This is a genomic window from Paenibacillus tritici, from assembly GCF_018207515.1.
Classification (GTDB): domain Bacteria; phylum Bacillota; class Bacilli; order Paenibacillales; family Paenibacillaceae; genus Paenibacillus_AQ; species Paenibacillus_AQ tritici.
Window position 1 is genome coordinate 1,037,764 of record NZ_CP073365.1, and the last position, 115,343, is coordinate 1,153,106.

A 115,343-nucleotide genomic window follows, 5' to 3' on the forward strand; every position below is an offset into this window, starting at 1 on the left:
GTTCCTCTCTCCGTTCTATTTCCTGATTGCGAACTCGGTGAAATCCTTCGGTGAAATTCTGAGCGACGCGGCAAGCTGGCCGCAGACCTTCATGTGGTCGAACTATGCGAATGCCTGGAAGCTGGCCCGCTTCTCTGAGGCTTTCCGCAACTCGCTGATTGTTACAGTGATCAGTGTGGTGCTAATCTCATTGTTCAGCGCGATGGCGGCGTACCGTATGGTGCGTGCCAATAACCGGTTCAATCAGATTCTGCTGCTGCTGTTCGTAGCGGCTATGGTGGTTCCCTTCCAGACCATTATGATTCCGATTCTGAAGGTCGTGAACATCCTGGGCGTTAACAACTCCTTCACGGGTCTCATTATCTCCAATCTGGGATTAAGCATTCCGATGGCGATCTTCCTGTTCCACGGCTTCATCAAGTCCGTGCCGCTGGAGATCGAAGAGGCGGCTACAGTGGATGGCTGTAACCCGATCTCGGCGTTCTTCCGGATTGTATTGCCTCTGCTGAAGCCGATGCTGATGACCATCATCGTGCTGAATGCCCTGGGGATCTGGAATGACTATCTGCTGCCATCCCTGATTCTACAGGCACCTGAACTGCGGACCATTCCGCTGGCGACCTTCTCCTTCTTCGGCCAATATACGAAGCAGTGGGATATGGCGCTTCCGGCATTGACCATCGGTGTAGCTCCAATCGTAATTTTCTATCTGTTCATGCAGCGTTATATTGTTGAGGGAATAGCGGCCGGCTCGGTGAAGGGTTAATCACCGGGCTCCCGTTCCACATATTAAGCAGTTACATTATTTCAAGGGGGAAATACAAATGATGAAGAAACGCTCTGCAGTGATGCTGTCCAGCGTGATGCTGATGTCGCTCGTGCTTGCGGCATGCGGCGGCAACAGCACTAATAATAATGCTTCGAATAGTGCTTCTAATGGAAGCGCTGGCAAACCTTCCGGTGAAGTGAAAACGGTTAAGATCTTCCAGTTCAAAACCGAAATCGTAGAAGGCCTGAATGAGCTGAAGGTTGAATTCGAGAAGGAGCACCCGAACATCAAGCTGGACATTCAAACCGTGGGCGGCGGCGCAGACTATGGTGCAGCGCTGAAGACCAAATTCGCTTCCGGCGATGCTCCTGATATTTTCAGTAACGGCGGGTACGCTGAAATGGAGCTGTGGGCTGACAAGCTTGAGGATCTGTCCGATCAGCCTTGGGTGAAGGATCTGATTCCACTTGCAGCGGAGCCGATGACCAAGGACGGCAAAACCTACGGGATGCCCATGAACCTTGAAGGGATCGGTTATGTCTACAACAAGGATCTGTTCGCCAAGGCCGGAATCAAGGAAACGCCCAAAACAATCACAGAGCTTGAAGAAGCCGCCAAGAAGCTGCAGGCCATTGACGTTACACCTTTCGGCAACGCCTATCAGGAATGGTGGCTGCTGGGTATCCAGGGCATTAGCGTAGCTTTTGCACAGCAGGATAATGTGGATGAATTCATCAGCGGTCTGAACGCCGGAACAGCATCCATTGTGGGTAACGAGAAATTCAAGGATTGGAGCAACCTGCTGAACCTGACGGTAAAATACGGCCAGAAGAATCCGCTGACTACCGATGCCAATACTCACCTGGCGCTGTTCGCCAACGGCGAAACGGCTATGATGCAGGAAGGCAACTGGGCACAGACTCTGGTGGACAACATTACGCCTGACATGAACATCGGAATGTTCCCTATGCCAATCAACGACGATGCTGCGATGAACGACAAGCTGTCGGTGGGGGTTCCTGCGAACCTGGTAGTGAACAAGGAATCCGGCTCCAAGGAGGAAGCCAAGACCTTCCTGAACTGGCTCGTCACTTCGGATATGGGCAAAGAGTATATCGTCAAAAAGTGGAAATTCATTCCTGCCCTGTCCACCATTCCGGCAACGCCTGAAGATATCGGTCTTCTGGGTGCGGACGTCTGGAACTACGTTCAAGAAGGCAAGGTCTACGGACTGCAGGCTTCCAAATTCCCTGATGGGGTGACGCAAGAATTCGCCAGCTCCATTCAAGAGATGATCGCCGGCAAAGTTGACGAAGCAGGCTGGGAAAAGAGCATGCAGGCCGCCTGGGATAAGCTTAAGAAATAATCTGAATGGATAAAGTGGATTTGCCCGGACGCTCCCGTCTATCTCAGCATATGAGGTGAGGCGGGGGCGTTCTTTGGGATTTTACGGTACAGGATGACTGGGATATACTCAAATCAGAGATTTCCAGTACTGGAATGAAGAGAGGGAGCTGATGGCAGATATGGCACTGGACAGCTACAGCAAAGTACAGATAGGTGTGGATTATTATCCGGAGCATTGGGACGAGTCCATGTGGGAGACGGATATCAAGTTAATGAAGGAAACCGGGGTCAAGGTGGTTCGGGTTGCGGAATTCGCCTGGAGCCGGCTTGAACCTTCGGACGGCAGCTTTGACTTCGCCTGGCTGGACCGGGCTCTGGATCTGTTCCATGCGTACGGGATTCAGATTGTGATCGGGACGCCTACAGCGACACCGCCGCGCTGGCTGACCTCCGCTCACCCGGATGTGCTGCCTGTACTCGCTGGCGGCGGCGTCTTCCATCCGGGCGTGCGCGGCCACCGCTGTTATAACAGCGCTTCCCTGCAGCAGTATGGCAGCCGGATTATTGAGGCGCTGGCCCGCCGGTACAGCGGCCATCCTGCCGTCATCGGCTGGCAGACGGACAATGAGTTCAGCATGCTGGATTGCCACTGTGACAGCTGCAATCTGGCGTTCCGCAGCTGGGTGCAGAAGAAGTACGGAACCCTGGAGCAGGTGAACAGCGAGTGGGGAACCGTGGTCTGGAGCGGGGAGTACAGCGCCTGGGAGGAGCTGACCGTGCCTTATGGCGGCTCTCCCTTCCAGAATCCCTCTCTGCTGCTCGACTTCCAGCGCTTCCAGTGGGATGCGGTGATTGCCTACCAGAAGACGCAGACGGAAGTGCTGCGGGCCATCTGTCCACGACACTTCATCACCCATAACTTCCACAGCTATCCGCAGCGGCTGGATATGCACGGGCTGGCTGAGGCGCTGGATGTGGCAGCCTTCGATTATTATCCGAATCCTTCGCCGCAGAAACAGGCAACCGCACCTTACAGCGGGGCATTATCCCTGGATCTGACCCGCGGCATCAAACGCAGGGGCTTCTGGATCATGGAGCAGCTCAGTGGTCCTCCGGGCTGCTGGTTCCCGATGTGGCGTACTCCGTATCCCGGGCTTATCCGTGCTTATGCCTGGCAGGCGATTGCCAGAGGCGCGGATACCGTAGTGCATTTCCGCTGGAGAAGCGCCGCCGCCGGAGCCGAACAGTTCTGGCACGGGCTGATCGACCACAGCAATGTGCCCGGACGGCGATTCGCCGAATTCGCCCGGCTGTGCGGTGAGGTGAATGCTCTGGCTCCGCTGCTGGAAGGGACCCGGGTAATCAGCCGGGCTGCGATCCTGTATTCGCATGAGCAGCTGGCTGCCCTGCGGATTCAGCCTCAGGCGGAAGGGCTGGACTACTATGAGAATATCAAGCAGTATCACCGGGCGCTGACCAAGCTTGGCATCGGATGTGATGTCATCGACTGGCGGCAGCCGCTAGAAGGGTACAAGCTGGTGATTGTTCCGAGTCTCTACCTGCATGATGAGGAAGCTGCACAGCTGCTGGAGTCCTTTGCTACTGGAGGCGGAACAGTAATCCTTACCAGCCGCAGCGGTGTGAAGAACATGAACAACATCTGCGTCATGCAGCCGCTGCCGGGATTGTTCTCCCATGCGGCGGGTATCACCGTAGAGGAATATGATCCGGTGGGAGGCGAAGTGCATTCGCTTCGCAGCGCGGAGGATCTTCGGTATAAATGCAGCCAGTGGTGCGATATTCTCCGTCTGCAGGGAGCGGAGCCGGTCGCCTGGTACGCCGATGACTTCTTTGCCGGTGCTCCGGCAGTTACCATGAACCGCTTCGGAGCAGGCAAGGTATATTATATCGGCACCCAACCGGAAGAGAATTACTGGCTGAAGCTGCTGGGCGATGCTGCGCGGGATACGGGGCTTACACCCGTCCCGGAACTGCCGGACGGCGTGCAGGCCTTCACGCGCACAGGAGAGCAGGGGGAGCTGCTGTTCCTGCTGAATCTCAGCCGGACGGCTCAGACCGTTGGGCTGGATAAGGCTTACCGCAGTGCGCTTAGCGGTTCCTTACGGACCGGGGCCGCCAGGCTCGAGGCCTATGATATTGAGATTCTGCAGGCGGAAGACGGAAGTCCGCAGGAGGGCTGACGGATCAGTGCAGCCTTCTGAACTGCTCCGGCGTTACGGCCGACTGCTTGCGGAAGGTGGCGACGAAATGGCTGACATCACGGAAGCCGACCCGCTGCGAGATGGCTTTTACCGTAAGCTGGGGCTGGGCGACAAGCAATTCCTTGCTCTTGCGGATACGTAGCCGGACGAAGTAGGCATAGGGCGATAGCCCGAAGGTCTTCAGGAACAGGCTGTTCAGATATCTCCCGGATACTCCAAGCTGGGAAGCGAGATCATGGAGACCGAGCCCGGGATCGCCATAATGGCTGTCCATCCATTTCAGCAGCGGCTGAAGCTTGTCTACATTGCGGGAGATCGCGGTGTTATTATGCAGTTGCCCGTAGGTATTCAGGGTCAGCAGGAAGCGGTAGGCATCGCTGGATTCACCCAGGCTGAACATATCGCTTGAAGCATCGTGGCGGTCCAGCATCTCCTTCAGCATCTGGTGCAGCGGCGCCTCACTCTCCCAGCGGAAGAGGAGGCTGGTATTCATGCCAAGCGAATCCAATATATGCCGGGCTGATGTCCCGCCGAAGGTGAGATAATAGGTGCGCCATGCCTCGGAGGAGAGCGATTCATAACGATGCGGCGTGCCCGGCATCAGGAGAATGCCGCTGCCTTCGGGAAGGGTGATCTTTTTGTTGTCGAAGTGGACAAGCCCTTCGCCATTCGCAGTCTGCAGCCAGTGATAGGTGTGATAGCCTTGCGGACGGGAGACTTTCTCCTGATCGGGGTTATAGCCCATACTGTCCAGGGTAATGGGGAGCAGCTGGCCGCTCTCCTGGGCGAATACGATTCTGCGGACGGCGTCTACTGACATAGAAGGGTCATCTCCTGTTGTTCCATATTATTATATAGGATTTCATTAATATTATATTTATAGCGACAAGAATAGAGATTAGAATAAGAATATACTTATACTATAAAGGATGTGCTAAGTGTGATCAACGAGAAGTTACCTAAGATTTGGTACGGTGGAGATTATAACCCGGAGCAATGGGATGCACCGGTATGGGCAGAAGACGAGCGGATGTTCAAGCTTGCCGGAATTGACGTTGCCACCATTAATGTGTTCTCCTGGGCGTTGATCCAGCCGTCTGAGGATACGTATGATTTCACCGGTCTGGATGCATTAATCGACCGCTTATATAAGAATGGAACCTATGTATGTCTGGCTACCGGTACCGGCGCCCATCCGGCCTGGATGGCACACCGCTATCCTGAGGTTACACGGGTAGATGTCCAAGGCCGTAAGCGCAAATTCGGCGGACGCCATAACTCCAACCCGAACAGCGCGGTCTACCGCAAATATGCAACCTTGCTGGCTGGCAAGCTGGCTGAACGCTACAAGGATCATCCGGGACTGGTGGCCTGGCATATCTCCAATGAATACGGAGGATATGATTATTCCGAGCAGTCTGAAGCGGCCTTCCGCGTATGGCTGAAGAACCGTTATGGAACGCTTGAAGCGCTCAACAAAGCCTGGAATACCCGCTTCTGGGGCCATACCTTCTATGACTGGGAGGAAATCGTAGTCCCGAATGAGCTCAGTGAAGAGTGGAACGGCAACCGGACGAACTTCCAGGGTATATCCCTGGACTACCGCAGATTCATGTCGGATAGCCTGCTGGAATGCTATATCCTAGAGTATGAGGCCATTAAGCAGCACAGCACGGATATCCCGGTTACGACCAATCTTATGGGCTTCTACCCGGAGCTGGACTATTTCAAGTGGGCCAAATACCTGGATGTGATCTCCTGGGACAACTATCCGTCCCTCGACACGCCGGTCAGCCACACAGCCATGACGCATGATCTTATGCGCGGCCTGAAGAACGGCCAGCCGTTCATGCTGATGGAGCAGACGCCAAGCCAGCAGAACTGGCAGCCGTACAATACGCTGAAGCGTCCCGGCGTCATGCGCCTCTGGAGCTATCAGGCGGTTGCGCGCGGTGCAGACACCGTGCTGTTCTTCCAGCTCCGCCGGTCCATCGGGGCCTGCGAGAAGTATCATGGTGCGGTGATAGAGCATGTAGGGCATGAGCATACCCGGGTATTCCGTGAATGTGCCGAGCTTGGCCGGGAGCTGGAACAGCTCGGCGATGAGCTGCTGGATGCACGCAGCGCGGCGCAGATCGGGATTATCTATGACTGGGAGAACCGCTGGGCCCTTGATCTCTCCAGCGGCCCGTCCGTAGCGCTGAATTATGTGAACGAGGTTCATAAATATTATGATGCGCTCTATCAGCAGAATATCGAAGCGGATATGATCGGCGTGGAAGAGGACCTGTCGAAATACAAGATTGTCATTGCACCCGTGCTGTATATGGTGAAGCCGGGGTTTGCCGAGAAGGTCGAAGCCTTCGTTCAGGCAGGCGGAACCTTCATTACAACTTATTTCAGCGGCATCGTGAATGAGAATGATCTGGTCACGGTTGGCGGTTACCCTGGAGAGCTGCGCAAGGTTCTCGGCATCTGGGCCGAGGAGATCGACGCCCTGCTGCCGGGCATGAGCAATGAGATCGTGATGAACAAGGAATGGGGCTCCCTTAACCGTTCATATGGCTGCGATCTGCTCTGTGACCTGATTCATACCGAAGGCGCAGAAGTCCTCGCTGAATATGGTACGGACTTCTATAAAGGAATGCCGGCCCTGACCGTGAACCGCTTCGGTGCAGGCCAAGCCTATTATGTGGCGACAAGCCCGGATGCCGCCTTCCTGCGCGGATTCCTGGGTAACCTGTGCGCTGATAACGGCATTGCTCCACTGGTCAGCGCACCGGAAGGCATCGAGTCTGTTCAGCGTGTGAAGGATGGCGTATCCTACCTGTTCCTGCTGAACCACGCCGCAGAGGAGCTTAGTGCGGATATCGGCACCGGCGAGCGGACCGATCTGCTTACTGGCAAGAAGTTCAGCGGCTCCACTGTAGTTCCTGGCCGTGGAGTGCTGATTCTCTCAGACAAACAGTAATCGGCTAGACCGACGTTAAAAAAGCAGCGATTCCCGTAATAGGAGAATCGCTGCTTTTTGTTTTTGTATACTCCAGCATGAAAATGAGCAGCGCGCCTAAAAACAGAACGTCGTCTGTTCATCTATTTAACAAATGTTAACGGAAAACCGAACACAATTGGGCTGGAGGCGCCGCGTAAGCCGAATGTAATCGAAAAACCGAACACAATTGGACTGGGAGCGCCGCGTAGGCCGAATGTAATCGAAAAACCGAACACAATTGGATTGTGAGCGCCACGTCGGCCGAATGTAATCGAAAAACAGGCATGACAAGGCAAAGGCCTTGTCACCCCCAGGAATGAAAATAAGTGGGTGGCATCCGTCGCATCCATTCTAAAAGATGCTGTAGTCGTCAACACTACATATACAAATCAAAGGGCGGACGCGGTTACTGGGATACACCCCGTGCGAAAAACCGTTCTATTGCGCTTTTCGAGCATCGCCTATTGTACCCCCCAAAAAGTACGTGTATTAAATTACACTCACTCGAGCGCATGATTTGTAAGCTGACGATGGAGGATGATTGGAATGGATGCTGTACGTATGTGTTGCGCCGGTCTGGACGTGCACCAGGAAACCGTTGTGGCCTGCGTGTTAAAAGGACCGATCGAACAGAAACCACAATGTCACCTGAAAACCTTTGGGACGACAACCCGAGAATTGTTAGGACTGCAAGATTGGCTGAGTGAACACGGGTGCCGGGAAGTGGTGATGGAGAGTACCGGCGTGTTTTGGAAACCGGTATGGAACATCTTAGAGGGCAGTTGTGATCTTGTCTTGGCCAACGCCCAGCGGGTAAAGAATATGCCGGGTCGAAAAAGTGACATGCAAGATGCGCGCTGGTTAGCGCAATTGCACCGTTGCGGGCTCATTGAAGGCAGTATGGTGCCAGAACAGGACATCCGGGATTTGCGAGATTTGACCCGTTACCGGAGTAAGATGGTGCAGGCGGTGACGGCGGAGAAAAACCGCATTCACAAAATCCTGCAGGATGCCAACATCAAGCTAACCACCTTTATGTCCGATCTATATGGGGTTTCGGGACGGGGCCTGCTCCAGAAGATCATGGACGGCGAGGTCGTAGACGAAGTGACCGTTAAAAACCTGGTCAAAACCCGTTTAAAAAAGAAAGTTCCGCAGTTGCTAGACGCGCTCAATGGCAAGTTGCGCCGTCATCATCGCGAGATGATTCGAGACCATTGGGACCACTTGGTCTATTTGGAGAAACGGATCACTGAGCTGGAAGCTCGAATCGAGGCGAAGGCAGAACCCTACCTGGAGATGATCGAACAAATTGACTCCATTCCAGGAATTGAGCGGACGTCTGCCGTGACCATCTTTGCAGAAGTGGGGCCGCATGTCGCGGAAATGTTCCCGAGCGATGCGCAGTTTGCTTCATGGGCGGGGGTGTGTCCAGGGAACAACGAAAGCGCTGGAAAGCGAAAAAAGTCAAAAACGATGCAAGGGAACAAGCATCTGAAAGGGGCCTTGTGTCAGGCGGCTTGGGCGAACTCTCGCTCATCGAACCGGATCGGCCAATTCTTTCGACGAATTCGTAAGAGACGGGGAGATAAAAAAGCAAACGTCGCCACCGCGCATTTGCTGATTCGAATCCTCCATGCCCTGATGCGGGAGAAAAGGTCATACCAAGAAATAGACGTCTCACTAGGCGATGAGACGTCCAAGAAAAACCCGTTGGATCGGTACGTGCAATATATCCAGCAGTTAGGGTATAGCGTGCAATTAAATCCTATCCAATAGTCTCCCCTTTTTCAAAAAAAACGAAACGTTATTTTGGGGCGGTGGGTCTTTTTTTGTCAAAATCCAGTCTGCGGCGCATTTTCCGATACTTTTATTTTCGTATTAAACCGAACACAATTGGACTGGGAGCGCCGGGTAGGCCGAATGTAGATGGAAAACCGAACACAATTGGACTGGAGGCGCCGCGTAGGCCAAATGTAATCGGAAAGCCGAACACAATTGGACTGGGAGCACCACGTAGGCCGAATGTAATCGGAAAACCGAACACAATTGGGCTGGAGGCGCCGCGTAAGCCGAATGTAATCGGAAAACCGAACACAATTGGACTGGGAGCGCCGCGTAGGCAGTGCGTTTATCGCAGGTTGCGCCAGAAGTGTTTTCACAGAAAACGGAATACAATGTGAGGGTGCGAGGTCCGGATTCTCGCATGGCTTTAGCGATTTGACGAACGAACAGATTCGCTGAGTATAGGCGTAAATCATGACTTTGGTCAGCATCTTAGGTTGATAGCTGTCGCGGTCTCCGCCGGGATAAGCAGCGTCAAAGTAGCATAAGAATTTATATGTTGCACACGATAACTTCTCCTCAGTTGTGATTTTAGAAAGATTGAAGAACCTTTTCCCGCTTAAGCAGCGGAGAGGACGGAACGAATGTGGAAAAGCGATAGCGGTCGCCTTGGTCTCCGGATTCTCACCGATTAGGAAAATAAATAAAATCTGGAGATCACAGCGATTGGAACATAGGTCCGTTCACGGAGCGTCCATCCAAGTGCTTAAGTTAATCCTGCTTGTTTTATAGCGTGAACGAACCGAAGTCTGTAATCTTCAAATCCACTTCAAGATGAATGGGAGTCCGGCTGAATACCTCATCCCAGTGATCCTCCAGCTTGCGCCATAAGGCGGGTTCCTGAATCTTGAGCATGCTGGAGAATCCGATGGCATCTGCTTTGTAATCGGACTGGACTTTGTGGAACAGGCTCTGCATCATCTGCTCCAGCCGTTTTTTGAACAGCTTCTCTGCTTGCCCAGGCAGATGTGTGGCCGCAGGGTATTCCTCTTCGTTCCAGGTCTCACTCAGCCGTCCTTCCGTGGTCAGCTTGACGTCGAAGGACAGATGGTCACCGTCTACTTTGGCAGTGATTTTACTTTTCAGAGACTTTACTTCGTAAGTGATCGGCTCATTGCTCCAATCATAGGTTTTGATGACACCGCTCTGCCCCCTATTGGTCAGCCAGGACAGGCATTCGGTATCCTCCTGACTCAGCGCTCCCACCCAGTGCCCGGTATCTCCCTTGATCACCCCGGCTCCGGAGAACTCCACCTCGCCGTTCGCTGTCACCAGGTTCTGCAGCGCATAACTGCGTTTGGAATACATGAAGGAATCCAGCTTGGATAAAATAACCGGGGCCAGTACCTTGCTGGTTCTCTTCTGATTCCGCATCATATCTCTGATGTGAAAGGCGGGAATGACACCCTTTTGCTTGGAAATCATCGTCTCCTCCGCCCGGCCGTGGCTGATGAATACCATCGTACTGGGGCGGATGTCATTGTCCCGAAGTACAAAATCCATTAGCTGGTTCATACTCTGCTGCTTAAGCAGCTCGCTGGACACGACAATCACCTTAAGGTGATGCCCGATAATGGGCCGTTCCCGCAGGATGGAATACTGGCGGAAGATCTCCAGCACAGAGTCACCGGTTCCTGTTACATTCATATAAGGAGACACGCTCCCGTCCGTACTCTCTATACCCCCTACAGAATTAGCCGGAACCACCTGAACCGTGGCTGTAATCCTATTCCGCTTGGTATAAGTCGAGCCTTGCTCCTCCAGCTTCTGCTCTGTGGGAGACAGCTCCGCAGTATCGAGAGCCAGCCCGGCGTATAACGCCAGATCCTCAATCTCCTTGCTGCTCCAGCAGGAGGTCTGCGTAGCAAGGATCATCAGGCTGCATAGCAGTACCAGAATTCGTCTACACATGCTGCTTCAGCCCCTTCGTCCGGATGAGCCACACAATAGAGAGCAGAACAGGCACGAGCAGGAACAGAACCACGCCCATCCTGCCGATGGCATCCCCCAGTGCAAACAGGTCGCTTAAGGACTTCGGCACCATCGCCGAGATGAACAGAAGCGGAACCAAGGCATAGATAATCGGATGGACCTTAAGCTTGAAGATCTGTGAAAGGCCCAGCGAGGCCTGAAAGAAAAAGCTGCTGAAGTTGCAGAACATCTGCATCAGCCAGATGACCATGAACGGGAATTCCATCCGCTCGAAGAAAAATCCCGGCACCTCAAAGGTGCGCATCAGATCGATGGTTGGCCAGGTGCTGGTGATGGCGGAATTAATAGAAATCCCGCCGATGACTATAACAACAGTCAGGAGGTAGATTACCGTCAGAATGGCCATACCTCCAAGGATAGCTTTGACAGCTTGCTTAGGCTCCTGCATGAATGCTACAAGTGTCATAGTAACTTCACAGCCCGTGAAGATAAGCACTGTGGATTTCAGGCCTGCGAATACGGGGGCGACTCCATTTCCGAGCACAGGCCGCAAATGCTCAATGTCAAATATCCGCAGGCTGAGCAAGAAGGAGATTAGCAGAATCATGATACTAATAGGAAACACAATGGTATAGACACGGGCAATAGAGTTGATCCCTCCAGACACCAGATAGGTGCTCAGCCAGAGAAAAGGCAGAATCACCGCCCAGATGGGGGTCCCTTCCAGCAGGAAGAACAGGGTGACCTCAGCCAGTGTGCGGATCTCAAAGCCGGCGATCGTGATGAAATACAGAATGAGCAGCAGGGACAGGGCTCCTCCGATGAACCTGCCGGTGAGCCGGCTGGCATATTGGAAGACGGTTTGACCCGGGAACTGCTGGCTGATCTTCACCATGACGAATACAGCGAGCATCACAATCGCTCCGCCCAGCAGGACGGAAATCCAGGCATCCGGAGTTTTGACAGTCTGGCTTACACTGCGCGGCAGCGTAAGAATACCCGCGCCCAGCAGCGTATTGTTCAAGAAAATGGCGGTTTGTGCAGCAGTGATTTTGTCATCGGTGCGTATGAACATGATACGTCCTCCTTACGCGCGGGCGCGGTTATGACTTGCGTTTGTTCTGCCGGGTCTTCATCATGAGAGGTCTGCGTTTCATCAGAGCCATCGGGGCGCGCAGGAACAGATCCTTCCAGTCACTTATCCGGAAAGGGGAGATCGGCGACAGATAAGGCACGCCGAAGCTCTTGAGCTTGCTCAAATGGCAGAAGATCAGCAGGAAGAACAGAATGGTACCGTACATCCCCAGCACTGACGCAAACAGCATGCCAACGAAGCGCAGCATCCGCAGTGTGATCCCCGCGCTGTACATGGGAATGGAGAAAGAGGAGATGGCGGTTACGGCAACCGTAATCACCAGGAACGGACTGACGATACCCGCCTGTACCGCAGCATCGCCGATGATCAGACCGCCGACGATGCCCATCGCCGGACCGATCGGCTTCGGCAGCCGGATGCCGGCTTCGCGCAGGATCTCGATGGAGATCTCCAGAATCAGCACTTCAATCAGTGAAGGGAAGGGCACGCCCTGCCGGGTTTTGATGATTGTAATCGCCAGCTCCGTAGGAATCAGTCCCGGATGAAAGGAGATGAACGAGATGTACAGGGCCGGAGCCATCAGGGCCAGGAAGGAGGCGGTGAACCGCAGCAGCCGCAGCAGGGTGCCCGGAAGCCAGCGCTCATAATAGTCTTCCGGTGACTGCAGCAGCATACTGAAGGTCACCGGCGCGATGAGTACGAAGGGAGTGCCATCCAGCATAATAGCAATCCGTCCTTCGAGCAGGGCGCTGATGACTCTGTCCGGCCGTTCGGTGTTCTGAAGCTGCTGGAAGGGACTGAGGTAATTATCCTCAATCAGCTGCTCGATATAACCGGATTCAGCCAGGAAATCAAAGTCGATTTTGCAGATCCGGTTCTTGACCTCCTCCAGCAGTTCGGGATTGACGATATCCTTCATGTAGGCGAGCACAATGTCCCGCTGAATTGTGTTGCCTGCCCGGTAAGACTTCATCTCAAGCTGGTCATTGAAGCCCTGGCGGCGGAGCATAGCCGTATTCTCGCTGAGCACCTCGGAGAAACCCAGCCGGGGGCCGCGGAGCAGCGCTTCGGAGACCGGCTCGCCAATCGTGCGGTTAGCAGATCCGGGCAGCTCTACCAGGAGCCCGCAGGGCAGGCCCTCAATCAGCAGGCCGCCATGTCCGAAGAGGAGGAGTTTATTGAAGTTGTCTATAGCCGCCTCTTCTTTAAGCTCACTGAAGGGGAGCAGCCGGCCGGCAATTTCTGCGGAAGACAGAGAACCAGCGGGCAAGTCGTACATCAGAAACTGCATAATTTGCATATTCAGCACCCGGTCATTCTGCATGCCGCTAATATGGATAAGCACGGCCCGTGCACCGGAATGGGCGATCGTGAATTCCCTGAAATGCAGATCGCTGTTGCCTCCGATGGCGGCTCTCACTGCAAGCAGGTCCGAATTGTAGTTACCGCTGAAGGAAGCCGGGCGTGGTGTGTCAGAATGCGCAGGAACCGGCGGCTGTGACTGGCGGGCGGTTTTGGTGCCATAGCCAATCTGCCCCCGGCCGCTTCCTACGAACCGGTAGAGCGATCTGTATATATATCTAAGGAGCAATGGAACAAGCAGAGCCGCACCCGCCTGACCAAAGACTGCCCAGCCGGGTACAAACGATACAATGGTAGCGAACAGAGTGATCATCCCCAGCCGTAGAAATTAAGAATCCTTGACGCGAACATATCCTTGTTCATGAAGTTTTCCAAAGTTTGTTTGAATTTAGTCATTTTACCGAAAAATATAAATCAAAACCGGATGAGTTACAGGGTATATAATATTTAATAGAGCTGGTTGTTCAGCACAGCGGAAATTATGCGTTCAGGAAAGAGGCAGCACATGAAAACGTTACTAGTCACAGGCTACCGTGCCCACGAGCTGGGCATTTATGATAGCAAGCATCAGGGCATTCCCTATATCAAAAAAGCGCTCACGAACCGGATTGTACCGCTGGTGGAGGAGGGGCTGGAATGGATCATTACGCCCGGCCAATATGGCGTCGATCTGTGGGCCTGCGAGGTGGTACTGGAGCTGAAGCAGCAATACCCCGGACTGAAGCTGGGCATTATTACGGCACATGCGGCGCCGGAGGAGAAGTGGAAGGAAGAAAAGCAGAATGAGTACCGCCGTATTATTGCCGGAGCCGACTACTACGGTGCCGTAAGTAATGCGCCGTATGACGGAAGCTGGCAGTTCCGGGCCAGAGATGATCTGCTTTTCCGCAAAAGCGACGGGATACTGTTGTTCTATGACGAGGACGCCGCAGAAGGCAGTGCGAAGTTCACCAAGGAGCGCGCCATGAAGCTGCATGCCGAAGGCGGGTACGAGCTGTATCTGATGCACGCAGAGGAGATTCAGAACATCGCTGACGAAGAGAGCCAGCGCGAGTATGAATAAGGGGGAGATTTATGAATAAGGAAGCAGTATACACTGAGGATATTTGTTATGTAATTCTGCTGAGTCCAACAGCGCAGGACCGCAGGGATATGGATATTATCCGGGCGCATGTCAAGCATCTGCAGGAGCTGGAGCGCAGCGGACAGCTGGTGCTGTGCGGACCGTTCAGCGACAGTCCCGGCGGGATGGTCATTATCCGTGCTGCCTCTCGGGAGGCAGCTGAAGTCATCGCCCAGAGGGACCCGTATATTACATCAGGTATCCGCAGCTACGAGCTGCGCACCTGGGGCCTGTCCCATGAAGGCAACAGGCATATGGGTATAGCCGCAGATTAGGGCGGGCCGGGTCAGATGAAGCTTTTCAGCGAGGGGGCCTTCCGCACCTTATAGTTCTGTTCATACGCGTAAGCGAGCCTGATCAGCACCGGCTCCTCATAAGCGCGGGCAGAGAAGGTTACGCCAAAAGGGGCCCCGGCTGAGGTATAGCCTGACGGTACAACGATGGACGGGTAGCCGGCTCTTGAGGTAATCCGTGCGCCGAAGTCAGCGGGAAACAATAGGGCGTCGAGCTGATGCTCACGCATCGTGGCGTCGATCCCCTGCTCCTTGCAGAGCCGGAGATCCGTCATGCGGTCACGCAGATATTGCGGCTCGGTGAAGGTGCCCGAGGTCGTATATTCAGCATCCAGCAGCGTTGCTTGCCCGAACTTCAGCGTTTGCACCGGATGGGCATGGTTGAAGTCGATAATATCCTTCAGGGTGCGCATGGGGGCACCCGGACCCAGGCGCGCCAGGTAAGCGTTCAGCGAGGTTTTGAATTCATTCAGCACCACGGATGAATAGCTGATCTCCCGCGCCGTGGTAATCTCTGCCGGATCTATGATGGTTGCTCCAAGCTCGCGCATTCTGTCCACAGAGGCATTGAACAGCGCCAGCTGCTCCTCTGTCAGCTCCTCGAAATAATAATCGCGCGGAATTCCGATGCGGGCCCCTTGCAGTCCGTTGGCATCCAGGAAAACAGTATAATCCTCATGAACCTTACCTCTGTTCGTACCCATGGCGGCATCCTTCTCATCCTGCCCGAGCAGGGCATTCAGCAGAAGAACAGCATCACGGACCGTTCTAGCCATAGGTCCGGCGGTATCCTGCGTACTGGAGAGCGGCAGAATGCCGGAGCGGCTGATCAACCCTACCGTGGGCTTAATGCCGATAATGGAGCCGAGGTTGCCGGGGTTGAGGATGGAGCCGGAGGTTTCTGTTCCAACGGATACCGTGCAGAAATTGCAGGCGACCGCTACCGCAGACCCGGCGCTGGAGCCGCCTGTCGGAGTGGAGATATTGTAGGGGTTAAGCACCTGCCCGCCCCGGGAGCTGTAGCCGGAGGGCATGCCGTTCGTCATGAAGTTGGCGAATTCCGTCATGTTGGCTTTGCCCATAATGATAGCTCCCGCCTCGCGCAGCCTGCTGATGATGAAGGCATCCTCTCCGGCAAAAGAATCCGCCAACGCGAGCGAGCCCGCACTGGTATGCATGTTGTCCCCGGTATTAATGTTATCCTTCAGCAGCACCGGGATGCCGTGCAGCGGTCCGCGCGGACCCTGAAGCTGGCGCTCCGTGTCGAGGGATTCAGCGATGAACAGCGCATCTGGATTAATCTCCAGCACGGAGTTAACCGTCAGGCCGCTTTTGTCATGATCGGCTATGCGTTCAAGATACATCAGGACTAATTGTCTGGAAGTGATCTCTCCGGTATCCAGAGCAGCCCCAATCTCAGATATAGTAGCCTCTACGATTTCAAAACTCATGCGGGTTCACGCTTCTTTCCCTTTATGATTGTGTAGTTTCTCCTACATCTAAACACAGTTTTGGCTGTGTTCATAGTGTTCTTTTTGCCGTCCGGCGGACCTTCACTTTGCGTGTTAACTTTAAAAGGTGATTAAGAAGTACCCTACTGTGGTTAAATACATGACATGATTTAACAAGACTTGCCAATATCACTAGGAGGAATCGAACTTGAAGAAATGGACTACGTTATGTATGGGTGTTGCTCTATCCGTTGCCCTGGCTGCCTGCGGCAATAATGAGGAGGCCAAACCATCGGAGGGGGCTGCAACCGCCGCTCCATCTTCAGCTGCTGCAACCACGGCGCCTGAAGCTTCCGCATCGGCAGCGCCTGCTGAACAGACTACGGATGGAGTTCCAACGGTAGATGAATTGATTCAGAAGACGGCTGCTGCCGGAGCAGAGCTGAAGGGCTTCGCTATGGATTCGCAGGTGAAGCAGAAGATCGTGATGAAACAAGGGGATCAGAACACAGAGCAAGCTACAGATATGACTATTAAATCTCAATTCACGAAGGACCCGCTGCAAATGCATCAGGAGATTGAGATGAAGCTGGCAGGCCAAGGCGATCAGAAGATGGAGCAGTACGTGACTGCGGACGGCTTCTACTCCATGACGAACGGCCAATGGATGAAGATGCCTTCTTCGATGAGTGAGCAGGTTGTTGCCGCGATGCAGCAGTCCGCAAGTCCTGAGAAGCAGCTGGAGCAGTTCAAGGCGATCTCCGAGCAAACGAAGATCACTGAGGATGGCGATAATTATCTGCTGGCCGCAGACGTATCCGGTGACAGTGTCAAGGAACTGGCGAAGAGTTACATGAACCAGGGCGGCAGCGCTGACCCGCAGATGGCTGCAATGATGGAGCAGATGAACATCAAGAGCATGAAGATCTCTTACGCTGTAGACAAGAAGACGTATTATCCAACCAAGACGGATGTTACCATGGTCATGGATATGACCAGCGGAGAACAAACCATGTCGATGGATATGAATATGACTGCAACCATCAAAGATCATAACAAGGTTACCGAAATCAAGATTCCGCAGGAAGCACTGGATGCCAAAGAAATCGAGATGCCGGCAGCTCCCGCAGCTCCGACAACTCCTTAATCGGGCGTATCGAGCTGAACAATAGAACAACAAGCAGAAACGGCGTTGCCACCCTCTAAAGGGCGGCAACGCCGTTTCTGCTTGTAAAGCGGATTATAGACCAAACGGCGAGATACTGTTCAACAGTCCGAAGGCTGCTCCGGCAATGACGGATGCGATCAGCTTGTAGAAAATATATCCGGTAACCATATTGGCGATGGCAATCAGGTACAGCGTGTCAAATCTGCGGCTGGTGGTATGGAGCGGATATTGGAACATCACCGTGTTGATGCTGATGAAGACGAACAGGAAAGACAGCACAAGCAGTGTAGTCGAGAAAGAGTGCAGGCTGATCATCAGCGACAGAATAGCCAGCACCAGCAGCGCTACTGCTGGAACGAGCAGGGTTCCCAGCCGTGTGATCAGCAGTTTGAGCTCAAAGCTGACCTTCTCCACCCGGAGTACTGCATAAGTGGCTGCGCAGGCAACAGCAAGGCCTACTGCAGTTAATAGAAGCGGCTTCAGAAATCCGGGACCGAAGACTGCCGAGACGTCCCACTTGATGAACCAGGTGAGGAAATACAAGGCTGTCAGTACTGCCGTCAGACCCATTGTGATCAGACTGTTCATGAAATGAGCCGCCGTGACTTCTTTCATGGTGCTATACGGACGGGTGAGGGCGTTCAGGTAAAAGCTCCAATACTGTTTGCCTACCTGCTGCGCCTGCTGTACACGTTCATCTTGGAGCAGGGTGTTCCATTGTTCGGATACTTTACGCTGGGGCTGAGGTCCTCCAGGCTCCTGGCCCGGCCCCCCTGGGTTCGAGAAGGGCGTTCCGCCTTCCGGGTTGTTCATTGCTGTTCCTCCTTGTTGTGAAATATATGGAAATTACCATTCACTTTAGTATAGCATATGCTATAGCTGGAGCTGTCAGTCTTCTGAGCGGACAAAACCCTCTTCAGCCAAGTATTCCTCGGCCTCCTCTACCGTTTCAAACGCCATCTCCAGCTGGAGCCCGGCATAAAGGTACCACAGATCCTCCTCGAATCTCAGACTCAGCGTATGTCCGTCTTCATTGTTCCACAGCGATTCCGCTTCGGTAGCGCCTTGCTGCGCTTTTTTCTTTCTTTTGGCAGGGGCAGGAGCCTCGGGAATGTACATCAGCAGCGAAGTGATCGAAGCATCCAGCAGCTCGCGCAGCGCAGCCTCCGAATAATCGCGGATATTCACCAGTCCCTTATCATCCGTCTCGTAGCCCCGCAGCAGACCGGCATAGACAAAGCCGTTGCCGTTAGGATGAATATGCGAAGCCACCGTCTTCTTGTCATGCCGGCTCTGCTCCAGGTGGTAATTCACCCGTCCAAGCGAGACCTTGCGCGCCTCCAGCTGGGGATAGGAATCAAGAATCGCTAATTTCTGTTCAAAAGTAAGCATATACAGCCTCCGGTTTCCATTTGAATATAAAACGTCAGTTGATTATAGCATGACAGCCGACGATGCTACATAGCTTGCTGTGCCCGGTCCCCAAGGCTTCACACTACAAGCGGCAGCCGCAGCACGAAGGAGCAGCCCTGCTGCGGAGTGCTGCCAAGCTCCAGAGTGCCGCCCATCGCCTCGGCCAGCAGTCTGCTGAAGGTGAGGCCAAGCCCGAGTCCGCGCAGCACGCTCTGCTTGCCGGAGCTGCGGAAGAAGGCATCGAATATCCGCTCCCGGTTGTCCGGATGGATACCCGGCCCGTTATCCGAGACAATGATTTCGGCCATTCCCTGCGGTGTGGCTGTAAGCGTAAGCTTCAGCTGAAGCCTGCGGTCCGGGGCCTTCGCCTGCACGCTGTTGTTCAGCAGATTCACGATAATCTGCTGGATACGCAGCGGATCACCCCGCAGAAGGAGCGGGGACTCCGGTAGATGAAGGATGGGCTCACAGACGTCCTCACTCTGGGTCAGCTTCCATTGATAGAGAATTTCCTCCAGCAGCGGGGCAGCCTCCAGCTTGTCGTTGCGGACGGCAACCATGCCGGCGGTCAGCGCATTGTAGTCCAGCAGATCGGCAACCATATGCTGCAGCCTTCCGGTTTCAAGCAAAGCGATATCAAGGAATTCTCCGGCCTCTTCGCCTTCAACGACTCCCTCGCGGACCGCATGAAGCAGTCCTTTGATCGAGGTAACCGGGGTCTTGAGTTCATGGGACACTCCGGCCAGCATAATGGCCCGCGACTGTTCGAACTGCTGCAGCTTGGCGGCCATCTCCTGGAAGGAGACCAGCAGTTCATGAATCTCCCGCTCTTTGGCTCCGGTCTCAAGCACAATATTATACTGGCCGCTGCTGATCTGCGCGGCGGCAGCGGCCACCCGCTGCACCGGCTTGGCCAGCTTGATGGATAGGAGGTAGATCGTTAGCCAGCTTAAGATGATCAGAAAGACGATGATAATGGAGAAGAAGGTAATCTCCTCCTGCGGGATGTGGCGCAGGGAGCGTTTGGACTGCATGACCAGTACTTGCCCGAGTGTGGCCTGGTCTCCCCGGATCTGTGCCGCAGCGGCTTTGTATTCCGGAGTACGTGAATCGGTCAGGGTATCGTTCAGCTTATAACGCATTTCTTCTCCGGTCATCGGTGGCGAGGAGTATAGCAGTTCGCCCGCAGGTCCGGTGATGATTACGCACATCTCTGTGGTCACTTTGAAAAAGCGCTTGCGGTCCTCAACCAGCTTATCCAGGCTGGGGTTAATGGCTAATTTGCCGTCTGTACCCACGCTGCGGTCGGCAATCTCCTGTGCCAGCAGACCGGTAGTCTGCATCCGGTTGTTCATGGCCTCCTGCTGTATCCACCAGAAGGTGAACAGCGCGGTCAGCAGCAGCCCGATGCTGATGATCAGCAGATAACGCAGCGTCCAGTACGAGAGGATGGAGGTATGCTTCCTGGCTCTCTTATTCATGTTGTCCATAATTGATAACCTGTTCCTCTCAGGGTGCGGATTTCGCCTTCACTGTCCGGCCAGTGGGAGAGCGCCTGGCGCAGTCTTTTGATGGAGAGATCGACGGCCCGGTCACTTCCCTCATAATCCATCTCCCACACATGCTCCAGCAGCTGGTCCCGGGTGCAGATCTGATTCGGGCGCTCGGCCAGGAACAGCAGCACCGACATGTCACGCGGGCTAAGGCTGACCTCCGCCCCGTTCAGAAATATACTGCGGGCCGAGTAATCAATGAACAGGCTGCCGAAATGGCGTTTGCGGCTGCCGTCCGACCACTGGGAGGGGCGGCGCAGCACTGCATTCACCCGTGCGACAACCTCCTCGGGAATGAAGGGCTTGGACATATAGTCATCTGCTCCCCCGTCCAGCCCTGCGAGCCTGTCCTTGATGCCGTCCCGGGCAGTGAGCATGATGACAGGGCAGCTGCTTTTCTCGCGGATCTGTGCGAGCAGCTCGAAGCCGTCTATCTCCGGCAGCATAATATCGAGCAGGATCAGCGAGGGCGGCGCTTCCTCGAAGGCTTCCAGGGCACTCCGGCCGTCTGCGGCACGGGTAACGTGGAAGCCCGCTTTTCGCAGATAGGCACTAAGCACCCGTGCGATGGCCTCCTCATCCTCTACAATTAGAATTGATTTCATAGCATTCAATCTCCTAGTTAAAATTACGACAATTCTATCATATTGCCGGCTTGTCTGCTTTGACTTATTCCCGACATATTGCTTTGTTAGAATAGGAATCAAGCCTGATAGGGATACAGAGAAATAGGATGGAGGAATACAATGAAGAAGAAAACCATTGCCTTAAGCGCAGCCGTAGTCGTCATCGCAGGAGCCATCACAGCATTCGTGTTACTTAACAATAGTCTGGGCAATAATGTTGAGATCGAATCTGTTATTCCTGAGCAGAGCCAGGGAACGGAGACCCAGAAGGCGGGAACTGCAAATGCGGCCGCAGCAACAGGTGCTGCGGTTACGGCAGAACAGCTGAACGGTGCCTGGACCATTGCTGAACCGTCCAAAGTCTACTTGTCCGTGACCACATCCAAAGAGACCGTGAACTTCGTTGACCCTTCCGTTAAGGGAACCTGGAATGTACAGCTGGAGGATGCCAGCGCTATGACGGGCGAAGGGACGGTAGAGATGAGTGCGCTGGATTCCGGCAACGGCCAGCGGGACGAGCATGTCAAGGGAACGGACTTCCTGTCCGTTGCGGAGTTCCCGGAGTCCACCTTTGTGGTGAAGTCCTTCTCCGAGCTTCCGAAGGAATGGACGGAGGGCACAGCAGTGCCGGTTCAGTTGCAGGGTACGCTCACAGTTAAGGGCATAGCGAAGGAAGTTACGTTCGACTCACAAGCCGTATACAGCGGCGGACAGCTTAAGCTGTCCGGCACGACCATGGTCACGTTTGAAGATTTCGGCATGAGCAATCCGCATTCCATCGTGCTGGACACCGAGAATAACCTTGAGGTGCGTCTGGAGCTTGTACTGAGCAAATAATATAAAGTTGCAAGAATGACAAAGGGAACTCTCCCCGTTACCGTGGATTCGCGGCTGCGGGGGAGTTTTTTTGGTTTCTTGCTGAAACGGATGCCGTCCTTTAAAAGGATGGGGAAGCGGTATCTACTTGTGTTCAGGGAGCTCTTCATTGCACCAGATGCGGCCCGCATGGGGATAAATGCATTTCATACAATTAAAAGACGGTGTAAACCTGGATTTAACTGGTTAAGTGTATACGGTACAACTAAAAATAGAGTTGAACCTGCTTTTGCGTAATATGGGGACTTATAGATGTAGTGAATACAATTAAATCGTTCTCAGCCTACTCGGCGATTGCTTTAGTTGTACGATATACAGTTAGAGCTTGGGTGCTAGTCATGGGAACATGTACACGCCGGAGAGATTTTGATAGAATCAGAGGGACCTGAGCTTCATTAAGAGGAGGATCACACTAATGACAGAAGATAACGCTTACACGATAAAATGGGGCATTCTCAGCACAGGCTGGATCGCCCATCAGTTCGCAACAGATCTGGCCCATGCCAGCAATGGCGTGGCTTATGCCGTAGGCTCACGTACGCAGGCAAGCGCAGATGAGTTCGCCCGGAATCACGGCATCCCGGTGGCGTACGCAACCTACAAAGAACTGGTAAACGATCCTGAAGTAGACGCCGTCTACATCGGAACGCCGCATCCGTTCCACAAAGAGAATGCGCTGCTCGCGCTGCGTGCAGGGAAGGCTGTGCTGTGCGAGAAGCCTTTTACTGTGAACAGCGCCGAACTGGAAGAAGTCGTAGCCTATGCCCGGGAGCAAAAGCTGTTCCTGATGGAAGCCATGTGGAGCCGCTATCTGCCTGCCAATGTCAAGGTTAGAGAATGGCTGGGGGCAGCACGTATTGGTGAGGTTCGGCTGGTTAAGGCGGATCTGGGCTTCCGTGCGGACTGGAATCCGGAAGGGCGTCTGCTGAATCCGGCTCTTGGCGGCGGGGCACTGCTGGATGTCGGGATCTATCCTGTCTCCTTCGCCTCGATGGTCCTCGGGCCCCATCCCGAAGCGGTATCCAGTACCGTTCATATCGGGGAGACCGGTGTGGACGAGCATTTCTCGCTGCTGCTATCCTACGGCGATGGTGTATCGGCATCACTGAACGGCGGCATCCGTCTGAATATGCACGAGGAAGCCTATGTCTACGGAACCGAAGGTCATATCATAGTCAAAGGCACTCTGGTCAATCCGAAATCGGCTGAGCTCTATGTGGACGGCGAATTGGTAGAGACCTTTGAAGATGACCGTTCTTCGGTCGGGTATTCCTTCGAGGCGGAAGAGGTGGGCCGCTGTCTCCAGGCTGGGCTTACCGAGAGCCCGGTGATGACATTGGATGAATCCGTGGCGCTAATGAAGCTGCTGGATAAAGTCCGTGAACAGTGGGGGCTGAAGTATCCCGGTGAATAAACCCGCTGTTCGTGTTATCCATCTATAAGCTGATGAGGAAGGGGGGATATCAGATGACATTGATTGCTGACCGCTATCAGGGTTGCCTGCAAGGTCTGGCCGCTGGCGATGCGCTGGGAACTACTGTGGAGTTCCAGGCACCTGGAACCTTCGAGCCGCTTACGGATATTGTCGGCGGCGGGGTTTTTGCCCTGCAGCCGGGTCAGTGGACGGACGACACCTCGATGGCGCTCTGCCTTGCGGAGAGTCTGCTAACGGTGCAGGCCTGTGATCCTGTAGATCAGATGAAGCGTTATGTGAAGTGGTACCGCGAAGGCGTCCTTAGCAGTACAGGGAAATGCTTCGATATCGGGAATGCGACGCGTGCAGCACTGCATCAGTTTGAAAGGAGCGGTGAGGGGTTCAGCGGTTCAGATGATCCTCATTCGGCCGGTAACGGTTCGATTATGCGCTTGGCTCCGGTGGTGATGTACTATGCGGAGCATCCCGCCGAGGCCATCCGCAAAGCGGCGCTTAGTTCAAGGACCACGCATGGTGCGGCTGAGTGTGTCTCTGCTTGCCGGTTGCTGGCGGCGTATATTCTCGCCGGGCTGCACGGCTGGAGCAAGCAGGATATGCTGGCTGCGGATGCTTTTGGCGGGTGGCTGCAGGAGGATAGTCTGACGCCGCATATGCTGAATATTAAGCATGGCTCCTACCGGATGAAAGAGCCGCCGGAGATTCAAGGCTCGGGTTATGTGGTTGAGTCGCTTGAAGCGGCGCTATGGGCTTTTCACAAATCCTCCAGCTTCGCTGAAGGCGCACTGCTCGCCGTGAATCTCGGCAATGACGCCGACACCACCGGTGCAGTCTACGGCCAGATCGCCGGTGCGTACTACGGGCTTGAAGGCATCCCCGCCGAATGGAGCCGCAAGCTGGCGATGCGTGAGCGGATCAGCGACTACGCCGGGCGGTTGTATACCGAGCGGGTGAAATGACGGGGAATAGTTGGCATAACGGGTAAAATAACCGGGAGCTGGCATGAGGCAGGCTGGGTGCATCTGTAATGGGGCACTCAGCCTTTTTTTGCATAAGGAGAGAGAGGGGACGGGACGGGGCTACAGGAAAAAGTAAGGAGGCGGAAAGTGCTGGTATGGCTGCGGCTCCTCTTAAGTCACCCTAAGCTAAGGCTCGCTTAACTCCATTAAGTGGAAAAACGTCATTTAATTATGAGCGAACCCGTATTGTAAGGACCGTAGTTGGAAAAATGCAGCTTAATTCGGTTTGATTTAGCTAATATGGCAGATAGGGCTATAATTAAGTGTTGAAAATCCAACTAAATCCAATAAACCAGAAATGTCAGAAGCAATAAGTGTTGAAAATCCAATTAATGGTTCATCCGTAAGAACAAGACTGCGACTCTCCTAAAATATGTTATAATACTCGGACACCCTTAGCTGTGCGGATTAGTTGCAGGCTGAGGCTATTCATTTATGCGGAGGGGCGTGTATTGTTGACTGCAAGTCTATCCAATCTGTTACTGAAGCCGGACAACCACCAGCAGCATAACGAATTACTTCAGGAAATCGGCAGCTATATCCTAACGGACATATTGAATCATCCGCTTATCGTAGAGGATTCCATGAATATCAGCATCCTGCTGGATGGATCAACCGCCCTCGGAATCGTAGATGACATCTCGGATATCGATATTATCCTTATTTGCCGGGAGGAATGTTATGAATCCATTACTGGACGATTCGAACGAGCGGGGCTGATCCCGGAGCAGAGCAGTCTGTTTGTTGATGTGCATCTGCCCGGCGGGAAGACGGGACACTATACCCTTTTGAGATTATCCGGGCTGGAGCAGGCACTATTGAAGGGGCAAATGGATTGGCTGTGGAACGCCTCTGTCTCCTGTATATACCATGACCCGCTGGACGTGAAGGCGCTGTTCGCGCAATTCCTCCCGCTTCCTCCGGAGCTTCTAATGAGCATACGGAAGAATGCCTACATAGACCTTCGAAGTGCTGCCAAAAGCCTGGATAACCCGGTGCGCCGCGGAGCTGCCTTTCCGATTCTTTTTCAGGCGGTGGAGGTGTTCAAGTGGGCTCTGCGTTGTGCGATCACAGTGGAGGGGTACCCCTACCCGTATGACAAATGGCTTGTGCCAGTAGCGGAGCAGCTCCCGGTGGGGAAGAGGGTACTTGATTGTATGAACGACTTCTGGTTATATCTCAGAGAAGATGCATCCTATGCGGCAATGTATCAGGAGGATAACAGCTTTGTGAAGATGGAGAAGCGGGTCCGCAAGGTGCTACTGGAGGAGTTACGCCTGCGCGGCATAGAGGAGCCTTGGCTGGTGGAGTGGTGGAAGTATATGGAGGAATGATTGTCATATTTGCTGGAGGCGACCCTTAATGCAGTTAAGACAAATGGCTGTGGCATTGTTATTCAATGAGCAGCAAGAGATATTATTTCTTCAAAAGAAAACAGAGGCTACATTCCTCTCCGGGCATCTCGTCCCTGTCGGCGGGCATCTCGAAGAGCAGGAAATCACTGATCCGCAGAAGGCCTGCCTGAGAGAGATTGCGGAAGAAACCGGATTAACTTCTCACAGTATTAATGATCTGTCACTGCGTTATATTATTCACCGGGTGAAGGAGAATCGGGAGATTCGTATTCAGTATATTTTTATAGGCAGGGTAGTAGTGGGCAGTAGAATACTTGAGAGTGACGAAGGACGGCTGATGTGGGTGAACGGGAGTGCGCTCAATCAATATCCTGTAACCGCCTCCACCAGAGAAGTGATAGCACATTATCTTGAGACAGGGATACATAACAAGCAGTTATATACCGGTACGATGCATTCGGTTCTGGGAGAGCCTGCGATACAGTGGGCAATTCTGCAGGATTGGGAAAGACAGGTGATAGAATGAAGGACAAGGTTTGCATTCTTGGAGTTCCATTCTCCAAACTTACGCTTGAACAGACGACCTCGCTGCTGGACGAACATATTATGGACGCTCAGGGAAGACTGTTTCATCTCATTACGGCGAATCCGGAGATAACACTTGCGAGCCAGACGGATAAACAACTCCGGGAGATCATCGGATCGGCAGATCTGATTGTGCCTGACGGGATCGGCATTGTGATGGCGGCAAGAAGACAAGGAGAGCCTATTCCGGAACGGGTAACCGGCTACGATTTGCTGCTGAGCTTACTTGCACAGGGTAATGAGCGTGGGTGGAGTTTTTATTTTCTGGGGACAGATGAACTAACGAGCGTACAGGCGGTGGAGCAGATTACCCTGCGCTATCCGCAGGTGAAGATTGCCGGAAGGCATCATGGATTCTTTACACTAGAAGAGGAATCCGATATCATCGCCGATATTCAGCAGGCCAAGCCGGAGGTTCTCATTCTTGCCATGGGTGCACCCTATTCCGACAAATGGCTGTATAAGAAAAAAGAAGAATTGCGGGGGGTTAAGGTTGTGTTTGGTGTTGGAGGGAGTCTGGATGTGATTTCGGGCAAAGTAAAGTCGGCACCGGCAATCTGGAAAAAGCTTAATCTGGAGTGGGCGCACAGGCTGTTGTTCTCACCTGTCGCCAAAGGCCAGAAATCACGCTGGCGCAGACAATCTGCTCTGCCCAAATTCGTCTACCGGACGATGATACGCAAGTAATGTAAGCCGCCCCTCCATTCTGGGTAATATAGTTATAAGAGAATCGAGGAGGAGACGACATGGGCAACCCGCTGAAGGAATTCAAGAGCAGCATCAATGGTCTGAAGCAGTCGCTGGACGGTGTGAAGCAATCAGTGGACGGGCTGAAGGCCCCGGTGGATGAGTTCAAGACGAATGTGCAGGAGACGCTGGATGAGGCGAAGCTGAGACAAGAAGGGGTCAAGTCAGAGCTGGGACGGATGAAGCAGGCGGTGAAGGAAACGCAGGCCGTACTCGTCGAGGTGAAGGACACCCTTACGGCATCAGCGGATGTGCTGTATACCAGGAAGCGATATGTAAGACTGTTCGGCCGTAAAAGAAAACCGCTAACCGCCAAGGCCCGGCGTTTGTAAACCAAGCTCCTGTCTCCGGCAGAGCAGCTGCTTCGCCTAAGAAGCTATCGCTCCAATGTAAGCAGCAGTTTAACAGGGGACCGGGGGATGCCTTGCCTGAAGACAGCCTGCACGTAGCCATCCCCATGCCAAAAAAACGCAAGAGTCAAACGGTATAAAAACCGTTCCGCTCTTGCGTCTTTTTGAATGATGCAAACTGGAGAGCCGTTAGTTCAGCCGGTTACACCGCTTCGCAAGCCCCGCAGAATTAAGGTAAGGTCAAGCTTAGACTCCCCAGCGAATCTACCATAAACACAGGTACAGACTGCTCACCGATCTCAGTCTCTACATTACTATAGCTGTTCTCGAACTGGCCGCTGATCATGGCTGGTCCGGTGAGCTGGCCTACCTCGCCCTGAAGTACCAGGTAACGGCCGTTAGAGCGGGCAACGGTTCTTCCGGCAGAGTCGATATAGATCTCCTCGCAGGATAACGTTACTTTCTCATAGGAATGAAGCTCAAGCTGTGAAGCATCTATAGGAGTGTAGGTGAACTCCTGGTAGATTTCCGAGAATTCATAGACCCCGTTCACCTGACGGAAGATAGCGGTCCGATCGGCTGCACTATCTGCCAGATCCGTATTCATTACCCGAATGGAGCCGTCCTCTGCCATTAGCTGGTAGCCGCTGCCGGTGAAGCTGAACAGGAGGGCGATGCCCTCCGGCCGGATCGTATAAGCAGTGAAGGTGCTGCGTTCGTTAGCTGGGTTGCCGGTAGCCACAACTACCGGAACCTCAGAGTAAGCGGACAACGCTTCGTCAAAAGCAAGACTGCTCAGTGCCGCCGCATCCGGGATGACGTCTCCGGTACGGGTGGAGACCGTCCCGTCCCCGCTCATCTCAGCGTAGACCAGCCTGCTGCCGGAATCCACTCCGGCTACAGCAATCTGGGCCCCGTAGCGTCCGGTGACGGAGGCTGTAAGGGTGTAGCTGCCCGGGACTTCGCCGCCTGGAAGAAGTCTTACCGGCTCGGCGGTATTCCAGGCCAGGGTTGCGGCAGCGATGGCCCCGGAGGTATCCTGCACCGGGGCCAGCCCGGTATAGAGCCTGATCGCTTCGGCATACTGGCCGCTGCGCACTTGCCGCGCTCCGGCGCGAAGCAACCGGGTAATGCCGCTGTCGATCAGCTTCAGCACCTTGGAGGAGGTTATGCCTGCTGAGGCGGCATAGCTGCGGTAGCTGAGCGCGTGTCCGGCGAAGGCTGTGGTATAATCGCCGTCCAGATCTTTGTCCAGGATGAGCGCTGCGCTCTCCTGCACCTGCTTCCTGATCCAGGGCGCCGTATAACTATGACTCCTATAAGCTTCTTCCATAGATAAGGCACTGTCCAGCATAGGCCCGAAGCTTCCGGCTGCGGCGAGCGCCTGGAGTCTGGCGGTATCATGGGCCTTGAACTCCGCCGCCAGCAGTTCTTCCTTGGCTGCTTCTCCTCCGTAATAGCCATCCGGAATCTGCAGCAGGCGCCATTTGAAGCTGTCGGTATTATCGCTATTGTCGCTGCCCGTACCGGCGGACGTTCCCGTCTGCGGTCCCGCCGCGAGTCCGGCAAGAAACTGCTCCTTGAACTGCCGGAACCCTGCTGTCATCTTGTCCGAAAGGCCTGATTCGGCTGAGAGCTGGCGATAATAGACCTCATAAGGCCCGCCCGCAATCATATACTTGCCCTTCAGGCTGAGCAGGGCGGCATAACTCTCCATGTATCCGGTGAAATCCTTAACGGTCAGCTGGTCTTCCAGGGTTAAGGAAAGTCTGCTCAGACTGCTGCGTATATCCGTAATCGGGGCAAGCTCTGCAAGTCTTGCGGCAACCTCTTCTTCCTTATAGGAAATCGCCGTATTGGCCGCTGCCAGCCGGTACCGGTTCTCGGCGGCGATCAGCTCTCCGGCAGCGTATAGCCGCCCGGCTTCCTGTATGTCCTGAATCTTGTCCCTGATCCCCAGAGCCTTCTGTCCGAGCAGGACCAGCATGAAGATACACAGAATGATCATAATATTCCGCAGGGTTAAAGCCTGTTTGATCGTCATATAATATAGCCCCTTTATTCATATATAAGGATTAGAGCGGCAGACAGCTTCTAAACCTTACATTTCAGGGTCCCAGCGGTATTTAAGCTCACGAATTTCCTCGACCTTGGCATCCAGCCCGTTCCAGGGCTCGTAGGGGTTGGCGGCAATGAGTCTGGATAAGCGCAGGAAGCGGTCCTTGGGCAGATCCTGCACATATCTCCCGATCATTCCCGAATAGAGCAGCGCGTACCGCTTCATCCGTACAGCCGCACCGGCAACGGCGGTCAGAATGATCAGCCCTCTGTCCATTTCGAGGATCTGCACCTCATAATTCTTGACATAGCGCAGGGTGCGGTCCTTGATCAATTCGGGCCGGACCTTGGCAATTTCGCCAATATATTCAGCCAGCAGCGGCTCGAAGTCCTTCAGCAGCAGCTGCTCCAGCTCCAGATTCATGTCTTTGCGAAGCTGGAAGCCGTGCAGCAGGGCGACACGCTGGCGGGAGATCCGGTCTCCGCGCAGCAGAATGGAGATCTCGCGCAGCTTCTCATAAGCGAGCACATCGTTCTCGCGCAGGACAGACACGGCTTCCTGGCGGTTGAGCTCCAGATCCTCCTTAATGCTGAAGATGTTACGGCCGAGCAGTTTGTTAAGGGCGTACAGATTTTCGTTCTGCCGCACTTTTCGCTGCGTATAGTAGACCAGTCCCGCTAATACGATGCCGCCTGCACCGCATAATATCATCTCCTGGAGACTCTGACCGAAATAGATTCCCGCCAGAGTGAGCAGGAGAATGAACAGCAGCCGGGTATGCATCCGGCGCCCGGCCAGGGCTGCCGCATGCTTCTCCACCGGAATCAGCGCGGCCCGCCCGCAGCGGGTGCAGCGTTCTTCGCCAAGTGCAGTGTAACGGCCGCAGCGGCGGCAGATGCGGAGCTTCCCGAAGGCGTAGCGGGGTGCCTTGAAGGGCCGGAAGATGGCCGGTTTCTTTTTATTCACGGGCCGTGTCCCCTCCGTTCAATGCAGCAAGCAGCCGCTCGTCAATATCCTCACGGGTCAGCGGCTTCCGCTGGCGTGAAGCATAAAGAATAATCTGAATAACAGCATAAAGAAACGTTATCCCGAGTATGGCGTATGTAATCATGGAAGTCGTCCTTTCTGTGATGGTTACGGTCTTTTAATCAAATATTCAGGATTGCGGCGTATACTTAGAATAGTTCATCCGGCTCAGAATGGCGATTGTAAGTGAAGGAAGTGCCGGTCCAGCGGTCACTGTGTTGAAGTTTACAAGGTTTAATTATATCATAATGACATGTAATTGACAGAATTTAGCTATGCTTTTCGGATCTGCCAGATCCGCCGAATTTAACACAAGAGGAGCCCTATTTATGCTTCGTACAGAACGTAATTACAGAACGGCCAAGAATAGACTGCAGCGCATCTTGCCTGCACTGATCATGATCCTGTGTCTCACCGTATCCCCTTTCTACGCTTCGAGAGCGAACGCTGCTTCTGCCGCGCCCTCGCATATCGACGCTGTACTGCTGATTGATGTCAGCAACTCGATGAACAAGAGTGACAAGAACAAGATTGCCAATGAAGCGATGAAGATGTTCATTGATATGCTGTCTGCGCAGGGCGACAAGGTCGGCATCGTGGCCTACACCGACAAGGTGCAGCGTGAGAAGGCGCTGCTTGGTATCAATTCAGCCGGTGACAAGCAGGATCTGAAGGATTTCATTGACGGGCTAAGCCGCGGGCCTTACACAGATCTGGCAGTCGGGATGCAAGAGGCTGTGAAGGTGCTTGAGAACGGCAGCGATCCCGGCCATGAGCCGATGATCGTCATGCTGGCGGACGGCAATAATGACCTGAATGAAGCCAGCGGCCGGAAGCAGTCCGATTCCGATCAGGAGCTGAAGGCAGCCGTAGAAGCGGCCAAGCAGAAGGGTTATCCCGTATATACCATCGGGCTGAATGCCGATGGCAAGCTGAACAAGAATATTCTGACGGGCCTGTCCGATCAGACAGGCGGCAAGGCGTTCACGACGAATTCTGCGGATGATCTGCCGCAGATTCTCAGCGAGATTTTTGCCAGCCACTTGAAGCTGAAGGTTGTGCCTGTGCCGTCGATTACGGCGAACGGCGATTATCAGGAAGTGACGGTCAATGTGCCGAACGGCAGCGTGCTGGAAGCCAATATCTCGATCATGTCCTCGAAGCCGGTTACGGCGAAGCTCAGTGATCCGTCAGGGAAGGAAGTAGCGATTCCCTCGGATCAGGTCCTGCTGTCGAAATCGTCCACCTACACGCTGATCAAGCTGCTCTCTCCGGACGAAGGAGACTGGAAGCTCCGGGTCAAGGGGGTGCCGAAGGACAAGATCGACATCAACCTGGTATTCAACTACGATCTGGAGCTTAAGCTGGATGCCCTGCCTTCCCAGTCTTATCGCAAAGGCGACACGGTAGACATCTCCTCCCATCTGTTCAGCAACGGGACAGAGGTAACGGAGAGCAGCCTGTACAAGGAGATGAAGGCAGTACTGCTTGCGACCGATGTGGATACCGGCCAGGTGCAGGAGATTCCGCTGGACAATTCGGGCGCCGAGTTCAAGGGTGCTTTTGAAATAAAGGATAATCATGAATATGAACTGAAGGTCCGGGCAGAAGAGAGCAGCTTCTACCGCGAGAGTGATGTGCTGACCATTAACGCCAAGACGGGAACGGTGGCTACCACCCCGCCGTCAACAGGCCCTGCTCCGGGCGATAACCCGGTAACAGATGAGAAGTCATCGAACACGCTGTACTATATCATTGGCGGAATTGTTCTGCTGCTGGCCGCCGCTGCTGCATTCTGGCTGCTGCGCCGCGGCTCAAACCGCGGGTTCGTCGGACAGCTGGTTGTGGAAGTGCTGGACGGCAATACGGGAGAGAAGACTTATCCGCAGTATAAGAAGCTTGCCGGATTCCGCGGCAAATTCACGCTGCACCAGCTCTTGCAGCTTGCGCCTGAACTGAAGGAGAGCGAGAAGCTGGTCTTCACTCCGGGAACCAATGACCGGCTGCTGCTGCGCGGGGGCGAAGGGATCTCCGTGGAGCGTTCGGGGCGTGCCGCCGATACCTCACGGGGGCTGGAGATGAAGAGCGGTGACCGGGTTACGGTCTCGCTGCAGACGGTAGACAAGACGATTTTACTGGAATATTTGATATAAGAGCTAACAGCAGACTATGCTTCATACAACTTTAGGGGGAAAACCTATGAAACCGGTAGTAAGAGAACATATTCAGCAGCTTGATGTGTCGCTGGGCGGCGGGATCGTCAGCGACAAGATCAGAGTGGACACCATTGACAACCCGATTCTGATCATCGGACTTGGCGGCACGGGCATAGATGCCCTGCTGCGGCTCAAATACCAGATTAACCGCCGCTTCAAGCTGCCGGAAGACCCGTTGTCCAAGAAGAAGCGGGATAAGCCCGACAACGTGGAATTCCTGGCGTTCGAGACTAATGAACAGGACCGCGGCAAAAAATACAAAGGCATCGGCCTCGACCCGCAGAATGAATTCGTGCTGCTGGCCAATGCCGAGATTGGCGGCCTGCTGCAGAACCGCAGCATTCTGGATTCTTATATTACAGACTGGCTGTCGCCGGAGCTGAGCATCACAGACGGCATGAACGGAGCCGCCGGGGTACGTCAGGCCGGGCGCCTGCTGCTGTTCACGAAGATTAACCAGGTGGTTGCAGCCATCGACAAGAAGATCAAGACACTGTCTGTCGGCACCAGCAAGAAGCTGATGGTCTTCCTGCTCACCGGCTTGTCCGGCGGAACCGGCAGCGGGGCTTTCCTGGATATCGCCTATATCGTACGCGGTATTATTGAACGGGATTACGGCGCAGCCGGAATTGACCGTGTGAACACGCTGGGTTATCTCTTCACACCGGATGTGAATCTGGCCAACAAGAGCCTCAGCGAGCATACCCGCGAGTATATCCGCAAGAACGGCTATGCTGCGCTCAAAGAGCTGGATTACTGGATGAACGTGGACAGCCGGGGCGAACGGTTCCGCCAGCAGTACGGCAATATCCTGAACGTGAATTCGCCGCTGCCGCCGTTCAATCTCTGTCATCTGATCTCCGCAACCAATACCGAAGGCAAGCTGCTGGAGAACGCCTATGATTACTGCATGAATGTGACGGCCGAGAATATCACCAATTTCATGGCCAGTGAAGAGAAGGCCTCCGGCGAAGAATTCGCCATCCATGACTATATCAGCAACATCCGTACGAACATTGCGCAGATGAACAAGACGTATCCTGCGAACTATGAATATAACATTATCGGTGCGTCCTCGGCCGTGCTGCCGATTGAGGAAATGACGACTTATCTGGCTTACCGCCTGTTCGACAAGATGGACAAGATGTTCCATCACGCTCCCGGGCAGGAGGATGTGGAGAAGATGGCGCGCAAGCTCGGCATTGATCTGGATACCATGATCAAGACGTTCGAATCCCGTGTGCCGGAGCCGCTGCCGGGCTATCAGAACAGTGAGCGACTCAGCCATGCCAATGTCGTTAAGAACCAGGTGGTCAGCATGGACACGGAGCTGGAGCAGAACTTCCTGGCCCGTGCGCGCGAAGAATACATCAAAGCGAAGAAGCAGCTGCCGGGCGAGATTACGGGACGGTTCAGCGAAGAGCTGGAGCGCATCTTCCTGCATCCCGAGCAGGGGCCGTTCTATGTATCGCGGCTGCTCTATACCGAGAAGGGCTTCTGTATCCTGAAGCTGATCCAGTCGTATATTGAAGCGCTGCGCGAGAGTCTCCTGCGCCTGCCGCGTGATATTGAGACCGCGCAGGACAGTGCGGAGGAGAAGCTGGGCGATGCGCGCAGCGCTTTTGTCTCCAAGGAGAAGAAGAAGAATGCTTATATTGAGGCCAAGATTAATGAATACTGGCTGCATGCCGATGTAGAGCGCACCGAGCAGATGATCCAGTTCTATGAGGATCTGTATGAGCTGCTGAATGAGGAGAACAGCCGGATTTACGGCGTATTCACAGAGATCCTGACGGCGCTCAGCTCGATCTTCGAGAAGAACGGCGACATTCTGATCAATGGTGAAGAGCAGGCTGACCACAAGGGCAACAAGACCTACTACTGGAATATCGTCAATGTGCCGGATATCTCGGCGACGATCTCCAAGGTCATGGACCAGAAGGACGGCGACGATCTGATCCGCGACTTCACGCGCGAAATGCTGAAGCATTCGGGCCGCTGGGTCAAGGAGCAGGAGATCGACATCGTCCGTTCGATATCGGAATTCCTCAGCGACAAGTTCGGCGATCTCATTACCCGCTCCATGGAGGATTTCCTGGTGATGAAATACGGGCGCGACGAGCCGCTGGATAAGTTCGTGGAGCGGATTATTGCCGGACGTCTGGATGAGGATGCCGTGCCGATCTTCCATCTCAGCAACAGCTCGGGCAGCCTGCACTTCCCGTCATGGGGCTTCGTATCCGTGCCGGTGAAGGCGCCTGGGATTCTGAAGGGTGTGCGGAATTACCAGAACAATGCGCTGGGCAAATCGCAGTTCACGATCAAGGAGAGCCAGGTGAAGAACCGGATCTTCTGGCTGAATACGCGTAATGGGGTACCGCTGTTTGTATACACGCCGCTGCGGGTGTTCGAGGAGAATTATGAACGGACCATCCTGGACAAAGAAGGGATCGGCCGCCATCTGGTGATGACCGACAAGGACAACTGGACTTATCTGCCTTCACCGATTCCGGAGAAATCATGGGGCGATACCTATATGAACCCGCGGGTCCGTGACTATAATGCCAGAGTCCGTGCGGATTTCGCCCGGGCACTGGAAGCCGGTGTCATTATCGAGAAGGGCGTTGACGAGAATACGAGCAGCCGCTTCTCGGTGATCTTCACGAAGCCGTTTGACCTCACCAAGCTGCTCGGCGGGTATGATCTGCAGCTTGACTCCCCGCGCCCGAATCTGGGTGAAGTGCGCAAAGCCGCTGAAGAGCTGAAGTCTCTGCGCACAACCGGACTGGAACGCGAAGGGATCAAGGATATCTTCGGCAGCATTAACCGTGACCTGGCCCAGGAGAATCTGATCCGTTCACCGCAGCTCATTGCCCGTGTCCGTGAAGAGCTGGCGAAATACGACGCGCTCACGGCTAAGGCGGCGGAGCTGGAAGTACTGGTCCACCAGCATCTGGATGAAGACAAATGGATCGACCAGTTCATCGAAGCGCTGTACACCGATACCATTACCAAAAAAGGCGCGCTGTATGTCTATGACCGCGACGAGGACGAAGATGCCTGGGAGCCGTTCGCCAACCTGATGAAGGAACGCAGCTACGTGGAGTATGCTGTCTACCGCCATTTCCGTGCGCTCGATGAGAAGAGCCGCAGTGTCCTGCTGCGCAAGGCGGCACGCCGGGCCGGAGAGATGACGGCGGCGGAGGATGTGACTCCACTGCTGTATAAGCTGGAAGGGATGTATGTATCATTCCTGGAAGCGCGCGACAGCCTGGAATATGAGCGGGTTGAGCATGCGAACGGCGATGAAATGTACGGCTTCTACAAGAGCCTGACCGGCAAGCTCGGCAGCATCCGCAGAAAGCTGAAGTAAGCCTATGATCAGAGACCAGGCCTTACAATATGCAGAGCAATACGCTGCGCAGGAGGAAGCACAGCATAATAAGGGGGATGGGCGCAGCAGCATCCATTACCCCGCTCTGTTTCTGTTCCTCGGCGACAAGGTGACCCCGGCCATCGGTCCGGTGCTGGAGCGCTGCGAGCGCAAATGGGACAATGCGGGCGGTGTCATGGCGCTGCACGCAGGTTCTCCCAGCGGCAGCGGCAGTACGCAGGAGAAGGATGGAATCAAGGGATGGATCGGCAGCGGGAACAGCAGCGTTCATGAACGCGTGATGCATATGGCCCTGCCGAACACGGCGGGCCGTGATCCCCGGACGGTCCGGCGGGAGCTGTACCGTGAATTTCATGAGGACAGCCAGTACCTGGCCGGGATGAACCGGACGCTGCGCCAGTTAAGCAACAGCATAGCGGACTATGGACGGCTGTATTCATCCTTTGACGTCATTCATCTGTCCGTCGTTACGCGTGTCGATGACCCGCAGAATGTGCTGCTGCCGGAGATTGCCCTGCTGGCCCGGGCGATACTCAGCCAGTCGTTCAAATCGGTGCAGACCGATCTGTATGCGCTGATCAATGAGCGGGAGCAAGGGGATAACTTCGGCTATTCCAGCTCGGTAGGGCTGGCTTTTCTGCGTGAGCTGGACGGGATGCAGTCGGCGGATTATGCCTTAAGTGCTCCGCTGCTCGTTACGGAGGAAGGGCTGTCGATCCCTGTGAATCATGGCCCTTCCGCACTGTTCGATCTGGTCTATCTGCTCTCCGATAAGAACGAGCGCGGACTGATGTCGGTTCACGGGATGGACGACAATTATGAGATTATCGCCCATATCAGCCTGCTGAAGAACCGGGTCCGCCCTGCCGCCGATCAGGCCTCCGGTCATGGCGGCTACAATAATATGACCTTCAAAAGCGGCATCCGGGGCAGCACCGGCAGACAAGGCTATGCGTCGGCCGGATTCTCGGCGGTCCGCAGGCCGAACAAGCAGATTGCGCTGGCGGTGCTGTACCATGCCCTGCATTATCTGGCCGGGAGGCTGAAGACAGGCCAGACCCGGAGCCTGAAGGAGCGGCAGGCGCTGCTGGGCCTTGGAGCGGATTCCCTGCGGGCCCGGGCGGCGGAATTGCTGCCGGATGAATCCGGTCTCTCGGAGATGACCGGACTGATGAGCCATGGACGTCCGTCCTACTCGCAGCTGAAGATGCTGTCGCTGCGCGAAGCCGAGGAGCTGCTCTTCGGTGAAGGGGCGCAGGCTTATTTCCGCAGCAACTTTACGGAGGTGTCTGCAAGAAGAGCAGAGGGCATCGACCCGGCCCGGGAGTGGGCAGGGGTTCTGGCGGCCGGGGAGCAGGGAGCTTCACCGCTGACCTTCTATCAGCTCGCGGAATGGACGGGGGAGAGAACGGGCGAAGGAGGCAGCGTGCTGCACGCCTTGCGCCAGCATATGGGCGGCCTGCGTTCCGCACTTCTCTCCGCGCAGGAGGAGCTGGAACGGCTCTATGCGGAGAGTGTGGAGCGCCAGCCGTTCCAGCGGGTGCCGCTGCTGGACAAACGGACGGTGCGTAACTTCATTCATTATCTGTTCGGTGCCGTCTACGGCAAGAAATACGAGATTCTGCTGCTGGAAAGCGAGCTTGCCCTCTGTCTGCGTTACGATGCTGCCCTGGAGCAGCTGCACGCTACAAGCAAGGCCAAGGTCGCAGCGATGGACGCGCTGGAGGCAGAGCTGCACGGCATTGCGCTCGCCAGCATCGGCCGCAGCAACGAGACTGTGGACCAGAACATCATGGAGTATTACCGGGGTGTGACGGATGAGGTAATGAAGGATATCGAAACGCAGCGCGGTACGGGGATCTTCTTCAGTGAGCGGTTCATGGGGAGTCTGTCGGAGCTGCTGGACCGCGGCGGCGATGTAGTGGCTGACCGGCTGATCGGCATCTGCCGCCGGGAGCTGCTGAGCGCAGGACCGTTCACGCTTCCGTTCGAGGAAGAGCTGCTGCGGCGGGCCAATGTCGCGGCAGCTTATGAGAACCGGGGGATTGTCTCCAAGGAGGAGCTGTTTAAGCAGCTCTACCGCAGTCTGGAAGAGGAGGCTGCGATGAATGTCCGCCTGTTTGAATACACGCAGGAGCACCGGCATGAGGAGAAGTACTTCTTCGGGGACAGTAACTCCGAATTCCTGCGCTACGCCTTCGGAGCTGACGAGACCACCCGGATCTACCGGCTGGGACTGGTGCATGAACAGCGCAGAAGCGGAGTGGAGAAGCTGAATCTGATGGGCGGCTTCCATCTGGAGGACCTGCTCTATTACCGCAACGGCAAGGTCTATTACGAGACCTATGCCGGCAACGGCTACTCGCTGCACGGGCTGGAAGAGGAAGAACTGCCGGAGATGAGATAGGCGTAAGCTTCAAGCGCATGATTAATAAGATGTTCCCGGAAAGGATGAAATGCAATGCAGCGAAAAATCAATCTGCTCGTGCTGCTGTTCAGTCTGCTGGGCGGTGCCGTAGCTTTTGTTCTGGGCGAGCTGCTGCTGGACCGCAGGCCGTATGATCTGCCCCAGATGGTGCTGGTCGGCATCTATTTTGCCATCGTGGCCCTGTGTGTGGGGATAGGCTGCCTGGTAGCGGAGACCGTCTCACCTAAGCTGAACGGGCAGTCCTGGAAGCTGCGTTACCTGGGCTCCTCGTGGAAGATGTTCCCGCTGATGGTCGTGCTGCTGCTGGGTGCCGGTACGCTGACAGAGTTTGTGTATGAGCTGAATTTCGGCGGCATCAAGCCGGTGAAGAATGTCGTCATGGTGATTGATGATTCCGGCAGCATGATGCAGAGCGATCCGTCTGACCGGCGTTATGCGGCGGCCAAGGATTTGGTTCGTCAGCTCAAAAAAGACAACCGGGTGGCTGTAGTTACCTTCAGCAATGAGGCCTCCGTAGTCCAGCCGCTGATCCCGCTCTCCAAAGCGGAGAACCGCGAGAAGGTCATGGAGGTCATCGGCAGTCTGAAGACCACCGAGGGCGGTACGAATATCAGCGGTGCGCTGGCAGAAGCGATGACTGTGATCCATGAAGACGGAGTGGACCGGGGAGCGATGGTCATTCTTTTGTCCGATGGTGTCAGCCAGTTCAATACCTCTACGGAGCTGACAGCCTACCGGGAGCGGGGCATTGCGGTGAATACGATCGGGCTTGCCCTGGATGATCCTTCCGGCGCCACTCTGTTGCAGGATATCGCGGGCAACACCGGCGGTCAGTATTATGATGTTGCCGATGCGAACCGGCTGGGTGAAGTATTCCAGCAGATTTATGACCGTCTGGGAGACCGGAGCCTGCTTACCGAGCGCAGCGACGAGACGGCGGACAGTCCTTATTATGCTGTGGTCCGTGTTCTGGCATTGATCCTGCTCGGCACGGCGCTGGGCCTGGGGCTGGGCATTGTGTTCGATAACCGCCATCTGGCCCGGAGCTTCAGTATCGGGGGTGCGGTATCGGGACTCGCTGCGGGACTGATTCTGGAAGCAGGCCTTAACGGAAATACCGTCTGGGACCCTATCACCCGGCTGCTGGCTCTGCTCGTGCTTGCTGCAATTCTTACCTTGTTCACTTATATAGTGCCGGTTGGAGAAGGGCGCCTGTTGCGCCGGGGAAGAGCGGCCGGAGCTGCCCATGCGCCTGCGGATGGCCCGGGTTCACCCCGCCGTAACCGCGGCAGTAAGGGATTCTAAGTAAGATGCAAGGAGAGGAGCCAGTTGCCATGAAGTACGCTGAGGTGGATGCATCCACACCGGTGATTACCGAGATTGTATCCAGAGTGGAAGACCGGTTCTGTACGCTGCGCTGGCGCTGGCCGGATGGCGTGCAGGCGGTCTGTATACACAAGGCCTCTGCAGAGGCACCGGACGATCCAGAGCATCCGCCTTCGGGCATGAAGCTCTATACACTTGAAGAGTACAAAGCGAATAACGGATACCGTGACCGGCTGGACGAGATCGGGCTGGTGGCGTATACCATATATGTGCGGCTTAGCGGGAATGGGGAGACGCTGCTGGTCCGTCAGCGGGACGGCGGCAACCGGACGACCGTCAGCGCAGGTAAAGCGAGAATCTACTATTCCATCCAGCACAAAAAAGGATTGTTCAGCAAACTGAAGACGGTGCAGATGACGATTACTGCCGAGGTTCCGGTCCCGAAGGAAGTGCTCTGCTACGTTAAAAAACGGGATGCCCACCCGTCCTCCAAAGACGACGGCGCACTCTTCCCGTTCGTCCAGGATTTCGCCCCCGGCCGGAACCAGCTCCCGCCGATTGAGGTCGGCAAAGACGACTTCATCCGTATTTTTTTCACGGACGGCCGTAAGTATGGCGTGTATTATGAGCTGGTCCCGGAGTGAACAGTGCTGGAGCTCTAGAGATACAATTTGCAACATTATAGTTGTACCAACTGCAGCTATTCGGACGCGAGCCGGCGGGAACGGTAATATAGCTGTACAAAGTGCAGTTATATTACACTGCAGGGACCACATACAAGCAGGATGTGAGCTATATAAGAAGATTAGAGTACAGCGGAATAATTCAAGAAATGTTCGTCTTATATAGCAGTTTTGTAAGCAGCTCCATACCCGGGCGGTGCGGACAAAACTTTGAGGAGGATGAGAGATGTCTTTTTTTAGCCGTTTCATGAAGAAGAATCAGCCCGCAGCGAGGCCGCTGTATTACGATATCGTCTGCCCGTTCTGCTTCTCCCGCTTTGAGCCGGAGGAAGTGGTGTTCCGGGCCATGCACAGCCGTGAGGATGATGAGAATTACGCACTCGGTGAGGATGATCTGCTGAATAAGTACCGTGAGCGCTTCGGGCTCGATTCGGTGGACGATATGGAAGCGATTCTGAATCCGGCGGAGATCCCGGAGGAGTATCATCATTATACGGACCATGTGCTGACCGGCCTGACCGACCGCTATGGCGTGATGACCCGCAGACGGCTCTGCCCGTCCTGCCATAATGAGCTGCCGGTGACTGCCGGGAAGGTTCCTAGCAATATTATCTCGATCATCGGGGCTTCCCAGGTAGGGAAGTCTGTCTATATGACCTCGCTGATCCATACGCTGCAGCATACGACGGCAGGGCATTTCGACGCGGCCTGTATGCCGCTGAATGCCGAGATCAGCCGCAAGTTCCGCACCTTGTATGAAGAGCCGCTGTTCGAGCGGGGGGATCTGCTGGCATCTACCCAGAAGGAGAAGATGCAGGAGCCGTTTATTTTCCAGTTCGTATTCAAGGATGAATCCAAGCCCCCGCTGACGCTGGTATTCTTCGATGTGGCCGGTGAAGGGATGGTCGATCAGGATTACCTGGGTCTGCACGGCCAGCATATCAAGAACTCCGCAGGGATTCTGTTCATGGTCGATCCGCTGCAGATCCGTTCGGTCCGGGAGAAGATCCGCATCAACTTCGGTGACCGTCCGGGCGAATGGGTGTCGCAGTATGATGAGCCGCGTGATGTGGTGCTGACCATGTTCGGCGATTTCATCGCTTATCAGGAGAAGAGCAAGACCGAGATTCCAACTGCTGTGGTTCTGGCCAAAAGCGATATGCTGCACTCCCTCAAGGATGAGGATGGAGATTATATTAAGTCCAACAGCAATGTGTTCAACAACTATGTGCACCGCAAAACGCTGAATCTGGACGAGTTCCACAACATTGACGGTGAAATCCGCCGCTTTATCGAGAAGGTGGACCGCCCGTTCAAGGATACGATGGATGTGTATTTTGCGAATACCGGTTATTTCGCCGTATCTGCGCTGGGCAGCAATCCGGTCAATCAGAAGGTGGAGGGCGTGGTCAGTCCGATCCGGGTGGATGAGCCGTTCATCTGGCTGCTGCACAAGCTGAATTATATTGAGGGGAGCGACGGGCCGTGAACAGATTCTCAGGGTCCATGATCACCCAGCAGATGTATACACGCGAGCGCCGGGGCGTATACCGGGCGACAGAGGGATTCGATACGGTAGCGAAATCGGAGGGTCTGGACAATAATTTTGTCAAAAAAATTCTACATCCCTTCTGCCTCTACGATGCACCGGCCGAGCTTACGGCTCGCGGCGAGAAGGATGAGGAGCTGTATCCTGCCGCGCTGCACCTGTTCCACACGGAGAGCAATGAGACGGTGATCGGCCTCAGCCGTTATCTGGCGGCGGATTTCACCGGACAGCGGAGCGCTTTTTTTGCCCATAATTTCGTGGTGCCGCCTATCCGCTCGGAGGAGATTGTGGAAGGATACGGGGGCTGGCTGCATGCCGGATTCGCCCGGAGTTATGAGGGGGAGCCGGGCGGGACACTGCCTGAACTGGAGTCTATTCCGGTAGAACCCCGTGAGCGTGCAGAACCGGCAGACCCGCGGACAGTGCTGAGCGGTCTCGGGTTCACCGAAGAGCTGTTCAAAGCCCTGCTGCAGGCGGTTATGCTGTCCGTAGCCGGGAAGAAGAAGATTTATGTAGCGCTGGATGTGCCCGTCAGTGAGTTGTCGCAGCGTGCGGTGGAGCTGACGGAGGTCCTCTACGCTTCATTGCCGTATGACTTCCGCCGCAGGCTGGGAGTGATCACTTATGCCAAAGAGCCGCAGAGCCGCAAATACATCCACCTGACCTTCGTGGAGAAGGGCTCGCTGCGTCCGGGGGACCGGAATATTGAGAAGGATTATATCTTCGATCTGGCAGGCGCAAGGATTCTGAATGCCGACTTCGGGGAATCCCGGCAGACTTATGCCGATCTGTCCTGGAAGATTATGGGGAAAAAGGGCGGGAATCTCAGGGATTTCGCCAAATTTGCCGACTCCCTGCTGCTCGGGGAGAGTGTGGACCGCAAGCTGTCGCTGGCCCTCTATAATGAGCTGGCTGTCTTTTATGAAATTGAGCAAGGCAATGAAGCCTTATATCCGGAGAATAAAAACGCTGTGCTGGGCGGCCTGCTCTCCTATCTGAAGCCGGAGGGGAAGCTGGACTCGCGGGCGCGGCTGAACGATATGTTCCTGGAGCGGTTCGACCGCGAATATGAGCTGATCCGTCAAAAAGGGATTCCGTCGCCGGAGATCCTGGAACGGTTCAAGGAGTATTTTGCGCTGCCGGGCCATAATTACCGGGTCAAAATTGTGGATTACTTCATCAACGGAATGCTGAACTGCCGATCCGCTGGACGGGAGGATGTGCTGGCTGCGGCGTATGGCATTATTGACAGCGATGCTGCCCTCAGTGAGGCTTTCTTCAAAAAAGTGCTGTCTCAATCGCTCTTCCGCAGAGCGCTGTTCGAGCCGTATCTGGAGTCCCGGCTTGCGGCGGCAGCCGGAACGGCGGATGTGCTCCGCCTCGTAGGCCACTTCGGCCGGAGTCTTCCGGAGGTGCTGCAGCAGGGTTCTGTGCGCGATACTCTCAAGGAATATTTACTGGAGAAGCTGCAGCGGGAGCCTGATCCGGTAGCGGCTGTAGCCGCTGTTCACGAATCGGTCCAGCAGGCGGAGAAGCAGCGCCGCAGAGGCGGCGGAGTGCATCCTGAGGCCTTGTCGCTGATGCAGGAGCTGGGGACCTCGGCCGACCGCTTCCTGCTGAACCGGATCTCGCTGGACGAGCTGTCCATGGAGCAGCTGCTGGAGATTTCATTCCTGCGCTACCGGGATACGGCGGACTGGCAGCCGCCGCTCGATGCGATCGCGAAGCGCAAAGCCAACGCGCTGCGCGCGGCCTACCGCTGGTTCGGGGAGGAGCGGCCGGATGAGGAGATCTTTGACGGATTGTCCCCGCGGGAGCTCGACGATGTACAATTGCTCGGTGCACGCTGGCTCAAGGATTCGCGGAGCATCGAGCCGTTCGACCGGCTGCCGCTGGCCTTCTATCACAGCAGTGAACGCGAAGGCGGTCCGCTGGATTATGATGCGCTGCTGGACCTGGTGGCCCGCAAGGCGGGGAATGATAAGGAGACGGTATACCGGTTCCTGGTCTGGGCGCAGCATAACCGGCTGTTCAGCATCTCGAACAAGAAGCTGTGGCCGAATTACCGGCGGGCAGTGCTGAGATATTTCCTGAAGAGCGACCGCGAAGCGTTCAAGAACCGGGACTTCCGCAAAAGCTATATCTCGGCAGCAACGCCTGCCATGCAAAGTGTCTATAATGAAGCCAGCGCCCAGCTCGCTTCGCCGCTGGCGCGGTGGATCAGCCGCAGCCGATTTCAACTCCTGATCTCCGGCAGCATCCTCGGGATCGTGCTGGTTATTGGCATCATCGTTATGGGTCAGCTGCGGCAAGGCGGTACGGATATCGCTGCGCCGGTTGCCAGTCCCAGCCCGCTTCCGGCAGTGACCGGAGAGGCCGGCGGACCGGCCCCGGTCTCTGTCCGGCTTATCGGCGCGAAAGTCAGCGGCGATGCAGGCAGCGGCGGGAATACCGGCGGCGATGAAGGCAGCGGCGGGAATACCGGCGGTGATGCAGGAGACGGTGGGAATACTGGCGGCGATGCGGGAAGCGGCGGGAATACTGGTGGTGATGCAGGAGGCGGCGGGAATACTGGCGGCGATGCAGGCAGCGGCGGGAATACTGGCGGTGATGCAGGCAGCGGCGGAAGTGGCAAGCTGGTGTTCAGCTTTGCCGCTGTGGCGGACTGCTCCGCCTTCAAGCCGGCGGAGATCAAGGTGGTGTCCGATAACAGCGTTACGGACACTTACAAGGTCAAGGCAACGGTTCAAAGTTGCCAAGTTGAAGAGGGTGCCGGAACGGACGGCGGCGTGAAGGGTGAAGAGGGCGCTGGAACGGATGGCGGCGCGAAGGGTGAAGCAGGCGCCGGAACGGACGGCGGCGCGAAAGGTGGAGCCGCTACCGCAGGAGCGGCGGCGGGAACTCCGGCACGCGTATACGAGGTGACGGTGGAGCTGGAGCCAAGCGCGAAGCTGGCCGTGGGTGATATGATCACCGCCGGAGGCTATACGCTGAAGCTGCAGGCTGATCCGGACAGCATTCCGGGAAGTACAGCCACAGCGGCACCTAGCGCGGAGCCGTCCGCTTCCGCAAGCCCGGAAGCGGACGCGGAATGAAGCAGCGGGGGTTCCCTAGCTGCAAGCTGAGCTTAAGCTTTTAACAAACGGCTTAGAGCGTCTTGTAATCCCTGTTACTCCGGTATTTATCGAAGGGACAGCATTTCGCCGGGTGACGGGCCTTAGTAGAACAAAGATTTATACTAGTGTAAACTACTTTAGCAGCTCGCTGGTTGAGGGTTTGCCGTGTCCCGAACGATTGCGGTACTTACTTATGCTTAATGCACTCTGTACAACTAAACCGTCTGATCTATCCCTGAATACACGCTTAGATGTATTTCGTACACTTAAACTAGCATCTGTAGCTTGGTTTCACCCATTCGGGCAAATTTAGTTGTACAGACTACAGTTATAGGAGGGAAGCCTTCCTTTTTACTGTTTTTAATTGCGCAGAGTACAACTATCACGGAATGTTCTTTTCTATCACCGAATGTTCTCTTCAAACTGAGCTTCATCCATTGCTGTATTACCTGAATGAAGTCCCTTTTTTGGTTCGGAGGCGCGACTAGCGGACTTATTCTGGCACCAGCAGATTGAAGTGAGTTGGATGTTAGGATATAAGTGTAAGTGCGCTGGTGTCCGTATGCTTGCGTAACGTTGGCTATGGAGAGAAATTAGGGCTGCTTGTCCGTTAACACACTTGGAAGAATGCTCTCTACTGCACTTTGTACACTCAAATCAGGTATAATTCGTGTTATTTGGCGTTCTGTTGTATTGGGTACATTCGGTTTTGGGTATTTTGCCCGTATGAGCAGGATCTGCCACATTCTAATGCATGAAATACAGCAGAAGGTGTTATCGGCACCTTTTATTCCAATTCTGATGTACATAATACAATCAGCCTTCTGCTGTTGACTCCGAGGATGCCCCACCGCTTGACCTGAAGCAGAAGAACAACCAAATTTGTCCTGAACAATACAAGTTGCCGGGGGAGCGGGCACGTACTGTTCAGGATTTTTGTATTTTCGCGGAAACGAATGTCATCCTTTTAAAGGACAGTGCAGCGTTTCTTCTTGGCGGAATAGAGCATTAGATTGTCGGCAATAGAAACAGCTTGTCTATAGACATACAGGGGAATAGTAGATATGATTGTTTGAGAATATTTAAATTTAATAAGCTTTGGGAAAAGGTGCGGATTCCTTAGAAACAATGTGTTGTTGCTATCAGAGGGCTTAGCGTTTCTAAGAGAGGATCTGCTTAAAAGGGAAGTCCGGTGCAAGTCCGGCGCGGTCCCGCCACTGTAAATACGGAGCGACTCCTGAAGAAGCCACTGTCTGCTAACTGGATGGGAAGGCGGGGGAAGCGGTGAAGTATGAGCCAGGAGACCTGCCTGTTCCGTTGTTGTTTCTATTCTTCGGGGGTAAGAATGTGGAAGCAGATGCCGATATAGGCTAAGGCTGCGGGTCGAAGAGAAATCGCCCAGGCAGCCGCCCTGTGTTGTATTCTTCCCCGGCCGCCCTGTACAGGGCGGTCTTTAGGTTGCCGCCGTACCGGCGGAGGAAGCAGGATTCATCCATTCTATTTCAGGAAAGAGGTTAGTTATGAAGAACCATTCTTTATCATCTAAGTTCACACGGCTGGGGTTGGCGGTAGTTATGCTGTTCGCCATTCTGGGAGCAGCCGTGGCCCCGGCAGGACAAGCTTCTGCATTGGCGGGGGCTGCTGCACAGGCAGGCGGAACTGCCGCATCGGCATCATCCGCTCTGTCCGCAGGTACGGCAGCCAGCGTAACCGATGCAGTCTATGCCACTGCGGAGTTCGTGCTGAAGAACGGAGTCCAGTCGGACTGGCAGGCTATGGGCCTTGCCCAAGCTGGCTACAAGGTTCCGGCCAGCTATCTGAAGGCGCTTGAAGGTAAGGTAGCTGAGGCTAAGGGTGTTTTTGCCAGAGCTACGGACTATGCCCGGATCACACTTGCCGTTAAGGCGCTGGGCGGCGACCCGGCGAATGTGGCAGGATATAACCTGATCGAGAAGCTGTACAACAACGATAAAATCACGGGCCAGACGCTGAACAATCCAGTCTATGTGCTGCTGGCGCTGGATTCTGGAAGCTATACCATTCCGGCAGATGCGAAATGGACGCAGGCCAAGCTGCTGGCAGAAATTCTGGCTAAGCAGAATACCGACGGCGGCTTCACTCTGACTACGGGTGCGAGTGATCCGGATATGACAGCGATGGTGCTGACCGCACTGGCTGGTCATAAGCAGGAAGCGGCTGTGAACACTGCCGGTCAGCGGGCGGCAGCCTGGCTTGCTAAGGCTCAGGACAAGAACGGCGGATACGGTGACAGCAGCGAGAGTGTTGCTCAGGCCGTGATTGGCCTGTCTTCCTTCGGCATTGACCCGGCAGGAGCAGACTATACCAAAGGGAATGTGAATCTGGTCAGCAAGCTTCTTAGCTTCAGTGCAGCAGGCGGCGGGTTCGCCCATACTGCAGGCGGCAGCTACAATCAGCTCTCTACAGAGCAGGCACTGGAGGCATTGGTAGCCTACAAGCTGCTGGGTACAGGCGGCAAGTTCTTTGATCTTAGCGGTACTGCTGTGAAGAATCCGCAGGTCAGCGTCTCGGTTACTATTGAAGGTCCAAAGGGAACCGTGGCTGAGGGCAGCGTGTACGCTGGAAATGTACTTAAGGCGCTTGAGAAAGCGGCAGCGGACAAACGCGTCACCCTGGTCAATGAAGCAGGCAATTACGTGACGGGGATCGGCGGTGTGAGCGCGGGTGCTTTTGGCGGATATGATGGCTGGATGTATGTGGTAGCCCGCGGCGGAGCATGGATCTATCCAAGTGTAGGTATGGGAGATTTCGTGCTGGAGGAGAATGACCGCATCGTTGTCTATTATGGCGGAGATAACACGCAGGTGGTAGATTCCGTGATCCTTACTCCTGCACAGCCGCAGCCTGGACAAGATATTTCAATCAAAATCACCCAAAAGAAATGGGTATGGAATGAAGCGACCTTCACCTCCGATCCGGTCACTTCACCGGCGGCAGGAGTGCAGGTAACCATCGGCGGCAAAACGGCAACTACGAATGCTGACGGCCTGGCTGTTGTTACAGGGGGCCTGCCAGCGAATAAATATACACTCGCAATTACGGGATATCAGAAGGACAACACACCTGCAATCGTTCGTCATACGCTGGCGTTGACCGTGGCTTCTGCTGCGGCTAGCCGTCCTGCTTTTGGCGATGTGAAGTCGATCTCGCCTTGGGCGCTGGAGTCGGTATACACGGCGTATGACCGCAAGCTGATGAATGGCGTGAGTGAGGGGACGCTGGTCTTCGCACCGAAAAAGAACATTACCCGCGCTGAATTCGCAGCGCTGCTGCTGCGGTTAACCGGCAAGGAGACGTCTGCGGCGGCTTCCGCTGGGGCCTTCAGTGATGTTAAGGCGGATGCATGGTATTATGGAACAGTGAATAAAGCGAAGGAGCTCGGTATCATCAGCGGAGTAACCAGCACCACCTTCAAACCGGACGGGCTGGTAAGCCGCGAGGATATGGCTGTGATGATTGCGCGAGCTTTTAAGCTGGATATGGCATCGGCCGGAGCAGGAGCAGGTACATTCACCGACGAAGACGAGATCAGCGATTATGCCTTGTCTGCGGTACGCACGGTGACTGGCCTTGGATATATGAGCGGAACCGGCGGCGCATTTGATCCTTCCGGTGCTGTAACCCGGGAAATGGCCGCTGCTGTGGCTGTTAGATTGCCTTAGGAGCAAGAAATCGGGTGATGGGCAGCGGCCGGAAGACTGAGGGTTCACCGCAGTGACGGCTTAGCTTGAAGTACAATCTTAGTGCGTCTTATGTAAGTGGATAAATGACATCTAATTGCAGAGGAAATTCAGCACACCCTGAAGCAGTTGGATAAACAGCACTTAAATTCGGCCAAATGGCAAAAGGATGGATGATTGGCTGAATTAGATGCTGTTAATCCACCTAAAGTCCGTGAAACAGTAGAACGGAAACAATTAAGTGTACAAAATCCAACTGCTGTTGCTCCAGTAGCAAATGACTGTTGAAGCGGCTAAGGCTGATGTAATGGGGTTACTGGTTACTGAAGCGGATAAGCCGGATGAAGTGATCTAAAGTAAAGTGATCTTGAAGTAACCCTGAAGCGATACTGAAGTGAACCTGAAGCGATCTGAAGTGATACTGAAGCTACTCTGAAGTGACCTGAAGTAACCCTGAAGCGATCTGAAGTGACCTGAAGTAACCCTGAAGCGATCTGAAGTGACCTGAAGTAACCCTGAAGCGATCTGAAGTGATCCTGAAGTGAACACTGAAGCGATACTGAAAGCGATACTGAAGTGACCTGAAGCGATCTGAAGCGATCTGAAGTGACCTGAAGCGATCTGAAGTGATCCTGAAGAGACCTGAAGTGATCCTGAAGCGATCTGAAGTATCCCTGAAGCGACTATCTTATGCTGCCGGTTGGGTGGCTGCAGACCGAAGGGGTCGGAGGGAAGCGGATATTCAGCGGTGGGATGGGTGGCACTTTGCCTGGAAACTGTTTAGAATTAATAGTAACTCGAAAAAGAAAACATAAGGTGTATGGAGGAACGGGGAACAGGCTGACTGCCCCCGTTCTTTTCCCTTTTTGTGGAGGTGTGAAGGTAATGTTCAGTCTATCAAAATCAGGCCGGGGCAGGCTCGCTACACTGCTTCTGCTCCTGCTGGTATTGCTGCTCCCCGGCTGCTCCAACGCGCAGCCGGATGAGGCAGCCGGCGGGCCGCAGCCGCCCGCCGGGTCCCAGGCCGCGCAGACGACGCGGCCTCCAGACGAAGCGGCTCCGCTGCCGGGAGCCGCTGAGGGCACTGCCATACCGTCCGCTACGGCGGACGGCATGGCAGCTTCAACCTCCGGCGCTGCGCCCGCCGGAGCCGCTGCCGCTGACGTAACGGGGAAGCCTCCCGTTACGCCAGCTCCAGCACAGGCACGCGCCAGCGAGTCTGCCGCGCAGCCTTCGGCGGGCAGCGGTAAGCCCGCCGCACCATCTCCGGCGGGCAGCGGTAAGCCTGCCGCGCAGCCTTCGGCGGGCAGCGGTAAGCCCGCCGTGCCATCTCCGGCGGGCAGCGGTAAGCCCGCCGCGCAGCCTTCGGCGGGCAGCGTCAAGCCCGCCACGCCATCTCCGGCAGGCAGCAGCAAGCCTGCCGCGCAGCCTTCGGCGGGCAGCGGTAAGCCCGCCGAGCCATCTCCGGCAGGCGTCAGCAAGCCTGCCACCCAATCCCCGCCGGTCAGCGCCGCAACGCCGCGCCCGGCAGACACAGCCAAGCCGGAGAACCGGGTGACCCTCTCCATTACCGGAGATGAGGAGCACGGGGTTATCCTGGCCGCTGCGGATTATGAGATAGTGAAGGACGAGAGTGTGCTGGAGCTGACTAAGCGGATTACGCGGAAGCAGAAGATCCAGATGGAATATCAGGGCAGCAAGGCTTTTGCTTATGTGGAAGGTATTGATAATTTGTACGAAAATGATCACGGCTCAGAGAGCGGCTGGATGTACAAGGTGAACGGAGAATTCCCGTCCAAGGCGGCAGGCAGCTGGATCGTTCAACCCGGAGATACCATTGAGTGGCTGTATACGCTTGATCTCGGCAAGGATCTGGGGGCCAAGGCACCATGAACAGCGGCTTCCGTTCCATGCATCCAGGGGTAGCGCTGCTGTACTATGCAGGGCTGCTGCTCTTCGCCCTGCTGGTGTTTCACCCGTTATTTCTGGCAACAGAGATGGCCGGACTGCTGGCGCTCCTGCTGCTGCAAGGCCAGGGAAGGCGGCTTTTGCGCGGCTTGCCTTTTATACTGCTGATGGCTGCTTCGGTGGCCCTGCTGAATCCGCTGTTCTCGCACAGAGGGGCGCATATCCTGTTCTACTTCCTGGACCAGCCGATTACCCTGGAAGCTGTGCTGTATGGACTCATGATGATGATTATGCTGCTGACCATCCTGATCTGGTTCATTTCCTACAATTACACGGTAACAACAGATAAATTCATGTATCTATTCGCGGCGGCTGCGCCGAGAACGGCTCTGTTGACGCTGATGGCGATACGGTTCGTCCCGTTGTTTCAGCGGCGGCTGCGCCAGATTACCCTGATCCAGCGTCTGCGCGGGGTGGATACCGGCACGGGAAGTCTGAAGAAACGGATGAGAGACGGGATGACGCTGCTAAAAGTACTGCTCACCTGGTCGCTTGAGGAAGCCTTGCAGACAGGCGATTCCATGACGGCCCGCGGCTATGGCAGCACCAAACGCAGCACTTATAGTATATTCAAGGCTGATCTGCAGGATAAGCTGGTTATGCTGCTGTTAACGGTTAGCGGTATGGTTACGCTGCTGTTCTGGCTGCAAGGATACGGCAAGCTGGAGATCTATCCCCGTATGAACAACATGGATTTCGGCTGGCAGGATGCAGTGATGTACGGCAGCTTCTGCCTGTTCGTCCTGATCCCTGCGGGGCTGGAAGGAAAGGAGAAATGGTTATGGAGATCCTCAAAGCACAGCACTTATCCTTCCGATATCCTGAAGAAGACAGGGACTCGCTCCATGAGCTATCGTTCACAATAAAAGAGGGTGAATTCGTAGTGCTATGCGGCCCGTCAGGCAGCGGCAAAACCACCCTCCTGCGCCATCTGAAGCGGGAGCTTACACCAGTGGGCACGTTCAGCGGAACCTTAACCTACAAAGGGCAGCTTGTATCCAGTCTTCCTGCGGCAGTGGCTGCCGGAGAGATAGGGATGGTTTTCCAGAACCCCGAGGCCCAGATCGTGATGGATACCGTCTGGCATGAGCTGGCCTTCTCCATGGAGAATCTGGGAATTCCGCCTGCTGTAATGCGGACCCGGCTGGCTGAGATCTGCGGATTATTCGGGCTGGAGCCGCTGCTGTACAAGTCCGTCCATGAGCTGTCAGGCGGACAAAAACAATTGCTGAACCTGGCGTCCGTCCTGCTGCTCCAGCCAAAGGTGCTGCTGCTGGATGAGCCCACCTCACAGCTGGATCCTGTAGCTGCGCGGGAATTCATTATGGCCCTGCAGCGGCTGAACGAAGAGATGTCCGTGACGGTGATCATCAGCGAGCACCGGCTGGAGGAGGTGCTCCCGCTGGCGGATCGTGTGCTGATGCTGGAAGAGGGCAAGCTTCTTGCTGATGCGGCCCCCCGCCTGTTCGCCCGGTATGCCGGCAGTGGAGAGTTGACTTCGGGCCAGTATTATCTACCGGCAGCTTCGCGCCTCTATTTGTCACTGAGCCCGGAAGCGGATTCAGCCGCTCCGGAGAATATCCCGCTGACCGTGCGTGAGGGCAGACGCTGGCTGCATTCCCTGACGGAGGGGGCGGCGGCGGACGCCGCCGCTGCTGGTTCCATCGCAGACCGAGAAGACCAAGCAGACCAAGCAAACCGAGCAAACCGAGCAAACCGAGCAAACCGAGCAGATCATGCTCCCAGCCCTAAGCCTGCGTTAGCTCCTAATGCTCATGCACGCATTGATTCTGTCACTGCAGCCAGTGCGTATTCACCTGAAGTCCCGTCCACCCTATCCAACAGGCCCGACTCTGCGGAATTCCCTGCCGCTGCCGCGCCTCTGCTCACCTGCCGGGAAGTGACCTTCCGCTATGAGAAGGAAGGCCGGGAGGTGCTGCGGAAGCTCTCGCTAACGCTTAAGCAGGGGGAATTGCTTGCGGTCATGGGCGGGAACGGGGCGGGCAAGTCCACCCTGCTGCATGTGCTGAACGGGCTGCTGAAGCCGCAGCGCGGCAAAACAGAGCTCGCCAAGGGCAGAACAACCGGCCTTCTGGCACAGAATCCGCTGCTCTATTTCAGCTATGATACGGTGGCTGAGGAATTGCAGCATATGGGCAGCTATGCCGGGCTGTCACCAGAGGGAGCTGAGCGTGAGATTGAGGCTCTGCTGGAGGTGTTCCGGCTCCGCGAGGTGCTGCAGAGCCATCCGCATGACCTCAGCGGCGGGCAGCAGCAGCAGACGGCTCTTGCCATGATGATGCTGATGAAGCCGGATATTCTGCTCCTGGACGAGCCGACCAAGGGGCTTGATCCGGCAGCCAAGGACCGGCTGGCTGTTCTGCTTCAGCAATTGCGCAGGCAGGGGGCAACTATCCTGATCGTCACTCATGATGTGGAGTTTGCCGCTAGACATGCTTCGCGCTGCGCGCTGCTCTTTGACGGGGGAATAACAGCGGAGGGAACGCCGGCTGAGTTCTTCAGCAGCAATTATTTCTATACCACGGCAGTGAACCGGATGGTGCGTGACTGGCTGCCGCAGGCATTGACAATGGAGGATGTGATTTCATTATGGCCCGCTTCCGCTTACCGCTCCTGACGGCTCTCGGCTTATTTGTGGCTGTACTTGCACTTGCCGCCGCGTTCACGGACCGGCATTATATGCTGCTTAGTGTAGTATTGCTTCTGGCAGCGCTGCTGCCGTTATTTATCCGTCTGGAGCGCCGCCCTCTCCAGTCCCGTGAACTGGTGCTGCTGGCTGTGTTATCGGCGATTGCCGCGGTCAGCCGGATTCCTTTTGCCGCGTTGCCTAGTGTGAAGCCTGTGTCGGCCGTTGTCATTCTCTCGGCTTATGTCTTCGGGGCAGAGGCTGGATTCGTCATTGGGGCAGTGGCCGCGCTGGTCTCCAATATATACTTCGGGCAGGGTCCCTGGACGCCGTGGCAGATGTTCGCTTGGGGCATGATCGGACTTACAGCCGGATGGCTGCGGACAAGCTGGTTGCTGAGCAAACGGGCCGGACTTTTGGTCTTCGGCTTCCTCTGGGGCTTCCTGTTCGGCTGGATTATGAATATCTGGGTCATTATCAGTCTGCCGGATGCCTTCAATTGGCGGCTGGTTGCCGCTACGTTTGCCGCAAGCTTTTATTTCGATCTGGCTCATGCCTTGTCGAATGTGTTCTTCCTGGCCGTGCTTGCCGGAGGATGGACCAAGGTCCTGCAGAGATTCCGCAAGAAGTACGGACTGCTTCAAGAGTGACGAGGGCGATTGTTGCTAAACTGTGTGGCTGAATAAAAAAAGATAAAATTCTTCTTTTTTCGACATTATTTTTAGCGGACCATCAACAATTCGACGTAATTCTCCGATAAATAATGTTACAGCAAGATATCGAGAAGGCGGGATTACGGGAATGAGACATCTGAAGATTAAGCATAAAATGATAGTGCTGATAGCAGTGATTATAATCCTGCTTATTGGAATCGGGACAACAGGTATCCTTACTACAACCAGGATGGCAGAGAGGTCCAAGGAGACTTACCAGCAGAATCTGCAGCCTATTTACTTCATTACCGAGATCCGGGGGAATAACCGGGCGATCGAAGCTTTTTTGCTGGAGGATCTGATTACAACGGATTCTGCGAAGAGCCGGGAGCTTAAGACAGCTATTGAGGCGAATATCAAGACCAACAATGAGCTTTTGGCCCAACTGAAGATGATCGACTTCAACAACGACAAGATTGCAGCTTATGTGAACGAGTATAGCCTGCTCCTGCCGGATTACCGTTCACAGCGTGATAATATTATACATCTGGCCGACAATGACCTTAATGATGAGGGTTATCAGGTTTTTACAGGCCAGGCCTTCAATGAACTGCGCGGCAAAATGGTCCGGCTGCTTGAAGAGACAGCGGCCCTGTTCATCCAGGATGCGTCTGCCCATAATACGGAGACTGTGGAGAGTGCCAAGAGCTCCGTTACTTTGAGCGGCGTTCTGATTACGATGGCCTTGCTGCTCAGTATTGTCCTCAGCATTATTATTACGCGGCTGATTACGAGACCGCTTAAGGAGCTGCAGGGGCTAATGAAGCGGGCGGAGGCAGGGGATCTGACAGCGTCGGCCTCGTACCAGTCCAAGGATGAGATTGGCCAGATTAATACGTCCTTCAATACAATGCTGGAAGGCCTCAAAAATATGATGCGCGGAGTCTCCGAGAGTGCCGAGATCCTGTCGGCATCCTCACAGCAGATGAGCGCCAGTGCCGATCAGACGGCACACGCCTCACTGCTGATCGCCGAAACCTCAAGCGGGATTGCTGCCGGATTCGATGTGCAGGCGGATAGCATTGCCATTACGACCCAGTCTGTGCGGACGATGACCTACGATATTGCTGAAGCCCTGCATAGCGGGAATGAAATGACTAATCTGATGGGACAGGCCGCCGCCTCCACGGACCGCGGGGTGGAAGCGGTGGAGCAGATTCTTGTCCAGATGCGGGAGATTGATTCCAGCGTCTCTGCGAGCCAGCGTATCGTCGGCAGTCTGGGCAGCCTGTCGGAAGAGATCAACACGATCATAACGACCATCAATGAGATTGCAACGCAGACGAATCTGTTGTCTCTGAATGCTTCCATCGAAGCGGCCAGGGCGGGAGAGCATGGCCTTGGCTTCGCTGTAGTTGCCGGTGAGATCCGCAAGCTGGCGGAGGCTACTGGAAGAAGCTCGCTGCAGATTACGGAGATTATTAACCATATCCGGGAGCAGACCGCGAGTGCCGTTGAATCCATGGAGATTGGCTCTGGGATCGTCTCCCATGGGGTGGCACAGAGCGAAGTGGTATCTGCGGCCTTTGCTGCGATCCATTCCTCCATACAGGCTGCCAGTGAGCAGACAGAACAGATCACGGAGGTGATCGGACATGTCGCGCAGGAATCGGAGAGCGTAGCCAAGTCCATGGCTGGGGTGAATGAAATCTCGCGTAAGGGAGCGCAGGATGTCCAGGGGACCAGCGAAGCGAGCAGGGAGCAGCTAACCGCGATGGGTGAGATGTCCTCGTCTGCCCAGTATCTGGCTACCTTAGCCGAGGATCTGCAGAAGCATCTGGCCCGGTTCCGGCTCTAACCACTAGAATAGACATCAACAAGGCCCGGTGCGGCCGGAGAACCCAGTAGAATCTGGGGTTTCTTCGGCTGGGCCGGGCTTTTTAATATGTATTTAATCTAAGGATTATAAGATTCACTCTAACCCTCATCCTGTTCAATCTAATTCTCTTCTTCTATGTCCCTCTATATCCCTCTATATCCCTATATATCCTCCATGCCCCACTGAGAAAGGTCCAGTCCTCATAAGGATGGTGTAGCCGTTCCCATTTGGGCTGTGCGCGAGGTCAAATGAACACCATACTCTGACTCCTCCCAGTGTGTATACCTAAGGGAAGGTGGTAGGAGGTGCATTAGTGCTCTTGATTTTCCCGGATACGGTCCACAGCAGCGAATGAGGAGCATAAGTGCACCTGATTCCTGCCGGATACTACCTGGAGGAGGCAAATGAGGTGCATAAATGCACTTGATTCCGCTGGATACGGCCGACGGGAGCGAATGAAGAGCAAAAATGCACCTGATCCCGCCAAAAGTCGGCCGCATAGCAGAATCAGATGTATAAATCCCTCTGATCCTCGCAAAAGTAGGCCACATGGCGGAATCAGATGTATAAATCCATCTGATCCTCGTAAAAGTAGGCCATATGGCGGAATCAGGTGTATAAATCCCTCTGATCCCGCCAAAAGTGGGCCGCATGGCGGAATCAAGTGTATAAATCCCTCTGATCCTCGCAAAAGTAGGCCGCATGGCGGAATCAAGTGTATAAATCCCTCTGATCCTCGCAAAAGTAGGCCGTCTAGCAAAATCAGATGTATAAATCCCTCTGATCCCCCAAAAAGTGTGCCGTATGGAAGAATCAGGTGTATAAATCCCTCTGATCCCGCCAAAAGTAGGCTGTAGCGTGTGCAACAAATAGCAGTTAGTTTGCGTCATTAATGTTGCCCGGGGGCAAAAATCGGGTATTAGTAAGCAAGGCGTCAGCACTAGCCCAGCATCAATCCCACACCAGCCCGGCGCACATCCAGCATGAGTCCAATCCACCACCAATCCACCCCAGTCCACCAACACATACATTCCTCTGTTCTCACACACCCATTCTTACCCTAATATCACTTTAAGGAGGCGGTTCCTATATGAACACCCGAACATTGAAGCTGGCCTTAGTTCCTGCCCTGCTGATGACGCTGGTTGCCTGTAGCAGCGAGCAGGGCGGCAATGCGGCGGTAAGCCCGAAGCCGGAGAGTAGTCCGGCACCGGTTGAAGCATCTGCCCAGCCGACGGCAGCGCCTGAGGCAACCCCGGCACCTTCTGAAGCTGCTGGTATAGTAGTAGGGGACATCAGAGAGTATAAGGATATAGCCATTAACGACTGGAAGGAGGATACCACGGTTGTAGTGTCCAAGGAGAACGACAAGCTGGGCCCTATGAGTCTGGAGGAGATGTCGGGGGCTTATCCCCACAGCCTGTATTTCTACCACCTGGATACCGGGGAATACGAGCTGATCAAAGAAAAGAAAAATACAATGCTGGGCGATGCCCGGCTATCCCCCGATAACTTGTACCTGCTGTATAGCGAATTCTCGTTAGGTGATCCGGTCTATCACGTGATGGACCTAGGGTCGAAGAAGACCTTCAGCTTCACGGGCGATACCATTGCCGGAGCGATGGGGGCGTCATGGGCCGATAAGGATACGGTAGTGGGTCCGGCTTACAGCGGTGGTGCCTACACAGCCAGTACCTCCGGGAAGATCGCTCCGGTCGAGGGATTAAGCGGGGAAGGCCTGATTGTTGTGAAGCAAATCAAGGATAAGATGTATTACACTTCCAATGCGAATGAAGCCTTGCAAACCCTAGACCTGAACACTAAGGAGAAGGCCACCTTGCCTGTTGATCCTGCTGGCAGCGTAATCCCTTCACCGGATGAAGAACAACTGCTAATACTGCAATATAAGGAAAATACCCAAACGCTGCTCCTTAGTGATGCAGACGGTAAGAATCAGCGGACTCTTGTGGAAGGTGCCGAGCTAGGCGCTCTTTCATGGTCCCCGGATCAGCGGCTGATTGTCTATAGCGTAGCCCTTGAAGAGAATGGTACAACGAATAATACTTTATATGTCTACGATCTTTCTTCTGACAAGTCTGTCCAGATTGCAGAGAGCAGCGGGACTATGACAACCTCCTGGAGCCCATCTAGCAAGCAACTTTCGTATACCGAGTGGAGCGAGGGTGGAAACAGCAGCAGTATAGTCCAGTTGAAGTAGAGCGGAGCCTTGAGTTAATGCTTGAAGGTCGGCCTATATAAATAAAAAAGCGGCCCGCTCCGGTAACATACCGGAAACGGACCGCTTTTATTAAAATTTCACCTGATAACTTATCCTTCTACTTCAGGTTAAGCATACCAGCCCCATACGAAGATGAACAGGGTGCCGAAGATGGTGACCAGAGCCACGAACATGGCGTAGGCGATGTTGAGGTATAGCTCTTTTTTGGAATCGGCCGATTCTCCAATGTGCATGAACACAAACAGCTGCAATGAGGCCTGTATCAGCGCTGTGACTAGCAGCACGACCATATTAGCACTGGAGGACAGATCTCCATAGATAACGATCAGCGCAGCGGCAGAGAGGACGAGAGAGGCCAGATAGCCCATCACATGGCGAATTGGAAATAGTTGCTTCATCATGTCACATCAGTCCTTTCAGGTAGACGAAGCTGAAGATAAAGATCCATACTACGTCTAAGAAATGCCAGAACAAGGAGAAGATGAACGTCTTGTTGGCGGTGGCCGGTGTAATGCCGCGGCGCCACAGCTGAATCATAATCCCCACTCCCCACAGGAAGCCAAAGCTGACATGGAGACCATGCGTTCCGAGTAACACGAACAGACTGGAGAGGAAACCGCTGGTTTGCAGGGTTGCACCCTCATGTACATACGTGAAGAACTCGTCGATTTCAATACCGACAAAGGCCAGGCCCATGAGCAGCGTAATCGCCATGAAGACCATGGTCGCCTTCTTGTAGCCAAGCCGCATGGCATGGACAGCAAGGCCGATCGTGAATGAACTGGAGAGCAGCAGGAAGGTTTCCATCAGCACAGGTCCGATTTCAAACAGCTCGCTGCCGCTCGGTCCGCTGGCGAACCGGTTAACCATTACGAAATATACAGTGAACAGCGTTGCGAAGAGAGGGATCTCGGCTCCGAGAAAGACCCAGAAGCCGAAGATCTTGTTACTGTTCTCTTCCGTTGAATATTCGAGCGGCTTGGACGCATCTATTTTCATACAGTCTCACCCCGCATCAATTTCTTTTCTGTAGCCTTAACCTCTTCTGCGGAAATATAGTAGCCCTGATCCTTGTCAAAGGACATGAAGCCCAGCATCACTATAACTCCAATTCCTGCAACAATGGCCGGAATCCACATGCTGAAGACCAGGAAGAAGCCCAGGAAGAAGAAGATTACACCCAATATGAACGGCTTGCCGGTATTGCTTGGCATATGAATTTTAGTGATTTTGTTATCCGTATACAACGGGATATTGTCATGCTTCGCAGACCATAAGGCATCGCGTGTCTCAACCTTAGGTACAATTGCAAAGTTGTAGAGCGGTATCGGACTGTGTGTAGCCCATTCGAGCGTCCGGCCATCCCAAGGATCGTTAGTCGTATCTCTCGGCATGTAGCGGGTACTCCAGTAAATATTATAGACCAGTATCAGGAAGCCGATGGCCAGCCCGACAGCCCCTACGAAGGACAGCATATTGAGCGGACCAAAGCCTGATTCCTCCGAGTAAGTATACAGACGACGCGTCATTCCCATCAGTCCCAGGAAGAACAGCGGGAAGAAGGTGACGTTGAAGGAAATAATGATCCACCAGAAGGCATGTTTGCCCAGCCGTTCATTCAGGCGGAAGCCGAACACTTTCGGGAACCAATAGTGGAATCCGGCGATGACGGCGAATACGGCGCCCGGAATCAGCACGTAGTGGAAATGCGCCACCAGGAACATGGTGTTGTGATACTGGTAATCGGCACTGGCCATAGCCAGCATGACACCCGTCACGCCGCCGATCGTAAAGATCGGGATGAAGGCAAGCGTGTATAACATTGGTGTCGTGAAGGTAATCCTGCCCTTTCGCAGGGTGAATAGCCAGTTAAATATCTTGACCCCTGTAGGGACGGCAATGGCCATCGTGGTAATCGAGAAGAAGCTGTTGACCATTGCCCCTTGACCCATTGTATAGAAGTGATGCGCCCATACAAGGAAAGAGAGGAGTGAGATGATCACCATACTGAATACCATGGAGGTATAGCCGTACAGGTTCTTTTTGGAGAAGGTGGCGATAATTTCGCTATAGATACCGAACGCCGGCAGAATAACGATATATACCTCCGGATGTCCCCAGACCCAGAACAGGTTGGCCCAGAGCATATCCATCCCGCCGTTGGCCATCGTGAAGAACTGGGAGCCGAAAAGGCGGTCGAACATCATCAGCGCCAGCGCTACGGTAAGAACCGGGAAGGCGAAGACGATAATGACGTTGGTGATGAGTACGGACCAGGTGAACATCGGCATTTTCATCAGCGTCATGCCTGGTGCGCGCATCTTCAGAATCGTTACGATGAAGTTGACCCCTGTAATCAGAGTACCGATACCGGAAATCTGCAAGGCCAGGGAGTAGTAGTTGTTACCGACGGTCGGACTGAACTCAATACTCGCCAGCGGGAAGTAGGCTGACCATCCGGCATCGGGCGATCCCCCGATGACGAAGGAGATGTTCAGCAGCATGGCACCCATGAAGAAGAGCCAGAAGCTGACGGCGTTAAGCCGCGGGAAGGCAACGTCCCGTGCACCAATCTGCAGCGGAATAATCACGTTCATCAGACCGATGATGAACGGCATGGCCATGAATAGAATCATGATCAGGCCATGGGTGGTGAAGACCTCATTGTAATGCTGCGCATCCAGGAATTTCATTTCCGGCGCAGCCGTCTGCAGACGCATCATCATTGCATCTACACCGCCGCGGAACAGCATCAGCAGCGCTGCGAGGATATACATGATCCCGATTTTTTTGTGGTCAACCGTTGTCAGCCACTCGCGCCACAGGTATCCCCATTTCTTGAAATAGGTAAGCCCTACGAGAATCCCGATGGTGGCCAGTGCAATACTGATCATGGCCCCGTATATCAAGGGTTCGCCGTGAACCTTAAATTTGTCTAAATCCATTAGGGTAGCTCCTTTCAGTGTGTTGCATCAAGCTCTTTCAGAGCTAGTGTCCTTCATGTGTACTTTCATCCACCGGTGAGCTTGGCAGCGGCTGATCGACCTCCGGATGAGGTTCGCTGTCAAATTCCGTTCCGCTGGACGGCTCGGGAGAAGGATGGATTTCTTTGTTATCCTGATGCTCCGGATTGCCGTTGTCCATATCCATCTCCTTGCCGTGACCACTCATATGCTCACTGTGGTCACCCGGTGGAGGGCTGAACTCCAGATGGGTGGAAGAATAGGTTTTGCGTCCAAGGTAGTCCGTGGCAAGCAGGCCCTTGAATTCTTCCTCAGTAAGCTTAGGAGCGGTTTCCTTCACTTCCTTGACCCAATCCTCATAACCCTTGTTACTTAAGACAAGCGCTTCAAACTCCATGTGGGCAAAGCCCTTACCGCTGAAGTTCGCATTTTTCCCGATATAAGAGCCTTCGGTATCTGCGGACAGATGAAGCGTTGTCAGCATGTCGCTCATGGCGTACTTTTGACCGGCAAGCTGTGGAATCCATAAGCTGGTAATGGTGCCGAATGAGTACATTCTGAATTCAACTGCACGATGAACCGGCATATTCACGTAGTTCACCGTCTCAATTCCTTCTTCAGGATAGCTGAAATGCCATTTCCAGTTGGAAGAGGAAGCATAGATGACCAGCGGAGTCTGATCTTTATAGTCCGCAGCCACATTCTCCACCTCAGTAGTTGTCTTGACGGTCACAACGGACAGGAAGGCTACGATAATGATCGGGATGATAATCCAGATGGCCTCCAGTACCACGTTGCCTTCCTCATGCTTAGGGATGTAATCCTCATTACTCTTCTTCGCACGATATTTCACCAGTACAAAGATGTATAGAATGTAGACAACAGCCAGAACACCAAGCATAACAATGATAGAGAGGATAATGGTGTCAGATAACGTTCTTGCAGACGGCCCCTTCGGGTTCAGAACAGCGATCGAGCTGCATCCCGGCAGGAGAAGGATCAGGCTTAGAAACAAAGCGTATAACGGTCCCTTTTTTTTCATATAGAACTCCTTCCTTCAATACTACTTTTCATTCGCCGTTCATTAACGGACTTACATTGATCTGTATCTATAGTAAGAACTACTTACCCATAATGCAAAATACATATTTTGTATAATAAGCTAATAAAGTCCTTAAAAATGGCGAACAAGTTAAATATGTGTGATCAAATTGTTACAACTACCTAAGGGTATGATAAAGATCACTGTAGTGGCGCACTTTAGCTAATTTTAAGGTTGTTCAATTTTTGTTCAATATTTCATGATTGTTATTAATTTTGTCACAATTATTTGGGGTAAAAAACCCGTAATTTAACCGCTTATCGCTTGCTGCGACAGCATTCGACGAAAAATGCCTGCTTTCTGAAAATAGTGACGAACCCTCATTTCCCATTGCAGAGAGTAACAATTTTTTAGCTTACGGTTACAATCTCTCAAATTACGTTATATCTATATGTGATAAAGTGATAGACAAATATACATAGATTGGAGACTGCTGCTGTGCGTATCAAAAAAATACTGCTGTTATTCATGTCCTTATTCCTAATTATGGGTCTTGTGCAGATCCCGGCTAACGCTGAAGGCAATAGCACTACTCTGAAGCTTGGAGTAAACGATAAATTAAGTGCGATCGAAGCTGTATCTGACAAAGGCACCTATTATGTTCCGCTGCGCTCTCTGGCGGATGAACTGAAATGGACCCTCACCGGTCTGGCTAACGGGATTCACATCTCTGGCGGCTCCGGCTCCCTGACCTTGCTGAAGAACGACGGCGGGGCTATGCTCAAAGACGGCAAAGTGGTGCCTATGAGTACATTTGTGCAGAATGGCAAGCTAATGGTTCCGCTGAAGGTCAGCGCTACTCTCGGGTATAGCATTTCCTATGCGGGGGATAAATATTTACTTCGTGTGAAGGACAGCTCGGCGCAGCTGACAGATGGGGCCTTTACCGATAAATATGCTGCTGAGCTGAAGCCGAAGGCTCCAGTGACTCCAGTGACTCCTGTAACTCCGGCTGAACCGGGCAAGCCGGGACGGACTGTATATCTTACCTTTGACGACGGCCCATCGGCTACCACCGGCGAGCTGCTGGATATTTTAAAGAAGTATGAGGTGCAGGCTACCTTCTTCATGCTGGGGAACAACATGAATGAGCATCCCGCCCAGGTGAAACGGATTGCGAAGGAAGGCTATGGCTTAGCGCTGCATGGCGTGACCCACCGCAAGGAGAAGTTCTATGCCTCCCCTTCGGCGGCGCTTGCCGAGATGTCAGGGGCCAATGCGACATTGAAGAAGCTGACGGGAGCCAGCACCACCCTGATCCGTACGCCATACGGAAGCAAGCCCTATTTCACCAAGTCCTTCCGCGATAAAGTCCTGACGCAGGGATATCATCTCTGGGACTGGAACGTGGATTCCTATGACTGGAAATACAAACAGAACAGTGACAGAATCTATAACACCGTGATGGACCAGGTGAGTAAGCTGAAGGCATCCAAGACCAATCCGGTCATTCTGATGCATGACCAGAAGGCCACACTCAAGGTGCTGCCGCGTATTCTGGAGAAGCTGAAGAAGGAAGGCTATACCTTCAAGCTCATCACGAAGGATATGGAGCCGCTCAATTTCTGGAAGGATAAACGCTGAGAAGAGTAGTTGATAAGAGTAGCTGAGAAGAGTAGCCGCTAAGAGCATAGGTATGTTAAGGAGCAAGCTGCGGGGGAGATCCCCGATGGCTTGCTTTTTTTTGTGGATAAGGAACCGGTTGTGGAAAGGAAAGGGATAAATCCCTCTGAATCGGCTGAGTGTAGCTCGAGAGAAGCAATGAAGAGCATAAGTGCACCTGAATTCAGCGGACGCGGGCTAAATGAGCGAATGAAGAGCATAAGTGCACCAGAATACAGCGGACGCGGGCTAAATGAGGGAATGAAGAGCATAAGTGCACCTCAATTCACTGGACGCGGGCCAAATGAGCAAATGAAGAGCATAAGTGCACCTGAATTCAGCGGACGCGGGCTAAATGAGCGAATGAAGAGCATTAGTGCATGCCATTACGCCAAATGCAGCGCGATCGCGGAACCTGTGTTGATAGATGTTTGGAATTTCATGTTAATGATTGACATATAGAGTCGACTGTATTAATAATAGTAGTACAGTTAGTACACTGTAGCACACCAGGATTATACATCATAGGAAGGGGGGACTGTCATGTTCGAGTTGGATGTACGCAGCCGCAAGCCGATCTATGAACAGCTGACCAGCAAGGTCAAAGAAATGATTATGCATGGTATTCTGCAGGCGGATGAGCAATTGCCTTCAGTGCGGGCCTTATCCTCGCAGCTCACGGTGAATCCCAATACGATCCAGAAAGCCTACAGGGAGCTGGAACGGGAGGGCTATATCTATTCACTCCAGGGCAAAGGCAATTTCGTAGCTGGGCTGCAACAGGGACACAATGAGAGTAAGCGGGCAGAGCTGAAGGAAGAACTGCTGCGGCTGATGGCGGAGGCAGTCTACCTTGGATTTACAGAAAGTGAGATGAGTGCACTGTACCGTCAGGCACTGGATCATAGAAGAGGGGAGAACAGCCATGATTGAGATACGCGGAGTGAGCAAGATTTTCCTGGAGGACAAGGCCGTTGACAACATTTCGCTGACCGTACATAAAGGTGCCATCTATGGATTGCTGGGATCGAACGGAGCAGGCAAAACAACGCTTCTGAAGACTCTTGCGGGTATTTATCGTCCGGATGCAGGCAGTGTGAAGATAAGCGGGGAGGCGGTCTTAGAGTCACCTGAGGTGAAGCGCAGGCTGATCTTCATGCCGGACAGTCCCTATTTCTTCACCCAGGCCACGATTAGGAGTATGGCGGCATTCTACCGTTCCATCTACCCGGGATGGAGCCAGAAGCGGTATGAGGAGCTTGTAACCGTGTTCCGCCTGGATGCCCGGCGTAAGCTGAGCCGGTTCTCCAAGGGGATGCAGCGTCAGGCCGCCTTCCTCCTGGCGCTTAGCTGTAAGCCGGATGTGCTGATTATGGATGAGCCGATTGACGGGCTGGACCCGGTGATGCGTCGCCAGATCAAGAATCTATTGTTCCAGGAAGTGGCTGAGCGGGAGCTGACCGTACTGATCTCTTCGCATAATCTGCGGGAGATTGAGGATTTATGCGACCATGTCGGCATTATGCATGAGGGCCGGATGCTGGTTGAGAAGGATCTGGATGATCTTAAGGCGGACACGCATAAGATTCAGGTAGCGTTCCGCGACGCACGTCATGCGGCGGCACTGGAGGCCAAGCTGCAGATTCTCCATCAGGAGCAGCGGGGAAGTGTCAGCCTGTATATTGCAAAAGGGGACCGGGAGCGGATCAGCCAGGCTTTTCATGTCTACGATCCGTATGTGTTTGATCTGCTGCCGCTGACGCTGGAAGAAATCTTTATTTACGAAATGGGGGATGCCGGTTATGACGCGCAGCCGATTATTCTTTAACACCAGTATCATCCGCCAGAATTTGCGCCAGCATGGCTGGATTGGAATTTTATATACCCTGGTCCTCTTGTTTGTGCTCCCGTTACAGCTCTTCATTAAGGGTGACCGGCTGGAGGAGCCTGTTGCCATGGACAATCTGTTCGGTCTGGGCATTGATATTGGGGTTATTCTAATTATTTTTCCAATAGGAGCCGGATTGTTCCTGTTCCGTTATCTGCAGTCCAAACGGTCGTCTGATCTAATGCACAGCCTTCCGCTGCGCCGAGCTCATCTGCTGGCTTCCCATGCGGCAAGCGGCCTGCTTCTGCTGCTGCCGCCCGTGTGGATTACGGCTGCGGTTACAGCGCTCGTTCGCCCTCTTCATGGCAACATGTACATTTTTCAAGGAGCGGAGGTCTGGGAGTGGTGCCTGACCCTCAGTCTGTTAACGCTGTTTCTGTTTGTTTTCACTGTTTTTGTAGGCATTTGCACGGGACAGACCATTCTGCAGGGAATCCTGATCATCATTCTGCTGTTACTTCCGGCTGGACTGCTGCAATTCGTCAACATTCACTTGGGGAGATATTTGTACGGCTATCCCGATTGGTCCGGGCTGTACGATGTTCAGACGAAGTGGACACCAATCCTGCGTGCGGTAGATTTACCCGTTGCTCCCCTCAGCTTGACCGAGAAATGGGGTTATGCGATCTTGTCCGCTCTGTTCCTGGCAGGGTCCTTCTTACTCTATCGTGTACGCCACAGTGAACAAGCCGGACAAGCGCTGGCCTTCACGTACTTCAATCCGCTGTTCAAAGCGGGGGTTATGCTCTGCACCATGCTGCTGGCCAGCACTTACTTCGGCAGCCTTAAGCGGCAGCCCGGCTGGATCATCGGCAGCGTGATTGCCGGAGGGCTGATTGGTTATATCGTAGTCGAGATGATTCTACGCAAAACCTGGCATATTATGACCCGCAGACTGGTGCTGGAATTCGCGGTGTATGGCGTGCTGATGGCTCTGCTAATCTATATCCCGGTCTCCGGACTAACCGGCTACGAGAACCGGGTCCCGCAGAATGATAAGGTAGCTGAAGTATTTGCCGGGGGCAATTACCGTGAATTAACAGAGAACCAGGTGGGTGACACTACCCGGAAGGAAAGGGAGGATGAGGTATTCTCCGCAGACCGGAAGTACATCGAAGCTGTAACTGCATTACATCATGCCGTGGTCACTGCTAAACCGGATCAGAAGAACGATCCTTGGAGTGAGTACCCTAGATCCCGGAATTTTACGCTGGTGTACCGGCTGGAGAGCGGACGGAAGCTTATGCGGACCTACAATGTTCCTATAGCGGGCTTCGAACCGGAGCTGAAAACGGTCATGGAGCATGAGGAATACAAGCGCGACAGGTATCTGCTTACCCGGATGAATGAGAATATTGAGAGCTTCAGACTGAATAACAGGAACAAGACAGTTGTCATTTCCGATCCGCAGGAAGTACTGGAGTTCACCGGGCTTTTGAAACGGGAGATTCTTAATAAGTCCTTCGAGGATGAGATCTCTGATCAACGGGAAAAGGCATCCATTCAAATCGTTTATAAGCCGGATTCATCCCGGTTCCAGCAGAACTCCTATACGTATAACTGGAATCCTTCTTACAAGGAAATGACCGCCTGGATGGAACAGAAGGGCTATGCGGACAAGCTCAGGATTACAGCAGAGAGTGTCAAATCCGCTCAAATGTTCAGGGACATCCATCATAGTGCAATCCCCTTGCAGATGCGTTACAACGCCGACACCCGTCTGCAGTTGGCGCGCGATGAGAAGCGGTCGGTTGTTATTACAGACAAGAACCTTTTGGATGATATACTGCTGCACCAGCGTAAATTCACCCGTCAAGAGGGAAAGTATGTAGTTGTAGTAGAGTATAAGAACGGAAATAATGATTTTGTTTCACTGGACGAACTAGAGATGACACCGGCGCTTAAGGCCCTTCTCCCATAGTCTGCTTATCCTATTGAAGTGAATAATAGTCCTATCTACGCCCCTGCACACTGGAGATTTTCCTATGCGGGGGCATTGCTCTGTTATGTCCTGGGGACAAGCAGCGCCTGATTCTGGGTTATATTAAGTAAAGGATATTGAGTATATAGAGGTCTATGTAAGGAGGAACAGGAATGGAAGAGGTACAAGATCATCTGGATCACGGACTCAAGATTGTGTTCATAGGCTTCAACCCCAGCATAAGGTCAGGGGAGTTGGGTCATCATTATGCCAATCCGCGCAATAACTTCTGGCGCATACTGCATAAGTCCGGGCTGACGCCGCGGTTATACGAGGCCTCCGAGGACGGGGAGTTGCTGAAGCTGGGGTACGGCTTCACCAACATTGTCGCTCGCCCCACCGTAGGCGCTGAAGATATCACCCGGGAGGAGTACGCCAAGGGCCGTGAGCTCCTTCGAGCCAAGCTGGAGCTGTACCGCCCGGAGATCGCCTGCTTCGTCGGCAAAGGCGTATACACGGAGTTCAGCCGCAGAACCAAAGTCGCATGGGGATTCCAGGAGGGCATTACTCCCGTGGTGGACGGAGTCCGCGAGTTCGTCGCCCCATCATCCAGCGGCCTGGTCCGCATGCCGATGCCGGAGATCGTAGGGATCTACCGGCGGCTGTATGACTTTACGGAGGAGAAAGAGTCTTAAGACCGGAGATATCCGTCATATAGTCGCGTGTGACCGATGTATGTTAAAAACGGAACACAATTGGGACTACTCCAGTATGAAAAGGGCCGCATAGGCCAAATGTAATCGAAAAACAGGCATGACAAGACAGAGGCCTTGTCACCCCCAGGAATGAAAATAAGTGGGTGGCATCCGTCGCATCCATTCTAAAAGATGCTGTAGTCGTCAACACTACATATACAAATCAAAGGGCGGACGCGGTTACTGGGATACACCCCGTGCGAAAAACCGTTCTATTGCGCTTTTCGAGCATCGCCTATTGTAACCCCCAAAAAGTACGTGTATTAAATTACACTCACTCGAGCGCATGATTTGTAAGCTGACGATGGAGGATGATTGGAATGGATGCTGTACGTATGTGTTGCGCCGGTCTGGACGTGCACCAGGAAACCGTTGTGGCCTGCGTGTTAAAAGGACCGATCGAACAAAAACCGCAATGTCACATGAAAACCTTTGGGACGACAACCAGAGAATTGTTAGGACTGCAAGATTGGCTGAATGAACACGGCTGCCTTGAGGTGGTGATGGAGAGTACCGGCGTGTTTTGGAAACCGGTATGGAACATCTTAGAGGGCAGTTGTGATCTTGTCTTGGCCAACGCCCAGCGGGTAAAGAATATGCCGGGTCGAAAAAGTGACATGCAAGATGCGCGCTGGTTAGCGCAATTGCACCGTTGCGGGCTCATTGAAGGCAGTATGGTGCCAGAACAGGACATCCGGGATTTGCGAGATTTGACCCGTTACCGGAGTAAGATGGTGCAGGCGGTGACGGCGGAGAAGAACCGCATCCACAAAATCCTGCAGGATGCCAACATCAAGCTAACCACCTTTATGTCCGATCTATATGGGGTTTCAGGACGGGGCCTGCTCCAGAAGATCATGGACGGCGAGGTCGTAGACGAAGTGACCGTTAAAAACCTGGTCAAAACCCGTTTAAAAAAGAAAGTTCCGCAGTTGCTAGACGCGCTCAATGGCAAGTTGCGCCGTCATCATCGGGAGATGATTCGAGACCACTGGGACCACTTGGTCTATTTGGAGAAACGGATCACGGAACTGGAAGCTCGAATCGAGGCGAAGGCAGAACCCTACCTGGAGAGGATTGAACAAATTGACTCCATTCCAGGAATTGAGCGGACATCTGCCGTGACCATCTTTGCAGAAGTGGGGCCGCATGTCGCGGAAATGTTCCCGAGTGATGCGCAGTTTGCATCATGGGCGGGGGTGTGTCCAGGGAACAACGAAAGCGCTGGAAAGCGAAAAAAGTCAAAAACGATGCAAGGGAACAAGCATCTGAAAGGGGCCTTGTGTCAGGCGGCTTGGGCGAACTCTCGCTCCTCGAACCGGATCGGCCAATTCTTTCGACGAATACGTAAGAGACGAGGAGATAAAAAAGCAAACGTCGCCACCGCACATTTGTTGATTCGAATCCTCCATGCCCTGATGCGGGAGAAAAGGTTATACCAAGAAATAGACGTCTCACTAGGCGATGAGACGTCCAAGAAAAACCCGTTGGATCGGTACGTGCAATATATCCAGCAGTTAGGATATAGCGTGCAATTAAATCCTATCCAATAGTCTCCCCTTTTTCAAAAAAAACGAAACGTAATTTTGGGGCGGTGGGTCTTTTTTTGTCAAAATCCAGTCTGCGGCGCATTTTCCGATACTTTTATTTTCGTATTAAACCGAACACAATTGGACTGGGTACGCCACGTAGTCCAAATGTAATCGAAAAAGCGAACACAATTGGACTGGGAGCGCCGCGTAGGCCGTGCGTTTATCGCAGTGCCAGACGTATTTTCACAGAAAAACCGAATACATTGCCCTGGCGCGAGGGGGAGTGGCAGGATCTTACGATTTATTTCGTGTCCCGCTTAAACGACGTTCTGTTCATGCAGCGTCCACCCAAGTGCCTACGCTGATCCTGCTCTAAAGTAAAAGGTGTAACCAATTCCATTTACGCAGCGCCCACCCAAACCAAAAAAAGCTGCCCCCATCAGTCATTTCATGACCTTTGGGAACAGCCCTTAAATAGCAGCCTGCCTATATCTGGATCAGCAGCAGGATGATGGAGGACAGAGACAGGCAGACGCTGACGAGATAGAGCACGGCGACCACTTGTTTCTGATTGAGGCCGGCCTTCAGCAGCCGGTAATGAACCTGAGAGGCATCGGCCTGATAGATGGCTTGTCCTTTGAGGAACCGTTTGACGACGACAAAAATATTGTCGAAGATCGGCACGCCGAGCGCAAGAATCGGAATGAACAGCGATAATATCGTTGCCTGCTTGAAGGCTCCATCCAGTGCAATCACGGCCAGAATGAAGCCGAGGAAGGTGGCGCCGGCATCGCCCATGAATATTTTGGCCGGAGCCTTGTTGAAGCGTAAGTATGCCAGGGTAACCCCGATCAAGGAAACCGCCATGAAGGCAGAGGTGGATTGGCCCATCGCAAGTGCGACTACGAACAGGGTTACAGCCGAAATCGCAGTTAGCCCGCCAGCCAGACCGTCCATGCCGTCCGAGAAATTAATGACCGTTGTGACACCGAAGATCCAGATAATCGTCAGCAGGAACTGCAAAATGAACGGCAGTGAGATATAATCACCTGAGAACGGATTGATGAACCCGGTAAAGGCATTGCCTGAAAAGAAGACCAGAACGGCGGCGGCAATCTGCACGATGAACTTGGGCAGCGCCGGGAAATCCTTGCCTTTGGTTTTGTACCAGTCGTCGATGGTTCCTATCGTCAGCAGAAGCACACCGCCGATGAACAGGGCGAGCGTCTCCAGAGTGAATTCACGGGCGAAGAGCAGATATGTAATGAAAAAACCTACGAATATAGCATAGCTCGCTGTAAGCGGGATTGGCTCCCTGTGGATCTTACGTTCCACATCTTCCCGCGGCCTGTCCACGAAATCCAGCCGGAAAGCCAGCTTGCCAAGAGGAGGAATCAGCAGATAAACGATAAAAAATGACACCAAAAAAGCTAAACCGTAAAAAATGACAATCACCCCGTTGATTTTTTTGAAATAAAGAATGAATTGGACGGCAAAGCCATTTCTGCTTAGCTGCTCTACCCAAGATTATATCGCAGAAGGTTGTATGTTGTCGAACCTGCAAATGAGATGGAGGGAATTATGAGGTACGATTGTGTTTTATTTGATGCTGATGATACGCTGTATGATTACGGGATGGCAGAGAGCCACGCCTTGTCCCATGCCTTCTCCCACTTCAGGCTGCCGACAGGCGCGCAGGAGTATGCCGCCAGCTACCAGGAGATTAACCGCTCGTTGTGGAAGGATCTGGAGCAAGGGAAGATTACCTCTGCCGCCCTGCGGGTGGAACGGTTCAACCGGCTGTTTGCCGCCCATGAGCTTAAGTTTAAGCCGGATGAATTCAGTGAAGCGTATCTGCGCTTTCTGGGGGAGGGTACCTTCCTGATTCAAGGGGCAGCCGAGCTCTGCGGTGAGCTTGCCGGATGCAGGCTGGCTATTATAACTAACGGAATCAAGGATGTGCAGCAATCCAGAATCAAGGGCTCCCCGCTTAGCGAGGTGTTCGAGGCGATTATTATTTCGGAGGAGACGGGCTATCAGAAGCCGGAGACCGGGATTTTTGACTATGCATTTGAGAAGCTTAAGCTTGCCGATAAACGTAAGGTGCTGATGGTTGGCGACTCCCTGACCTCGGATATTCAGGGCGGGATCAATTATGGTATTGATACGTGCTGGTTCAATCCGCTGGGCAAGCCCGGTGATCCTGAGATAACGCCTACCTATGAGATTCGCAGCCTGGATGAGCTTCTGGAGATTGTGAATGAATAGGGCTTGAACAGCGCAGGAAGGTTGAAAGTTTCGTTCTTGTGTTAAATATATAGGTACGCTACATTCCTTCTTTATTCATAACAACACACGGGAGAGGATATTGTATGAGAAAAAAATGGTTGATTGCCGCTGTTGTCACCGGCCTTACGGTAACAGGTTCAGCAGGCGTGTACGCAGGCACCAAATTGCAGGAAATCAAAGCTTATCTGAACCACAGCTTAGGGATTGTGGTGGATGGAACTCCTTATTGGATGAAGGATGGTAACGGCAAAACCTTGACGCCGATCACCTATAATGGCCTCACGTACCTGCCGGTCCAGTCGATTGCTTCTGTGTTGAAGGTGCCTATCAATTACGATGCGGCCAATTATAAAGTGAGAATCGGCGCTGGCAGCGGGGATATTCCGGCTCCTGCCCCGACTCCGACTCCTCCTCCAGGAACTTCCACCGGCGGGGGGAATACTGCCCCTGTAGTTGAGGGGACGGCCAGACCGGTTAATCTGCCTAAGGATTTCCCGATTCCGGTTGACGCCTTGATTGCAATTACCCTGGATACGGATGCCGGCGGCTTGAAGAAGTCAGCCTTCACCTATTCCACGCAGGAAACACTGGAGACTATGGGCTTCGTGTACAGTGAATATTCGCGGATTAAAACGCTGGATAATGCTTCCGAGTCAGTATCAGCCAGCAATGTCAGAATTACAGGCAGACTCGGCGGGACAAGCCCGGTATCCATTACAGGTAAAGCATCCACAACCCGGCCAGGCTATAATCTATTCACGATTACCTGGTCGGAGAGTTGAGCTGAAGCCGGTAAGGCAGTCCGTTATTTAGCCAGACACACTAAAGAACTCCGGCGGGGAAGTCAGCCGGAGTTCTTCAGCATGGAATGCTCTAATATCGTTAAGCCTGCGGGCGGGTATCCAGCGGTTTCAGGTGGGCCTCAATCTGTGCCCGCTTCGATTCCAGGAACGGCGGCAGAGCCAAGGATTCACCCAGATGCTCAACCTCTTCATCCGTGGCGAATCCCGGTCCGTCTGTAGCCAGCTCGAACAGGATACCATTCGGCTCACGGAAATACAGTGAGCGGAAATAGAAGCGGTCAACAAATCCCGAGTTGGGCAGCTGTACGGTACGGATGCGTTCGATCCACTGCTTCAGCTCCTCTTCGTTATCCACGCGGAAGGCCACATGATGCACGCCGCCCCGTCCCAGCCGCTCCTGCGGAAGGTCGCTGCGTTCCTCCAGATGGATCTCCGTGCCGGAGCCGCCTTCACCGGTCTCGAACACGATAACCTCCGGCTGACCGGCAACAGGCGAAGGATAGGTTCCCTTACGGCGGAAGCCAAGCAGGTCCTCCAGGATCAGGGCGGTGTGTTCAGCAGTCTCGACGGTCAGATGCGCTGGTCCCAGTCCGGTTATGGCGTATTCGGCCGGAACGGGACTCTTGGCCCAGGGCTTACCGCCGGCCATGCCCTCGTTATGCTCATCCGAGACGAGGATCAGGCGCTGGCCCTCATGGTCGGTGAAGGCCAGCGTCTTGCGGCCGCCGCATTCGGTGATTTCCTCATGCTCAACGCCGAGCACCGTGAACCGCTGTGTCCAGAAGAGCAGGGCTTCATCACTGGGAACGCGTAGGGAGAGCGCGGAGATGCTGTTGTTGCCGTCGCGGTTCCGCCCTGCATTAGGCAGCTCGAAGAAGGTAAGCTCTGTGCCCGGATTCCCTGTCTCATCCCCATAGAACAGGTGATAGACAGACACATCGTCCTGGTTGACGGTCTTCTTGATCAAGCGGAGTCCAAGTACTTCGGTGTAGAATTTGTAGTTTTCCGGTGCTTTGGCTGTAATGGCGGATACATGATGAAGCCCTTTTAATGTTAAACTCATAAGAATACCTCCTGAATGTTGTGTTATGCGGCTATATTATTAAAGCTGCAAATTACTTATTAATATTAAGTTACTATAATTTTAATAGTAAATGAGTAATTTTGCAAGAGGTATTCCAAGTATATAAAAGGCACTAAAGAAATAAACAAAAAGCAAAAGAAGCGGAGGGGGAATTTGGAACTGTAGGAGCGGTAGCGACCGCCTGAAAGCTTTCCGCAGGAAAGCTCGCTTCGGAAGCATCAGCAGTCCCCGGATTTCATCCGCGAAGAGCGGAATAAATCAAGAAATCTGGGGACAACAGCGGCCGGAAGTCCAAATGTTCACCGTAGTGACGATAAGCTTCAAGTTCAATCTTATGTGCGTCTTATATACAATTTATTATTCAAGAAAGCGGGGTTAATCATGCACACCAGATCAAGTCTGCTGAAGCAGCTGGAGAGCCTGGGAATAGATCCGCAGGGAACACTGCTGGTTCATTCCTCGTTTAAAAGCATCGGTGAAGTCGAAGGGGGAGCAGATACCGTACTCGATGTTCTCTCCGAATATATGAAGGAGGGTCTGTTAGTTCTGCCGACACATACCTGGTCGTATATTAACGGGGAGAATCCGCGTTTCTCCGTGCTGGAGTCGCCTTCCTGCGTCGGCATTCTGCCGGAACTGTTCCGGGCGCGGCCGGGCGTCATCCGCTCCTGGCATCCGACACATTCGGTAGCTGCGCTTGGCGCAGATGCGGCTGGCTTCACAGCCGGAGATGAACGCTGGGATACACCGTGCGCACGCAAATCGGTATATGGCAAGCTGCTGGACCGCAAGGCAGATATTATGCTGCTTGGTGTCGATCTGCGGAGGAACACCTTCATCCATGGGATTGAAGAGTGGGTGGATATCCCCGGCCGGATGACGGACGGGCATGAACCGCTCTGTACCGTGACCCCCGGAGGACAGGAGATTCCCGTCCCTTCACGCAGGCATAGCGGGTTGTCCTGGTCGCAGCATTTTTGGAAGGTAGAGTCTGTGCTGGAGGATGGCGGGGCTCTGCGCAGGGGGAGCTTCGGCGATGCGGCGGTCATGCTCTGCGGGACTGTGGAGACAACCCGCATCCTGAGCGCCATGCTGGAGGAGAATCCGGATTTGTTCTCAGACAATGAGCCGCTCGGCGGGCAGGACGTACCCGAGGCGCTGCCCAAGACGAAGCGGGAACAACCTTTACAGGCAGCAATGAGGCGTACGGAAGGTTAATTCAGGCAAGATATCTACTGGTTCTGGCAGGTTTCTATCGCAGGTTTCTATCAATGTATGGTATATTATTCTCACAAAAAACATAGTAAGGAGATTGGAAATGGAAAAAACATTGATCTTTGGACACAAAAACCCGGATACAGATACCATCTGCTCAGCAATTGCCTATGCGTCACTCAAGAAGGAATTAGGCTGGGATGCCGAGCCGGTCCGGCTTGGAGACATCAGCGGGGAGACGCAGTTCGCCCTTGACTATTTTGCGGTAGAAGCACCGCGTCTGGTAGAGAACGTAGCCGCAGAAGCCAAACAAGTGATCCTGGTTGACCATAATGAACGCCAGCAAAGCGCGAATGATATCGATCAGGTTCGTGTGGTTGAGGTCATTGACCATCACCGGATTGCGAACTTTGAGACGGCCTACCCGCTGTACTACCGGGCCGAGCCTGTAGGCTGTACTGCTACTATCCTGAACAAGCTGTACAAAGAGAACGGCGTAGCCATTCCGAAGAACATCGCCGGGCTGATGCTGTCCGCAATCATTTCCGACTCCTTGCTGTTCAAGTCGCCGACCTGCACGGAGCAGGATGTGGCCGCTGCGCGTGAGCTGGCTGAGATTGCCGGAGTGGACGCTGAGAGCTACGGCCTGGACATGCTCAAAGCCGGTGCAGACCTGAGTGATAAGACTATCGCCCAGCTGATCTCTCTGGATGCCAAGGAATTCAAGATGGGTGATTACAAGGTGGAGATTGCCCAGGTCAACGCAGTGGATGTGAATGATGTGTTATCCAAGCAGGCTGAACTGGAAACGGCACTTGCTGCAATTATCGACGACAAGGGACTCGATCTGTTCCTGTTCGTGGTTACCGATATCCTGAACAATGATTCCGTGGGCTTGGCTCTGGGCCGTGTAGCCGGAGCTGTAGAGCAGGCTTACAATGTGAAGCTGGATGACAATAAGGCTGTGCTTAAGGGTGTAGTCTCCCGTAAATCACAGATTGTACCGGTTCTTACGGAGACCATCGCCAAGCTGTAAAAGAGGTTCCCGGAGTTAACCGGGCTGCGTACCCGCTATCATTGTGCCTTAACCGTCTGTGCATTTCCCCAGGAAATTGTACAGGCGGTTTTATTTTACAATTCAGAGCAACTCCTTGGCGTTTGAAGGGTATAAACAGCATAGGACATTCAAGGGGGACGGGAAATAATGGGGAAGATGCGCAAGCTGGTTGCTTCAACACTCTGCCTGATGATGGTCTCGGGAGGAGGCTTGCTGTACGCCGCTGCCGGCAAGACAGATCTCTCTATGTATGTGAATAATGTGCTGCTCAAGCAGCCGGCCTTATCCTCCGACGGCGGGGTCTACCTGCCTGTGGAGCAGCTTCCGGAGAACCTGCAGGCGATCATGTCCGTGGACGAGTCGGCAGGGACGGTCCGGATCTACAAGCCTAATGTGAACACGGTACTGCTTGATGACCAGGGGAAGATTTTCGGCAAAGTAAGAAGTGACTCCAGCAGCACCTTCTCTGCCCTGGTACAGGTGGATCACTTGAAGACAGATATATCAGATCTGAAGATTACCATCACTGACCCTGCGGGCAAGACGGATATCGTGGATAACCAGCCGATTACCGAGAAGAAAGACAGCTTCTGGTTCAAATCAGCAGCCTATAACTATAAGGTCACCGATAAGGGGAATTATATGATCCAGGTGTATTTCAAAGATGCGGCATCCAAGAAATGGTTCATCGTTTCCGAGCTGCAAATCTCTACTACTTAAGACTGCCAAGGCTTCAATCTGATAACCATACAGGAGGCGATCCTATTGATAAAAGTATACCCTGCCGAGTCTGCGCACCGGTTCGATCACGGCTGGCTGAAGGGCAGTCATGTGTTCTCGTTTGGGGATTTCTATGACCCGGACAACACGGCATTCGGCCCGATGCGGGTCTGCAACGACGATACGATCTCCCCGGGCCGGGGCTTCGGCGCCCACCCGCACAGTGACATGGAGATTGTCTCTATTGTCCTGGCCGGCACCCTGCGTCATGAAGACAACCTGGGTAATGTGGCACAGACGTCTTTCGGCGGAATTCAGCGGATGTCGGCCGGGACAGGTGCGATTCATACAGAGCATAACCCTTCGGACAGTGAGCCGGTACGGCTGCTGCAGCTGTGGTTCATGCCACGGACACGGGGAACCGCTCCATCCTATGCTACAGGACGATTCGATCCGGCGAAGCTTGAAGGAAGATTGCTCCCGGTTGTGGCGGCTGAAGCCTCAGCGGAGATTGTGGATATTGCCCAGGATATGACGATTTATCTCGGCAGGGCTCAGGGGGGCGGACAACTGGACTTCCGGCAGGAGCCGGGACGGCGCAGCTTCGTCTATCTGGTGGAAGGACAGCTCACCCTGAACGGGGACGCGGTGCTGAAGCCTGGAGATTCTGCGAGAATAGACGGAGTGGACAAGCTGGAGCTGAAGGCGGATGAGAATATACTGGTCATGGTGATTGATCTGCCGTAATTCAAGACCCGAATGCAGACAAGGAGGAGGAACTTCTGATGGCAGAACAGGAACGAGTGCTGGTGAAGCATTCCGTAACAGGACGCATGCTGGTGAGCAGTATGGAGGGAGTCGGTTACACCTTCGATGAGCAGGGCGGCCTGACCTTGATTACCCTGACAGGGGTTACGGCTGATCAAGGCGCGGCGGTGGTTGAGCTGAAGACCGAGCTTAATGTATTCCGGTTCGAGGAGCCTGCGGACGGACCTGTCATTAAGCACTGGTACTACGTAGGGGATAATCCGGTTACGTATGATGCGGACTCCGGACGCCTTACGATAGCTGTACAATCCGAGATCGAATACCGGCCTGATCAATACTGGGCATAAGGCTATAACAGACACCAATTTTGTACGGATTGGGTATCTATTCACGGGCTGTTCCGAAAGCCATGAAATGGCTGCTTAGGGCAGCTCTTTATTTTGGAGTAGGATCAATGTGAGTGCTTGGGTGGACGCTGCGTGAACGGACCGTTGTTCCAATCGCTGTTGCCCCCAGATTTTTATTGATTCTCCTTAGCGGTGAAAATCCGGGGGCAAAGGCGACCGCTACCGCTTTTCCACAATCGTTCCGTCCTCTCCGCTGTTTGAGCGGAAAAAGTTTCTTCAAATTTTTCTAAAATCAAATAAGGAACCTTCCTTTTGATGAAATGTAGTTACCATACACTATTTCAAAGGAGAGGTGCCGTCAATCGGCTGGACGACGCCATTTTTGACGCTGCCAGATCCTCCTGTTCATGGCTGGCGCTGGCTGGACGAAAACGCCACAACTTTCGAATGCTGAATCACTTCTGTCCGTCATTCGGCGTACAGCCAAGCATTATCTTCCTCGCTTCGCAAGATGTCCTGAGCCTGATAACCACTTCCCGACCTTCTGTCTTGGTGCAGCGTTCCTTCAGCAGACAGCCTTCGCAGTGTACGCCCAGTTCTCAATCTTTCCAACATTCTACTTGTGGTAGCTGCCGTATTTCACGACCGCCTGTAAACCACTGGTGTCAGTCTTGCTAAAGTTATTTCGGTCGCCAAACAGTGATTGGTACTGTTCGTGCTTCAATAGCCTGGGCAACATATTCTTTCGAAGCTTTCGAACGGCTTAAGATTCGCCAAGGTCGGAAGATTGTAGAAACAATTCCCGCTTAAACAGCGGAGAGAACGGAACGATTGTGGAAAAGCGTCAGCGGTCGCCTTTGTCCCCGGATTTTCACCGCTAAGGAGAATAAATAAAATCTGGGGACAACAGCGATTGGAACAACGGTCCGTTCGCGCAGCGTCCACCCAAGTGCTCGCCTTGATCTTACTCAAAAATTCGACAAAAATTTAGCTTTTTATACATAATAGTGAGAAATGTAGCAGAGTGCAGCATGGATAATAAGGAAAATAGAACCAGGAAAGATTATGGATTACTGAAAGGCGGAGGCCCATGGGAGCACTTCATATGAATGCGGCAGCGAATTACGGCAACAGGGAGTCTTATTTTGACGGGAAGCTCATTGAGTATATCGGCTGGTGTCTGGCGGGGTGGCTGGTTACGGTCTGTACAATCGGTATATGCTATCCCTGGTCTATAGTGATGATCTACCGGTGGAAGGTGGAGCATACCGTGGTGGAGGGCCAGCGCCTGCGGTTTGACGGTACGGCCGTCAGCCTGTTCGGACAATGGATCAAGTGGTTCCTGCTATCGGTGATTACGCTGGGAATCTACGGCTTCTGGGTGGTAATCAAGCTGGAGCAGTGGAGAACGAAGAATACCCATTTCCAATAATTCGCAATGATTTAGGACTTAAGAGCAATGAAGATACACGAAGAGCCATCTCCCGTTACCGGAGGATGGCTCTTCGTCTTGTGTTGAATTCTCGCTGCCGCTGGCGGCAAGAAGCGTTATTGCACCTTCTGCGGCTCTGGATAAGTCACGCCAAGCGTATCCACGCTGACCTTCTTCATCACCGGCGGCTGGTCAGGACGGTCATTCTCGCCACGCGGCAGATTGACGATAGCCTGCACGGCGTCAAGTCCTTCGGTAACTTTGCCGAAGGCGGCATACTCGCCGTCAAGGCTCGGATAAGAATCCGCCATAATGAAGAACTGTGAGCCCGCCGTATCCATCTCCTTGCCCCTGGCCATGGACAGCACGCCTTCCGTATGCAGCAGGTTGTTAGTGAAGCCGTTGTTATTGAACTCTCCCGCGATGCTGTAGCCCGGACCTCCAGTCCCCTTACCGTCAGGGTCACCGCCCTGAATCATGAATCCGGGAATAACCCGATGGAAGATGGTTCCGTCATAGAAGCCCTTCTGGATCAGTGAAATGAAGTTGTTGACTGTGTTGGGGGCAACCTCAGGATACAGCTCCGCCTTAATGATGCTGCCGTTATCCATCTCAATCGTAACCACCGGGTGGCTCGCGGTGGCTGAAGGTACGCCTTCCGTAGCTGCTGCAGGATTATTCTGTGGCAGCTCGCTGCCTGTTGTGGGACTGCCGTTTCCGTTCCCGGCAGTATTACTGGTTGGCTTGTTGCCGCAGCCCGCCAGAATCACGAGCATCAGGCACATTATCGCCAGCAGGATGACGGGTTGTCTTGTTGTAAGCTTCACTTCAGAATCTCTCCTTTTATGCTTGAATAATCTGGTACATTCACCTCTGTATCATACCTTCTTTGCCTTGCATCATGCAAAGCCTGCTGAGCATCCTTCATTGCCATCCTTAAGCCTTGTCCTTGCTGTGATGCTTTTTAGCGGTTGCCAGTGTCGTTCCATCAGGAACCGGGAGCAGCGCGCTTTTGGAGCTGCCGATAAGCTGGGAGCTGTAAATGCCGCTGTGTCCCGAGAACAAATAGCTGATGATACAGGCAATGAACATATAGACCGCCCCGCCCGAGCCGAACAGCTCAATGCCCATAATGAAGCAGGCGATCGGTGTATTGACCGCTCCGCAGAAGACGGCGATGAAGCCGAGCGAAGCCAGAAAAGGGCCGTAGAGATGAAGGAGCCCGGCCAGGCTGTTCCCCAGAGAAGCTCCGATAGCGAATAGCGGCGTCACTTCGCCGCCCTGGAAGCCGGTCCCCAGGGTGAAGGCGGTGAAGATAAGCTTCCACAGAAAAGCGAAGGGGGGTACATCCGCCGTAAACGAATCGCTGATTAGCGGAATTCCGAGGCCGAGATAGTCCCGTGTACCGGCAATATACACCAGGGCGATGATGATGAGACCGCCGGCGGCGCTTTTGAGCATAGGATTACGGATGAGGGCTGTGAAGGTCCGCTTCAGATAATGGGTAAGCTCACTGAACAGCAGGCTGCATAGACCGAATACGATGGAGGCGGCAATGACTTTGACCAGCACCAGCGCATCCATACCGGGGAAGGCATCCACCTGATAATGGATATGATGCACGCCCCACAAGCGGGAAGCGGTAAGATCCCCGGTGAAGCTGGCTACAAAACAGGGCAGCAGCGCCTTATGGCTGATCAGGCCAATAGCGATAACCTCCAGGCCGAACACCGTTCCGGCCAGCGGGGTTCCGAAGATGGAGCCGAAGCCGCCGCTGATTCCGCACATCAGCAGGATTCTGCGGTCGAGCGGACTGATCCTGATCCATCTTCCGAGGGCGTCTGCCAAGCTGCCGCCCATTTGTACTGCGGTGCCTTCGCGACCGGCCGAGCCGCCGAAGAGATGGGTAATCAGAGTTCCGGCAAGGACCAGAGGAGCCATCCGCAGCGGAATGGCTTCATTGCCCTGCTGAATCTGCTCCAGAATCAGGTTGTTTCCCTTGATACTGCTCTTGCCGTAACGCATATACAGCCCGCTAACGATAGCGCCCCCTAACGGAAGCAGGAAGAGCAGCCAGGCATGCTCGAGCCTTACCCTGGTGACCGCCTCCAGAGCGGTCAGGAACAGAGCGGAAGCACTTCCTGACAGCAGGCCCACCATTCCTCCGAGAATCACCCACTTCACGAACGTACTCCAGAGCGCCAGCTGACTCTGACGCGCTGCAAGCTCTGTCCACCGTGCATACTTACTTTTCATTCTGCTTAAGCCCCCGTACCTGAAATATACTCCTGACGTGAAACAGACTTCTGAAACGAAACAGACTCCTACCAGCAGAGTAAGCACTGGTAGGAGTCATTAGTCCCGAAGAACGGTTATGGCGAACTCCATCGCCATATGGAATGAGATTATAGTAAGTTGATTCTCTCCAAAAGTCAATATGGACCGCTCTACTGGTCTTCACCGCTGGAGCCGTTCAACACATCGGTACCTGGCATAGCGTCAGGGTCCGGGGAGACCGGGTCTATGCGGCTTCCGGGAACGAGTTCGTCCGCATCAGGGACATCCTCCAGCGGAGCGGGTTCATCCGCTTCATCCGTCAGCTCTCCCTCATCACTCCCCTCTGCGCCGTCGGCATAATCAATGACACTGCCGGTTAACCCAGCTGCTCCGGCGGTATAGATGGCATCCGATTCCAGCAGCTCGTCCCGTTCCGGGCCTGGGGTCCCGGCAGAAGGAAGGGGACGGTCTGCCCGCGGTCCCAGCCCGGCGTCCGGTACGTTCAGACCGATGTCTGCAGCAAGAATAGGGTCGCTCTCCAGCGCCGGATCAGAACCGTCATCCACTACCCCGTCGAAATCTATAGGTGTGAAATGGGCAGGATCATGACTGGCCAGTGCAGATTCCAGCGGACGGTTCCCGGCATCCGCCGCCTCCTCGCTGGGACTTTGTTCTGTAATGGTGCCAAGCGGACGCAGTTCTTCCAGCGGGATATCCTGCTCCGGGGAAATACCACCCATTTTGGTATAACGCTCATAGGTGAAGTCGGCTTCCGTCTTATTGAATTCATTACCCATTGCTATTCAGCTCCCTTTGTTGTTAGTCCGTTAGTACATCTATACCCGTTCAGCCAGCGGCGAATCTGCCCGGCCGCCCGTTCTGGCGTTCTGCTTAATATATTCATTCCTCCGGCGGAATAACCAGAATAACCGAGCTCATTCGAGGTTATTTGCAGGATAAGGCAGGTATTGTGCAAACGTTGTCGAAAATAAGAATCATATGGACTACATAAATACAACGAATGATTCACTGAGGTGCCACAAATGAAGTTGCCATCAACCAAAATGGCAGCAGTCTTGATTATGCTGCTGCTCGTGATAGCCATAATTCCGGTGGGTATCGCCATGGAATGGGACGGACATACAGAAGCTGAGATTCCAGCATGGGAACTGAAGTGGGAGACAGCCGGGATCAATGGCATAGAAGAGGCGGCGGCATGGCCTGCCGGGGAGTGGAGCTTCATACAGGCGAGCGGAGCCCGGCCGCTTCCTCCTCCAGGTACAGCTTCCGCCTGGCTGCGGTTATCTTTGCCCCCTGCCGGTGCGAACCCGGCTATTCTGATTGATAAAGTATACGGCGATAGCCTAAAAGCTTTTATAGACAACCGCCTTATCTACGATTCTGACGGGGATGTGGAATACAGCGGCAACAAAGTGCTGATACCGCTGCCGGCACAAGACAGTGCCAAGCAGCTCTATCTGTGGAACGCAGGCAGCAAAGAGTTTGGGATTGAAGGCGAGGTAAGAGTAGGCAGCTATAATAAGCTGCTGTCCTTCTATGTGAAGCAGGATCTGGTAGACCTTGTTCTCGGAGCTGCCATGATCTTTATGGCCGGGGCCTTATTGGTCTGCCTGCTATTTCTCAAGCCGGAATTTTTCTATAGTGGTTTCTATCTGATTCTTGTCATTATATCCTTTGGTGTGCTGCTGATTACCTACTCCCCGTTCCTGCCGCTGATCATAAGCGGCGGGGAACGGCTGAGGGGGATTTGCTTTGATCTGGCATTGTTTACGCTTATGCCGGCGTTCACGCTCTATTTTGAACAGTTATTCGGACCCGGCAAGCGTGGACTCACCACCCGTGTGCGCAATTTTCAACTAACCTATTCCCTGTTTTGTGCAGGTGCGCTTATCCTGAATGCAGTGCTCTCTTTCCGGCTGGATGCCCTGTATTCCTTCCTGACCATTAACGTAACCGGTACGCTGATGATTGCGCAGTTTATGTACCTGCTGTATCTGGCGCTTTCTTATGCCCGCAGGGGCAATACAGATGCCATTGTGTTCTCCGGCGGCTTCACGGTGTTCGCCGTTGTTTCCTTGAGTGAGCTGTTACATTACTTCCTCTCCACGGAGAGATACCATCTGTATTGGTGGAAGTGGGGGATGGTGGTGTTTGTCATTTCCCTGATCGTCATTCTGGGGAGACGGTTTGCGGGAAGCCATGAGAAGGCTGTGGAATACTCCAGGGAGCTGGAGAAGTTCAACAATGATCTGCAGCGTTCGGAGAAAATGGAGATTATCAGCGAGCTCGCCGCCTCGGTAGCTCATGAGGTGCGCAATCCGCTTCAGGTCACCCGCGGGTTCCTGCAGATCCTGGGGGAGCGCTCCGGCAACAAGGAGAAGGAATACCTGCAGATGGCCGTGGAGGAGCTGGACCGGGCCTCGGTGATCATAACCGATTTTTTAACCTTTGCGAAGCCGGGTATGGATACAGTAGATGTATTCGAAGTCTCCGGCGAGCTGAAGCATGTGGCGGGTATCCTGGTTCCGCTGGCCAACCTGCAGGGCGGGTCCATCGAGCTGCGTCTGCAGAAGGATCTTCAAGTCACAGGCAGCCCGGCCAAATTCAAGCAGGCGTTCATTAATCTGATCAAGAACAGTATCGAGTCCTTGCAGGAGGAGGGGCTGATTGTGGTAACGGCCTGGAGATCAGGCGAATCTATCATCGTCAGCGTTAAGGATAACGGCGAGGGCATGAGGGTCAGTGAGCTGGCGAGACTGGGAGAGCCTTATTATTCCAACAAGACCAAGGGAACAGGACTGGGTCTCATGGTCACCTTCCGTATTATTGAAGCGATGGACGGGTCGATTGAGTTCAACAGCCGCAAAGGCGAAGGAACAGAGGTTATGATTACATTGCCGGCCTTTGCCGATAATTAGAAAATATTTTTGTTTATTCCGTTTTTTTGAAGGGATGGGCGGAGTATGAAGCGAAATATTAACACTAACAGAACTTTGCTTCTGAAACTTTCCTCTGAGGTGCTTGCATGTCTTTGACGGTCAAAAGTTTACATATAGCGTTGGTGTTTCTGCTACTCTCCATTACCTGCGGAACGTTTCTGGTATCGGCCCAAGGCTCCTACCCTGCCGGTGAGATCAGACAATGGCAGATGAAGTGGCAGGAGGGACCTGAGGACAACGGACGCAAGGCTCCCGTAACGGAGACCGAGGGGTGGATGGATGTGGAGGCACAGGCCAAGATGCCGCAGATGCCTGCCGGAGTATCCTCCGCCTGGACGAAGATTACATTGCCATCGTACAGCTACGTGTCTCCCGCTGTCTATATTCAGGCGATCTACGCGCTGCATGTTAAGGTGTATGTGGAGGAGCGGCTGATTTTTGAGGGGGACCGCAGCTTCATTAAGGATAACTATTCCCTGCTGCTGCCTCTGGATTTCCAAGATAATGGCAAGACCATCTATATTTGGACGCAAACGCTGCAGGACCGGATCGGGATCAAGGAGAAGGTCGTGATTGGCGAGCATGGTATGCTTATCAAGGACTATATCAAAAACGGACTCACCGATGTCATTCTGGGCGGTGCCTTTCTTTTCGTGGCGGCAGTCCTTTTTGTATGCGCATTTTTCCTGAACAGAGAGTATTTCCCGATTGCGACCTCTCTTTCCATAGTGATAGCCTCGACGGGGGTGCTGTCCATCACCTATTCCCCCTTCACCTATACCTTCTACAGCTATCTGGGAGCGATAAGCGTGGTTTTTTTCGATGTGGCGCTATTGTCGCTGTTGCCTGCACTGACCTTTCTGTTCGAGAATATATTCGGCCCCGGCAGGTATGGCATTATCCGCAGATTCCGCAAGTTCCAGACGGCCTACTCCTTATTCTGCCTGATCTGCCTGATTATCAACGGGCTCTCCGGCGACAGATATGTGGAATTCTATTTCTTTGTCTCTACCAAAATCATCGGAATTATTATGATTCTTCAATTCATTCTGCTCATCGGCTGCGTGATCGTGTTCTCGCTGAAGCGCAATAAGGATGCGATTATCTTCGCCTGCGGCTTCGGTACGGCTGCATTAACCGGGGTTCTGGAGCTGATCTGGTATTACTTCAATAGCGGGAATTATGATCTGCAGTACTGGAAGTGGGCGCTGGTCGTGTTCATTCTCTCGCTGATAGTGATTCTGGGGCGGCGGCTGGCGCAGAACCACAGCCAAGTGGTGAAGTATTCGCAGGAGCTGGAGCTGTTCAACAATGAACTGCAGCGTTCCGAGAAAATGGAAATCATCAGCGAGCTGGCAGCTTCGGTGGCTCATGAGGTCCGCAATCCGCTCCAGGTCACACGCGGGTTCCTCCAGCTGCTCAGCGAGAAGTCGAGCGGGGATGAGCAGAGATATTTGTTCATGGCTCTGAGCGAGCTGGACCGGGCAGCCAGTATTATTACAGATTTCCTGACCTTTGCCAAACCGGAATTTGAACAGGTCTCCCTGCTTAATGTCAATGAAGAGTTCATGCATATCCAGAGCATTCTGCTGCCCTTATGCCATTTGAACGGGGGCAAAATGATCCTGGAGGTGGAAGAGGACCTGTGGGTCAAAGGGAATTCCTCGAAGTTCAAGCAGGCATTGATTAATATCATCAAGAACAGCATCGAATCACTGGGGGAGGAAGGCACTATTCATCTGCTGGCCTACAGCAGGGGAGACAGCATACATATTCACATCAAGGATAATGGGGTGGGAATGGAGCCGGGGGTGCTTAGCCGTCTGGGGGAACCGTATTTCTCCTCCAATAAGACGAAGGGCACGGGTCTCGGGCTGATGGTTACCTTCCGGATTATTGAAGCGATGGAGGGTGAAATCCGGTTTATGAGCAAAAAAGGAGCCGGAACCGAGTCCATCACCATTCTGCCGCGTGCAGAGGGTCCGGACGATTCCAACTCCCGTTGATGATAAGGCTTGAGTAATCTACCAGGAACTAAGAGGGGCAATGTTTGTCTTCAGCACACCGGAAGACGGGCTCGGAGGGATCACCAGATAGAATTCATTGGAGCCTTCTTCTATGGTCTTCAGTGTAATGTCGTCCGGCAGGTTAATGCCTAACGCTTCTTGGAGGGCTGCCTTAGGATCTGTGAGCAGTCTTTGTTTGAAAGCCGGATCTTCCCATGCCTTCTGAATCACCTGATTCTTAAGAACTCCTACTGACAATACAATCACCCTTTCAAAATGGTTATAATTACCTTTTTAGTATAGCATAGCCCATTCTATAATTCTATTGCTTTTTATATAGATTATGAGAGATTTCCGTGTCTGGATAACCAGTAATCCAGTCCCCCGGCCTGCAGTAATTGCTTCTCCGCTTCAATGGCTGCAGCGATCTGCTGCAGGTTCTTCACCAGCACCAGATGGAAGGATAACAGCCGGGGCAGCTGCCACGGGAAGTCTTCCAGCATAAGGTGGTTAGCCTCTGCAGTCGCTGCATAAGCCGCAAGTCCGCCTGTGATATAGATGAAGTCCTTCACGGCCGCTTCGGTCAGCGGTTCTCCGGCAGCACCGGCATAGGTACGCGCCAGCGACAGCAGGCAGTTGTAATTGCCGTCCTTCAGATCCTCTTCCCAATCTTCATAGTCGTCCAGCATCTGCAGGGTCAGCAGTACAGTATGAAGCATCTCCTCGGCCCCGGCAATAAGCGGGGACTGGCCTGAGAGCAGCAGCGCAGCCGTAAGACTGAGCTTGAGCGGACTTGCCTTGTGCGAGATACGGATACGGTCGTTCAGGAAGTAGTCCCGCCCGGCTTCGCCGCTCACACTGTCTGCCCACTCCGTAATGTAACGGTTGAAATAGGACCAGAACGGGGAATCCGCCGGGAACAATGGCAGGTAGATGCTCAGAAATTCCACATAGAGAAGATTGGCGAGCGGCAGCGCCTGGTCTGCCGGGGTCTCCCGGCTGTCCATCAGATCATCCTGGAGGAAGAAGTAGAGCATGAAGAAGACGTTCCCGGCAGACATGGAGCGGGTCAGCGCAGGGCTTAGACTGCATCTGTCCTGAAGCCAGAAGGGCAGCAGATAACAGATGTAATTCTTATGACTGTCTAACTTAAATACGTTGAACTGGTCCAGATAGGACTGTCCATAAGCATTAAGCGGTTCTGGAAACGCGGAGATCACCTTGCGGCTCTCCTCAAATACCAAACGGAGTTCGTCCTCATAAGCATGAAGCCAATCCATGGGCTTGTCCCCTGTCAATTATGTATTGTCTTACTAACAATAGGTAAAAAGTGGGTATGTGACCTGATTATAATCCTACGTCCGTCCTATTTCAATCAAAATTTGGAAAGTGGGTCCGGGAAGGGTAATCGGGCTATTCTACCCACGAAACTTAGTTCTGGCGGGGCAGGGAAATACCAGAAATAGACCATAGTGAGTAATTACAGAAGGGGAGTGTGGTCATGGGAATCATCAGATTTGGACTGGTGGGCGGAGGCTGGCGGGCAGAATTCTATCTGCGGATCGCCAAGGCCCTGCCTGAGCGCTTTGCTATTGCGGGCATGTATGTCCGCAATAAGGATAAAGCCGAAGAATTGAAGAGAATATGGGGCGTGGAAGTATACACCTCGCTGGATCTATTTGTTGCAGCGGGCGGTTATTCCTTCGCGGTAATCTGCCTGAACCGCGAGGTCAGCAAAGATATCATCATTAGACTGGCTGCCGAGGGGGTTCCCGTCCTGGCCGAGACGCCTCCTGCGCCGAATCTGGAACAGCTTATTCAGCTATGGAATGCGGTGGACCGTTCAGCTGTTATCCAGATTGCAGAGCAGTATATGTTCCAGCCGATGCACGCAGCCAGAATCAGGCTGGCCTGCTCGGGACGCCTCGGGAGGATCAGCCAGGTGCAGGTATCGGTGGCCCATGGCTATCACGGGATCAGCCTGATCCGCAAGCTGCTGGATGTCCGCTTCGAGAAGGCGGCTATCCGGGCCCGGAGCTTCGATTCAGCTATTATGAAGGGGCCGCAGCGCAGCGGGCCTCCTCTTGCGGAGGAGCTAATACAGACCGGGCAGACACTGGCTACCCTTGATTTCGGGGACAAGCTTGGAGTCTATGATTTCACCCGTGAGCAGTATTTCTCCTGGATCCGGGCCAGCAGGCTGCTCGTCCGGGGAGAGCGCGGTGAGATCATGAATGACGAGGTAGCCTGGCTACAGAGCTATGATACTCCGGTCTACACCAAGCTGCGGCGGATAGATGCCGGTCATGGCGGCAATCTGGAAGGCTTGTATCTCCGGGGAATCATGGGGGAGGGGGAGTGGCTGTACCGCAATCCATGTATTCCTGCCCGGCTTACGGATGAGGAGATTGCTATCGCCGAGTGTCTGGATAGAATGCAGCAGCATGTAGAGGGCGGCCCTTCATTCTACAGTCTGGCAGAGGGCTGCCAGGACCAATACCTCGCCCTGCTCATGGAGCAGGCGGCGGCCAGCGGGGAGACGGTCCTGTCCGTTGCCCAGCCTTGGGCGGCGGAGTGACGTACTAAGAAACCTTTCCATGTTGGCGGAAAGGTTTCTTTGCTTGTTGTATAGGATGCACAGTCACCACCTGCCTGAGGGGCTTCATAGCGGCATCACGGAAACGGTGAACTGACCATATACACTTTGCCCTGTATGTATTCATTTTCTTCGCTATTCGTAAAAAAGACGACATAAATAACATATGAGGATTTAATTCCCATGATATGACTGGTTATAATGCAGGTACACCGCTCCAAGGCAAAGCGGTGTACAGCCTGACATTTAAATGACTTCATGGAGGGGATGGGGTGAGGCGGGCGGCTTCATATAAATTACAGCACCTTGCACGTGAAAAATGAAAGGGCGTGTACAAAGATATGAATTCACCGGGTTCGGTTCAAGCTAGTGTAAGCGGCATATTTATAAGGGTTAACCAGGTTGGATACAGTCCGGCTGCGGGTAAAATAGCCATCGTATTATCAAGCACGGGCTTGAGCGGAGTTAGATATGATGTGTTCAATTCAAACAACACCTCGGTATTGAACGGAACCATTACCACAGCCAGTAAAGGGAGCTGGGGTGACGCGGGTGGTGCAAATTGTGCTTATTCCTATGCTATAGATTTCAGTACACTAACTACTGCCGGAAGCGGATATTATATAAAAATCAACGCCTATAAGTCCCCGGTCTTCGCTATAAGCAATTCGGTTTACAGCAGTCTGGCCGATCTGTCCATGCAGTTCTTCAAAGTGCAGCGGTGTGGAAATACCAGTCCGCAGGATCATGGCGTATGCCATATGACGGGAACGAACTCATCCATTGACGGAAAGCCGGATGGTGCTTCCGGCACCAAGGACTTTACCGGGGGCTGGCATGATGCCTCGGATTATATCAAATTTCTGAGCACCATCGGACATGTTACGGATGTGATGCTAACGACGTATATCCACCATCCGGAAGCTTTTCCTGCTCCCGGAGGCGCGGCCGGAGCATTGACGGAAGCGAAGGTAGGTCTTGATTTCATTCTCAAGCTGTGGGACAACACCAACCAGATTCTGTATATGGAAGTAGCCGACGGCCTGGACCATGATGTCGAGAATGATGATCTGGATTCCCGCAGCAAAACCTGGCCGCAAAATGACAATACGATCTATGGCGCGGCGCGTCCGGTGCATCCATGCCCTGCCGGTACAGGCGCAAACTTGGCCGGAAAAGCTGCAGCTGCCTTAGCACTAGGAGCTAAAATATGGGGAGATTCTGCCGGACCGGTCTATAATACTGCATTAGCTGCCGGCTATTTGACTGCAGCCCAGCAAATCTACACCTGGGGGAAGACAAGGACGGGAATTGCTGGGGATGCGGACGGATTCTACGTGGATACGGACTATAAAGACGATATGGCCTGGGCGGCTGCCGAACTCTACCGGGCCACAGGTACCGCCGCCTATTTAACAGAAGCGAAATCGTTCTGTGACAGTGCGGGAGAATGGTACAACAAAAGTAACACAAGCCTCAACTGGTCCAGAGCCTATCACTGGGCAAACTTTGAGGTCGCCTCCCTTGATCCGGCTTATAAGAATACTGCCGCAGGCCGGATGAATAATCATCTGAACCTGAAAAAGAATTATGCTGACGGGCAATTCTGGAATACCAGCAGTGAACCCAAATGGGGTACGTATGAAGCCATGAGCAATAATGCGGTAGAAGCGATGATGTATCAGGAATTAACCGGAAATACCACATATGCGGCTCTGGCCCAGCAGCAGATTGATTTCATGCTGGGAAGGAATCCGTGGGGTGTTAGTAAGTTAAATGGTGCGGGTACAACCTGGTTTAAAAATCCCCGCCACCGTGTAACCACATTGAACCGTGTGAATAACCCGAATTATCAGCTCCGCGGAGCCTGGAGCGAGGGGTTTGAGACCAGCAGCCAGTACGTTGTAGACCAGCAGGACCCGCTGCTTACGGGGCAGGAAGATCCGGGTATCGTGCAGTTCAATGACAACCGGATGATCTGGCATGATAACCGCAGAGATTATGCTACCAATGAGGTTACCATATCAGGCAATGCAGCGGGTATGGCGATGGTCGCCTTCATGGGAGGAGGCGCATCCTCAGGTGCACCAACCGACTATATTACAAATGGAGATGCCTATGTAAGAGACGGCACCTATGCGGCAACCAACTATGGAACAGCAGCAACAGTCGATGTAAAGGGAGATGCGGATGAGGGCTATAACCGGAAAGGGTTTGTAAGATTCGATCTTACCGGTCGTACTGGATCACCTGTTGCTTCTGCTCTCTTGAAGATGTACTGTAATGCCGTATCTGCGTCAACGCCTGTGAAGGTATACGGACTTACCGGCAGTGATGAATGGATAGAGTCGGGAACAGGAGGCATCACCTGGAACAATCAGCCGGGCAGTACAGGTGCAGTGCTGGTTGGAACCATTAATGTATCTACAGCCGGCTGGTACACTATCGATGCAGCGGGTTTTGTGAATAGCCAGCTCGGCGGCGATAAGAAAATGACCTTCAAGCTGCAGGTTGAGAACAATAACGGTGCAACGATAAGCTTCAACAGCAAAGAAAACACAGCCAATAAACCGGTTCTGACTGTGAGTTAGGCAGGTGATTAAATAGGAACCACAGGGAATCCAGACTGGAACGGAAGGCTGCTGAGCTTAGATCAGCAGCCTTTTCTTTGAAATATAAGAATTTATATGTTTCACACGATAAATTATCCTTCTATTTCTCGCTGAAACGGTACCGTCCTTTAAAAGGACGGCAAAGCCGTTTCCACTTGCGTGCGTATGGACCATCGAAGCAGAGGAAGCGGACCGCCTCAAGGCCCGTCTTCCGCAGCGGGCAGTCCTCCGCTGGCATGGCTTTTGCGGTATTCGCCGGGAGTAAGGCCGGAGGCGCGTTTGAACATACGGATGAAGGAATTGACATTCAGGTAGCCGACCTGGAGTGCGATCTCCTGAATGCGCAGGTCGAGGTTCATCAGCAGCTCCTTGGCATGGCTGATCCGCAGGTTGTTCAGATAGTCGCTGAAATTAATGCCTTGCTTCTCCTTGAAGAAGGTAGACAGATAGCCCGGACTCAGATTCAGCTTGTCTGCAACAAGATTCAGATTGATATTCTCTCCGTAATGCTTATCCAGATAGTCTAGCATATAGGCAAGTACGGGGTCCCTGGTCTCGGATTTGGCCCGCATGGCGGCAAGGATCGGCCGGACCATTGCGTGAAGCCATTCCTTATACTGCCCGGTGGAATAGAAGCTCTCGAAGTTCTCCTTAAGAGCTGGCTGAATCAGTACAGCCTCCTCCAACCCCAGCTTCATTACCGTCTTGCCCGCCTGCTCCACCGCTCCCGCAGCAAAGGCCCGGAAATCTTCGGCCGCAGCGTCCTTCTGGTTCAACTGCTCCAGCTGTCTGGCCAGCCATCCCAGCACCGCTTCCTCATTGCCTGACAGCAGAAGGCCCGACAGCTCCTCCCCATGGGTTACCTTGACATGAAAGGAACGGGCCGATGAAGCGCGCGGCTCCACGATAATCTGGGTTTCTTCGTTCAACCTGCGTTCTTTAAGCAGTGAGGAGAGAATCCCGTAAGCACCGGTAATCGGAGTTTCTCCGGAGTAGACAGGACTTACCGCGATGGTCAAATAAAAGGCGGGCTCCACCTCCAGCAGCTCCTTCAGAGTCTGGAGCGTCTGAAGAATAGCGCTCTGCGGTCCGCATTGGAACAGCAGCAGCAGGAGCTGGTTCTGCTCCGGCTGCACAGCCACTATATCCCCTTCGCTGCCCAGGAACAGGTGCTGGATCAGCTGCCACAGCATCAGGGTATCCTTCTCCGGGCTCTGGGACGGATGCTTGAAGCTGAGCTTGAACAGCACGGCTGCATACGGCCGGTCTTCCGCTTGGGCATCCTCCAGATCCAGCAGATTGGGGTTCAGGGGGATGTTCTTAATTTTATGGGAGTAGGCGTACTGGCGCACCAGCGAATTTTTATGCTCCAGATCGGTCTGAATGAATTGGTTGGTCTCCAGAATACGGCTCATGCGGTCCCCGATGATAGCGAATTCCTTCACGCTGCTTAGCTTACCCGCGCCTGTACCCGATTTGCGCTCCAGTGCTGCAATCAGCCGCTGCAGCGGCCGGTTAAGACGGTAACTGAAGAACAGCGAGAAAAGAATACTGGTGAGCACGGCGGCAGTCAGCAGGGCGGCCAGCAGCAGCTGCATCTGGCGCATTCCGGAAGCGACTGCAGCGGCTGGTGTAACCTGGACATAAGTGAATCCGGTCTGCCCGCCTTTTTGATAGAAATAATATTGGTCTCCGACCTGCTCATGGTAGCTGATGCTCCCGGAGATGTCGCCTAATGCCGGCTGGTCTGCCGAGGTGGAGAACAGCATGACGCCGTCTGCATCCAGAATATAGAACGGATTTGCGCTCCCATCCCCGTAAGCCGTTTGCAGTTCGCGTGCATTCAGCATGACAATGCCATAGACCTCCTTATTGGGCAGAACCTGTGTGACCAGCGGCAGCAGCGACCCGAGCGGACGCGAGGAATTCATCGTACTCTCTCTATAATTAGCTGCAGGCAGGACCCTCATGTACTGATCGCCCATCGTCTGCCGGCTCCAATAATCCGGCGGATACTCCTTGCTGGCATAATATTTGGAGAACATATCGTTCATACTGCTGGTGCCGTCCTTTTCAAAAACATAATCCGCTTCTTTGAAATAGAGAATGAAGTTCTCAATATGCAGGAACGGGTTGGAGTAGACGTTCGCCAGATCCGATTTGACCTCACGGACCACATCATAACGCCTGTTCTCGCGGACCTGGCTCAAGAGGCCCAGGTTGGCCGTCCATGTATGCGATCGGTTAAGGGTCAGAATGATGTTCTGTGTCAGCCGGAAATGATTCTCGTAGCTCAGGGCGGTCTGCTTGAGACCCAGCTCATTCTGGCGGACCATCTCCTGATAGACCTTCTTGCTCAGATATAGATGAGAGAAAAGGTTGAAAGAAGCCAGCAGCAGGATAACGCTGAGAAAGCTCAGCATTAGCTTCACGAACAAGGCGTTGAAAGCGAATTTAAAGTCTATTCTTCTGCGCATGATGTTCCCCCTTGCTATGGGCATTCTTTTTATACCATCATAGCTCCCGAAAGCTCACACGGACAATATGCACTTTCTTCTTTTTATACGCCGATTCTAAGAAAATCGCTAATCGGGCGATATGAAATATAACATGCTGATAGCGCTGTCACTGATTTTATTTCTATAATTCAACCATACCTCCCGGCTTGAAAGGGGAAATAAGCTAACATCACTACAGTATTTAGGGGGAATGCGTATGGGGCAAGCAAATGCACTGCCGGAGACAACCGCCGGGAGAAACCGGGAACGGCCGCAGCTGAGGGAACGGGTGATGAAGATCTGGAGAAGAAACAAATTATTATGGCTGCTGTTTCTTCCCTGTCTGCTGTATTATTTGATTTTCAAGTATCTGCCAATGTTCGGGCTGGTGATCACGTTTAAGGATTACAATCTGTTCAAGGGGATCTGGGCCAGCAGCTGGGTGGGCTTTAAATATTACCGGATGTTTCTGGAGAACCCGGACTTCCTGCTGCTGATGAAGAATACCTTCCTACTTGGATTATACCGGCTGGTATTCGGCTTTCCTGCCCCGATCCTGCTTGCGATTCTGCTGAATGAGGTAAGGAAAGCATCCTTCAAACGCCTCGTGCAGACGGTAAGCTATCTTCCGCATTTCATCTCCAATGTCATTGTTGCCAGTATGGTGATTATGTTTCTCTCGCCAACGGGAGGGCTGATTAATAATCTGCTCGGCGGCCTTGGCATCGGGCCTGTTAACTTCATGAACGAGCCGGGTTTCTTCCGTATCATTTATGTAATCTCCGAAATCTGGCAGCATATCGGCTGGGAGACCATCATCTATCTGGCTGCGCTAACCGCCATTGATCCCCAGCTGTATGAAGCGGCAGAAATGGACGGAGCAGGCAGACTGCGGAGGATCTGGCATATTACGCTGCCGGGTATCTCTCCCGCGATTGTCATTACACTCATTCTGAATATCGGGCAGGTGCTGGAGATAGGCTTCGAGAAGGTCTTCTTGATGCAGAATCCGGCGATTTACGAAACTGCGGATATTATCAGCACTTATGTATACAGAGTCGGTATGCAGCAAGGGAATTTCAGCTACGGTGCTTCCATAGACCTATTCATGGGGGTTATCAGTCTGGTCTTCATCTACAGTGCCAACTGGATCAGCCGCCGCATAAGTGAAACCAGTCTATGGTAGAAAAGAGGTGCTTATTATGAAATTCCGGATTAACCTGTTCAGTATAATCAATGGGATTGCGCTGCTGATGGTTGTGGCCGCTACGCTGTATCCGTTTGTACACATGCTGGCGGTGTCGCTTAGCAGTGATTCTAATGTCATCCAGAATACAGTCTCCATCTGGCCCAAGGGCATTAACCTTGACATGTATAAAGTGGTACTGGAGGACTCCAAGATCTGGGCAGCTTACAAGAACACGATCGTCTACACCTTCACGGGTACACTGATCTCCCTGCTCATCACCTCCACGGGAGCTTACGCCTTGTCGCGGAGCGATATGGCGCTGCGCAAAAGCTTGACCATGCTGATTGTGGTCACCATGTTCTTCAGCGGCGGGATGATTCCCACCTTCCTCGTGGTCCGCTCTCTGAATCTGGTCGATACCGTATGGGGGATGGTGCTGCCGGGTGCGGTGAGCACCTGGAATCTGATTCTGATGCGCACGTTCTTCGCGGGCATTCCGAAGGAGCTGGAGGAGTCGGGGCGTATGGACGGATTGAATGACATCGGTATCTTTGCCCGTATCATCGTGCCCTTGTCCAAAGCTTCATTTGCGACGATTGCGCTTTTCTATGCGGTGAGTATGTGGAATAATTTCCTTGGCCCGCTCTTGTATCTGCGCTCCTCGGAGCTGTTCCCGCTGCAGGTACTGCTGCGCAATATGGTCCTTGCCGGCACCTCCAGCTCAGGAGATGTAACCGGTATTGGGGGGGATAATCAGATTGTTGAAGAATCGCTGAAATATGCGACGATTATGGTATCAACCCTTCCGATTCTAGCCGTGTATCCGTTTATCCAGAAGTATTTCGTCCAAGGCGCAATGATTGGAGCCGTCAAAGGCTGATAACGAACAGTACAATTCATAGGAATGGGAGTGGCTTATATGAGAAAATGGATGACTGCAAGTCTGCTTACCGTGATGGCATCGCTGCTTCTGTCCGGCTGCAGCGGCAACAATAATAATGCAGCCGTGCCGGAAGCTGCTGTGCAGGAGGGCAGTGAAGGTTCGGGAAGTCCGTCTGCATTGCCGGTCAAGACCTTCACGGCGCTGCTGGACAACAATGCTACGTTTCCTTATTCGGAGTCCTGGCCGGTCTGGAGCTGGCTGAAGGAGAAGACCGGTGTCACCCTGAAGGTGCAGACGCCTTCCGGGGAGCTTGAAGAAAGCCTCAATCTGGCGATTGCCTCCAAAAACCTGCCGGACATCCTATATATGCCGAACCGTAAGGAATCTAACAAATTCGGCCAGCAAGGTGCTCTGGTGGATATCAAGGAGTATATGGACAAGATGCCGAACCTGAGCAAGTGGATCCAGCAGTATCCTGATGAAGCTAAGGCGGCGTTGTCCGCAGACGGGAAGATGTATATGTTCCCGAACCAGGGATTCGGAGAGACGAACCGCTTAGTCTGGATGTACCGGAAGGATGTTTTTGACAAGGAAGGCTTGAAGGCACCAACGACCTATAAGGAGCTTCATGAAGCTCTTCAGGTCCTGAAGGCGAAATACCCGGATAGCTTTCCGCTCTCCATCCGTTACGGGCAGAACCCCGATGAGCTGAATGCCAGCATGACGATAAACTTCGGGACCAGTGAGGGCGCATATTTTAATTTTGATAACAGTGAGTGGCATTACGGGCCAACGGAGCCCGCTTATAAGGAAATGCTCGGCATGTGGAAAAGCTTCTATGATGAAGGGCTGATTCCTCCGGATTTCCTCTCGCTGCAGACCAAGCAGTGGCAGGATGTGGTATCTACCAGCAAGTCTTTTGTCACCGTCGATTATATCAGCCGGATTGATTTCTTCAACAATGCGATGCAGAAAGACAACCCTGAATTCAACATGCAGTTCCTGGCTCCACCCGCAGGTCTGGCGGACGGCAAGCAGCTGAATCCTTATTTTCACTATCTGGAGAGCGGTCTGACAGTGGCTTCGACCTCGAAGCAGATTGAAGACATCATGGCCTATATGGATTTCTTCTATACAGAGGAAGGGCGTACACTTGCCAGCTGGGGCAAGGAGGGGGAGACCTATACCAAAGAAGGCGATACGATCAAGTTCAAGCCGGAATACAGCGATGTGACCGAAATGCGCAAGCAGACCGGGCTGCAGACCAGCGGCACGTATACCTGGATCGACTTCGATGCCCATCTGTCGCTGTTCTCCGATAACCTGAAGCATGCTTATGAAGAAGCGGCCAAGTATGACCCGTCCGCCATGCAGCCCCGCCCGGCCTTCACCGAGCAGGAGAATGAAGTGATCTCGCTTACCGGGGAAGCGATCAATAAGCACCGGGATGAGAGCTTCGCCAAATTCGTCACCGGCTCAAGAAATCTGGCCGAATGGGATAAGTATGTGGAGGAAATGAACAATCTGGGCGTGGATAAGCTGGTAGGCGTATATAAGGAAGCTTACGACCGTATGCAGAACGTGCAGCTGAGCGGGGAATGAGGAATGGGATATACGGGCGGGTTGGAGGGAAAGGAAGTGCAGTGCGGTATGGACGATAGAGAAGGGCTGCTTGCGGTAAAAAAAGCGGAGCGGATGTCCATCCAAATCTATAGCAGCCGTAGCCTCATGGGCGCCGCTGCGGCGGTGCAGGTTGGAGAATATATGCGCAGGCTGCTGGAAGAGAAGGACAGGCGTGTACGGATGGTATTTGCTGCCGCGCCTTCGCAAAGCGAGCTGTATGAGGGGCTGGTACGGGAGCAGGGGATTGACTGGTCCCGGGTCGACGCCTTTCATATGGATGAATATATCGGATTGGACAGCGCGGCACCGCAGAGCTTCGGAACGTATCTGACCGCCAGGCTGTTCAGCCGGGTGAAGCCCGGCAGGGTGGAACTGCTGGACGGAATGGCGGATGTAGAGCAGGAATGCGCGAGGTATTCGGAGCTGCTGCGCGAAGCTCCTATCGACATCGTCTGCCTCGGAATTGGAGAGAACGGCCATATTGCCTTCAATGATCCGCCCGTGGCCGATTTCAATGATCCGGCTCTGGTCAAGGCTGTGCTGCTTGAGGAGGCTTGCCGCTGCCAGCAGGTGAATGACGGCTGCTTCTCCAGGCTGGAGGAGGTGCCGGCTCATGCCCTGACGCTGACCATTCCCGCGCTGATGGCAGCCGGGCAACTGGTCGGCATTGTGCCCGGCGGGTCCAAGCGGAGCGCCCTTCAGGCAGCGCTTCAAGATCCGGTCAGTACCGCTTGCCCGGCCACGATACTGCGCTCCCATCCGGACATGGTCTTGTTCACCGACCGGGAGGCCTTCGGCTTATGACGGCTATGGCCGCGGTGAACGGGCGCTGCTGGACTGCTGGAAGAACGGAGTGAAGAGCAGGTGCAGCGTAGAATGAAGCTGCAAGATAAGGAGGAGAGCCATGTATCATTTACTGCCAGAACCGCAACAGTTGAAGCTTGAGGACGGAAGCGCTTTTCAGATCAATGACGGAGTATGGCTGAGTCTGATGATGGAGCAGGAGGAGCCAAGGCTGGAGCGGCATTGCCGCCGTGCTTTTCCCGGGGCGAAGCTGGCCAGCTCCACAGAAGGCAGCGGCTATTCTCTGCTGCTGCACAGCGCGGCGGGAACATCTGCTGGTGAGCGTCTGCAGAAAGGTGCGTCAGGAGGGGGCAGCGGTGAGAACGGCGTAGCGGGAGCCGGGCCAGTTGGAGTGCCGGAAGCGGAGCTTTCGCTGCTGGAAGGCCGGAAGGAGAGTTACCTACTGGAGGTGTCTGAGCATCGCGTTCGCATCCGGGCTACGGATGCCGCCGGGCTGTATTATGGGCTCCAGACCTTGCTGCAGCTGCGGAATCCGCAGGGAGAGATCGCCGCAGTCACCATTATGGACTGGCCGGATACCCGTTTGCGTGCGATGAACTATGACCTCCGCCAGACTTTCTCGAAGCCGGAGCTGCTGGTCCGTTATTTGGCTGATTTCTCCAACTACAAGATCAATGCGGTCCTGATCGAATACGAAGACAAGTTTCCGTTCCGGAAGTATCCGGAGCTGACGCACCCGCAGCATGCGCTGAATCCGGAGCAGCTGGAGGCGCTGCACGACGCTGCGAAGGAGCATTTTATCGAGATTATTCCGCTTCAGCAGAGCTTCGGGCATCTGGAATATGTGCTTCGGCACGACCGTTGGCGGCATCTCCGTGAGACCGAGTCTTCCACCGGAGAAATCTGCCCGTCCCGTCCGGAATCCTATCAGCTCATTACGGATTTGCTAGAGGAGATGATGGAGGCTCATCCGGACTCCCCTTATATTCATCTAGGCTGTGATGAAGTGTATAGCTTGTGTGAGTGTGCGCAATGCCGGGAAGCCTTCGGCGGAATCCGGGAGCGGGCGTTCATCGCCTTTCTGAACCGGCTGATTGAATTCACTTCAAGCCGGGGCAGAACGCCGGTATTCTGGCATGACATGCTGGATAAATGCCCGCCCGAGGAACTGGCGAAGCTGGACCCGCGAAGTGTAGCGATGATCTGGATCTATAACGGCCGCAATATTGAAGCGGAGGTCTCAGGGCTTGCGGACAAATTCCGAGCTCTCGGCATTGAAGTGATGGGGGCACCGGCGGTCCGCAGCTTCGACTCGGCAGAGCATCAGAATTATCCCGTGCTGGATAACCGGACGGATAATCTGCGGCAGTGGGCTGAAGCAGCCGGTCGTCTCCACCTTGATTGCGTGGTGGCTACGAACTGGACCGGCCCGTTCAGTCTGGGAGTCCCTTACGGAATCTTTGAAACGACCTGGTATCCCATGCTGCTTCATGCTGAGCTGGCCTGGAACCGGAAGGCGGATACGGAGACTTTTATTGACCGCTTCCTGGAGCGGTTCCACGGCATTCCCGCCGGGAAGGCGCATGAGCTTCAGGGAAGGTACAGGCTGGAGGATTATTATAATCTGATCTGGAAGCTGGTTGATGAAGTCCGGCTGAACAAAGATTCAGCCGGACTGATTGCGGTAATGCATGATTTTGAAGATGCTACAGATCGTTCGCGGGCTATCCATAAATACGTCTACCGCTGGGAGATGTATCCGGGGGATGAGGCGGAATGGCAGTCCCTGCTGAACAGTTATCGGCATAACCGCCGCGGGCGAGAGGCGGTCCGCCCGCGAATGACAGCAGCATTGGAACAGTATCAGTCTCCCGATATGGCTGCTCATTTTGTAAGCTCGCGTTTCTTCCTGCATGATTATCTGGAGCGGACCTTATACCATGTGATGGGACTTCATTTGGATCACCCAGCAACCAGTTGATAGAACTCTTGACATAAGACGTTTTCCATTGGTCTACACTTAGAAGCTTTACTCCACAGCCGCCCCACTCAGCTTAGCGGCAAGCGCAGCATATTCCCCCCGCAGGCGGACCAGCTTCGAGACACTTTGCTCCAGGCCGCCCAGCCGGTTGCGCTGGGTCCATAGCTGGCGGTACTGATGGAGCAGCAGATCCAGATCGTGAATCTGCTCCTGAATGAGTGCTGCGTCAAGCTGCGGAGGGTCTCCGGCCAGCTGATGCTTGAGCCGTGTCAGCTTAACCGCATGCTTCACGAAATGGATGCCGCTATTTAGTTCTTCGACGACAAGACCGGCATCATCACATTCGAGGGCCAATGGTTCCAGCCTGGCTTCAAGGCTGCCGACGTACTCTTCTAACTGATCAAGCTGCTCTCCCGAGAGCTTGCCGGACAATCGCACATTCTCCAGATTGCTGCGCAGCAGCATGGACATCTCCGTATCGTTCGGATGGAGGGTTCCTGATTCAAGCTTGTAATAATTACCAAGATCCAGCAGCAATTGTCCGATCGTGCCGGAACGGTCCCGGAAGATAGCAGTATTCAGATATTGCGCCACATCCGCTTCAAGATTCCCCTCTACATTCCAGGCCAGAGCTGCACCGTAGACGAAGCCGGCATAGCTGACCGGCAGATGCTGCCAGTGGCCGAAATCGCCCCAATCGGTAATGAGGTAGCCGAGCGCACCATTTCGTTTGCCATGAACCGCAGCATTGCGCAGGTTAGCCAGCATATTATCGGTCCGTCCGGTAAGGGAGTTCCAGGAGCTGGTCCCCGGGCAGACGTAGAACGGAATCCCCGCTTCGCGGAATTTCAGGGTATCGGCTTCAAAGGGATGCGTATCGCCGTAGCCCCATTCCATAGCAATCATGTCCTTCGGCAGCCGGGGAATCAGCTCCGGATACTGGATAATGATATCTCCCCAGAATTGCATGGTTTTGCCGCGCTGCTTGACGAGATCCTGAATTTTCTGCAGGAAGGACAGGTAGAGCTCCCCCTTGCCTGAGGTTTCCGCCAAGGCTTTGTTTTTACCTAGTCCCACTTCATAGGTCTCATCACATCCGACATTGAATATGTCCGAGGTGAAGTACGGAAGGAGGTCATCGTACATAGTACCCAGGAGCTTCAGCACTTCCGGATCTTCCGTATCGAAGGTTCCGGGATGCATGAACAGTCCGTCCGGATATAAATCGCTGTTGTACATATGATCCGGGAGCATGAAGCCGTCAGGGGCTTCTGCCAGGCTATTGAACTCCGGCCGGGTGAGCCAGCCCTCCATATGGCCGAAGCTGTTCTGATTAGGCACAAGCTCAATATAGCGCTCCCGGCAATAGGCATCCAGGAGCAGGATTTCCTCGCCGGTTATAGGGGTTTCCAGCTCCCACACCTGCGGGAAGGATTCATAGGCAAAGGGTGCTCCTTCTATATATAGCTGCAGCTGATTCAGCTTCAGATCTGACATTAGGTCAATGATCCGGTACAGCGTTTCCAGCTTGGGGATTTTGTTGCGGCTGATATCAAGCATCAGTCCTCTGGCGGCGAAGTCCGGCTGATCTTGAATATGCAGATAAGGCACAGTTCTGCCGTACTGCACAAGAAGCTGCTTCAGCGTTGCGGCTGCATAATAAGCGCCCTGCGGGGAGCCGTAAGCGGCGGTGATGCCAGCCTCATTAACATGAAGCTCATAAGCCCCTTCTGTAAGCAGGGCATTATAGCTGAAGATAAAGGCCGGAACGGTGGCAGGCCGCAGTCCTATGGACACGGGGGGACGGAGCCGGATCACCTCGGAAGCAGTCTGTTGAAGCCTGCGGGCCGCGGGAAGTGCGGACATCCGGGCCTCACCGGTTAGAACAATGCTGCCCTTAGCGGGAATGTGGAACAGACCTTCAGATACCATGACCTTCTGCGGGCGGGGAAGCAGCTGTAAATGAACAACTTCAGGCATAGCGTGAACACCTCTTATTCATGTAGAATATGATCATCTTCATTACAAACATATCACTCCTGAACGGGTGGAGGAATGCAATGTATGCCCAAGCTCATGGATTATATGATCAGTTCTTATCCCATTAGAATTATTGATCCGAAGGTGGAGGCTTCCAGGCTCCGGCTCCGGTCGATACGTGTAGGGCAAGCGGGCCATTTGCCGGGAAGAACGCTGTTTCGTTCCGGTGCGGTGTTTGATCAATGGGCACTTGTATATATAGTATCCGGAGGCGGGACTTATGCGGAGAACGGAGGCAGAGAGCAGCAGGTTCGCGGGGGAAGCTTGTTTTTTTTTCGTCCGGGCTGCAGCTACAGCTTCGGACCGCCGCCGGGAGGGTATTGGGATGAATATTATGTTAATTTCAGCGGGAGCCGTGTCTCAGAATGGCTGGAGACGGGCCTGATCGCCGGGGGAGACGTCTTCGTGGCCCAGGGAATTGAGGGTCTGGAGGCTTCATTCGAAGACATCCTGGGCTGGATGGAAGGAGGCATAGCCGGAGACGCTGACCGGGCTGCGCTGCTTCTTGAAGAGATGCTGCTGGAATGTTCGCTTCATATTCAAGGCAGTAACCGCCAGTGGGAGCAGGGGACCATGCCGCTGATCCGTGAAGCGTTGAACGCCTGCATCTATGAGAAGCCGGATCTGCCGGGAATTGCTGCGGGCCTGCATATCTCCATGTCCACACTCCGCCGCACGGTGCGGCACAGCAGCGGTTATCCCCTGCATGATTATATCCACCGGCTAAAAATGGCTGAGGCCAAACACCTGCTCCTCAACACCTCACTTCAGGTGCAGGAGATTGCGGGGATGCTTCATTATAGGGATACCTTTTATTTCTCCAGACTGTTCAAGAAATATATGGGCCTCTCTCCTCAGACCTGCCGTAATCAGGTGTGAAATAATAAACGACATAATTCTACGTTTTGTTTAGAAGAATGTCGTTTTTTGCGGATTTTTGTTGACATGCTGAAAAAGAAAATGCTATTATTTAGATAATATTAGCAGTTCTAGAGTAGTTCTTCTAGACTATGCCGGAGATGAAACCATGAGAGAATATTACTGCATCAGTTGCCGCAGTCTCCATAAGGTGGAAGCACGAAACCATACCTTACGTATTCTGTCCACCGGGTATCATATCGTTGGCGAACAACGTTATCAAATTTGTATCTGTAATAAGGCCAAGCTGCAGCAAGCCTTGCCGGCGGTGACCGAATAGACTGTGCATAACGGAATGATCCTGATGATAGAAGACATCCTGTATGTTGAGAGGAGCCTGTCCCCGTGGGAGAGGCTCTTTGTCTTGAGCGGGAAAGCGCTCTATAACTGTGCATACGCTATCATTAGCAGATATGGATAGGAATGATTCTTTTTTTATAAAAAAAGATTGCGAATAAGCTTTTTATTTTAAAAGTAAACGCTGTCATTAAAAAGCGAAACTTGTTATTGTGATTTTTCTCATGTATGATGCTTTTAAACATAGCTTAGAATAAACTCGAATTTTCCACAAACTGGAGAATAGGGTGGTGGGATGAAAATTAAATTAACAGCCGAAGACAGAACTATCGCCTTTTTCAGAATCTTTTCTTTGTCCCTCACATCATTGATGTACCTCATGGTTTCCGCGGGGCCTTCCGTAATATACAAATCCCTACTAATCATTGTGCTATTCTTATTTGCTCAACTCTTTACGTTGTATTACCGGAGGTTTCGTGCAAGAACGCGGACTCTTATGCTTGTTATCGGCATGGAGACGGCATTAATTGTGGTGTTGATGTTATTTACTGGAGGATACGATAGTCCTTTTAAGCTATATGCACTTAACCCGGTGCTGATTGCGGCGGGTTCGCTCTCTTTTTATTTTGCCTGGACGCTGACTCTTGGTTATGTCGCCATTGTGGCTGCTGCTGGCTATATTTATTCGGATTCCAGCGGTATAACCTTCGCCGAAATTATGATTGCCAATGGTAACCTGTTTCTAGCCCTGGCACTTGCGGTTATAGTTATGCAAATGGTTAACGGGATAAAGCGGCAGCGGGAGGAAGCAAACGCGCGGACGAACGATACCATGGAACATATCAAATCACTGTATCACATCGTAGAAACCTCGAGCCAGCATGACTTCATGAATATTGGCCAGGTGATTACCGACTATGTAGTCAAGCTTACCAAGCTGGAGAAGGCCCTGTTCTGGTTCGCCAAAAAGAGCGGGGAGCCCGCTCCGCAGAGCCGCCAGACCGGTTGGCAGCATGAGGAGGAGCGCTCTCTGTTCATGGAACTGGAGAAGCATGAGCATGAATGGAGGCTGCAGCGGGAACCGGTATTCAAGAGTATGCCGGGACTCGGGGACTTCCTGCTGATGCCGGTAAGGATGAGCACCAGGTTCGTCGGTATGATTGGAGTGAAGCTGGAAGCCTCGGAAGGGCTGGAAGGCCGCAGATGGTACATCCAGCAGTTGATGTTCCTGTCGGAGCTGAGTGCGATTATTCTTGAGCGCCATGAACTGGGCGTGATTGAGAACCGGCTGATCATCACGAACGAGCAGAACCGGATCGCCGATGAGATGCATGACAGTGTCTCCCAGAGTCTTTTTGGCATCGTGTATGCGACCCATTCCCTGAAGCAGACCTGGCGCAAAATGTCCGACAGGGAGCTGGAGGAGCAAATTGAGCTTATCCATGATTCAGCCACCAAGGTTGCCAAGGAGCTGCGGATTACGATCTACAGTCTCAGCTCCAAGAAGAGCGGCGGCCCCAGCTGGCTTGGGATGGTGCGCTCACATCTCAAAAGCCTGTCCAGACTTAACGATGTGGAAATTGAACTGAAAATAACGGGGGATGATTTCAGTCTCCCTTATCCTTACCACAAGGCACTCTTCCGGATTATTTCGGAAGCTACAGGCAATGCCATACGACATGGTGCTGCCAGCCGGGTGGATGTTGAACTGTCACTGAAGCCGAAATGGATCAGACTATCGATTGTTGACGATGGCGTCGGATTCGATACGGACTTGATCTGGACCGAGTCTGAGGAGCACTCAGGCGGACTGGGAATGAAGAATATGCAATATCTGGCACAGTCCCTTGGTGGTGATTTCCAGTTGTCCAGCAGTGAGAATGCTGGGACCCGAATTTTAATCTCTATACCTGTCGGTGTGGCTGAACTGAAAAATGCATAAACTTTAGGCAGGAGGTCGTTCCAAGTGAAAATCGTCATTGTTGATGATCACCCTTTGGTGAGAAGAGGATTGGCATCTGTAATTTCCATGCAGTCCAATCTGCAGTTTGCCGGCGAAGCAACGAATGGCCAGGAAGCTCTTCTCGTTATAGAGGAGATACAGCCTGATCTTGTGCTGATTGATCTGAAGCTTGCCGATGAATCAGGCCTCGACATTATCAAAGAAGCACGCGTACGCGGATTCTCATGCAAGTTCATCCTGCTTACGTCCTCGGCCAGCCGGGAAGATTTCCTCAAGGCGGAAGAAGTGCTGGTAGACGGTTATGTACTGAAGGAAGCTCTGCCCGAGGAATTGCTGTTTGCGATTCAACTGGTCCACAAGGGCAGGAAGTATTACGATCCCGGACTGATGGAAGACAAGATGCGGATGAGCGGGAACAGTCCAACCGATGAGCTTACCCCCAAAGAGAAGGAAGTCCTGATCGAGCTTGGACAGGGAGCCTGCAACCGGGAAATCGCTTCACGCCTGTTCATCAGTGAATTCACCGTCAAGAAGCATGTCAGCCAGATTCTGGCGAAGCTGCAGGTGGCAGACCGGACACAGGCGGCCTTATATGCCAATGCGGTCGGGCTTACCAAATACGAGATGTCATACGATTAATTATACCTAAGAACGTGATGGGGAATGGAACATAACGCAGTTGAGGAATGTAACATAGCACGTTTAGGAAAAGTACATGGCACGAATGAGGGAATCGAACACGGACAATGCTGTCCGTGTTTTTTTTGCGTTTTGGGTTTTTTGCGTTTTGGGAAAATGTGATTTTAGTTCCCGTCTCTGAATCCTGCGAAAGTTGGCGGTTGGCGAGGTTCCGCCGAAAGTGGGTGGGGTGCGGAAATGAAAGGGATAAATCCCTCTGATTCCTCCGAAAGTTGGCAAGGTGCGGAAATGAAAGGGATAAATCCCTCTGAATCCGCCGAAAGTGGGCAAGGTGCTGAAATGAATGGGATAAATCCCATTGATGATGCCGGATGCGCCCCAAATGAGCCAAGGAGGAGCAAAAGTGCACCTGAATTCCTAGGATGCAGCCCAAATGAGCTAATGAGGAGCATTAGTGCACCTGAATTCCTGGGATGCGGCCCAAATGAGCCAATGAGGAGCAGAAGTGCACCTGATTTTCTGGGATGCGCCCCAAATGAGCCAAGGAGGAGCAAAAGTGCACCTAATCCCCCAGATGCGGCCCAAATGAGCTAATGAGGAGCAAAAGTGCGCCTGAACTCCTGGGATGCGCCCCAAATGAGCCAATGAGGAGTAAAAGTACACCTGAATTCCTATGATGCGCCCCAAATGAGCCAAGGAGGAGCATTAGTGCACCTGATTCCCCCGGATCCGGACTAGCCCCATCACGCGGCCTACAGGAGGAAATTAGTCCAAATGGAACAACCCCCGAGTTACTTGAAGGCTGTAATACCTGCGTCTAGCTTCAGCCAATCATTCGCAGGGTGTAGGATGTTATGTTTAGTTTGTTTAATTAGTTAAGGTGTCTGGTTCTTGGGATTCGTCTACGAAGATAAGGCCCTGCTCAGCGGGGTTATTTGAAATATAAGAATTTATATGTTGCACACGATAACTTATCCTTCTATTTCTCGCTGAAACGGTACCGTCCTTCTGAAGGGCGGTACCGTTTCCACTTGTGTTCTAGTACACGCATCCTGGCCGGAGTGAATGAAGCCTGGGTGAATGAGGCCTGTATATTCGCTCTGAAAATTAACATGAGCTGCCCATGATCCGGGCGCTCAAACCACTCACTGTTACACCTGGAGTCGGTATGGCTCACAGTTGGTGTTAGTATTTTCCAGTCATATGGTACTAAAGTATACCATCCGCCCCCTCAATCGAACCAAACGGGGTTACTCGAAAGTGAAGTGTAAAGTGATGCTAGGGGGCATGTGATAAATGCTGCGCATTGTTAGAATTATAGCAAGACATCTGAAACTTTCATGATTGCTTTCAAAACGAACACAAGCGGAAGGAGGGTTACTGTGGAAAAGACGATTCTGGATTACATTAACCTGATAAAGAAAAAATTATGGTTAATCATGGTGTTTGTGCTTATCTCCTGCGCCACCACCTTCTATGTCAGCAAAAACTTCGTTGCACCCGTCTACTCCGCCTCTGGACAGCTACTGGTCAACAATGTTGTAAATGTCCCCGAGAGCAATAATCTCAACGCACTGAACTTCAGTCTTAACCTCATCGAGAGCTATAAGGAAATCATGAAGTCACCAACGATTATGAAGAGTGTCATCGCGGAGCATCCGGAATTCGGCCTGACAGCGGGCCAACTGGCCGCCAAGCTGCAGATCAAGTCCTCGGATAAAAGCCAGGTGATCAACCTGAGCGTGGAGGATGACAACTACGCTACCGCAGCTACTATAGTAAATGCGGTCTCGCAGACGTTCATCCGCAGCCTGCCGGCACTGATGAACCTGGATAATGTAACGTTCCTCACCCCGGCTGATCCTACAGCACAGCCTCTGCCGGTCAACGGCGGATCGACCATGAACATTCTCATCAGCTTCGTAGTTTCACTGATGGCAGCGGTCGGCATCATTCTGCTGATGGAGACGCTCAACGGTACACTGAGAAACGAGAAGGAAGCCGAATTCGATCTTGGCATCCCGGTCATTGCCAGTATCCCGGCGATCCGGAAACGCGATTTAGGCAAAGCGGCCAACGACAAGGCAAGAGTAGGGGAGGGCAAATATGTTACGGCTGAATAGAAGTCTAATTACAGACATGAACCCGTCCTCGCATGTCTCCGAATCCTTCCGCTCGCTGCGTACCTATATCCGCCAGCTCGGGCTGCTGAAGGGTGCAGGCGGACAGGTGCTGCTCTTCACTTCTGCTGAAGGCGGCGAAGGCAAGACAACGATCCTCTCCAATCTGGCGGTATCCTTCGTCCAGGATGGCAAGAAGGTGGCGGTGGTGGATTGCAACCTGCGGAAGCCCGGCCTGCACAGCGTGTTCGATGTGGAAGGCAGCCAGGGGCTGGCCGCTTACTTAAGCGGCTACGAAGAAGCCAAGGATATTGCTGTCTATGGCAGCCTGGCGAATCTGGCCGTGATTCCTGCCGGAATCACCCATGTCAGTCCGCCGGACCTGCTCGGCAGTGAGAAGATGGCCGGGCTGCTGGAGGAACTGAAGTCCAGCTTTGATCTGATTCTGCTGGATTCGCCGCAGGCGGTGGATTACAGTGATGCACGGATTCTGGCCCCGCTCTCGGACGGGGTGATCATTGTCGCCAGACACGGCAGAACGAAGCGTGAATCTCTCCGCAAGCTGAAGGGCCTCATGGAGCAGACAGGTGTAAGGATTCTCGGGATAGCGATGAACCAGACCAAATAGAACACGGAATCGGCTTGTGAATGATACTACTTGGGAGGTATGTGTGATGAAAAAGGTAAAAAAGGTAATTATCCCGGCGGCCGGGTTAGGCACACGTTTCCTTCCGGCTACTAAAGCTATGCCTAAGGAAATGCTGCCCATTATCAACAAACCAACGATCCAGTACATCGTAGAGGAAGCCATTGCTTCCGGGATCGAAGACATCATCATTGTTACCGGTAAAGGCAAACGGGCGATTGAGGATCATTTCGACAACGCCTTTGAACTTGAATCCAGACTGCTGGAAGACGGCAAGCTGGAGCTGCTCAAGGAGGTTCAACGGTCCTCCAAGGTTGAAATTCACTATATCCGGCAAAAGGAGCCGAAGGGTCTGGGACATGCCGTATGGTGTGCCAGACGGTTCATCGGCGATGAGCCGTTCGGCGTCATGCTCGGCGATGATATTGTAACCGGCGCGGTCCCTTGCCTGAAGCAGCTTATTGACCAGTATGAGGAAACGCAGAATTCGGTGATCGGGGTTCAGGTCATTCCTGATGAATTCACGAACCGCTACGGGATTATCGAACCGGATCTGCAGGACGGACGGCTCTACCGGGTTAACAATTTCGTAGAGAAGCCTGCGCTTGGAACAGCGCCTTCCAATCTGGCGATCATGGGCCGGTATGTTTTCACCCCGAAGATCTTCAAATATCTGGACCTTCAGGAGAAGGGCGCCGGCGGCGAGATTCAGCTTACGGATGCCATCCAGAAGCTGAACCAGAGCGAACGTGTCTATGCTTATAACTTTGACGGTACAAGATATGATGTCGGTGAACGGCTGGGCTATATTTTGACCACACTGGAATTTGCCCTTGCGAGCGAGGATTTACGCTATCAGGTCATGGATGCTATGGCGGAATGGCTGAAAAAAGCGGAACAGACCACACTCAGCAGCTAAGCCGGTCAACCCGGATGCGGGAATGGCTCCCAAATGCTGCATAAACCTTTAAGGAGAAGTGAGGAGAGATGAGCATGCAAAAACTGCCGGAAGACTACGAGGCCGTCCTGCCGAAACTTTACATGCTGCATGCCAATGAAGGAAAGGGAATGGAATCCTATCTGGTCATGAAGCGGATGATTGACATCCTTTTCTCCGCCCTGGGTCTTCTGTTCCTGTTGCCGCTGTTCGCAGTGGTGGCTGTCCTGATTAAGCTGGAGGACCCGAAGGGCAAAGTGTTCTTCCGCCAGAATCGGGTAGGCAAGGACGAGAAGCAGTTCCCCATGTACAAGTTCAGATCTATGGTCTCCAATGCCGAGGAGCTGAAGGCGAATCTCATGGCGTATAACGAAGTAAGCGGAGCGATGTTCAAAATCAAGAATGATCCCCGCATTACACGGATCGGAAGATTCCTGCGCAAGACAAGTATTGATGAACTGCCGCAGCTCTGGAACGTGCTGATGGGCCATATGAGTCTCGTAGGTCCCCGTCCTCCGCTCGTTGAAGAGGTGGAGCAGTATACGGAATACGACAAGCAGCGGCTGATGGTTACGCCAGGCTGCACCGGCTACTGGCAGGTGAACGCCAGAAACAGTGTCGGCTTTGACGAGATGGTTCAACTGGATCTGACGTACATCCATATGCGGAGCACGATGCTGGATCTGAAGATCATTGTCAAGACTGCCCTGATGCTGCTCGGTTCCAAAAATGCGTATTAAAAATATGGGAATTGGGTGATGCCGATGTTTGTACACGGAGATGTACCTGAGATTTCCATTATCATTTGCACCTATAACCGGTCAGCTCTGCTGGTTAAGACTCTTCACTCGCTGCTGCCGCTGGAGAATTTGCACCAGGCCGAAATCATCGTGGTGGATAATCAGTCTACGGATGATACGGCGGCCGCTATCAAGGGGTTCATCGGGACCTATGGTAATGATATGGATATCCGTTATCTGCTGGAGCCGGTTCAAGGGCTGTCAGCAGCCCGCAATACGGGCATTCTGGCTTCCAAATCGCAGCTCATTGCTTTTCTGGATGATGATGCGATTCCTTGCCGGACCTGGATTTCGACCATTGTCAGCACATTTGCGGCTAAGCCGGAAGTGATGGCTATGGGCGGCAAAATCGCTCCGATCTTCGAGAGCAAACGCCCGGATTGGCTGATTAAGCCGTTCGAGCTTCCTTACACGATTGTTGATCTGGGCAACCGGATCAGAGAATATCCGAAGCGGCTTCATCCCTGCGGCGCCAATATGGCGATGCGCAAGCCGGTGTTCGATATCAGCCTGTTCCCGCTGGAGCTGGGCCGCAAAGGCGACTCGCTGCTCTCGGGTGAGGAGACCTGGCTGTTCAGCCAGCTGCAGCAGGAGGGACATTCTATCCTCTACCATCCTGAGATGGAGGTCGATCATTTCGTTCCGGCGAACCGTCTGACGGAGGACTGGATCATGAAGCGGTACTACAGCCAAGGCATATCGAACGCCATGAAAAGCGAAGGGATGAAGGATCACCTGCTGCTGCTGGGAAAAACAGGAGCCAAAGTCATCTACATCCTGGCAGACTCCGTTCTCTCCCGCAGTAAGGGAAGAAAGCTGCTCAATAAGTGCCGGCTGGAGAGTATTCGCGGAACTCTCCATATGATCTGGAACCGGAAGAGGGAATCCGCAGCGGGGTGAGGGGAGGGCGAGAGATGACTAACTTTGAGTGGGGCTCCAAAATAAATATATTGCCATACGGAATGCTCTATCTCGTATCTGCACTGTTCCTGGGAACAGCCGTCATCTTCCAGCCGGTAATCGCGGTAGCTGCCGTACTTCTCATTCTGTTGCTGGTAGCGTCTCTGTCACGCCCCGAACTGATCAGCTATTTCGTTCTGCTGACTACGGCGGTATCCATTAACTTTTTGTTCAGCGGCAGTATGTTCGGTATCGAAATCTTGTCGCTCTACAAGCTGGTTATTCTGATGCTGCTCGTGCCGTGTATCCTGGTCAATGGTCTGAAGTTCCGTCTCAGTCCTCCCTTATGGGCTATGCTGGCCCTGATTCTCCTCACCTTCAGCTTCTCGATCTGGCTGCCGGAGATGAGCGCGTCGATTGCGGTCAAAGCCTTCATCGGATTGTCCCTGCCCTTCGTCCTGTTGCTGATCAACTGGAAGAAGGAAGTAGCCGAGAAGCAGATCCGGATCATTACCCTGCTGCCTCTGGTCAGCATGTTACTGGGAGTGGTTCTGCAGGCTGCGAACTTGCATTCACTTGTAGCTGTTGAGTTCACAGGCGCGGTGCGGGTGCAGGGGGCGAACATTCCGCCCCACCTGGCTATGCTGGCCTTCATGGGAGTAGCGATCGCATTCATTGAGATCAAACGCAGCCCGCAGTACATCCGGTTCAATTACATCATGCTGGGTCTGAATTTCTTCATTCTGGTGATCACGGGGACACGGGGGCCGATTCTGGCTCTGGTGCTGATGGTACTCTATTATTTCTACGATATCTCCCGCGCCTTCCTGAAGGGCAAGAAGAAATTTCTGATCCCGCTGCTGTGTTCGCTGCTGGTCATTACCTCGGCCGTATACATGCAGCTGGACAACATCAAGAAGCGCTCCTTTGAACGGACGACCGAGACCGGGATAGACCTGTCGGGACGGGCGGAGGCCTGGGAGTACTTTTTGAACAAAGCCGCGGATTCACCTTATGCCGGGCGGGGGCTTGGAGCGGTAACGGTGGCGAATGACGGAACGCTGTACGGCGGGTTTGTCGTTCCTCACAATGAGTATATCCGCTTCTACTACGACGGAGGATACATCGGTGCCATTCTGCTGCTGCTGTCTTTACTCGCTGTGTTTATTCTGGTGTACAGGGTACTTTTACCAGCGGTGAAACCTTACTATCTGCTCTTTATTGCAGCTTTTCTGATCTACTCTTTCACGGATAACACGCTGTCGACGGTCCAATTCATCATTCCGTTCTGTTGGTACCTGAACTGCCTGTATCGATCTTCACAGCTGGCCGATTCCCCACAAAAAGAAGTGATACGATGAACCAAGTGAATATGTTCGATGTCAATTTCGATAACTATGATTTCATGGACCTGCTTGATTACATAGACAGAACCATTCAGGAAAGGAGCCAATCCTACATCCTGACCTGCAATGTCGATCATGTGATCAAGCTCCGCAAGGACAAAGAGTTTCGGGAGGTCTATTCCGAAGCAGGGGCTGTTGTAGCCGACGGAATGCCGCTGATCTGGGCGTCCAAGATGCTCGGTAAGCCGCTGAAGCAAAAGGTATCTGGGGCTGACCTGTTCAGCCAGCTGGGTAACGCATTTGAACAAAGACAGTACCGGTTGTTCTTCCTGGGGGCCGCCGAAGGCGTCGCAGAGCAGGCAACGAAGAATCTGAAGGCAGCCTTCCCGGGCATCAATGTTGTCGGCTGTTATTCTCCTTCCTACGGCTTTGAGCACAACGAAGAAGAGAACCAGCGGATTATCCAGATGCTGACCGAGAGCCAGCCGGATATTGTGTTCGTAGGCGTGGGAGCGCCGAAGCAGGAGAAATGGATCTATCGTCACTATACCTCCTATCAGGCGCCGATCTCGATCGGTGTGGGCGCAACCTTCGACTTCCTGTCAGGCTCGGTGAAACGGGCCCCGGATTTCATGCAGAGAACCGGAATGGAATGGCTCTGGCGGCTTAGCCAGGAGCCGGGCCGGCTCTGGAAGAGATACCTGGTCGACGATGCCCAGTTCCTGGTGCTGCTGCTCAAGGAGCTGCGCAAACGGGATAAAGTGAAGAACAGCAGTACAGATTGAAGCGAAAGCGGCGGAGACAGGAGGCAGGAATGAAGATGCTAAGCAGAGATGAGAATAGTCTGAGTCTTCCATCGGCAACAGCCGTGAAGTCGGCAGCCATGATGACCTTGATCTGCGGTGCAGCCGTAATTCTGCCGCTGCTGATCGGCTTCGCCAGTGCGAAGCTAAGCTCATCGAACAGTCTGCAGGGTGTCATTCTGGCAGGTATCCTCTTTCCGGCCTTTCTGCTGGCCCTGCTGAATACACGGATGCTCATCCCGTACACTTTGCTGATCTGGGCAGTGGCCCCGGAGCTGCGGCGGATCGCCGACTGGTATGAAGGCGTGTATCACTCCGTATCCCTGCTCAGTCTGGCACCGCTGCTGACCGGAGCTACCTTAGCCATTCCGGTACTGAAGGAGATTCACCGGATTCGCAAATCTTCCACCCGGATCATTCTGCTGTTCTCCATCGCACTGGCTTACGGCGCGATCATCGGCCTGGCGAAGAATGGGATCGGCTCGGTATACGATCTGGCGAATTACATCGTACCGCTGCTGCTGATTCCATTCTTCGCGGTAACGCCGTTCAAGCCGAAGGATATAGAC

Annotated in this window: 89 protein-coding genes, 1 pseudogene and 2 riboswitches (2 of these 92 only partly in view); of the genes and pseudogenes, 64 read left to right on the top strand and 26 right to left on the bottom strand. The window is 53.4% G+C overall.

Annotation, left to right across the window (positions count from 1 at the left end):
• From KDC22_RS04420 to KDC22_RS04430, 3 genes are all read left to right on the top strand, one after another.
• Positions 1 to 766, top strand: the 3' portion of a protein-coding gene (locus tag KDC22_RS04420; RefSeq protein ID WP_211722190.1) for a carbohydrate ABC transporter permease. 68 nt of this gene lie to the left of the window's left edge; only the last 766 of its 834 coding nucleotides appear in the window; its start codon lies off the left edge, out of view; the stop codon is at positions 764 to 766.
• 58 nt (positions 767 to 824) lie between these two features.
• Positions 825 to 2,135, top strand: coding sequence for an ABC transporter substrate-binding protein (locus KDC22_RS04425; RefSeq protein WP_173136787.1), 1,311 nt, complete (start codon positions 825 to 827; stop codon positions 2,133 to 2,135).
• 151 nt (positions 2,136 to 2,286) lie between these two features.
• Positions 2,287 to 4,317, top strand: coding sequence for a beta-galactosidase (locus KDC22_RS04430; RefSeq protein ID WP_246553294.1), 2,031 nt, complete (start codon positions 2,287 to 2,289; stop codon positions 4,315 to 4,317).
• 4 nt (positions 4,318 to 4,321) lie between these two features.
• Here KDC22_RS04430 and KDC22_RS04435 read toward each other — a convergent pair whose 3' ends face one another.
• Complete coding sequence (locus KDC22_RS04435; protein WP_173136785.1) at positions 4,322 to 5,158, bottom strand: AraC family transcriptional regulator; 837 nt, start codon at positions 5,156 to 5,158, stop codon at positions 4,322 to 4,324.
• Between the two features lie 120 nt (positions 5,159 to 5,278).
• Between KDC22_RS04435 and KDC22_RS04440 the strand changes: the two genes are divergently transcribed.
• On the top strand, positions 5,279 to 7,309 hold the full coding sequence (locus KDC22_RS04440) for a beta-galactosidase (protein ID WP_211722191.1): 2,031 nt from the start codon (positions 5,279 to 5,281) through the stop codon (positions 7,307 to 7,309).
• A 567-nt stretch (positions 7,310 to 7,876) separates the two neighbouring features.
• Complete coding sequence (locus KDC22_RS04445; protein WP_211721515.1) at positions 7,877 to 9,109, top strand: IS110 family RNA-guided transposase; 1,233 nt, start codon at positions 7,877 to 7,879, stop codon at positions 9,107 to 9,109.
• A gap of 417 nt (positions 9,110 to 9,526) precedes the next feature.
• On the opposite strand, the pseudogene KDC22_RS33960 reads toward KDC22_RS04445, so the two are convergent.
• The 4 genes and pseudogenes from KDC22_RS33960 to KDC22_RS04460 form a co-directional block, all read right to left on the bottom strand.
• Positions 9,527 to 9,654, bottom strand: a pseudogene (locus KDC22_RS33960) (transposase); the annotation flags it as partial.
• A 247-nt stretch (positions 9,655 to 9,901) separates the two neighbouring features.
• A complete protein-coding gene (locus KDC22_RS04450; RefSeq protein ID WP_211722192.1) occupies positions 9,902 to 11,086 on the bottom strand; it encodes a Ger(x)C family spore germination protein in 1,185 nt (394 codons plus the stop codon).
• Positions 11,079 to 12,182, bottom strand: coding sequence for a GerAB/ArcD/ProY family transporter (locus tag KDC22_RS04455; RefSeq protein WP_211722193.1), 1,104 nt, complete (start codon positions 12,180 to 12,182; stop codon positions 11,079 to 11,081). Before KDC22_RS04455 ends, KDC22_RS04450 begins: the two co-directional genes overlap by 8 nt.
• 28 nt (positions 12,183 to 12,210) lie before the next feature.
• Positions 12,211 to 13,878: a spore germination protein gene (locus tag KDC22_RS04460; RefSeq protein WP_425516993.1), complete on the bottom strand. Its 1,668-nt coding sequence runs from the start codon at positions 13,876 to 13,878 to the stop codon at positions 12,211 to 12,213.
• A 192-nt stretch (positions 13,879 to 14,070) separates the two neighbouring features.
• Here KDC22_RS04460 and KDC22_RS04465 point away from each other — a divergent pair, with 192 nt between their 5' ends.
• Together KDC22_RS04465 and KDC22_RS04470 are read left to right on the top strand one after the other, a co-directional pair.
• Positions 14,071 to 14,628 carry an SLOG family protein gene (locus tag KDC22_RS04465; RefSeq protein ID WP_211722194.1) on the top strand — a complete coding sequence of 186 codons (558 nt, stop codon included), beginning with the start codon at positions 14,071 to 14,073 and terminating at the stop codon, positions 14,626 to 14,628.
• An 11-nt stretch (positions 14,629 to 14,639) separates the two neighbouring features.
• Complete coding sequence (locus tag KDC22_RS04470) at positions 14,640 to 14,963, top strand: YciI family protein (RefSeq protein WP_211722195.1); 324 nt, start codon at positions 14,640 to 14,642, stop codon at positions 14,961 to 14,963.
• Positions 14,964 to 14,974: 11 nt separating this feature from the next.
• Here the strand turns inward: KDC22_RS04470 and KDC22_RS04475 are convergent, their stop codons facing one another.
• The gene (locus KDC22_RS04475; RefSeq protein WP_173136773.1) at positions 14,975 to 16,432 is read right to left on the bottom strand and encodes an amidase family protein; all 1,458 of its coding nucleotides are present in this window, start codon (positions 16,430 to 16,432) and stop codon (positions 14,975 to 14,977) included.
• Positions 16,433 to 16,640: 208 nt separating this feature from the next.
• Between KDC22_RS04475 and KDC22_RS04480 the strand changes: the two genes are divergently transcribed.
• Positions 16,641 to 17,579: a DUF6612 family protein gene (locus KDC22_RS04480; RefSeq protein WP_211722196.1), complete on the top strand. Its 939-nt coding sequence runs from the start codon at positions 16,641 to 16,643 to the stop codon at positions 17,577 to 17,579.
• Positions 17,580 to 17,672: 93 nt separating this feature from the next.
• On the opposite strand, the gene KDC22_RS04485 is transcribed toward KDC22_RS04480, so the two are convergent.
• The 4 genes from KDC22_RS04485 to KDC22_RS04500 all read right to left on the bottom strand — a co-directional run bounded on the left by KDC22_RS04485 (position 17,673) and on the right by KDC22_RS04500 (position 21,171).
• Positions 17,673 to 18,413 carry a hypothetical protein gene (locus KDC22_RS04485; protein ID WP_173136769.1) on the bottom strand — a complete coding sequence of 247 codons (741 nt, stop codon included), beginning with the start codon at positions 18,411 to 18,413 and terminating at the stop codon, positions 17,673 to 17,675.
• A gap of 75 nt (positions 18,414 to 18,488) precedes the next feature.
• Complete coding sequence (locus KDC22_RS04490) at positions 18,489 to 18,992, bottom strand: hypothetical protein (protein WP_211722197.1); 504 nt, start codon at positions 18,990 to 18,992, stop codon at positions 18,489 to 18,491.
• 98 nt (positions 18,993 to 19,090) lie between these two features.
• On the bottom strand, positions 19,091 to 20,494 hold the full coding sequence (locus tag KDC22_RS04495) for a sensor histidine kinase (RefSeq protein ID WP_211722198.1): 1,404 nt from the start codon (positions 20,492 to 20,494) through the stop codon (positions 19,091 to 19,093).
• Complete coding sequence (locus KDC22_RS04500; protein ID WP_173136763.1) at positions 20,491 to 21,171, bottom strand: response regulator transcription factor; 681 nt, start codon at positions 21,169 to 21,171, stop codon at positions 20,491 to 20,493. Before KDC22_RS04500 ends, KDC22_RS04495 begins: the two co-directional genes overlap by 4 nt.
• 141 nt (positions 21,172 to 21,312) lie before the next feature.
• Here KDC22_RS04500 and KDC22_RS04505 point away from each other — a divergent pair, with 141 nt between their 5' ends.
• From KDC22_RS04505 to KDC22_RS04535, 7 genes are all read left to right on the top strand, one after another.
• Complete coding sequence (locus KDC22_RS04505; protein WP_211722199.1) at positions 21,313 to 22,029, top strand: YceI family protein; 717 nt, start codon at positions 21,313 to 21,315, stop codon at positions 22,027 to 22,029.
• Between the two features lie 454 nt (positions 22,030 to 22,483).
• Entirely contained in the window at positions 22,484 to 23,482 is a 999-nt protein-coding gene (locus KDC22_RS04510; protein WP_211722200.1) for a Gfo/Idh/MocA family protein, read from the top strand.
• A 53-nt stretch (positions 23,483 to 23,535) separates the two neighbouring features.
• The gene (locus tag KDC22_RS04515) at positions 23,536 to 24,459 is read left to right on the top strand and encodes an ADP-ribosylglycohydrolase family protein (protein ID WP_173136757.1); all 924 of its coding nucleotides are present in this window, start codon (positions 23,536 to 23,538) and stop codon (positions 24,457 to 24,459) included.
• 512 nt (positions 24,460 to 24,971) lie between these two features.
• Positions 24,972 to 25,853: a hypothetical protein gene (locus KDC22_RS04520; protein WP_211722201.1), complete on the top strand. Its 882-nt coding sequence runs from the start codon at positions 24,972 to 24,974 to the stop codon at positions 25,851 to 25,853.
• A gap of 28 nt (positions 25,854 to 25,881) precedes the next feature.
• Positions 25,882 to 26,400 (top strand): NUDIX domain-containing protein, encoded by a 519-nt coding sequence (locus KDC22_RS04525; protein WP_211722202.1) that lies wholly within the window; start codon positions 25,882 to 25,884, stop codon positions 26,398 to 26,400.
• Complete coding sequence (locus KDC22_RS04530) at positions 26,397 to 27,146, top strand: WecB/TagA/CpsF family glycosyltransferase (protein WP_211722203.1); 750 nt, start codon at positions 26,397 to 26,399, stop codon at positions 27,144 to 27,146. The genes KDC22_RS04525 and KDC22_RS04530 overlap by 4 nt, the downstream gene beginning before the upstream one ends.
• A 59-nt stretch (positions 27,147 to 27,205) precedes the next feature.
• Positions 27,206 to 27,538: a hypothetical protein gene (locus tag KDC22_RS04535; RefSeq protein WP_173136753.1), complete on the top strand. Its 333-nt coding sequence runs from the start codon at positions 27,206 to 27,208 to the stop codon at positions 27,536 to 27,538.
• A gap of 247 nt (positions 27,539 to 27,785) precedes the next feature.
• Here the strand turns inward: KDC22_RS04535 and KDC22_RS04540 are convergent, their stop codons facing one another.
• From KDC22_RS04540 to KDC22_RS04550, 3 genes are read right to left on the bottom strand one after another with little or no spacing between them, the layout of a single operon-like run.
• Complete coding sequence (locus KDC22_RS04540) at positions 27,786 to 29,600, bottom strand: hypothetical protein (protein ID WP_211722204.1); 1,815 nt, start codon at positions 29,598 to 29,600, stop codon at positions 27,786 to 27,788.
• A 57-nt stretch (positions 29,601 to 29,657) separates the two neighbouring features.
• Complete coding sequence (locus tag KDC22_RS04545; RefSeq protein WP_173136751.1) at positions 29,658 to 30,581, bottom strand: hypothetical protein; 924 nt, start codon at positions 30,579 to 30,581, stop codon at positions 29,658 to 29,660.
• On the bottom strand, positions 30,574 to 30,726 hold the full coding sequence (locus tag KDC22_RS04550; protein WP_155991665.1) for a hypothetical protein: 153 nt from the start codon (positions 30,724 to 30,726) through the stop codon (positions 30,574 to 30,576). The genes KDC22_RS04545 and KDC22_RS04550 overlap by 8 nt, the downstream gene beginning before the upstream one ends.
• Before the next feature lie 244 nt (positions 30,727 to 30,970).
• Between KDC22_RS04550 and KDC22_RS04555 the strand changes: the two genes are divergently transcribed.
• The 14 genes from KDC22_RS04555 to KDC22_RS04620 all read left to right on the top strand — a co-directional run bounded on the left by KDC22_RS04555 (position 30,971) and on the right by KDC22_RS04620 (position 58,437).
• The gene (locus KDC22_RS04555; protein WP_211722205.1) at positions 30,971 to 32,794 is read left to right on the top strand and encodes a vWA domain-containing protein; all 1,824 of its coding nucleotides are present in this window, start codon (positions 30,971 to 30,973) and stop codon (positions 32,792 to 32,794) included.
• Between the two features lie 46 nt (positions 32,795 to 32,840).
• On the top strand, positions 32,841 to 36,230 hold the full coding sequence (locus KDC22_RS04560; protein WP_211722206.1) for a tubulin-like doman-containing protein: 3,390 nt from the start codon (positions 32,841 to 32,843) through the stop codon (positions 36,228 to 36,230).
• A gap of 4 nt (positions 36,231 to 36,234) precedes the next feature.
• Positions 36,235 to 38,658 (top strand): FtsZ/tubulin family protein, encoded by a 2,424-nt coding sequence (locus tag KDC22_RS04565; protein WP_211722207.1) that lies wholly within the window; start codon positions 36,235 to 36,237, stop codon positions 38,656 to 38,658.
• Positions 38,659 to 38,712: 54 nt separating this feature from the next.
• On the top strand, positions 38,713 to 39,984 hold the full coding sequence (locus KDC22_RS04570) for a vWA domain-containing protein (protein ID WP_211722208.1): 1,272 nt from the start codon (positions 38,713 to 38,715) through the stop codon (positions 39,982 to 39,984).
• A 29-nt stretch (positions 39,985 to 40,013) separates the two neighbouring features.
• The gene (locus tag KDC22_RS04575; protein ID WP_211722209.1) at positions 40,014 to 40,649 is read left to right on the top strand and encodes a beta-mannanase; all 636 of its coding nucleotides are present in this window, start codon (positions 40,014 to 40,016) and stop codon (positions 40,647 to 40,649) included.
• Positions 40,650 to 40,914: 265 nt separating this feature from the next.
• Positions 40,915 to 42,177, top strand: a complete 1,263-nt coding sequence (locus KDC22_RS04580; RefSeq protein WP_173136740.1) for a hypothetical protein — start codon at positions 40,915 to 40,917, stop codon at positions 42,175 to 42,177.
• A complete protein-coding gene (locus KDC22_RS04585; RefSeq protein ID WP_211722210.1) occupies positions 42,174 to 45,332 on the top strand; it encodes a GAP1-N2 domain-containing protein in 3,159 nt (1,052 codons plus the stop codon). Before KDC22_RS04580 ends, KDC22_RS04585 begins: the two co-directional genes overlap by 4 nt.
• A 1,152-nt stretch (positions 45,333 to 46,484) precedes the next feature.
• Positions 46,485 to 46,680, top strand: a riboswitch (cobalamin riboswitch).
• A gap of 193 nt (positions 46,681 to 46,873) precedes the next feature.
• Positions 46,874 to 49,054, top strand: a complete 2,181-nt coding sequence (locus KDC22_RS04590) for an S-layer homology domain-containing protein (protein ID WP_211722211.1) — start codon at positions 46,874 to 46,876, stop codon at positions 49,052 to 49,054.
• A gap of 903 nt (positions 49,055 to 49,957) precedes the next feature.
• Positions 49,958 to 50,965 (top strand): DUF4430 domain-containing protein, encoded by a 1,008-nt coding sequence (locus KDC22_RS04595; protein WP_211722212.1) that lies wholly within the window; start codon positions 49,958 to 49,960, stop codon positions 50,963 to 50,965.
• The gene (locus KDC22_RS04600) at positions 50,962 to 51,906 is read left to right on the top strand and encodes an energy-coupling factor transporter transmembrane component T (RefSeq protein ID WP_211722213.1); all 945 of its coding nucleotides are present in this window, start codon (positions 50,962 to 50,964) and stop codon (positions 51,904 to 51,906) included. Before KDC22_RS04595 ends, KDC22_RS04600 begins: the two co-directional genes overlap by 4 nt.
• Positions 51,822 to 53,678: an ABC transporter ATP-binding protein gene (locus KDC22_RS04605; RefSeq protein ID WP_211722214.1), complete on the top strand. Its 1,857-nt coding sequence runs from the start codon at positions 51,822 to 51,824 to the stop codon at positions 53,676 to 53,678. The genes KDC22_RS04600 and KDC22_RS04605 overlap by 85 nt, the downstream gene beginning before the upstream one ends.
• Entirely contained in the window at positions 53,651 to 54,337 is a 687-nt protein-coding gene (locus tag KDC22_RS04610; protein ID WP_173136730.1) for an ECF transporter S component, read from the top strand. Before KDC22_RS04605 ends, KDC22_RS04610 begins: the two co-directional genes overlap by 28 nt.
• Before the next feature lie 151 nt (positions 54,338 to 54,488).
• Complete coding sequence (locus KDC22_RS04615; RefSeq protein WP_343221919.1) at positions 54,489 to 56,198, top strand: methyl-accepting chemotaxis protein; 1,710 nt, start codon at positions 54,489 to 54,491, stop codon at positions 56,196 to 56,198.
• A gap of 1,111 nt (positions 56,199 to 57,309) precedes the next feature.
• Positions 57,310 to 58,437: a TolB family protein gene (locus KDC22_RS04620; protein ID WP_211722216.1), complete on the top strand. Its 1,128-nt coding sequence runs from the start codon at positions 57,310 to 57,312 to the stop codon at positions 58,435 to 58,437.
• A gap of 128 nt (positions 58,438 to 58,565) precedes the next feature.
• On the opposite strand, the gene qoxD is transcribed toward KDC22_RS04620, so the two are convergent.
• From qoxD to qoxA, 4 genes are read right to left on the bottom strand one after another with little or no spacing between them, the layout of a single operon-like run.
• Positions 58,566 to 58,859 (bottom strand): cytochrome aa3 quinol oxidase subunit IV, encoded by a 294-nt coding sequence (gene qoxD, locus KDC22_RS04625; RefSeq protein WP_173136723.1) that lies wholly within the window; start codon positions 58,857 to 58,859, stop codon positions 58,566 to 58,568.
• Position 58,860: 1 nt separating this feature from the next.
• Positions 58,861 to 59,457 carry a cytochrome (ubi)quinol oxidase subunit III gene (locus tag KDC22_RS04630; protein WP_173136721.1) on the bottom strand — a complete coding sequence of 199 codons (597 nt, stop codon included), beginning with the start codon at positions 59,455 to 59,457 and terminating at the stop codon, positions 58,861 to 58,863.
• A complete protein-coding gene (gene qoxB / locus KDC22_RS04635; protein WP_173136719.1) occupies positions 59,454 to 61,403 on the bottom strand; it encodes a cytochrome aa3 quinol oxidase subunit I in 1,950 nt (649 codons plus the stop codon). The genes KDC22_RS04630 and qoxB overlap by 4 nt, the downstream gene beginning before the upstream one ends.
• A 43-nt stretch (positions 61,404 to 61,446) precedes the next feature.
• Positions 61,447 to 62,463 carry a cytochrome aa3 quinol oxidase subunit II gene (gene qoxA / locus KDC22_RS04640; RefSeq protein WP_211722217.1) on the bottom strand — a complete coding sequence of 339 codons (1,017 nt, stop codon included), beginning with the start codon at positions 62,461 to 62,463 and terminating at the stop codon, positions 61,447 to 61,449.
• A 528-nt stretch (positions 62,464 to 62,991) separates the two neighbouring features.
• On the opposite strand from qoxA, the gene KDC22_RS04645 reads away from it, so the two are divergent.
• The 6 genes from KDC22_RS04645 to KDC22_RS04670 all read left to right on the top strand — a co-directional run bounded on the left by KDC22_RS04645 (position 62,992) and on the right by KDC22_RS04670 (position 70,242).
• Entirely contained in the window at positions 62,992 to 64,107 is a 1,116-nt protein-coding gene (locus KDC22_RS04645; RefSeq protein ID WP_211722218.1) for a polysaccharide deacetylase family protein, read from the top strand.
• 561 nt (positions 64,108 to 64,668) lie between these two features.
• Positions 64,669 to 65,058, top strand: a complete 390-nt coding sequence (locus tag KDC22_RS04650; RefSeq protein WP_211722219.1) for a GntR family transcriptional regulator — start codon at positions 64,669 to 64,671, stop codon at positions 65,056 to 65,058.
• Positions 65,051 to 65,953 (top strand): ABC transporter ATP-binding protein, encoded by a 903-nt coding sequence (locus KDC22_RS04655; protein WP_211722220.1) that lies wholly within the window; start codon positions 65,051 to 65,053, stop codon positions 65,951 to 65,953. The genes KDC22_RS04650 and KDC22_RS04655 overlap by 8 nt, the downstream gene beginning before the upstream one ends.
• Positions 65,928 to 67,934, top strand: coding sequence for a DUF6449 domain-containing protein (locus KDC22_RS04660; RefSeq protein WP_211722221.1), 2,007 nt, complete (start codon positions 65,928 to 65,930; stop codon positions 67,932 to 67,934). The genes KDC22_RS04655 and KDC22_RS04660 overlap by 26 nt, the downstream gene beginning before the upstream one ends.
• 173 nt (positions 67,935 to 68,107) lie before the next feature.
• A complete protein-coding gene (locus tag KDC22_RS04665) occupies positions 68,108 to 68,629 on the top strand; it encodes a mismatch-specific DNA-glycosylase (RefSeq protein WP_211722222.1) in 522 nt (173 codons plus the stop codon).
• 380 nt (positions 68,630 to 69,009) lie between these two features.
• On the top strand, positions 69,010 to 70,242 hold the full coding sequence (locus tag KDC22_RS04670; protein ID WP_211721118.1) for an IS110 family RNA-guided transposase: 1,233 nt from the start codon (positions 69,010 to 69,012) through the stop codon (positions 70,240 to 70,242).
• 465 nt (positions 70,243 to 70,707) lie between these two features.
• On the opposite strand, the gene KDC22_RS04675 is transcribed toward KDC22_RS04670, so the two are convergent.
• Positions 70,708 to 71,667, bottom strand: coding sequence for an MraY family glycosyltransferase (locus tag KDC22_RS04675; RefSeq protein WP_211723888.1), 960 nt, complete (start codon positions 71,665 to 71,667; stop codon positions 70,708 to 70,710).
• Positions 71,668 to 71,802: 135 nt separating this feature from the next.
• Between KDC22_RS04675 and KDC22_RS04680 the strand changes: the two genes are divergently transcribed.
• The gene (locus tag KDC22_RS04680; RefSeq protein ID WP_211723889.1) at positions 71,803 to 72,489 is read left to right on the top strand and encodes a YjjG family noncanonical pyrimidine nucleotidase; all 687 of its coding nucleotides are present in this window, start codon (positions 71,803 to 71,805) and stop codon (positions 72,487 to 72,489) included.
• A gap of 104 nt (positions 72,490 to 72,593) precedes the next feature.
• Entirely contained in the window at positions 72,594 to 73,292 is a 699-nt protein-coding gene (locus tag KDC22_RS04685; protein WP_211722223.1) for a stalk domain-containing protein, read from the top strand.
• Positions 73,293 to 73,392: 100 nt separating this feature from the next.
• Here the strand turns inward: KDC22_RS04685 and KDC22_RS04690 are convergent, their stop codons facing one another.
• Positions 73,393 to 74,376, bottom strand: coding sequence for a ring-cleaving dioxygenase (locus KDC22_RS04690; protein ID WP_211722224.1), 984 nt, complete (start codon positions 74,374 to 74,376; stop codon positions 73,393 to 73,395).
• A 402-nt stretch (positions 74,377 to 74,778) separates the two neighbouring features.
• Between KDC22_RS04690 and KDC22_RS04695 the strand changes: the two genes are divergently transcribed.
• The 6 genes from KDC22_RS04695 (at position 74,779) to KDC22_RS04720 (ending at position 79,936) form a co-directional block, all read left to right on the top strand.
• Entirely contained in the window at positions 74,779 to 75,615 is an 837-nt protein-coding gene (locus KDC22_RS04695) for an AAC(3) family N-acetyltransferase (RefSeq protein WP_211722225.1), read from the top strand.
• 100 nt (positions 75,616 to 75,715) lie between these two features.
• A complete protein-coding gene (locus KDC22_RS04700) occupies positions 75,716 to 76,648 on the top strand; it encodes a manganese-dependent inorganic pyrophosphatase (RefSeq protein WP_173136701.1) in 933 nt (310 codons plus the stop codon).
• Between the two features lie 168 nt (positions 76,649 to 76,816).
• Entirely contained in the window at positions 76,817 to 77,389 is a 573-nt protein-coding gene (locus KDC22_RS04705; RefSeq protein ID WP_211722226.1) for a hypothetical protein, read from the top strand.
• A 45-nt stretch (positions 77,390 to 77,434) separates the two neighbouring features.
• On the top strand, positions 77,435 to 78,136 hold the full coding sequence (locus tag KDC22_RS04710; RefSeq protein WP_211722227.1) for a pirin family protein: 702 nt from the start codon (positions 77,435 to 77,437) through the stop codon (positions 78,134 to 78,136).
• Positions 78,137 to 78,174: 38 nt separating this feature from the next.
• Entirely contained in the window at positions 78,175 to 78,504 is a 330-nt protein-coding gene (locus tag KDC22_RS04715; RefSeq protein ID WP_211722228.1) for a hypothetical protein, read from the top strand.
• Positions 78,505 to 79,594: 1,090 nt separating this feature from the next.
• Entirely contained in the window at positions 79,595 to 79,936 is a 342-nt protein-coding gene (locus KDC22_RS04720; RefSeq protein WP_246553297.1) for a DUF898 family protein, read from the top strand.
• Positions 79,937 to 80,052: 116 nt separating this feature from the next.
• Here the strand turns inward: KDC22_RS04720 and KDC22_RS04725 are convergent, their stop codons facing one another.
• The 3 genes from KDC22_RS04725 to KDC22_RS04735 form a co-directional block, all read right to left on the bottom strand.
• Positions 80,053 to 80,763, bottom strand: a complete 711-nt coding sequence (locus KDC22_RS04725) for a peptidylprolyl isomerase (RefSeq protein ID WP_425516995.1) — start codon at positions 80,761 to 80,763, stop codon at positions 80,053 to 80,055.
• Between the two features lie 109 nt (positions 80,764 to 80,872).
• Positions 80,873 to 82,192 carry a voltage-gated chloride channel family protein gene (locus KDC22_RS04730; protein WP_211722229.1) on the bottom strand — a complete coding sequence of 440 codons (1,320 nt, stop codon included), beginning with the start codon at positions 82,190 to 82,192 and terminating at the stop codon, positions 80,873 to 80,875.
• A gap of 83 nt (positions 82,193 to 82,275) precedes the next feature.
• Positions 82,276 to 82,337: riboswitch (Fluoride riboswitch) on the bottom strand.
• A 46-nt stretch (positions 82,338 to 82,383) separates the two neighbouring features.
• Entirely contained in the window at positions 82,384 to 83,010 is a 627-nt protein-coding gene (locus tag KDC22_RS04735) for a hypothetical protein (RefSeq protein ID WP_211722230.1), read from the bottom strand.
• 246 nt (positions 83,011 to 83,256) lie between these two features.
• Here KDC22_RS04735 and KDC22_RS04740 point away from each other — a divergent pair, with 246 nt between their 5' ends.
• Together KDC22_RS04740 and KDC22_RS04745 are read left to right on the top strand one after the other, a co-directional pair.
• On the top strand, positions 83,257 to 85,152 hold the full coding sequence (locus tag KDC22_RS04740) for a sensor histidine kinase (RefSeq protein WP_211722231.1): 1,896 nt from the start codon (positions 83,257 to 83,259) through the stop codon (positions 85,150 to 85,152).
• A gap of 113 nt (positions 85,153 to 85,265) precedes the next feature.
• Positions 85,266 to 87,179, top strand: a complete 1,914-nt coding sequence (locus tag KDC22_RS04745; RefSeq protein WP_425516996.1) for an ATP-binding protein — start codon at positions 85,266 to 85,268, stop codon at positions 87,177 to 87,179.
• Between the two features lie 18 nt (positions 87,180 to 87,197).
• Here KDC22_RS04745 and KDC22_RS04750 read toward each other — a convergent pair whose 3' ends face one another.
• Both KDC22_RS04750 and KDC22_RS04755 read right to left on the bottom strand, forming a co-directional pair.
• The gene (locus KDC22_RS04750; RefSeq protein WP_211722233.1) at positions 87,198 to 87,437 is read right to left on the bottom strand and encodes an NHLP leader peptide family RiPP precursor; all 240 of its coding nucleotides are present in this window, start codon (positions 87,435 to 87,437) and stop codon (positions 87,198 to 87,200) included.
• 83 nt (positions 87,438 to 87,520) lie between these two features.
• Positions 87,521 to 88,459 carry a hypothetical protein gene (locus tag KDC22_RS04755; protein ID WP_211722234.1) on the bottom strand — a complete coding sequence of 313 codons (939 nt, stop codon included), beginning with the start codon at positions 88,457 to 88,459 and terminating at the stop codon, positions 87,521 to 87,523.
• 221 nt (positions 88,460 to 88,680) lie between these two features.
• Between KDC22_RS04755 and KDC22_RS04760 the strand changes: the two genes are divergently transcribed.
• Both KDC22_RS04760 and KDC22_RS04765 read left to right on the top strand, forming a co-directional pair.
• Complete coding sequence (locus KDC22_RS04760) at positions 88,681 to 89,757, top strand: Gfo/Idh/MocA family protein (RefSeq protein WP_211722235.1); 1,077 nt, start codon at positions 88,681 to 88,683, stop codon at positions 89,755 to 89,757.
• Positions 89,758 to 90,116: 359 nt separating this feature from the next.
• Positions 90,117 to 92,366: a glycoside hydrolase family 9 protein gene (locus KDC22_RS04765; protein ID WP_211722236.1), complete on the top strand. Its 2,250-nt coding sequence runs from the start codon at positions 90,117 to 90,119 to the stop codon at positions 92,364 to 92,366.
• Between the two features lie 218 nt (positions 92,367 to 92,584).
• On the opposite strand, the gene KDC22_RS04770 is transcribed toward KDC22_RS04765, so the two are convergent.
• Complete coding sequence (locus KDC22_RS04770) at positions 92,585 to 94,864, bottom strand: helix-turn-helix domain-containing protein (protein ID WP_211722237.1); 2,280 nt, start codon at positions 94,862 to 94,864, stop codon at positions 92,585 to 92,587.
• Positions 94,865 to 95,177: 313 nt separating this feature from the next.
• On the opposite strand from KDC22_RS04770, the gene KDC22_RS04775 reads away from it, so the two are divergent.
• The 5 genes from KDC22_RS04775 (at position 95,178) to KDC22_RS04795 (ending at position 101,365) form a co-directional block, all read left to right on the top strand.
• Positions 95,178 to 96,071 carry an ABC transporter permease gene (locus KDC22_RS04775; protein WP_246553644.1) on the top strand — a complete coding sequence of 298 codons (894 nt, stop codon included), beginning with the start codon at positions 95,178 to 95,180 and terminating at the stop codon, positions 96,069 to 96,071.
• Positions 96,072 to 96,087: 16 nt separating this feature from the next.
• Positions 96,088 to 96,954 carry a carbohydrate ABC transporter permease gene (locus KDC22_RS04780; RefSeq protein WP_211722239.1) on the top strand — a complete coding sequence of 289 codons (867 nt, stop codon included), beginning with the start codon at positions 96,088 to 96,090 and terminating at the stop codon, positions 96,952 to 96,954.
• A gap of 39 nt (positions 96,955 to 96,993) precedes the next feature.
• Positions 96,994 to 98,559, top strand: coding sequence for an extracellular solute-binding protein (locus KDC22_RS04785; protein WP_246553300.1), 1,566 nt, complete (start codon positions 96,994 to 96,996; stop codon positions 98,557 to 98,559).
• A 48-nt stretch (positions 98,560 to 98,607) separates the two neighbouring features.
• Positions 98,608 to 99,384 (top strand): glucosamine-6-phosphate deaminase, encoded by a 777-nt coding sequence (locus KDC22_RS04790; protein WP_211722240.1) that lies wholly within the window; start codon positions 98,608 to 98,610, stop codon positions 99,382 to 99,384.
• A gap of 100 nt (positions 99,385 to 99,484) precedes the next feature.
• Complete coding sequence (locus KDC22_RS04795; RefSeq protein WP_211722241.1) at positions 99,485 to 101,365, top strand: glycoside hydrolase family 20 zincin-like fold domain-containing protein; 1,881 nt, start codon at positions 99,485 to 99,487, stop codon at positions 101,363 to 101,365.
• A gap of 48 nt (positions 101,366 to 101,413) precedes the next feature.
• Here KDC22_RS04795 and KDC22_RS04800 read toward each other — a convergent pair whose 3' ends face one another.
• Entirely contained in the window at positions 101,414 to 103,345 is a 1,932-nt protein-coding gene (locus tag KDC22_RS04800; RefSeq protein WP_211722242.1) for a beta-N-acetylhexosaminidase, read from the bottom strand.
• A gap of 84 nt (positions 103,346 to 103,429) precedes the next feature.
• Between KDC22_RS04800 and KDC22_RS04805 the strand changes: the two genes are divergently transcribed.
• The 12 genes from KDC22_RS04805 to KDC22_RS04860 form a co-directional block, all read left to right on the top strand.
• Positions 103,430 to 104,284: an AraC family transcriptional regulator gene (locus tag KDC22_RS04805; protein WP_211722243.1), complete on the top strand. Its 855-nt coding sequence runs from the start codon at positions 103,430 to 103,432 to the stop codon at positions 104,282 to 104,284.
• 148 nt (positions 104,285 to 104,432) lie between these two features.
• The gene (locus KDC22_RS04810) at positions 104,433 to 104,603 is read left to right on the top strand and encodes a hypothetical protein (RefSeq protein ID WP_173136674.1); all 171 of its coding nucleotides are present in this window, start codon (positions 104,433 to 104,435) and stop codon (positions 104,601 to 104,603) included.
• Between the two features lie 528 nt (positions 104,604 to 105,131).
• The gene (locus tag KDC22_RS04815) at positions 105,132 to 106,562 is read left to right on the top strand and encodes a sensor histidine kinase (protein WP_246553302.1); all 1,431 of its coding nucleotides are present in this window, start codon (positions 105,132 to 105,134) and stop codon (positions 106,560 to 106,562) included.
• A 24-nt stretch (positions 106,563 to 106,586) separates the two neighbouring features.
• Positions 106,587 to 107,222: a response regulator gene (locus KDC22_RS04820; protein ID WP_173136668.1), complete on the top strand. Its 636-nt coding sequence runs from the start codon at positions 106,587 to 106,589 to the stop codon at positions 107,220 to 107,222.
• A gap of 1,382 nt (positions 107,223 to 108,604) precedes the next feature.
• The gene (locus KDC22_RS04825) at positions 108,605 to 109,345 is read left to right on the top strand and encodes a YveK family protein (protein WP_173136666.1); all 741 of its coding nucleotides are present in this window, start codon (positions 108,605 to 108,607) and stop codon (positions 109,343 to 109,345) included.
• Positions 109,329 to 109,970: a CpsD/CapB family tyrosine-protein kinase gene (locus KDC22_RS04830; RefSeq protein WP_211722244.1), complete on the top strand. Its 642-nt coding sequence runs from the start codon at positions 109,329 to 109,331 to the stop codon at positions 109,968 to 109,970. Before KDC22_RS04825 ends, KDC22_RS04830 begins: the two co-directional genes overlap by 17 nt.
• A gap of 46 nt (positions 109,971 to 110,016) precedes the next feature.
• Positions 110,017 to 110,907, top strand: coding sequence for a UTP--glucose-1-phosphate uridylyltransferase GalU (gene galU, locus KDC22_RS04835; protein WP_173136662.1), 891 nt, complete (start codon positions 110,017 to 110,019; stop codon positions 110,905 to 110,907).
• 68 nt (positions 110,908 to 110,975) lie between these two features.
• Entirely contained in the window at positions 110,976 to 111,665 is a 690-nt protein-coding gene (locus KDC22_RS04840; RefSeq protein ID WP_173136660.1) for a sugar transferase, read from the top strand.
• Between the two features lie 24 nt (positions 111,666 to 111,689).
• Positions 111,690 to 112,625, top strand: a complete 936-nt coding sequence (locus KDC22_RS04845; protein ID WP_173136658.1) for a glycosyltransferase — start codon at positions 111,690 to 111,692, stop codon at positions 112,623 to 112,625.
• A gap of 14 nt (positions 112,626 to 112,639) precedes the next feature.
• Positions 112,640 to 113,986 carry an O-antigen ligase family protein gene (locus KDC22_RS04850; protein ID WP_173136656.1) on the top strand — a complete coding sequence of 449 codons (1,347 nt, stop codon included), beginning with the start codon at positions 112,640 to 112,642 and terminating at the stop codon, positions 113,984 to 113,986.
• Positions 113,983 to 114,756, top strand: coding sequence for a WecB/TagA/CpsF family glycosyltransferase (locus tag KDC22_RS04855; protein WP_211722245.1), 774 nt, complete (start codon positions 113,983 to 113,985; stop codon positions 114,754 to 114,756). The genes KDC22_RS04850 and KDC22_RS04855 overlap by 4 nt, the downstream gene beginning before the upstream one ends.
• 98 nt (positions 114,757 to 114,854) lie before the next feature.
• Positions 114,855 to 115,343: the beginning of an O-antigen ligase family protein gene (locus KDC22_RS04860; RefSeq protein WP_173136903.1), read on the top strand. It continues 942 nt past the right edge of the window; only the first 489 of its 1,431 coding nucleotides appear in the window; its start codon is at positions 114,855 to 114,857; the stop codon falls past the right edge of the window.

Bases quoted from the DNA above. Each gene is read 5' to 3' on its own strand.
- KDC22_RS04425 (WP_173136787.1), top strand. From the start codon at position 825: ATGATGAAGAAACGCTCTGCAGTGATGCTGTCCAGCGTGATGCTGATG.
- KDC22_RS04430 (WP_246553294.1), top strand. From the start codon at position 2,287: ATGGCAGATATGGCACTGGACAGCTACAGCAAAGTACAGATAGGTGTG.
- KDC22_RS04435 (WP_173136785.1), bottom strand. From the start codon at position 5,158: ATGTCAGTAGACGCCGTCCGCAGAATCGTATTCGCCCAGGAGAGCGGC.
- KDC22_RS04445 (WP_211721515.1), top strand. From the start codon at position 7,877: ATGGATGCTGTACGTATGTGTTGCGCCGGTCTGGACGTGCACCAGGAA.
- KDC22_RS04450 (WP_211722192.1), bottom strand. From the start codon at position 11,086: ATGTGTAGACGAATTCTGGTACTGCTATGCAGCCTGATGATCCTTGCT.
- KDC22_RS04455 (WP_211722193.1), bottom strand. From the start codon at position 12,182: ATGTTCATACGCACCGATGACAAAATCACTGCTGCACAAACCGCCATT.
- KDC22_RS04460 (WP_425516993.1), bottom strand. From the start codon at position 13,878: ATGATCACTCTGTTCGCTACCATTGTATCGTTTGTACCCGGCTGGGCA.
- KDC22_RS04465 (WP_211722194.1), top strand. From the start codon at position 14,071: ATGAAAACGTTACTAGTCACAGGCTACCGTGCCCACGAGCTGGGCATT.
- KDC22_RS04470 (WP_211722195.1), top strand. From the start codon at position 14,640: ATGAATAAGGAAGCAGTATACACTGAGGATATTTGTTATGTAATTCTG.
- KDC22_RS04475 (WP_173136773.1), bottom strand. From the start codon at position 16,432: ATGAGTTTTGAAATCGTAGAGGCTACTATATCTGAGATTGGGGCTGCT.
- KDC22_RS04485 (WP_173136769.1), bottom strand. From the start codon at position 18,413: ATGAACAACCCGGAAGGCGGAACGCCCTTCTCGAACCCAGGGGGGCCG.
- KDC22_RS04490 (WP_211722197.1), bottom strand. From the start codon at position 18,992: ATGCTTACTTTTGAACAGAAATTAGCGATTCTTGATTCCTATCCCCAG.
- KDC22_RS04495 (WP_211722198.1), bottom strand. From the start codon at position 20,494: ATGAATAAGAGAGCCAGGAAGCATACCTCCATCCTCTCGTACTGGACG.
- KDC22_RS04500 (WP_173136763.1), bottom strand. From the start codon at position 21,171: ATGAAATCAATTCTAATTGTAGAGGATGAGGAGGCCATCGCACGGGTG.
- KDC22_RS04505 (WP_211722199.1), top strand. From the start codon at position 21,313: ATGAAGAAGAAAACCATTGCCTTAAGCGCAGCCGTAGTCGTCATCGCA.
- KDC22_RS04510 (WP_211722200.1), top strand. From the start codon at position 22,484: ATGACAGAAGATAACGCTTACACGATAAAATGGGGCATTCTCAGCACA.
- KDC22_RS04515 (WP_173136757.1), top strand. From the start codon at position 23,536: ATGACATTGATTGCTGACCGCTATCAGGGTTGCCTGCAAGGTCTGGCC.
- KDC22_RS04525 (WP_211722202.1), top strand. From the start codon at position 25,882: ATGCAGTTAAGACAAATGGCTGTGGCATTGTTATTCAATGAGCAGCAA.
- KDC22_RS04530 (WP_211722203.1), top strand. From the start codon at position 26,397: ATGAAGGACAAGGTTTGCATTCTTGGAGTTCCATTCTCCAAACTTACG.
- KDC22_RS04535 (WP_173136753.1), top strand. From the start codon at position 27,206: ATGGGCAACCCGCTGAAGGAATTCAAGAGCAGCATCAATGGTCTGAAG.
- KDC22_RS04540 (WP_211722204.1), bottom strand. From the start codon at position 29,600: ATGACGATCAAACAGGCTTTAACCCTGCGGAATATTATGATCATTCTG.
- KDC22_RS04550 (WP_155991665.1), bottom strand. From the start codon at position 30,726: ATGATTACATACGCCATACTCGGGATAACGTTTCTTTATGCTGTTATT.
- KDC22_RS04555 (WP_211722205.1), top strand. From the start codon at position 30,971: ATGCTTCGTACAGAACGTAATTACAGAACGGCCAAGAATAGACTGCAG.
- KDC22_RS04560 (WP_211722206.1), top strand. From the start codon at position 32,841: ATGAAACCGGTAGTAAGAGAACATATTCAGCAGCTTGATGTGTCGCTG.
- KDC22_RS04565 (WP_211722207.1), top strand. From the start codon at position 36,235: ATGATCAGAGACCAGGCCTTACAATATGCAGAGCAATACGCTGCGCAG.
- KDC22_RS04570 (WP_211722208.1), top strand. From the start codon at position 38,713: ATGCAGCGAAAAATCAATCTGCTCGTGCTGCTGTTCAGTCTGCTGGGC.
- KDC22_RS04575 (WP_211722209.1), top strand. From the start codon at position 40,014: ATGAAGTACGCTGAGGTGGATGCATCCACACCGGTGATTACCGAGATT.
- KDC22_RS04580 (WP_173136740.1), top strand. From the start codon at position 40,915: ATGTCTTTTTTTAGCCGTTTCATGAAGAAGAATCAGCCCGCAGCGAGG.
- KDC22_RS04590 (WP_211722211.1), top strand. From the start codon at position 46,874: ATGAAGAACCATTCTTTATCATCTAAGTTCACACGGCTGGGGTTGGCG.
- KDC22_RS04595 (WP_211722212.1), top strand. From the start codon at position 49,958: ATGTTCAGTCTATCAAAATCAGGCCGGGGCAGGCTCGCTACACTGCTT.
- KDC22_RS04600 (WP_211722213.1), top strand. From the start codon at position 50,962: ATGAACAGCGGCTTCCGTTCCATGCATCCAGGGGTAGCGCTGCTGTAC.
- KDC22_RS04605 (WP_211722214.1), top strand. From the start codon at position 51,822: ATGGAGATCCTCAAAGCACAGCACTTATCCTTCCGATATCCTGAAGAA.
- KDC22_RS04610 (WP_173136730.1), top strand. From the start codon at position 53,651: ATGGCCCGCTTCCGCTTACCGCTCCTGACGGCTCTCGGCTTATTTGTG.
- KDC22_RS04615 (WP_343221919.1), top strand. From the start codon at position 54,489: ATGAGACATCTGAAGATTAAGCATAAAATGATAGTGCTGATAGCAGTG.
- KDC22_RS04620 (WP_211722216.1), top strand. From the start codon at position 57,310: ATGAACACCCGAACATTGAAGCTGGCCTTAGTTCCTGCCCTGCTGATG.
- qoxD (WP_173136723.1), bottom strand. From the start codon at position 58,859: ATGATGAAGCAACTATTTCCAATTCGCCATGTGATGGGCTATCTGGCC.
- KDC22_RS04630 (WP_173136721.1), bottom strand. From the start codon at position 59,457: ATGAAAATAGATGCGTCCAAGCCGCTCGAATATTCAACGGAAGAGAAC.
- qoxB (WP_173136719.1), bottom strand. From the start codon at position 61,403: ATGGATTTAGACAAATTTAAGGTTCACGGCGAACCCTTGATATACGGG.
- qoxA (WP_211722217.1), bottom strand. From the start codon at position 62,463: ATGAAAAAAAAGGGACCGTTATACGCTTTGTTTCTAAGCCTGATCCTT.
- KDC22_RS04645 (WP_211722218.1), top strand. From the start codon at position 62,992: ATGTCCTTATTCCTAATTATGGGTCTTGTGCAGATCCCGGCTAACGCT.
- KDC22_RS04650 (WP_211722219.1), top strand. From the start codon at position 64,669: ATGTTCGAGTTGGATGTACGCAGCCGCAAGCCGATCTATGAACAGCTG.
- KDC22_RS04655 (WP_211722220.1), top strand. From the start codon at position 65,051: ATGATTGAGATACGCGGAGTGAGCAAGATTTTCCTGGAGGACAAGGCC.
- KDC22_RS04660 (WP_211722221.1), top strand. From the start codon at position 65,928: ATGACGCGCAGCCGATTATTCTTTAACACCAGTATCATCCGCCAGAAT.
- KDC22_RS04665 (WP_211722222.1), top strand. From the start codon at position 68,108: ATGGAAGAGGTACAAGATCATCTGGATCACGGACTCAAGATTGTGTTC.
- KDC22_RS04670 (WP_211721118.1), top strand. From the start codon at position 69,010: ATGGATGCTGTACGTATGTGTTGCGCCGGTCTGGACGTGCACCAGGAA.
- KDC22_RS04680 (WP_211723889.1), top strand. From the start codon at position 71,803: ATGAGGTACGATTGTGTTTTATTTGATGCTGATGATACGCTGTATGAT.
- KDC22_RS04685 (WP_211722223.1), top strand. From the start codon at position 72,594: ATGAGAAAAAAATGGTTGATTGCCGCTGTTGTCACCGGCCTTACGGTA.
- KDC22_RS04690 (WP_211722224.1), bottom strand. From the start codon at position 74,376: ATGAGTTTAACATTAAAAGGGCTTCATCATGTATCCGCCATTACAGCC.
- KDC22_RS04695 (WP_211722225.1), top strand. From the start codon at position 74,779: ATGCACACCAGATCAAGTCTGCTGAAGCAGCTGGAGAGCCTGGGAATA.
- KDC22_RS04700 (WP_173136701.1), top strand. From the start codon at position 75,716: ATGGAAAAAACATTGATCTTTGGACACAAAAACCCGGATACAGATACC.
- KDC22_RS04705 (WP_211722226.1), top strand. From the start codon at position 76,817: ATGGGGAAGATGCGCAAGCTGGTTGCTTCAACACTCTGCCTGATGATG.
- KDC22_RS04715 (WP_211722228.1), top strand. From the start codon at position 78,175: ATGGCAGAACAGGAACGAGTGCTGGTGAAGCATTCCGTAACAGGACGC.
- KDC22_RS04720 (WP_246553297.1), top strand. From the start codon at position 79,595: ATGGGAGCACTTCATATGAATGCGGCAGCGAATTACGGCAACAGGGAG.
- KDC22_RS04730 (WP_211722229.1), bottom strand. From the start codon at position 82,192: ATGAAAAGTAAGTATGCACGGTGGACAGAGCTTGCAGCGCGTCAGAGT.
- KDC22_RS04735 (WP_211722230.1), bottom strand. From the start codon at position 83,010: ATGGGTAATGAATTCAATAAGACGGAAGCCGACTTCACCTATGAGCGT.
- KDC22_RS04740 (WP_211722231.1), top strand. From the start codon at position 83,257: ATGAAGTTGCCATCAACCAAAATGGCAGCAGTCTTGATTATGCTGCTG.
- KDC22_RS04755 (WP_211722234.1), bottom strand. From the start codon at position 88,459: ATGGATTGGCTTCATGCTTATGAGGACGAACTCCGTTTGGTATTTGAG.
- KDC22_RS04760 (WP_211722235.1), top strand. From the start codon at position 88,681: ATGGGAATCATCAGATTTGGACTGGTGGGCGGAGGCTGGCGGGCAGAA.
- KDC22_RS04765 (WP_211722236.1), top strand. From the start codon at position 90,117: ATGAATTCACCGGGTTCGGTTCAAGCTAGTGTAAGCGGCATATTTATA.
- KDC22_RS04770 (WP_211722237.1), bottom strand. From the start codon at position 94,864: ATGCGCAGAAGAATAGACTTTAAATTCGCTTTCAACGCCTTGTTCGTG.
- KDC22_RS04775 (WP_246553644.1), top strand. From the start codon at position 95,178: ATGAAGATCTGGAGAAGAAACAAATTATTATGGCTGCTGTTTCTTCCC.
- KDC22_RS04780 (WP_211722239.1), top strand. From the start codon at position 96,088: ATGAAATTCCGGATTAACCTGTTCAGTATAATCAATGGGATTGCGCTG.
- KDC22_RS04785 (WP_246553300.1), top strand. From the start codon at position 96,994: ATGAGAAAATGGATGACTGCAAGTCTGCTTACCGTGATGGCATCGCTG.
- KDC22_RS04790 (WP_211722240.1), top strand. From the start codon at position 98,608: ATGGACGATAGAGAAGGGCTGCTTGCGGTAAAAAAAGCGGAGCGGATG.
- KDC22_RS04795 (WP_211722241.1), top strand. From the start codon at position 99,485: ATGTATCATTTACTGCCAGAACCGCAACAGTTGAAGCTTGAGGACGGA.
- KDC22_RS04800 (WP_211722242.1), bottom strand. From the start codon at position 103,345: ATGCCTGAAGTTGTTCATTTACAGCTGCTTCCCCGCCCGCAGAAGGTC.
- KDC22_RS04805 (WP_211722243.1), top strand. From the start codon at position 103,430: ATGCCCAAGCTCATGGATTATATGATCAGTTCTTATCCCATTAGAATT.
- KDC22_RS04810 (WP_173136674.1), top strand. From the start codon at position 104,433: ATGAGAGAATATTACTGCATCAGTTGCCGCAGTCTCCATAAGGTGGAA.
- KDC22_RS04815 (WP_246553302.1), top strand. From the start codon at position 105,132: ATGGAGACGGCATTAATTGTGGTGTTGATGTTATTTACTGGAGGATAC.
- KDC22_RS04830 (WP_211722244.1), top strand. From the start codon at position 109,329: ATGTTACGGCTGAATAGAAGTCTAATTACAGACATGAACCCGTCCTCG.
- galU (WP_173136662.1), top strand. From the start codon at position 110,017: ATGAAAAAGGTAAAAAAGGTAATTATCCCGGCGGCCGGGTTAGGCACA.
- KDC22_RS04840 (WP_173136660.1), top strand. From the start codon at position 110,976: ATGAGCATGCAAAAACTGCCGGAAGACTACGAGGCCGTCCTGCCGAAA.
- KDC22_RS04845 (WP_173136658.1), top strand. From the start codon at position 111,690: ATGTTTGTACACGGAGATGTACCTGAGATTTCCATTATCATTTGCACC.
- KDC22_RS04850 (WP_173136656.1), top strand. From the start codon at position 112,640: ATGACTAACTTTGAGTGGGGCTCCAAAATAAATATATTGCCATACGGA.
- KDC22_RS04855 (WP_211722245.1), top strand. From the start codon at position 113,983: ATGAACCAAGTGAATATGTTCGATGTCAATTTCGATAACTATGATTTC.